Here is a 115,343-nt window from a genome sequence, read left to right on the forward strand (position 1 = left end):
GCGTTCACGGTATTCCGGCAACAGCGCCAGCCGCACCAGTGGCTTTTCAAGGCTGGCCATTGCCCGGAATGCCCCTTCATGGGGAAACACCATGGTATCCACAAAGCGTGCTTCACTGAAGAGCAGTACGGGCTCTTCACCAGTGCGCGCAGCGGCTTCGTGGTTCAGGAACAGGTAATACCGGCCACTCAGGGTATCCAGTTCCATGACCTGCCTTGCCAGAAGCTGGTCAACCGCGTCGCGCACCAGGTCCAGCACAGCCTGGCCCCTGTTCGCCTGGGCGAGCTGCCCGTCAGCCCCTTCCAGCACAAGCGCTGCGGGAACCTGCTGGATGCGCCGCGCATATCCACAGATTTCGCAGCTCAGAAAGGGATTGGCATAGGCATCGGAAGCGGGATCACTGAAGGCCTCAAGACACTGGGGACAAAAGGGCATGTCAACAGCGGGGGGGTTCTGGCTTCGCCATACCGATAATGAAGCCGGCAGCTGCTGCACCTCGCGCACTGCGGCAGATTTCAGGAACAGTGACAGGGGAACCTGACTCCCAAGCAGATCGGCAAACTCCGCCAGCGTTTCCTGGGTGGCCTGCACATAGAGGCTGACGGTAGTGCCGCAACGCTCCAGATGGCAGGTCAGTCCAAAACTTTCAGCACAGCGCAGCAGACTTTTTTCCAGCACTTCGTTCCAGGAAACATATTCAAAGTCAAATACCAGAACCTTCATGGTCACTTCACTCCCTCATTTTCTTCCCAGCGCTGACGCAGTACATCGGCAATCTTTTCGACGGGATGGTGCTGAACTTTGCGCACATCCATCCCAAGTCCGACAAGATGTTCGGTCAGCGTGCGCTCAATGACCCCATAGGCTGCCGTAACCGCCGGTGACAGCGTAAAGGAAAGACCCGTTATTTCCAGGGGAACAACTCCCAGCACAAAGGTCTGGGGACGGTCACCCACCAGCTCCATCATGGAGAGGGATTGCAGCATTTCTACTTCATGCACGGTACTCTTCCAGGTTACTCCGGTGGGGACGCGATCCATATCAAAAAAATAGACCTCTCCCGGCGCCACGTCATCGGCGCGAATGGCGTCAATGATGACCAGGTGGTCGTACAGCGCCATGGTGGGGATAAGCTGGTGCGCCAGAGTTCCCCCGTCCAGGATGTCAACTTCATGGGGGCCAATGAACTCAAGGTTCTGACGCAGGCACATGGCCGCCTGCACTCCTATTCCCTCATCACCCAGTAAAATATTCCCTATGCCCAATATCAGTATTTTCATACAGGTTTACTCCAAAAAAAACAGGTGGGGCCTGGGCCCCACCCTGTCATGCGGTAGCGGAAAAGACTCAGTCTTTTTCCGGGTCATGGGGGCGGAAAGTGTTCCCGCTGAAGATAACATCAATACTGCCCGGATATCGGTTGGCATACCAGAACACCATATAGATGTGGATCGGTATGAAGATGATAATGCACCACATAAAGATGTAGTGAATATTCCGCACGTTGGCCAGACCACCCATCAGGTACTCCAGGGGGCCAAAAATCACTCCAAAGAAGTGTCCCATGCCATTGTGGTACACATGGGAGTAGAGTATGGCCCCTGTAACCACTTCAGCGATCACAATAAGCATCAGGATCAGATAGGAGGCATTCTGCAGGGGACCATACATGCCGCGCTTCGGGAACTGATCCAGGTAGAGGTAGCTCTTGATCTGGCGTATCCAGGAGGTAATATGCCTGGCATCTTCCATGGACGCCCACTCATACTGGCGTGAACGGGCGTCAAAGAAGTACAGGTACACCCGAAACGTGGTTATGGCCATGAGAATAAAACCGCACACCATATGCCAGAAGCGAAAAAGCGCGTTCTGAAACTTGATGGGCTCATCCACTGCCGCTGGCGTGATGAACGGGCTGGCCAGATAGAAACCGGTAAAAATGAGCACAAAGATTACCAGTGCCCGTATCCAGTGCGCCCAGCGAATTTCCGCCGAAAAGCGGTACTGGCGGTCAAATTCATCACTGTAGAGCAGTTTTTTCTTCACTTTTTTTGTCGCTGTTGCCATGGTCTCCCCCCTTCTACGAAGAAAGGCCGGTTTGCGGATCAACCCTGTACTGAGCCAGGCTGTTTCCTTTCACATCCATAACGTGAATGGCGCAGGCCAGACAGGGGTCAAAGGAGTGGATGGTACGGATAATCTCCAGGGGCTTGGTGGGATCCTGCAGGCGGGTTCCGATCAGCGCGGCCTCATAGGGGCCGGACTGCCCCTGGGCATCCTTGGGGCTGGCGTTCCAGGTGGAAGGGACAACGGCCTGATAGTGATCAATGACACCATTCTTAATACTGACCCAGTGGCTCAGCGCGCCACGGGGCACATCACCACTAAAGCTGCCGCGATATTCACGGTCTTTGCGAATGGAGTACGGCGCGCAGGTTTCGCGATCCACCTTCAGGTTCTCTATCAGATTCATGAAGGTCTCCTTGCCGCAATCCACCATGAGGATGGTCTGCAGCATGCGGGCTGCCGTACGGCCCAGGGTACTGAAGAGCGCTTCGGTGGGCAGGCCGGTTTCCTGCAGGAAGGTATTGACGATGCCCTGCACGCGGGGGTTGCCCTTGCCATAGCCCACCAGCATCTGAGCCAGCGGCCCGACTTCCATGGGCCTGCCATCGTAGCGAGGTGCCTTGACCCAGGTGTACTTGCCATCGCCATCGAGAATCTTGGCCCGTCCATTTACGGTATCGCCATCCTGGAAGCCGGTGTAGTTGGGGTTGGTTTTCCCCTCATATGGGTGCAGCGGAGCATTGTCCCGATACCAGGCGTGGGTGGCCTCTTCGGTGATCATCTGCTCATCAACCTCATAGACCCGGCTCAGGTCGCCGTTCAGTATATACCCACTGTCGAAGATCGTCTCGGTGCGATTGATCTGATACTGGGACGCCGAGAGGAAGTTCTTGATGTTGCATCCCTTGAGGACACTGTCCTCACCCACATAGGCCTCAGCCGCCATCTTCACGTCGGCATAGTAGGCGCGACGGATAAAGTCGGCCGTCTCCTCAAAGCGGGTCAGGAACTCACCCAGGCGAGCCGGACTCTCCAGATCCATGATACAGGTAACTCCACCCACGGTCAGGGACTGGGGATGGGGCTGTTTGGCGCCGAATACGGCCAGCATCTGGGCAGCCGTACGCTGGATTTCCAGCGCTTTCAGGTAGTGGGAGAGAACAATCAGGTTCTGCTCCGGGGTGAAGTGGTAGGTGCCATGGCCCCAGTAGGCGTTGGCAAATGGACCCAGGTGGCCTTTGTCCACGAAGGTCTTCACTTTGGCCTGCACCGCTTTCAGCTCATCGGCACCTGTGGAAACCGGGAATTCGGCGTAGCGGAACGCCAGATCCGACGCCTTGCGGGGATCAGCCGCCAGTGCCTGGGTGATGTCACACCAGTCGAGGCCGTGGAGATGATAGAAGTGCACCAGGTGATCGTGCATAAAGAGTGCGATACCCATGAGCGAGCGAACCAGCTGGGCGTTATAGGGGGGAATGATCCCCAGGGCGTTTTCGACCGCCTCAATACCCGCCTTGTAGTGGGAGTAGGTACAGACGCCGCAGATACGCTGGGTCATAAAACCGGCATCGCGGGGATCGCGGCCTTTGAGAATCTCCTCAATACCGCGGAACAGGGTGCCGCTGGCAAAGGCATCGGTAATGGTATTGTTATCGTCGATAACCACATCCACCCTCAGGTGGCCTTCAATGCGCGTGATGGGATCAACCACTATACGTCTTGACATATTCCGTGCTCCTTAAATCTTATTTACTGTCCGCAGAGGTCTTGGTTTCATCTTCATGGTCAAGAACCTTGGGGTTCCGGAAGTTCCCCTGCACAACAGAGTAGACAGCGTGAGCACCAATGCCCACCGCCGTGGCCGTCAGAAGGGCAATGCCAATCTTGTCAGCCGTGGCATCGGCGCCCATTCCACCAAAGACACCAGAGTACAGGTGATCCTTGCGGGGCTCTTCATAAGGCGCCATGGTATCCCAGAAGTTGGGTTCACTGCAGCCGATGCAGCCGTGACCCGCCTGAACCGGCCAGCTGGTATGCTGATTGAAGCGTTCAATGGCACAGTTGTTAAAGGTATAGGGGCCCTTGCAGCCGACACGGTAGAGGCAGTAACCGCGTCGGGCACCATCGTCACCAAAGCGCTGCACAAATTCACCAGCATCAAAACGACCCCGACGTTCGCACATATCATGTACCCGCATGCCATAAGCCCAGCGGGGGCGTCCGAAGGAGTCAAGGGCGGGAAGAGTCCCGAAGAGGATGTAGTGGAGAATGGTTCCGACAATATTGGATTCACTGGGAGGACAGCCGGCGATGTTGATGACGGCCTTGCTGATGATCTTGCTGACCGGGCGGGCATTGGTGGGGTTCGGACGGGCAGCCTGAATACCGCCATAGGTGGCGCAGGCGCCCACGGCAATCACAGCGGCCGCGCCATCGGCTGCCTTCTTCACAATGGACTCACCGGTGTGGGCATGGGGACCGATAGTCAGGTAGAAGCTGTCGCGACCAGCCGGCACAGCGCCTTCCACCATCAGGATGTACTTCCCTTGATGCACATCCATGGCGCGCTCAAGGTTCTCTTCCGCCTGCCAGCCCGATGCGGCCATGATGGTTTCATGATATTCCAGGGAAAGGTAGTCAAAGATAAGGGATTCAAGGGTAGGAGAGTCGGTGCGTAGCAGACTCTCACTGCACCCGGTACACTCCGCCATATGGAGGTAGATGACCGGAATACGATCCAGCAGCTCCGCTGCTTCCGCAACGCGGCGGGTAAAGGTCACCGGCAAAGACATCGCTGCGGTAATCGTGGCCGCCCACTGCATGAACTGACGACGTGAAATACCCCGTTCTTTCAGCTTTTCACTGAAAGTCGGGCCACTTTTCAATGAAGGCATAGCGCGCAGTTCCTGCAGGCGTTTTTCCGCCTGAGCGTCCAGTTTACGGCGCTGCCCTTCTTCCCCTCTCGTATGCTTGGAAACTCCTGCATTGACCATAATCAACTCCTTCGCATCTCTCTATTGATTACTCAACGGACGGGAACACCGTTCTGAACCGACATCCCCGCATGGTGAGAATACAAGTCACGCCTGGTAAACTGACAATATTTTTACCAGCTGGTATAAAATAGGGGTTCATTGCAGAAAAAGTCAATTGGAGAGTGAAGGAGTCACCAGGGCCATAACGCGTCCGGCATCAAGTCTAGAGGCATCCAGAAGCAATTGACGGAATTGTTCTGAATTTCGAACAGCGTTTTGTATGAAATCCCGAACAATTCCAGGTCCCTCCAGGGCAACAGAAAGACGCAAGGACTCAAGGGCACTGTCAAGGGAAGCCACCACCCGCTCCTCCAGTTCGTGCAACCGCTCATATTCACGGGCAACCCGCTCCAGAGAACGCTGTGAAAACTCCGCAACCTCCGCAGCAGAAACCGCATTTCCCTCGCTGCTCACCAAAGGCTCCAGGCGCAGGGACTGCGCGTGCACCACAAAGGAGTCCACAATACCGCCATGGCTGGAATCGACTACCGGAATCACCCGTGAGCCCATATCGGTGTTCTCCCCGGCAATCCGGCCAATGTAACTCTGCAGAAATGTCAGCTCCTCACTGATGCGCTGACGATCAGCAGGAACCAGTTCCCGGCCAGCGGCAGCCTTCGAGGAAACGCTGTACAGGCGCAACAGGGAATTCTGCAGACCTTCCTGACCGTCAATGCGTTCCTTTGCCATGCGCACCAGGTTCAGGCCCTCCTGAATATCCTCCAGCACCAGGCGAAAGAAGGAGGCGCTGCGACTGCCATGACGCTGAATCTCAACCTGTTCCGCAAAATCCGTGGCTCCGGAAGCGTCTTCGCCAACAGCAGTGCCTCCCCCGCCGGAGGCCAGGGGCCCTTTTCTGCGGGAGACATCAACCAACGATGCATGGGAGTGGGCGACACCTTGAACCGCCATGAAGCATCCTCACGCGCTTCCATGCGGTGAACTGCACATCCGTGTCTCAAGAGGAGATAAGAATCAAAAATACGAGAATACGGACAATTGTCAACACAGAATGCGCGTCAGTAGTCGATCCGGTCCTCTTTGTCCTGCCAGAGCCGGAATACTTCCAGCGCGGCCGGATGCTCAACATGACGCGCCGGTATCACCCGAAAGCGTGGATCTACGCCAATCTGCTCATATATGAACTCATCGGAAAAATTCACCCTGGCCGCATCCTGACGGTTGGCAGCGTAGTAAATGGCACGCAACCGCGCCCAATAAATGGCCCCCAGGCACATGGGGCAGGGCTCACAACTTGTGTATATATCACAATCCTCAAGGTGGAAAGTTTTCAGATTGGCGCAGGCGTCGCGTATCGCCACGATTTCAGCGTGAGCCGTGGGGTCCAGGCTACTGGTCACCCCGTTGCGCCCCCGACCGACAACCTGCCCATCCCGCACGATCACCGCCCCGAAGGGGCCGCCATCTCCGGTATCAATATTCTGCCTTGCCATGGCAATGGCCTGCTCCATATATACCCGATGGTCACTCACACACAGCTCCTTCCTGAAATTTCGCACCCTTTGACTTTGGTATAGCCCATTGACAGGCAGCGGAAACCCCCCATGTGAGGCGTTGCCCCAGGCCCCGCGAGTTGCTACCATGGAGCAAAAACGCACAGGAGGCAACCATGAAGCCGGAACACTTCCTGTCCCACTGGCAGGACGCCTTCAACCGCCAGGATATCGAAGCCCTGGTGCGAACCTATGACCCACAGCGGGGAACCCTGTGGGGAACCTTTTCCACCACCCTGCGCCAGGATTCCGACGCAATCCGGGACTACTTCGCCACGGTCTTCACCAAAGAGCAGCCCCGTATTGTCCTCCACCCCGCGCACACGCGTCAGTGGGAAAACTCCGCCGCCTGCTCCGGCCGCTTCACCTTCAGCTGGACGGAAAATGGCCAGTCAAAGTCCGCCCAGGGACGCTACAGTTTTACGCTGCGTCTGCACAGTGGCGTATGGACCATCGTCGACCACCACTCGTCGGTTATGCCCGACCTTCCCGCACCAGACGCTCAATAACCTGGGACAGACTGTGCTCCGGCGTCACCTGCAACAGAGCGCGCATCTCCCTGGAGCGCTCCAGAAAATCCTGGCCATCGATCTGCGCCATGGCATTCAGAAGGTTCTGCGCTGTCACCTCGTCCTGCAGAAACTCCTGATGAATGGGCGGTCGCCCGGCGAAGTGGAAGATCATATTGGAAAGCCCGATATAGGGCAGCTTCACAAAGTGCCGCCCCAGGAAGTAGTCCAGCGCCTTGGCCCGGTACGCCAGCACAAAGGGCGTCCCGATCAGAGTCGCCTCCAGGGTGGCCGTGCCCGAACACACAAAGGCGAAGGACGCCTCCAGTAAAGCTTCGTGGGTGGAACGCGCCACCTCGAACCCCCGCAAATCCCCGTACATCTCGGCAATATCATTCTCTCGATAGTGGGGTGGAATCACCAGCAACTTGCGCCCCGACAGGCTGGCGGCCACCTCACGGTACACCGGCATCAGCTTGCCGATCTCGCTGCGGCGACTGCCCGGCAGAAACGCCACGGTACTGCCCTGACTGACGTCATTCTTCCAGGTGCGAATCTCCTCCATCAGTGGATGCCCCACATAATGGGCATGTTTCCAGAACTGGTCCTCAAAGGGCAGAATCGACGCCTGCACATCGGTCACCGCCTCCACCACGGGAATCCTGCCCGACCGCCAGGCCCATACCTGGGGCAGGATGTAGTAGATGATCTTCACATGGGGATGCTGCTTCTTGATGGATTTTGCCAGGGGAATGTGAAACCCCGAAGAGTCGATCAGCAGCACCGCATCATGCAGGGGAGCCTGCCGGGTCATCATATCGATGGCCTTGCGGGCAAAGGGAATCTTGGCAAAGGCGTCCACAAAGCCCATCACCGAAAACTCCCGGCTGTCGATAAGCGGCTTGCCCAGGTGATCGCTGAAAATCCCCTGAATTTCCACACCGGGCAGCTGGGACATCAGCCGTTCCAGATGCACATTGGCCGAAGGCTCCAGAGCACTGACCAGAAGTTTCACGTATCCTCCCCATCTCGTTTTTTCAATATATCGCCAAGCATAGCAGAAAAGTGCTTCTGAACACGGTTGTCGGCAAACTTCTTCCACTGCCGCGCAAACTCCCCGCGACAGTGCGACCTACGCTGATGGAGCAGCGCCTGCAGATAACCCAGTGCCATATACAGCCGGTAGCCGCCCTCAGCCTGACTGCGGTACATCTGCGCAGCGTACTCTTCCAGAGCCTGCAGCTGAACGGCAACATCGTTGAATTCGCCCAGGCAGGTCTGCAACTCCTTCAGCGCGCGCACCGCCCGCTCAAAGCCAGAGCCCCCGTACAGGGAGGGAAAGATATCCAGCAGGTAGCGCAGCCGCTTGGCGGCAATCCTCACCTCGTGCAGCTGCTCGTCGGAACTCTTCGCCCGGATTCTGTCACCCTTCTTCAGTAAACGCGCCAGGGCATCACCAATACACAGATCCGCCAGCTGCTTGATGGGAATATCGGCCATAGCCGCCGTCATCAATGAAGCCTGGTCGTCCTCGCGAAGCACCAGCGAATTCAGTCGATCCAGAACACGCGCGTAACGGGCGGAACTCAGCAGCCGCTGCAGCGATCCATAGGCGCGGCGACGCTTGTGCCACAGCAGCGACTTCAGTGACAGCAACACTTCCCCACTCCCCGGGGGCAGCTGGCGCTGCAACGGCTCCAGGGACTCAAGGAAGACATCCAGATCCCTTGCCAGGCCCGTGCGGCTGCTGAGCCAGGCCAGGTCAGCACGCAGCGACTGGACAACCTCCGCGTCCAGCACATCGCCCATGGAGCGCAGCAGCGAACGCAGGCGACGCAGAGCGACGCGGTAGTCGTGGAGAAATTCCGCATCCAGATCATGAACCATGCCATGTTCGTTGCGCACCATCACCGCCACCCACTGGCCGAGTATCGAGCGCACGCATGGAGCCGACTCCATGGAGGCATCGAAAGGCTGCGCCTGCCATGGCTGGTAATCACCGGGAACCATCCCCAGTGCCTCGATACCAAAACCCACCAGGCCACCATCAAGGGATTCCACCCCCTGTAAAGAGCAGCACACTGTCACCACCCGCCGCAAAAATTCAGCCGAACAGGACTCCAGGGGAACGATCTGCAGAAAAATCCCCGCAGCCCGGCGCGCCTCGCCCTGCCGTGCGAACTCCAGTTCGGCCTCTATCAGCGCGAGGGTAACGCCGCTTCCGTCTTCGTCACGCAGCTGCCAGCAGTTCTGGCGACCTTCCACGGACAGAAAGGGAAGCAGAGCACGATTTCCCGCGAGCTTCCGCAGACGCCTGCGCAGCACACCCGGGGCAAACTGCTCGGCAAAGCGCGGCATCACCCCCGATATATCGGCAGTGCCCACCTGGCCTGCATCGTGCCAGAGGCTGAGCCCAAAGCCCTGGTGCTCCTGCACCGCCTGCAGGTGATAGCCCGCCCTCCACAACCGCCAGTCAAAAGTATCGCAGCACTGAATATCGCAATCGGCAACCTCAACGGCGCCCAGATGGAAAAAATTCGCCAGCAACGCCTCCATCTCCGGCGCGCTTGAGTGACGGCGAAGAACAAACAGATTCCCGGAAAACGGCGAAAAAAACCTCATCTGCTTCCCCTGTAAAGTCATGGTTACGGCAACACGGTGTTTATCTGCACGCAAAGTATCCGTTGACAGTGTCCCGAAACGCTTTTATATTTTCACCATATCAACGGAATGCGTCAAAGATCAAAAAACCCCTAACGTCCCATAAATGTACCATAGCGCTGGTCCAAATCATCGCATTTCTTTTCTGACCAGCCCCTGAATGCGAATCAGGAGCTGCGCCCACTACTCACGGAGGTTATCCCAATGAAACGCATCAGCAGTGCCCTGCTCGTCACCCTGCTTCCCTTCTCAGCCCTGGCGGCTCCCCACTTCCATCCGTCCGGTCCCAACCTGACTTTTGGTGATATCAGCAATCCCCAGACCATCATGTCCACCACCGCCAACCCCGCTGCCGGCGCCGCCGCGGAGAAGCGCGGACTTCGCTTCGGCCTGCTGGGTTCCGTGGGCGTCGCCATCGAAGTGGGCAACGTGGAAGACATGATGGACCAGCTGGAAGACTTCATGGATTATGAATTCCAAGAATACAACCTTACGGGCACGATCGATGATATGCCAGTGGTGCTAGATGCTTTGGATGAAACCACTCGCTTACAAGAGGAGTTTAATTCCTTCCTCGCCGACGCCCACGAAAAAGGCTATGTGAAGTTCGGCTTCTCGGCCCACGCCCCCCTGATGCCCGTCATCGCCACCTTTGACACCCTGCGCGGCAGCCTGACCTTTGACGCCAACTTCTCCGGCCAGGGCAAAATGTTTGTCCACCAGGACGGCAACCCCGATGCTCCAGCTATCGTTTTTGATAACTTCTCGCACCTGATTGCAGACCTTGAGAATATTACTCTAGATGACCTTGCAGCCCTTCAGGCTGAAGGGGCCCTTATTATCGATACTGATGCCGCCCTGAGCATCCACGGCGGCATGCTGCGTGAGCTGGGCGTGGCCTACAGCGCCCGCGCCTACGAGCACGAAAAGGGCATCCTCTATGTGGGTGGCCGATTGAAGCACTACAACGCCGAATTCTCCTATGTCTCCGTCTCCACCAAGGATGAAGACGACGCCATCGACGCCATCCGCGACAATATGGACGCCAATCTGGTGGAGAGCACCAGCCTCGGCCTCGACGTGGGCGTGATCTGGGCAGCGGAGAACTACCGCGTCGGCGCCACCCTGGTCAACTTCAATGAACCCAGCTTCGATACCCCCGACGGGTATATCGGCAAGGGTAAGCTGGAGCGCCAGATCCGCACCGAGGGCGCCCTCTATACCGCCAGCCGCAACTGGGTACTGGGTGCGGGCCTTGACCTCAACAGCGCTGCCGACCTGGTGGGCGACGACTACCAGTGGATGCCCTCAGCGCCGCCTACGCCACCCAGAGCTGGTGGATTCCCGGCTTCCGCGTGGGCTACCGCAAAAACCTGGCGGGCGAAGAGCTCAGCTTCCTGACCAGCGGTGTCACCCTCTTCAAGGCCCTGAACCTCGACCTGGCCTACAGCCTTGACAGTGCCGACGGCGACAGCGTCCCCCGGGCGGTGATGTTCAACCTGGGCCTGGAAGTGACCTTCTGAGCAGGCAGCTCAATACAGCCGATCGTTGACCAGCACATTTATCGTTCCATTCAGCCTGTCCATGGTATATTCTGGACAGGCTGAATTCTTTGCCCACCGGGAGGTTACCATGGCACCGGCAAAATTCCTGCGATTCCTGTCACTCCTGACACTGTCAATACTGTGCTTGTTTTCTTTTTCCTGGGCGACTTCCCACCAGCTTTCCCTGTCCTACGGCCTGGAAAACTACACCTGGAAAGAGTACCACGGCGGCGGCAAGCTCCTGGAGGAGAGTGGTCTGCGCCATGTCCTGGCCCTGGGGTGGGACAATATGACCCATGCCGGCGAAGGACCCCTGCTGGCTCTGGAGGGGCGCTTCTACTTCGGCAGCGTGGACTACGACGGAGCCACCATGGACGGCGATCCCGCCACCTCCACCACGGAGTACTTCGGCAACCGCTATGATGGACTGCTGGGCTACCGCAAGGAGCTGGGAGATTTCTATGGCGATCTGCTGCTGGGCGGCGGCCTGGAGATGTGGGAACGGGATATCCAGAGTACTACCGTCACCACCTCCACCGGCGACACCGTTCGAGCCAGTGGCTACCTGGAGGAGTACTTTATCCTCTACTCCCGATTCGCGGTGGGGCTGGCCCATATGACACCCCAATGGCGATTCCACGGGCGCATGGGCATTAAGTACCCCTTTTATACCAACGAATACGTTGAAGGTGCCCAGCTTTCACCAGGACGCCTGAGCTCCACCTTTGCACGGATAACCAGCGTGCGGGTAGATGAAAGCGGACGCAACCGCTACGCCATATCCCTCTACTACGACTCCTACCGCTTCTCCGCCTCCAAGCCCGTGGATGTACCCTGGCTTGACAACCCCGCCTATCAGCCCGAAAGCGACCAGGATATCTGGGGAGTACAAGTGCTGTGGTATTTCTGATTAACAGAAGAACTTTTCTTCTGCATAACGGTCCTGACAGGAAACCGAAACTCTGCTGTTCCTGATCAGCGAGTCACACATTTCCATACTCATCTTGAACAGGTGCATTACACTTTTTGACCGCGCAAAAAGTGTACAAAAACGCGCCCCCCGAACGCCCGTTTTTCCGGGTCATTGCTCGCCTGTTCTGGAGATCCGGCAGCAGGCTGCTCAAAGAGGCCCATCTGCTGCGTTGCCGGGCATCGCTCGTCACTGCGACGTACAGGGAGGTACGCCTCGCTCCTCGCTTTGCCCGCGCCTTGCACCTGGGCCTCTTTGCGTTGCCTGACCCCTGCTTCCCTGCAGTGCTGCCGGACCACTCACTTCCTGTGAGTGTCCCTTCGGGTCTTGCCAGCCAGGCGTCGCACTCACCGGACGGGCTCAGGGGGGAACGGCCTGTTTCTGTCTCTCCCCCGTGGGCTGGCCCAGCCAGGACGCGAAGACTGGAACGCTATGGACCCGCAGGGTTGACGCCACGAGGGCGGCAACCGCAAACCAAAAGCCACGGAGGGCGGTTGTTTGCGGTCCCCAGTTCCAGGCAAGCGGACGGCTGAAAAGGGCAGCACTGGGGGCCGCTTCCCAGCTACTTTGGGCGGGTCCAAAGTAGCAAAACACACACCAAAACCTGTTACTCTATTCAGTCTGTTTCGTCGAAATGGACATCAGGCAATCAGCGCCTTACTGTACGCGCACAGATTAAAATCCATTGTTCCTGAGCACCTGAAAACTCTCATGATCCGTCAGATCAAACTGCACGGGGGTCACGCTGATGTAGTTCTGCTTCATGGCAACCCAGTCGGTTTCCTCTGCGGATTCGTGCTCCAGTTCTTCTCCGGTCAGCCACCAGTACTCCCGCTGGCGTGGGCAGTGGCGTTTTTCAAAGACATCGCGATACCGTGAGACGGCCTGGCGGGTAATGCGCACGCCCTGTATGCGATCGGCGTCTGTGGAGGGCAGGTTGATGTTAAAGAGAAAGCGTCCGGTGTCAAAGGGCAACAGTCGTTCCACCAGGGAACGCAGGTGACCGTGACACGCGTTGTAATTGGGTTTGCGGTAGTCGTCCACACTGACGGCAAAGGAGGGTATGCCCTGCAGCAGGCCTTCGGTGGCAGCGGAGACGGTGCCGGAATAGATGATGTTGCTGCCACAGTTGGGGCCTTTATTGATGCCACTGATAACCATATCGGGTCTGATTCCCAGGCCCCGCAGGGCCAGCTTCACGCAGTCCGCCGGGGTGCCGGTGGTCTTGTAGGCGCGGCTTGCGCCGCGAAATTCAACGTCTTCCGTCCACAATGGTGTAGAAATGGTAATGGCATGCCCGATGGCGCTGCGTTCCGTGTCCGGCGCCACCACCGTGACTTCGTTGCCCGGAGCAAAAATATCCACCAGAGCCTGGAGCCCGCAGCTGAAAATGCCATCATCATTGGTTATCAGTATATGCATAGATGCCTCCTGGAGTATTACCCGCAGCGTACCTCGCTACAATGGCAGATGCAAGCGCCCCTGTTACATTCTCACTGGGCGTAATTACTTATGGATTTTTGTACCGTTAAACGGTAATATTCTGTATACATTACGCACGGTTGCCTTCATTTGGCCACGTGCGTAAAATCATTCACAAGGTGTTCACATGCCAACTATTCTCGATGGTAAAAAACTCTCACAAACCATACTGGACGAGCTGTCCGCAGAAGTTTCCGCGCTGAAAAGTCAAGGCATCCAGCCGGGCCTGGCGGTTATCCTGGTGGGCGACGACCCTGCCAGTAAAGTCTATGTCGGCAGCAAGCAGAAGACCTGCGAAAAGATCGGCATCCTCTCCAAGTCTTCCATTCTGCCCGCTGCCACTTCGCAGGCAGAGCTGCTGTCCGTGGTGCAGCAGTACAACGACGATCCACAGATCCACGGAATTCTGTGTCAACTGCCACTGCCCCACCACCTGGATGAGAGCGAGGTGATCAATGCCATCGCGCCACAGAAGGATGTGGACTGCTTCCATCCAGACAATGTCGGCCGCGTCCTGATCGGAGCGCCACGCTTCCTGCCCTGTACGCCCCATGGCGTGGTGCAGCTCATCAAGCGCACGGGCATTGAGACTACCGGCAAGCACGCGGTGATTGTGGGCCGAAGCGATATCGTCGGCAAACCACTGGCGGCCATGATGCTGCAGAAGGACTCGGGCTCCAATATGGGCTGCAACAGCACGGTGACCATCTGCCACAGTGCGACCCGCAACCTGGAAGAGGTCTGCGCCCAGGCGGATATCCTGGTGGCCGCAATTGGCAAGCCGGAATTCATCAAGGCCCATATGGTCAAAGAGGGCGCTGTGGTCATTGATGTCGGCATTAATCGCATAGACGCTGATAACAGCAAGGGCTATCGACTGGTGGGTGATGTGGCCTACGACGAGGTGGCACCGAAGTCATCCGCCATCACGCCGGTTCCCGGCGGTGTCGGGCCCATGACCATTGCCATGCTGATGTACAACACGGTCAAGAGCGCGAAACTGGCGCACGCATAAACGAACTGTCCGACTTACTCGAGGGCGCCATGGCACGGTCATGGCGGTGCAGTCATACAAGGGGGGACTTTTGGCATCACAGGCTCATCAGAAACAGCTGACTCTGTTCAGGCAGGGGAAATCTCCGATGAACATCACTCACAGGCGGCCATGGTATCTGTTTCCCAATCTCACCATCAGGTTCAAGCTGATCGCTTTTTTTGTGGCCATGGTCTCTTCTGTGGCTGTAGTTATGGTGGGTCTGGTCATGCTGGCCACCCACACCACCATTGAAGATGATTATGAAATCATCATCAAGAATGCCGCCACCAGTACAGCCGCTGCCCTGCAGACCCTGCAGGAGCGGGTAACCACCTATGCCGACATTCACGCCCGCAAGCATGAGATTGCCACGGCCACGGCCTTCAGCGACACGGCTACCCTTGAGCGCCTCCTGACCCAGGACTATCAGTCCCTTGCGAAAAACGACCCGACCATTGCCACTCTGGAAGTTACCGACGACCAGGGGATTGTGATCCTGCGCGGTCACAATCCTGGCCGCAGCGGCGACAATAAGGACTTATCCATAAATTACGCCGATTTTCCTGTATGTGATTATCGCCGCCGCGAGACACGTCAATCCGTAGTGAGTGACCTCAAGCTTCTCAAAGCGCACATGAATCTTCCTGAAACGGTTGAACCAGGAAATAGATGCTTCCACTATCCAGCGCCTCGCCTTCTTTGATGGGTCACGCTTCTTGTCCTCGATCTCTTCTTTTCGCTGCTTTACATGGGGTATGTATCCGCGCTGAAGAATGCTGCTGAGCGCCGGCTTTCCCTTGTAGCCACAATCTGCGCAAAGATGCTGCTCCTGCTCTGCAGGCTTCTCGAAGACTACGCCATCAAGAACGGCTTCAAGCTGGCTCACATCATGCCGGTTCGCTCCGGTTACGACGATGGACAACGGGACGCCACGACCGTCCACCAGGACATGACGCTTGCTCCCGTTTTTTTCCCCGATCCGTCGGGTTCTTCCCTACGGTTTCAAGAGCCATTGGAGCTTTGTACATTCCGCCATCTATGCTTTGCCACTCCCAAGCTATCCCCTCCATCTCGTCATACTCAGCCAGCCCCTGACGCCAAATAGCTTCGAATACACCGGCCTTACTCCATTCAATGAAGTACTTGTGCACTGCACTGGCGCAACCAAACTGCTCCTTGGGTATCGCTTTCCACTGACAACCGGTGCGCAGCACATAGACAATGCCGGAAAACGCCTTCCTGGGGTCAAGTCGCTTGCGCCCACCACCAGGCTTGCGCTTGTAGATCTTGTCAGGATCTCTTTGCTGGATTGGCAGTAAAGGCTCAACTCTTTGCCAGAAGGCATCTGAAACTTCCCATGATTGCACTTTAGACATAAATCACCGCCATGAATGATCTTTTGTGGATCATTCTACAGCGAAACATTGCTCGGGTCAATGATTATTTATGGACAAGTTCTAAGTCGGCGGTGCCCATGGTGCGCGACGCGCTGCAGGGAAGAGCCAGCAATGGTCTGACCGTCTCCATCACCACTGGTGAGATGGCCATGGACGCCGTAATGCCCCTGAACTACCAGGGGCAGATCGTGGGCACCATAAAAGTGGGCAGCTACCTGCGTTCCAACACCGCCCGATCCCTGGCGGAGATTTCCAACACGGAAGTGGCCTTTGTCGCCAATAACCGGATCAACGCCTCTACGATTGCGGGGTTCAGTGGTGATTACACGATCCCTGCCGAGGCTCTCAGGAAAGTTGAACGTGGCGAAGTCGCCTTTGGTATTCTGACCATTGAAAACACATCCTATAACGTCTCCTACCTGCCCATGAACGACGGACGGGGTCGCCTGGCGGCGGTTACCATGAATCTGTTGCCCCGGGACAATCTGCATGCTGCCAAGTGGACTGCCTTTTTGCGCACCAGCGCTGTCGTAGCGGTTCTGGCTGGATTCTCCATGATATGTGCCATTGCCATTGCCATTGCCATTACGCGGCCCCTGAATAAGATGCAGGACGCCTTCCTGGATCTGGCTGAAGGCGATGGTGACCTGACGCAGCGTTTTCCGGTGTTCGGCGCTGACGAAATCTCCAAGGCCAATGACGCCATGAACCGCTTCCTGGACATGACCCAGGAGATCGTACGCGAAGCCACTGATGGCTCCCATGAGACCGCTACTGCCAGTGAGGAACTTTCCGCGACGGCTGAATCGCTTTCCAGCAACATCGGCCAGCAGTTTGAGCTGGTTGAGCGCACGGGAACTCTCGTGAGTGAAGTGGGAGAAAACCTCGATATTACCGAAGAGCTGGCCGTCACCTCCACCGAAGTTCTTGAAGATGGTTACAAGATGCTGACTTCGCTGATCAGCGATCTTGGAAAGGTCAACAATCAGATCCTGCACGACAGCCAGGCGCAGCAGGAGATGGCCCGCAAGATGCAGGCGCTGAACCAGGAGGCCAGCAAGATTGAAGATGTCCTTTCCATTATCTCCGATGTGGCTGACCAGACCAACCTGCTGGCGCTGAACGCTTCCATTGAGGCAGCCCGCGCCGGAGATCAGGGGCGAGGATTTGCCGTTGTCGCCAACGAGGTTCGCGTGCTGGCCGAAAGAACCCAGAGCTCCCTGGGCGAGATCCGCTCCATCATCAACAGCATTACCCGCAGCATCAATGGTATCCACGGCGAGGTCGACCAGGTGGCCACCAATATCCTGGGCATTGCCGACAGCTCCCAGGACCTGATGCAGCAGGCGGAAGTCACCCAGAACAAGCTGCGCAACACCGTGGAGTCCTCCTCGGAACTGGTGCGCAAGAGCACCTTCATCGCCAAGAAGACCAAAGATCTTATTGAAATTATGCGTGAAATGTTCGAGCTTTCCCAGGAAAACAAGAACGCCGGAGACAACATCACCGATGTGTCCATCACCCTGGCGGAGAAATCCAACACGCAACTGGCCATGCTCCAGCGCTTTAAAATGTAACGGAAAGGAAAGTACTTTATGGATATCCAGAAAAAAGACTCTTCCACGCTGGTGATTACCGGGAATATAAAGAGCATCCGCCATTCCCAGATGATTCGGGAGAGTGTGGAGCAGTGTCTGCGTGGCGGCGTGAAATCCATTCACCTGATCATCGAAGATTCCTTCTCCATGACCTCTACCGTTATTGGCTTTCTGATGAAAATCATCAACGAAGAGGGAGTGAAGGTCTCCATGACCATCAGCGACCATCGACTGTGGCAACTTCTCAACGACTTCCAACTGATAGAGATGTTCCGCGTGCAGGAGAAATCTTCATCTGCTTCCGACAACAGCCACCAGCTCGAAAACTGATATGACAGACTCCCGCGGGTCAGGCATCGCCATGGGCGGAACCTCTTCGTCCTCCCAGAGACGGCAGGCGCAGATACGCTGGGAGTCTTTTTTTCTTTCCTTCCTCATCCTTCTTTTCGCCGCCGTCAGCATCGGCTGGTTTTACCTCAAGGCCTACGAGGCCGTTCTGGCAAGTGAACGCAAAGATCTGGAAAGGCTGGCCCAGGCTGCCGCCACCGTCATCGATCCACAGCGCCACGCACTGCTGCGCTCACCGGAACAGACCGGCAGCGACCTGCACCATGAGCTCCTGGAGCCCCTGGTGCGTTTTCATCAGCAGTTCCCCAGCCTCGAATATGTCTATACCGCCATACGGCAAGACCATACTATCTTCTTTGTGCTGGACACCCGCAGTACAGATGTCTTTGGAACCATTGGAGAGAGAGATCTTCTTGAGGACGGCAGCCTCTTCGTTGTCTACGAAAATCCATCACCTACGCTGCACCAGGCTTTCTCCCGCCAGCATGTCGCCTCGGAGCCCGAGCTCCATGATGATGAATATGGCACTTTTCTCAGCGCCTACGCCCCGCTCCGCGACCAGGATGGTATTTTTCACGGCATCGTGGGTGTCGACATCAATGACCGGGAGCTGAAAACCCGGCTGGCCCATGTGCGCCGCGCTGGCATTGCCGGTTTTGCCCTGGCCCTCACCTTTGCCCTGGTCGTCGCCATCGGCCACACCCTTTTCCGCCACCAGCAGATTTCCTCCCAGTTGCTGCTGCGGGAGCGTCAGGAACAGCTCAGCAAGAGCGAACATCTTTTAAAACAGACCCAGCAGCTGGGGCGCATCACCACCTGGAGCATTCACCTGGAGACCCTGGAACTGCGCCTTGATGAGTTCCACCTGAGCCTGATGGGCTACCCCGATAGCAGCCAGCAGCGATTGATCACAACGCTTCCCGCCTACAGTGAAGGCTATGTGCACCCGGATGATATCCCATTGCTCCAGCAACGACTGCAGTATGCCAGGGAGAACCGGACCAATGACACCTACCAGGACGCCTTTGAATACCGCTTTCTGCGGCCCGATGGCTCCCACGGCTACTTCTCTGTGGTTGCCGGACGACTGCGCTTTCGCGAAGCCGACGGCAGCATGAGCGCTTCCTCAAATATCGTGGTGGGACTGGCACAGGATATTTCTGAACGTAAATCGGCTGAACAGGCTCTCATGCACCTCAATGAGGAACTGGAAAACCGCATTGCCAGTGCAGTGGAAGCCGTGCGGGAGAAAGAGCGGCTGCTGCTCTATCAATCACGGCTGGCAACCATGGGGGAGATGGTCGCCAACATAGCCCACCAGTGGCGCCAGCCTCTGACTGCGGTGTCCCTGCACATTCAGGACCTGCAGATGGAAGCGGAATCAGCCGGCAGCATCGACAATGCCACGGTTCAGGAGGCGATCATTCCCTCCCTGGAGCAAATTCGCTTTATGTCGCGCACCATTGATGATTTCAGTAACTTTTTCAAACCCGACAAGGACAAGGTCTTTTTCTCATTGCGTGAAGCGGTGGAGGAAACCCTTTTCCTGCTGAGCCCGGGACTTCGTTCCCACAACATTGAGGTTTATCTGGAGGGGCAGGATGACACCATTCTGGGTTACCTCAATGAGTTTTCCCAGGTGATCATGAATATCCTGAACAACGCCCGTGACGCCCTGATAAGCCGTGGCGTGGAGCGTCCTTTCATCGACATCCGGCTTTTCCATGTGGACAACAGGCCGGTCATCACCATTGCCGACAATGCCGGTGGCATCAGGGAACACCTTGTGAATCATATCTTCGAACCATACTTCACCACCAAGTCCACCAGCTCCGGCACTGGGCTCGGCCTCTATATGTCCAAGGTCATCATTGAAGAGAGCATGGGGGGAAAACTTGGAGTGCGCAATACCGAGGTGGGTGCGGAATTTCGCATAGAGCTCTGAGAATCTAGAAGAGAAAAGCCGCCATGGCACGAGTGCCATGGCGGCTGTGTTTTTCGCAACACGAGCGGTTGGTTTATTCCACGACGACCAGCAGATCGCCAGAATCCACTTCATCTCCCTCACCAACCAGTATACGGCTGACTTTGCCGGCCTTCCCGGCAGACACCTTGGTCTCCATCTTCATGGCCTCGGTGATCACCAGCGCCTGGTCTTTCTTCACGCTGTCACCTTCCTTGACCAGTACCTTGAAGACCTTGCCGGGCATGGACGCCGCCAGGTGACCGGCATTGGCGAGATCGGCTTTTTCACGGCTAACCACATTCTTGGACGCTTCATTATCCTTGACGTACACCGTGCGCGCCACACCATTGAGTTCAAAGCGCACGGGCCGGTACCCTTTCTCGTTGGGTTCACCGATGGCGATCAGCTGCACCACGAGGGTTTTGCCCTCTTCGATCTCAATTTCCACCTGTTCGCCAATATCCAGTCCATAGAAGAAAACAGGAGTGTCAAAGACGCTGACATCGCCATACTCATCCACATGTCTGAAGTAATCTTCAAGAACGCGGTCATACAGGGCATAGCTGATGGCATCAATGTCACTGGCTTCAAAGTTGAACTTCGCACTGATGGTTCTGCGCAGACCTTCCAGATCAACGGGCTCAAGCAGTTCACCGGGCCGGCAGGTGATAGCCTCTTCCCCTTTCAGAACGACCTTCTGCAGGTCGGCGGGGAAACCGCCCATGGGCTGCCCCATCATGCCTTTGAAGTAGGAAACGGCGCTGTCCGGGAATCCCATCTTGGCTCCGCGCTCCACCAGTTGCTCTTTTGTCTCGATGTTGTTGCGGATCATGAAGAGGGCCAGGTCGCCGACAACCTTTGAGGACGGGGTCACCTTGACGATATCGCCCAGGATATCATTGACCTCGGCGTACTTGCGTTTGATATCGTCGAAGCGCTCGCCAAGTCCAAGGGATATGGCCTGGGGTCGGAGGTTGGAGTATTGGCCACCGGGGATTTCGTGCTCATAGACTTCCGCATTTCCCGCCTTCAGGCCACTTTCAAAGGGCGCGTAATAATCGCGGATAATTTCAAAGTAGTTGGATATTTTCTGGGCTTGGGCGATATCAATGCCCGGATCGCGTTCAGTGCCCTGCAGTGCGTAGAGAATGGCGTTCAGAGAAGGCTGACTGGTCAGCTCCGCCATGCTGGCCATGGCGAGGTCGACAGCATCGACGCCAGCTTCTGCCGCTTTCATCACGGTCGTGATTGCATTGGCACTGGTGTCGTGGGTGTGGAAGTGGATGGGAATATCAATGGCGTCCTTGAGCGCCTTCACCAGCTCCGTGGCAGCATAGGGCTTCAGCAGGCCAGCCATGTCCTTGATGCCCAGTACATGGGCTCCCATCTTCTCCAGTTCTTTCGCCATGGTGACATAGTACTTCAGGTCATACTTGGAGCGTTTCTTGTCGAGAATATCACCGGTGTAGCAGATGCACGCCTCGGCGACCTTGCCGACTTTTCCGACTTCCTCAATGGCAACTTTCATGCCGTCAAGCCAGTTCAGGGAGTCGAATATGCGGTAGATATCCATCCCTTCGCGGGCAGAAATGCGAATGAACTCACGAACCACATTGTCGGGATAATTGGTGTATCCCACGGCATTGGCGCCGCGCAGCAGCATCTGGAAGAGAGTGTTGGGTATTTCTGCACGCAGCTGCGCCATGCGCTCCCATGGAGATTCCTTGAGGAAACGATAGGCAACATCAAAGGTCGCCCCGCCCCACATTTCATAACTGAACATCTCGGGCATGTGTACGGAGCAGGCACGGGCGATGCGTGTCATATCACGGGTGCGCATGCGCGTGGCAAAAAGCGACTGGTGGGCATCGCGCATGGTCGTGTCGGTTAAGAGCAGGCGCTTCTGCTCCTTCATCCACTTGGCCAGGCCTTCCGGGCCACGCTGGTCGAGAATCTGCTTGGTACCATCCTGAACCGTCATTCCAGCGGTCTTTGGTACCACCGGGGGAAGAAAAGTCACTCCGGCTGGCTTGCCTTTGGGAATCCCATCGGTGCCGTTGACGACAATATTACCGATATACCTGATGGTTTTCGTGGCACGGTCACGCTTCTCACGGAACTGGAAGAGGTGGGGGCTGTCCTCGATATAGCCCGTGTCAGTTTCTCCGAGCAGAAAACGGGGATCGCGCACCACTTTTTCCAGAAAGAGCAGGTTGGTGTTCACGCCGCGAACCCGAAACTCCATGAGGGCGCGGTGCATTTTGCGGGCAGCCTTGTCAAGGGTTTTGCCCCAGGTAGTCACCTTCACCAGCAGCGAATCGTAATGGGGTGATATCACCGAGCCTTCAAAGGCACTGCCCGCATCCAGGCGTACGCCGAAGCCAACGGCACTGCGGTAGGCGGTAATTCGCCCTGTGTCTGGCAGGAAATTATTGGTGGGATCTTCTGTGGTAATGCGGCACTGAATGGCGTATCCGTGAAGGTTAATATCCATCTGACTCTTGATGCCGATTTCCGGCGCATCCATGCTGAGGCCTCTGGCAATATTAATCTGAGCCTGTACAATATCCCAGCCGGTCACCATCTCCGTGACCGTGTGTTCAACCTGAATGCGCGGGTTCATTTCAATGAAGTAGTGTTTGCCGGTCTGATCGACCAGGAATTCCACCGTACCGGCATTGATATAGCCGACTTTTTTCGCCAGAAGCACGGCGTCATCGCAGATGGCTTTCCGCTGGACATCGCTGAGTGTCAGGCAGGGGGCAACTTCGATAACTTTCTGGTGTCGACGCTGAATGGAGCAATCCCGTTCATACATGTGTACGATATTGCCGTGTTCATCACCAAGGATCTGCACCTCAATGTGTTTCGGACGCTCCAGCAGCCGCTCAAGAAAGACCGCGTCACTGCCGAACGCCTTCAGAGCTTCGCTTTTGGCGGACTCAATATTCTCCAGAAGCTGATCCTTGGAGCGCACCACCCGCATGCCGCGACCACCGCCACCGGCAGCTGCCTTGACCATGATGGGATATCCGTGTTCCTTGGCAAAAAGCAAAGCTTCCTGTTGGTTCTTAATGGGCTTAGCGGTTCCGGGAATAACGGGCAGACCCGCCTCAATGGCGATATTCTTCGCCGTAACCTTGTCACCCATCTTCTCGATGATATCGGCCCTGGGGCCGACAAATTTAATGTCATTCTCTTCGCATTTACGGGCGAACTCAGCATTTTCTGCCAGGAATCCGTAGCCAGGATGGATGGCGTCGATATTTTTGGACTTGGCCAGGGCGATAATCCCGTCGATATCCAGGTACGCCTCTATGGGCCCCTTGCCTTCACCCACCAGGTATGCCTCATCGGCCTTGTAGCGATGCAGGCTCAGCAGATCTTCTTTGGAGTAAATGGCGATGGTGGTAATGCCAAGTTCAGTACAGGCACGGAATACCCGGATGGCAATCTCCCCGCGATTGGCAACCAGAAGTCTTTTGATCGTTCGTTTCATTTTTCCCTCTTGATTTTGCGTGTTTTACTGGCACCCCGACCATCAGGGCGGAGTGCCAGTTTTCCCCATACACCAATACAATTAGAGAAAATAACAACGTTTGTCAAACGATAAATCGCAGAAAAACTACCGTGAACTCCACCATGCTGCCACGAAGTGCGCAAATTCGCCATTAAATACATCGATACTTATCTGCCGGCATCCTGCCCCAAGAGTGACCAAAACCATGTGGAGCCCGCGCCCCAAGGCAGAGGAGGATGCAAACAGAGAGTCGGCGAAGGAAATCCGGAGGAAGAGGAGATGGTCAGAACTTCTCAAGATACTTGATGTGCTGCAGTTTCACGTACATCATGGCGGTCATGATGGCATCGCCCAGCGCATCGTGTTTGGCAAAGGGGGGAAGGTCAAGATCATGCATTATGGAATCGAACCGCAGGTCAACGTTTCCCTGGGGAATAGCGGCAATTTTCTTGTCGTAGTAAAGTCCCGATACTTCAATCTGCCGATTGGGCAGCGTAATCCCCAGCATGGGCTTCAGAACCCGATTGACCATGGCCACATCAAATTCCAGGTAGTATCCCACCAGCGGTCTGTTGCCGATAAAGTTCAGGAATTGCCTGATCCCTTCTTCAAGGGGAACGCCGTCCACCAGATCGCAGGTCAGCAGATGGTGAATCTTGATACTCTCCACGCGCATTTCCTGCTGGGGGTTGAAAAAGAGCTCCAGCTTTTCGCTGGTGAGGATCTGATTGCCGCGAATTCTCACCGCGCCGATGGAGATGATTTCATCATGGTGAACATCCAGTCCAGTGGTTTCGCAGTCAAACGAAACCGCCTCCTCACCGGTGTAGGGCTCAAAGAGAAACTCATACTCAGGGTCACGTAACCCCTTACGGTTGAAATACTGCTTTATTGTGTGGAGCATCAGCGCACCATATTGATTCTGAAGTGATGGGTGATGTACTTCTTGAAACGGTCAACGATCTTGAAAACATCGCGCAGCAGGTCGCGCTCAAAATTACTGAGGTCCTTGGGGTTGAGATAGTTGTCCACAACCTTCCCGCGCTCATACTTCTGCAGGTGAATATTCAGTCGCAGGCTCAGCAGGAAGCTCAGCGATTCGATCAGCTCCGTGGCAAATGCCGTATCCAGCACACCCTTGTCGTTGAGCTCCTTGATGCGCTCTATGGTATTGGTGTGTTGACAGTAGTGCTCCAGGGCCAGACTGCGCACGCCATGCACAATCGGGAAAATGGCGCCTTTCTTGATATCCAGCTCTTCACTGCGTCCACGTTTCTCCGTCACGAAATTGGCAAACAGCGACAGGGGTGTCTCAAAAATCAGGGCGTTTTTCGCAAAATTCGCAAAGAACAGGTTATCCTGGCGGATATAGCGATGCATGGCTTCGCGCAATCCTTCATACAGGGCGACATCACCGGCCACAAAGCTGGCGTCTATGAGAATTGCGAAATTCATGGCATTGTCGCCTGCGGGTTCGCTGACCCAGCGCCGCAACTCACTGTCAAAGGCCGCGAGACTCTTGCACCAGTAGGGGTTCACCACCATCACACCACCGGGGCATTCGGGGAAACCAAAGGATATCAAAGCATCGGTAAAGTCTTTTGTTATCTGGCGCAGTTCGGGGTGCTCAAAGCCATCGCGCAGTATCAGCGCGTTATCCTGATCAGTGCGCAGCGTCTGCTCCTTGCGTCCTTCACTGCCCAGAATGATCAGCGCGGAGTTCTCGATGAGCTCCGGTGGGGCCACCAGTTCATAGAGTTTTTTATAGATTTTCGTGTTCAGATCACCCAGGAGCTTGGTGATATGGCGCACTTTCACGCCCTGCTGCTGCAGGGATTTAATAAGATAAACCACATCACTGCTGGCCGCCTTGAGTTCGTCCACCGTCCTGGCCTGCTGAATCTGCATGTTGGTCAGGTGCGCCTTGGAAGAGATGGAGCTGAGCAGGTCAATCTGCTCCAGAACGCCGACGGTCTTCCCGTCACGCTGAACAATTATTCTCTTGATTGAGTGCTCGATCAGCAGCAGCAAAGCATTAAAGAGGAAGTCCGACTCCTCGATGGTGATCAGTTTTTTGACCACAATGGTGCCGATAGCGGTATCGTAGGAGAGATCGGGCAGAATCACTTTTTCCCGCAGATCCGTGTTGGTGACGAGGCCCTCGCCACCATCGGGAAACTGCACGATAAGCGAGTCCGATTTGTTCTGACTCATGCAGGCGACCGCATCGCGGATACTGGCGTCATGGCTGACAACCACCGGAGGATGCACCACGCAGTCCCTGACCCTGGTGGCCATGAACGACGCCATTTCCTTATTGATGTCCCGCTCCAGCAGCGCGTTCATCTTTTCCGAAAGGTTATGGAGAAAGTAGCTTTCAAATGCGGCATCACTCTTGATCAGCTGCAGAAAGATCTCTTTCTTCAGGACAAAACAAAGTGTCTCCTCGGCAGCTATATACTGATGCCGAACGCGGTTCTGCAGAAGGGACGCGGCGTCAAAACTGTCTTTCACCGCGTAAAACGAGGAATTCTCCTCCTCGTCAATCTCCTCAACCATGCCCTTGGCGATGATATAGTAGTATTCCGGTTCCTGGCCACGCTGCATGATAATGTCGCGATTGCGATAATACGCCACATCTATATTGGCGAGCACACTCCCGAAACGCTCTTCCTCAAGGGAACAGAAGGGCTCTACACTTGAAAAAAAGACCCGATGGTCGAGGGTATTCAAAGACATGCCGGAACCTCCACTGCAACCGCTTTCATATGTATTTTATTCCCTCTGACTCAATGCCGGTCTGTGACCGTACGAACTGAGCCTTGTACGCTTCTCGCTCCTTCTGCCCCTCCTCACTCTTATCGGTTATCGAGAAAAACCAGATACCGATAAAAGCAAGGGGAATGGTGAAGATGGCTGGGAAAGCGTACGGGAACAGGGCTTCGGCGAAGCCGAAGGTATCTCTCCAGACGATGGGACCAGTCAGAATCAGCAGCAATACACTGACGAGTCCGAGGCCACCGCCGATGACAGCACCCCGCGTGGTGAGCTTTGACCAGAACATGGAAAGGAACAGGACAGGGAAATTGGCGCTGGCGGCAATGGAGAAGGCCACCCCCACCATAATGGCAATATTCTGATGTTCAAAGGCGATACCCAGCAGAATCGCCAGGATACCAATGCCCAGTGCCGCACGGCGTGAGATCTTCATCAGCTCGCTGTCGGAGACCTTTCCTTTGCGCAGGATACTTCCGTAGAGGTCATGGGAGACCGCCGAGGCACCTGCCAGGGTCAGAGCCGAAACGACGGCAAGGATAGTGGCAAAGGCAACAGCGGAAATGAAGCCCAGGAAGAAATCTCCCCCCACCGCATGGGCAAGGTGCAGCGCCACGATATTTTCGCCGCCCAGCAGACGTCCCATCGCATCAAGATAATTGGGATTGGTGGAAACCAGTATGATCGCGCCAAAGCCAATGGTGAAGGTAAGAATATAGAAATACCCGATAAAGCCCGTGGCATAGAAAACCGATTTCCGCGCCTCCTTGGCATTGGAGACCGTAAAGAAGCGCATGAGGATATGGGGCAGGCCCGCCGCACCAAAAATCAGCGCCAGCCCCAGCGAAATGGCGGATATCGGATCAGCGAGCATTTTGCCGGGCACCATGATCCCCCACCTGAAGCGGTGAATTTCCACAGCGCGCATGGAAAGGAATTCATAGCTGAAACCAACCACGTAAAGAGATGCCACTGCCAGGAAGGTTGCGCCGAACAGCAGCATGATGGCCTTGATAATCTGTACCCAGGTGGTAGCCAGCATGCCACCGAAGGAAACGTAGACAATCATCAGAATGCCAATGATAATCACTGCGGCACTGTAGGGCACACCGAAGAGTATCTGAATCAGCTTCCCTCCACCCACCATCTGGGCAATCAGGTAGAACAGCACCACGGAAAGGGAACCACAGGCCGCCAGAGTACGTATGGGCTTCTGACGCAACCGGTACGATGCCACATCGGCAAAAGTGTATTTCCCCAGGTTGCGCAGTTGTTCTGCAATCAGAAAAAGGATGATGGGCCATCCCACCAGAAAACCGACGGAAAAGATAAACCCGTCATATCCGTAGAGATAGATAAGCCCCGTGATTCCCAGGAAAGACGCGGCTGACATATAGTCGCCCGCAATGGCCAGACCATTCTGCATGGCAGAAATACCGCCACCGGAAGCGTAAAAATCCTTGGCCGTACGCGTACGCTTGGCTGACATATAGACGATCACCAGGGTAATGAACACAAAAACAAGGAAAATCAGTGCTGCCTCCCAGCTCCCACCGGTACGCGACAGCTCTACGATTGGCTGCGCAATGGCAGAAGAAACGGCAAACAAACAGACCAGCAGGGTAAACAGGCATATCAGCGCAATTTTCATAGAGACTCTCCACTGTGCTCTTTGCGTTGGGCTTCCGCCTCCATGACGGCCTTGCGCACCTCTTCATTCAAGGTGTCGTACACCGCATTGGCCCGGCGCACATAGACACCGGTGAGCACAAAGGCGACCACAATGACCCCGATAGCAATGGGAATGCCCATGGGAATGACCTGGTAGCGCAGGAAAGGAACAGGATAGGCGTAGATGGCCGGAAAAAAAGCCAGACCAAGCAGAAAGAAACCGTAGACCCCCAGCATCGTGCCAGTCAACCGCCACACAAATGCATTGCGGCGTTTGACCATCTCCTGGAACCTGGGATTGTCGTATATCGCGTTAACAACCTTCGTATCCATAACGCACCACCTTCTTTATGATCATAAGCGAACTCTATGGAAAAGGGCGCACCCTCAGAAAACAGGCTGTGATCGCACCGTGGCAGCATCAGACGGCATACTTCCGAAATACACGTACGCTGACGCTGCCGGAGAGTACCATGGCAAATCAGGCAGCAGTGCGTCTACACGAAAGACTCCCCGTTGTCCGGGGCCCGTGTACTCAATTATCAGGAGCAATTGTCCTTGCTCATAACCACTTCTGTCAACAGTTAATTTCACATGGGCCATATCTTCCTCAAGCACGTGAGCAAGGGGGATCACGGCGAAATCCTCTTCTCTCACCATATGGCGGGAATTTTCCGCGAAAGTGAATTCGTCACCAGAGGAGGGCCACCAGGTACCGTCTGCCCAATACTCCACCTGGACCGGCACCTCCGCAAGAAACCGTTGATTCTGCGTATCGTACTGTGCAATGGCATTCCGCAGGCGCAGCCTTGCAGGAGCAACCAGTGGCGGCACAAAGAGCGCTGTGGCACTTACAGCATCCCGGTCGCGAACGGCAAACGCCAGCGGCACTGCCGATTCGACTCCTGCCTGCCACAACGGCAGAGTGGGCATTTCCCCCACATGGGCCGCAACATACTGCCCATGATCAAAATATCCCGCGCTGTCCGTAAACGGATTGCCATTCACCAGGATGTTGCCGGCATGTCCATGGTAGCTGTCACACTCGCCATGATAGTCCGTTTTCACGCTCCCGTCCCCAAGGCGCGCCACAGCCGCGGGCATCAGAAAGTACTCCCCCTTGTCATACAGAACAGAGGGCGCGCTCAGTACGCTCCCATCGACCCCCAGCACCACGGCGGTGACACCCAGGGAGAAAGCGTGCGCAGGCAGACACTCCTCGGCGAACCCCTGCGAGCACAGCCACAACGCAAAGACCGCCCCCCAAAGCCCCCTCACGAACATGATATCCTCCGCTCTTTGCATACTCCGACACTCGTTTTCCCCAGCCGATCACCACAAGACTAACACAGACTTCAATGGAACTCACCCCCGAACACCTTCTGAGATGCCATCTTGAAGGCGATGGCTTCTCAGATAATTCTTTTCTCGCACAGGGGTATTTGCTACCATACGCACAAATTACCTGAGGAGCATGCACGATGAGGATAATCCCTGCTGACAAACTTGAAGTTGGCATGGTCATGGGAGAGCAGATAGAAGTTGCCGGGCAGATCATGCTGGCCCGTGGCGCTGTCCTGACACAACCTTATATAGATAAGCTCCGGCATATGGGCCTGAGCAACGTCACCATAGACGACAGCCTCAGCCAGGATATTGAGATGGAGTCCACCATCGACCAGGAGACCCACCGCAAGGGAACAAAAGTGGTGCGCCAGGCCTTTCAGGACACCCAGGAGGTTCTTGAATCCATCCGCGAGGAGGTTCAGGGGGAGGCAGAAGCCGCGCTGGACAACAGCAAGTTCACCAGTTTCATCAAGAACTCTCCAGCCTTCAACGCCGTCATTGACTATACCCGCGAGCTGCTGGAGAAGATTATCAATTCATCGGGAGGCATCGCCCTCAACAGCATCAAGCAACATGATGCCCAGACCTTTCAGCACTCCATAGACGTCACTGCCATGGCCCTTACCCTCGGGCGCGAACTGAAACTGCCCGATCGCCACCTGGAAGATCTGGCCTTTGGTACCATCCTTCACGACATCGGCAAGATCATGATACCCCGCAAAATACTGGATAGTCCTCTCAGCAGCCTGTCAAGGCAGGAGATTGCCCTTCTGAAAACCCACTCACTGCTGGGAAGGCGCATGCTGCTGAATAATTCTCGCATATCCCAGCGCATACGCTCGGTCACCGTCGTCACCCAGCACCATGAATATCACGATGGCAGTGGATTTCCCTATGGCCTGAAGGGAAGTCAGGAGCCCTGGAGTGTCAATGACACCAAGCACCTCAGCGGCATCTCACACCTTGCGGAAATAACCAATATCGTCAACACTTTTGACAATCTCACCAGCGACAGTCAGCACCGGCCGGCTCTGAGTTATATTGATGCCGCCTATATCATGACCAACCGTTTCTACAACCGTTTTCACCCAGCGTACCTGGACGCTTTCCTGCGCATCCTCAATATATTTCCCCCAGGAGCCAATATTCAGATACCCCATGGGGAGTACCAGGGCTACCTGGGAACAGTGGTAAAAAGCAACTCCGAGGATCGCTTCAGTCCGGTAATTCGCCTCTTTTTTGACGCAAACCGGGAAAAACTGGCAGAACCCATTGACATAGACCTCTCAACCAATGATAGTATTCAGCTGAAAAGGCGCTCAGTGGAAGAACTGAAGAGCATGGAGATTCATCTCCTCTGATTCATGGGCTTCTTCTGGGACATAATGACAGCATTTCCCTTAAAACCTTTCCTTGTGTCACAGACCAACACTATCGTATCAAGGATGATATCAGGTAAATCATTGTCTTTTTTTCACTGCTCATAAAGTTACCGATGCGAATATTACCAGTACGCATTATATTAAATTTTCAAAACAAGGAGGCATGATATGGCCAAAAAGGACACCATAGATAAGCTGATCAAGAAAATTAACGCATTCGAGAAAGCCTACAAGAGCGCTATCGACAGTCGCACCAAGAAGCTTGGCATCACCCCTTCGCAGTTCAAGGTGCTCAAAGCACTCAGTGAACAGGGCGAAATGAAACACAAGGATCTCACCGACATCACCCTGATAACCAAGGGCACTCTGACCGGCGTGGTCAACCGCCTCGAAGGAGCCGGCCTCGTGGTCAGAAAACGTGACAAAAAAGACTCACGAGCTCAAATTGTCTCCCTGACAGAAAAAGGTGTCGCTCGCTACGAGAAGCTGAACCAGGACTACAAGAAAATCGTCAGTGGTATTTTCAGCAGTGAAACCGAAGATCGACTCAAGACACACATCAATAACCTGAACGCCCTGCAGGCCATTGTAGAGGCGAACTCCCTCTAACCCGGAAGTTTCTTGAAGAAAAGGCAGACAGTTCACAGACTGTCTGCCTTTTTATTTGCGTTGTTCACGATACCATTGCGGATCACTTTGCTGCGCTGTATCCTGGACGCAAAGACCTACCCCACCGACCAGACCTGGACGTACGCCTGGAACATGAACACTTAAGCGTCCAGAGCAGAGATTCCCTTTTTGTCAGGGGCAGCCGTTTCAATTTCCCTGAGCTTCGGTTGCATGCCACGGCGAACGTCCTGTCAAAGGCAGCTTCACCAGAAACTCCATTCCACCAGCATTTCGCCTGGCCTCAATCACCCCGCCATGGGCCTCCACAATGCGACGACACAAGGCCAGCCCAAGCCCGGTGCCTGGTATGGTAACAGGGTGTTCTTTGTGGCTACGGAAAAAAGGTCGAAAAAGGTGGGGCAGGTCCGCCTCAGGTACAGGGTTACCAGTGCTGCAGACGCTCAGGAAAAAATAACCTTCCTGAACTTCCGCGTGTAACCTGATCGGCGTACCACTGGCACGATATTTCACTGCGTTGTCCAGCAAGTTCTGACAGACACGATGCATCATTTCCGGATCAATGCTTGCTGCAGGCAGAAATTGTGGCTGCAGAAAATGCAGAGAATCGTGGGGATGGTGGCGCTGAAAGCGCTGAACAACGTCAGCCAGAAAACCACTCAGATCAGTGAAATGCCTTCGCAGGGGAAAGCTGTCAATGGTAACAGGAGCTTCACCCCGGCGGGTATGGCCAAGCACGCTGCTCACCAGATGATCCAGCTCGCGAATATCCGCTTCCATTTCCTTCAGTCGCGCCATGGTCTGCGGCACATTTCCTGGGACTTCTTCGCAGAGTTCCAAGGCAACACGCAGGCGCGCCAGAGGTGTTCTGATTTCATGGGAAATATTGGCAAACAGCTCGCGCTCACGCTGAATGCGCTCTTCAAGTTGACTCGCCATATCATCCAGGGCCCGAGCCAGTTCACCTACTTCGTCGTTACGTACGATGCCGCTGCGCGACCGCAAATTCCCCATAGCCAACTGACGGGCATTTTGCGTCAACTGTTCCAGCGGACGAGTGAGCGCTCTGGCCAGGGGAAAAGATACCACCGCAATGGTGATAAAAACCGTGGCCAGGGTCAGTAGAAAGCGGCTGCCATGAGCTGGCGTGTTACTGGATAACAACAGGTAGGCAGGTGGCGTGGTCTCCAGTGCTATGGCATGTACCCACTGCTTCTGGCGAAGAGGATGCCAACGGCCGATTTTTTCTCTCTCCTTCTCCCCAAGGGGTCGGGGGATGATATCCCCGGCTAGCGCGATGGGCTGCCCATCCAGACGATAAATCGCACTGTTGATGCCTTCCTGCGCCAGCAGATCCAGTGTAGGCTGCAGTACCTCCAGATCCGGGGCGTGACGTGAGAGCTCCAGCGTAAGAAATCGGGAGAGCTGTTCAGCGCGGCCTGCATATCGGGATTCCACCGGCACGAAGATAGCCAGCAGGGTGCCCGCAGCAGCAACGACAATAAGCAGCAACAATCCATTGAGATAGATGCGCCAGAAAAGACGACGGGAAATATTCATTGCCTGCCCCCTGCTACGAACTGGTAGCCTGCACCGTGTACGGTTCGAATCATCTTCACAGGACGTGAGTTATCACCCAGCTTCTGGCGCAATCGCGAAATATGCACATCGACGGATCGGTCAAAGGCATCATCAGAACTTCCACGGGCAAGCTCCATAAGACGTTCACGGGACAGCACCTGGCCCGCATTACTGGCCAGGGCGTACAGAAGGGCAAACTCATAACTGGTCAGATCAAGCCTCGAACTGTCCAGGGTTGCCTGCAAAGCCTCAGGCTCAAGGCACAGACTCCCAACCTGCAACACGGCATGACGCGGACCCACCTGCCCCCGCATCCGGCGAGTAAAAGCACGGATGCGGGCCAGCAGTTCACGAGGCGAATAGGGTTTCGCGATATAGTCATCGGCTCCCACCTCCAGGCCAAGAACTTTGTCCGCTTCTTCGCCCCGCGCTGTGGTAATGAGTATGGGAATATCGGAATGACCGCGAAGTTGCTGGCAGACCGATATCCCATCACGCCCAGGCAGGCCGAGATCAAGAAGGATGACATCATAACGGTGGCGCAATGCCTCCCGCAGACCGCGTTCTCCACCCTCACCACCAACCCATGACTCTGCAGATACTCGCTGATCAGTTGAGCCAAACGTCGATCGTCTTCTATAATCAGGATATGGATAAGCGGTTGATTTTCCACAGGCGCCTTTCCGATACACTCCAACAGGGCTACAGTTCGACCAATTTCATATGCTCTGCGGCGTACTCGGTGATGTCAATAGAGAAATGCAGGAAATAGTCGGGAAAGTCCACCAGTGGTATCCAGTAAGCATCCAGGATCATGCCAAATTCCTTCAAGTATCCGACCCGCCGTTGCGCACTCTGTTCACGCAGGGCAAGATTTGCCAGGCACCCCTTGTGACTCTCTTTCGTTCCCTGGTCCGAACAGCGGGCACCCGGCACACACCCAAGCGCTTCTGCCAGGGCATTACGCTCCATAATTATTCTCGTGCGGTGCACCAGCATGACAGGAAAGGGGAAGTTCCCCCAATAGATGCGAAAATACTGTTTCATTTCCTGACTTAACTCTGGCGCCTGGTCTCCCTTGGTTCTGTCTTCACTCATACTCCCCTCCGAGCGTGTTTCTTTTCCAGATGTTCAACTACCTTTTGCCGCTGCTCTGAAGTCAGCAACGCATTGATTTCCAGAACGCGATCCAGGGTCCGATGACCAAATTCCGCCAGGTCACGTGAGCGCTCGCTCAGTTGAGCGTGGAGCAGCTCCTGATCCGGGGAATCGGTGAAGATACGCATAACGCGATCTGCGGAACCTTGTTGACGCACTTCGATCCCGTCTTCAATAATCGCATGCGCGATGGCGCGAATCGCCACCTGCTGTTCCTCGCTGGCGTCTATCATCCGCAGCATTCTCTCCATACGCTTGTCGAGATGTCGCACCAGTTTCTCCTGATTCTGACCGGAAAGCATGGCTGCGTGACCACCCTTATGGTAGTGAGTACAGGCATTCACAAAAAGAACAAGAAACACAAAGGCAAGAAACACCAATAATAACGTGTACCATTTCATGGCAATACTCCTTTCAACGGGACAATGCCCGGGAATACGGAGTACTCTGCCATACAAAGTTTGCGCACGTTTTTCGCCAGTATGAAGAAATGTGAAGCGCTGAAGGGAAAATACAGAAACACCCCTGACCCGGAAGCCAGGGGTGATGAGAAACGAATGGCAGGACACGAGGGACTCGAACCCCCAGCCCCCGGTTTTGGAGACCGGTGCTCTACCAATTGAGCTAGTGTCCTGTAGTGGGCAACAGTGGGAGTTTATAAAGGAAATCCCGTCGCCGGTCAAGGGTTTTTACTTCATCACCTTCAGGGAGATGTCCATGGAGCGCGATGAATGGGTGATATATCCGGTTGAGATGATATCGGGTTTGAGTTTGCAGTAACTCTCCAGGTTGGTGAGGTTGACACCACCGGAGATCTCGGTCAGTACCTGTTTGTCGATATACTCAATGGCACGGCCATACTCGTCCAGGGTCATGTTGTCCAGCAGGATGATATCGGCGCCGGCATCCAGGGCTTCCTTCACCTCATCCATGGTGCGGGCTTCCACTTCCACGCGAATCGTGTGGGGAATGACTGCACGCACCTTTTCAACGGCGGCGGTAATGCTGCCACAGAAATCGATATGGTTATCCTTGATCATCACGCCGTCAAAGAGACCCATGCGGTGGTTGGCGCCGCCGCCATCGCGCACTGCTTTTTTTTCGAAAACTCGATAGCCGGGCATGGTCTTGCGGGTATCGCAGATTTTCACGCCATAGGGCTCAGCGATATCCACAAACTTACGGGTCAGCGTGGCAATGCCCGAGAAGTGCTGAATAAAATTGAGCAGGGTACGTTCCACGGTGAGGATCTTGCGGATACAGCCCCGCACCTCAAAGAGCTTGTCGCCCTTTCTGGCCATGGTCCCGCTGCGCATATAGGGAATATAGACGGTTTTCCCATCAAGACGCAGCAGGAGTTTGTTGATCATAAACTGTCCGCTGAAGATGAGATCTTCCTTGGCAACGGCATAGGCCAGGCCTTCAGTGTCAGTGGGGAAAATGGCTTCGGAAGTGAGATCGCCGGTGCCGATATCTTCGGTGAGTGCCAGGTCCAGCAGGGTATCAACAAAGTGGTTCACAGGTGCTCCTTCATTTGGGCCATATTGGTCTGCAGTTTTTCCAGAATGGCCTTGAGTTCTTCGTGGCGGTGGCGATCCTTGAGAATGACCTCTTCAGCGGCTTTTTTCAGAAAGCCCTCATTGGAAAGCTTTTTGTCATATACGCTGAAATCCTTGTATACTTTATCATACTCTTTTTGCAGTCGCTGCAGTTCCGCCTCAAAGTCCACAATATCAGCCAGAGGCAGCAGGATTTCGCCATAACTGGTAACGGCACTGACCATTCCCTTGCGCCCGCGAAGCTCCTGAACATCCTGGGCTCTGTGCAGGGTCTGCACCCGGGCCAGGGCCATAAAGTAATCGCTGTACTGACTGGCGGCTGCCTGCAGCTGCTGGTCATCGGTTATGAGATAGGCCTCAAGGAGCTGGGCCGGCGAGATGTTCATTTCACCACGCACACTGCGCACGGAATCAATGGAGGCCATGACCTTCTCCATCACAGCGATGGGTTCGGCATGGGCGGAAAGATCGAGTTCCACGGGGAAGTGGTCGATGACCACCGATTCGCCATGGCCAGGCAGCTGCTGATAGATCTCCTCGGTGACAAAAGGCATAAAGGGGTGCAGCAGCTTCATGGAGGTGAGCAGGCAGTGGCACAGCACCGCCGAAGCGCCGGCCTTCTCCTTATCACTGCCTTTATAGAGGCGGTGTTTGGCAAGCTCGATATACCAGTCGCACAGCTCCTGCCAGATAAAGCGGTAGATGGCTGCGGATGCCTCATTGAACTGATAGCCATCCAGGCCGCGCCGCACTTCGGCGATGGTGGCATTCAGGCGCCCCAGAATCCAGGCGTCGCTGATGGCGAGATTTTCCGGCAACTGACTGGAAGGTTTTTCCGGCATGGTATGCAGGGTGAAGCGCAGGGCGTTCCACATCTTGTTCACAAAGGTGGTGTAGCCTTCAATGCGGTCGATATCCAGCTTGATATCCCGCCCCTGTCCGGCCTGGGAAATCAGGGTGAAGCGCAGGGCATCGGCGCCGTACTGGTCGATGATGCCCAGGGGGTCAATGACGTTGCCCACGGACTTGGACATCTTGCGGCCATACTTGTCCCGCACCAGGGCGTGGATATACACTTCCTGGAAGGGCTTCTGATCGGTAAAGGTGTAGCCGGCCATGATCATGCGGGCCACCCAGAAGAAGATGATATCAAAGGCCGTCACCAGCACCGAGGTGGGGTAGAACTTCTCCAGGGTTGCGGTGCTGCCGGGCCAGCCCATGGTGGCAAAAGGCCACAGCTGGGAGCTGAACCAGGTGTCCAGCACGTCGTCATCCTGGCGGATGTGGGCCGAGGAGCACTTTTCACAGCGCTGTACTTCCATTTCCACCGTCACGGTGATATGTCCGCACTCCTCACAGTACCAGGCGGGAATACGGTGCCCCCACCACAGCTGGCGCGAGATGCACCAGTCGCGGATATTGTCCATCCAGTGGAAGTAGGTCTTCTCCCAGTTTTCGGGGACAAAGCGCACTTCTTTGGTACGCACGGCGTCACTGGCCTTCTGGGCCATAACCTCCACGTTCACGTACCACTGATCGCTCAGGTACGGCTCCACAATGGCACCGGAGCGCTCTGCCTTGCCCACCGAGTGCAGGTGTTTGTCCACCTTCACCAGCAGTCCGGCGCTCTCCAGGTCTTCCAGAATAGCCTTGCGGGCCGCGAAGCGTTCCATGCGGCGATACTTGACCGGGGCGTTGTCATTGATGTGGGCGCTGTCGGTGAATATATTGATCATCTGCAGGCCGTGGCGCTTGCCGATTTCAAAGTCGTTGAAGTCATGGGCGGGGGTAACCTTCATGGCCCCGCTGCCAAACTCCCGGTCCACGTAATCGTCGCCGATAACGGGAATGGTGCGATCGCACAGGGGCAGCACAACCCGTTTGCCAACCAGGTGGCGGTAGCGATCATCTTCGGGGTGGACGATAACCGCCGTATCGCCCAGCAGGGTTTCAGGGCGGGTGGTGGCGATGACAAAGGATTCGTCGCTGCCCTCGACGGGATAGCGGATATAGTACATGGCGCCTTCCACGTCCTCGTGGATGACTTCCAGGTCGCTGAGGGAGGTCTGCTGCACCGGGCACCAGTTCACCAGGCGTTTGCCGCGATAGATAATGCCTTCGTGGTAGAGGCGCACAAAGGCTTCCATCACACCACGGTTGCACTGCTCATCCATGGTGAAGCGCTCGCGCTCCCAGTCACAGGAGCAGCCCAGGCGCTTGAGCTGTTCCACAATCATGCTGCCGGAGTGCTCTTTCCACTCCCACACCTTTTCCAGGAACGCTTCACGGCCCAGCTGCACCCGGTCAATTCCCTTTGCGGCCAGCTGCTTCTCCACCACAATCTGGGTGGCAATGGAAGCGTGGTCGGTGCCGGGCAGCCACAGGGCCTCGTAGCCATCCATGCGTTTATAGCGGGTGAGAACATCCTGCAGGGTCATGCACAGGGCGTGGCCGATGTGCAGATAGCCCGTGACATTGGGTGGAGGAATGACAATGGAGTAGGCGGGTTTTGAGCTATGTTCATCGGCATGGAAGTAGTTCTTGTCAAGCCATGCCTGGTACCATTTGCGTTCGCTTTGCTGAGAGTCGTAGTACTTTGCCAGTGAAGACATGGTTTCCCCTTGTAAATGAAGTCGCAGCAGTATAGATGATGGCCTGGCAGTTGACAAGAAGGGAACTTGAACTCCTGTCAGAGGGCTCCGATCACCAGGTTGCGGTCGCACTGACCCGCCAGCTGCAGACTGTGAGTGACGATGACAATGGTGGTGCCCTCTTCACGCCTGATGGTCTGGAGGATATCCAGAATATGGGCCGAATTCTCCTCGTCAAGATTTCCCGTCGGCTCATCCATCAGCAGCACACTGGGCCGGTTGGCCAGGGCACGGGCAATGGCCACCCGCTGCTGCTCGCCACCGGAGAGTTCTGAAGAGTAATGATTCCAGCGATGCCCGAGGCCCACCTGTTCAAGAAGCTGACGCCCCCGCTGACTGTCCCGCTGTCCAGCAATGGTCATGGGCATCAGCACATTTTCCAGGGCGTTGAAATCACTGAGCAGATGGTGAAACTGAAAGACAAAACCAATATGCTCCGCCCGGTAACGGGCCAGAAAATTCTCACTGGCACCCTTCAGGGATTCGCCGCGGAAAAATACCTCGCCTTCATCGGGGCGATCCAGCCCCCCCAGCAGGTGCAGCAGCGTCGATTTACCGGTGCCGCTCTTCCCCGTGATGGCCACCAGTTCACCGGGCAGAATGTCGATATCCAGACCGCCAAGTACCCTGACGGAGTGCTGGCCGGCCATATGGTAGAGGCGCGCCAGCTGGCGGCCCTGCAGAATTGGCTGTTGATTCGGGGTCATGGGGTCAGTCATTGCGCAGTGCCTCCACAGGGCTGAGCTTGCCCGCCTGGCGAGCCGGGTAGAGGGTGGAGAGGATACTGATCAGTATCGACAACGCGATAATCGTGAGAATGATAACAGGCTCCAGCTGCACCGGCACGGTGTCCAGCATATAGACATCGGGGGGGAGCTTGACAAACTGATAGCGTTTGAGCAGCAGGCTCAGGACAATGCCACTGATGGTTCCCAGGATGGTTCCGGCAATCCCCAGCAGAATTCCCTGCAGGAAAAAGATACGCGAAATACTGCGTCTGGTGGCCCCCATGGACATCAGAATGCCAATCTCGCGGGTCTTCTCCATGACCATCATCACCAACGTACTGATAATATTGAAGGAAGCCACAATAATAATCACGCACAGGATCAGAAACATGCTGACCCGCTCCAGTTTCAGGGCACTGAAGAGGTTGGCGTTCATGGTGGTCCAGTCACGGGTGAAGTACATGGGACCGATTTCCTCGCGGATAGCCGCCATGGCATCTTCGGTATTGAAGATATTCCTGATGCGCACTTCAATGGTATTAACGGAGAGATCGCGGTGTCCCGCAATATCGCTGACCGTCTCAATGGAAGCGAAGGCCAGGGAGGTATCATATTCATACATGCCCGTCTGCAGGATACCGGCCACCCGCATCTGCTTGCGTTTGGGCACACTGCCAAAAGGCCCGATGCGCCCCGAAGGCGCCAGAAAAGTCACCACGCTGCCCACATCCAGATGGTATTTGCTGGCCAGCTGACGTCCTATAATGATGGAATCCGGCTGATGCAGGTTCTGCAGTGAACCTTCAACTATATAGGATGCGATATGGGCGTGGGACTCGGGATCAATACCCCGGGCCACCACCCCACTGACATTGCGCTGCCCCATGAGCATCAGGCTGGCGTGCAGCACCCCCGATGCCGATTCGACCCCGTCAATGGCACGAATACGCCGCTCCAGGTCTGGATACTCCGTCATCACGCCGTCATAGCTGCTGACCACAATATGTGAGGTGGCACCCAGTATCTTTGAACGCAGCTCTGTCTCAAAGCCCTTCATAACGCCGAGAACAATAATCAGGGCAGCCACGCCGATGGCGATTCCCAGCACACTGATCAGGCCGATGAAGGATATGAATTTCTCCCGTTTTTTGCCCCGCAGATTTCGCCAGGCGATGGTGAGTTCGTACATGGAATTCCCTTGTGGTCGATTTACTGGCAACCTGTCGCCGCACCCTGACGCGGATGTTTTTCAGCAGCCGTCAAAGCGTACCGCCCTGGGCGAGCAGCCTTTTTGTACCCCAAAAAAAAGCCCCCCGCAACAGCTGTTGCGGGGGGCCGGGAAAAGAGCCTGCTCAGGCCTGATAGTCAGGACGGGCAAACGTATAGGCGTAGGAAAGGTGATCGCTGTAGGTGCCGCTGGTAACGCCGACAACATCCTCAACAAAGACCAGTTCTTCGTTGGTGGGGATCACATAGACCTTAATGGGGGAGTCGGGAGTGGAAATCATGGTCTCACCGGACTTACTGAAGGTCTTGAGGTTCTTCTCGCGATCCAGCTTTACCCCCATGAATTCCAGGTTTTCCAGGGCCTTTTCGCGGATCAGCCCCGCGTTTTCGCCAACACCGGCGGTAAACACGATGGCGTCGGTACGGCCAAGGGCAGCGGCATAGGCGCCAATGTACTTGCGGATGCGGTAGGCCTCCATGTCAAGAGCCAGGATGCAGCGCTCATCGGCGCCCTTGGAGGGATCACTGGGGTTGGCCTGGGCGTTTTCGATGACATCGCGGCGGTCGGTGAAGCGACCGGTGATACCCAGAATTCCGCTTTGCTTGTTGAGCAGGGAGTCGGCTTCGTTGACCGACATCCCCATGCGGTTGATCAGGTACATGGGCAGTGCCGGATCAACGTCACCGCTGCGGGTTCCCATCATCAGACCTTCCAGAGGCGTCAGGCCCATACTGGTGTCCACGCTGATACCGTTCTTGATGGCGCAGCTGGAAACCCCATTGCCCACATGCATGGTGATAATGTTGCACTGGGTAGCCGGCTTGCCCAGCAGCGCGGCAGCGCGCTTGCTGACGTACAGATGGCTGGTGCCGTGGAAACCATAGCGACGGATGCCGTGATCTTCGTAAAGGTGATAGGGGATGGCATACATAAACGAGCTGCGCGGCATGGTCTGATGGAAGGCCGTGTCGAAGATGGCCACCTGAGGCACTCCGGGCATCAGACGCTCGGCGGCGCGGATACCGGCAAGGTTTGGCGGATTGTGCAGAGGCGCCAGATCCTGGACATCTTCAATGCCACGGATCACGGCATCGTCAATGAGAACAGAGCAGACGAACTTCTCGCCACCGTGAACCACGCGGTGGCCCACAGCGGAGATACTCTTCAGGTCGGCGATAACCCCGACTTCACTGGAGGTGAGGGTTTTGACAATCAGGTTGATGGCGCTTTCGTGGTCGCTGCACTCGTATTCATCTTTATAGGTATCGCGACCGGGGACTTCATGAATGATAAAAGAGTCGCCAATGCCGATGCGTTCTACCATACCTTTGGCGATAACCTTGCGGTCGCTCCAGTTATAAAGCTGGTATTTGACCGAAGAGCTGCCGCAGTTCAGTGCAAGAATATCCATGAATCTCTTCTCCTTCTCGTAATTGTATTATTGCGCCTGGACGGCGGTGATGGCGGCAAGGTTGACGATATCCATGGCCTTGCATCCACGGGAAAGGTCGTTGACCGGCTTGGCCAGACCCTGAATGATGGGGCCGATGGCTTCGGCTCTGGCGTAGCGTTCAGTCAGTTTGTAGCCTATATTGCCGGCGTCCAGGGTGGGGAAGATGAGCACGTTGGCCTTGCCTGCCACGGGGCTGCCCGCCGCCTTACGCTCGCCGACAGAGGGGATGATAGCCGCGTCAAGCTGCAGTTCGCCGTCAACCATGAGTTTCGGATCCTTCTCCTGCACGATCTTGAGGGCGGTAAGCACTTTGTCCACATCCTCGTGTTTGGCCGAACCCTTGGTGGAGAAGCTGAGCATGGCGACGCGGGGCTCGACACCCAGGAAGGAGCGACAGCTCTGGGCAGTGGAAAGGGCGATTTCCGCCAGCTGTTCCGCGTTGGGATTGGGGTTGACCGCGCAGTCGGCAAAAATGGTCGACCCATTTTCGCCAAACTCGGGGGCCTGGGGGGTACACATGATGAAGCAGCTGGATACGGTTTTGATACCGGGCTGAAGGCCAATAACCCGCAGAGCGGAACGCAGCACATCCGCCGTCGTGTGACAGGCGCCTGTAACGCATCCATCGGCATCGCCACGCTCAACGGCCATGGCGCCATAGAAGAGAACATGCTTCATGGATTCCTGAGCCTCGTCCAGAGTCATGCCCTTGGACTTGCGCTTTTCCAGATATGCTTCCACGTAGGTTTCGTAGAGGGGGCTCTTCTCGGGGTCAATGATATCAATACCGTCGGTGCTGAATCCTTGTTTGGAAAACTCCGCCACAATTGTGTCATAATTGCCCAGAAGCTTCACTTTGGTGATCTTTTCCCTGGTGAGAATGGCAGCCGCTTCTACGGTGCGGGGATCTTCCCCTTCCGGCAGAACAATTGTCTTGGGATTGGCCTTGGCCTTGGCAATAAAGCTTTCCAATACGCTCATCTGTACCCTCCTGAGTTAGGACGTTTTTTGCTTTTTTGGTAACTCTTCACGTTGTAGCAGCACTCGCGCCCGCATTCCTCACGGAGACACTCGCTTTCGTCCATGGCTCGAGTCTCCGCCGCTCGCCATCCGGGCTCGCTCTCGGAACACAGGCGCTCCTGCTGAAATACAGCTGCGAGACCGTGAATGGTTACCTTTTTTGTAACATAGCATACTCCCAAATCATTGCACAACTTCACGGGATGAGTGGCACAAAAGAACAATTCGCGAACCAGCAGCAGGCATCATCCAAAGCCAAGCGCAAAGCATCCTGACGCAAATGAGGATTTTTCAGCAGCCTGTCAGTGAACCACCGGCCCGCATGTGCTATATTCGCCGTAAACCATGAGGAGTGTACCCCATGAAATTTCGACCGGCGCGGCAAAGAGCAGTCCTGCACAGGTTGACCGGCGCCTGCCTGCTCGTCTGCCTGTTCCTTCCAGCGATGGCCCACGCCCTGAACCAACTTACCGAAGAGGACACCATGAGTATTATCGCCCGTGATCTTGGAATACGCCTGGCAATACCCGCCGACTGGTTCGCCGAAGAAGCCATCCACGCCGACAGAATCTACATGGCCTCCCCTCAGATGGGCTATCGCTCCAGTATCGCTCTGAGCCTTGAACGCCTGGAATCACCCACACCAGAAGCCTTTGAAAAGCTCATCACGGGCGTCCCCGACGCTTTGGCCTCACGCCATCCGGACCTGAAAATCCTACGGCAGCAGAAGTTCATGCAGGACAACATGCCCGCGTGGTTCATCCGCTACCAGTGGAGCCATGATTCCGTCCCCCACTCCTTTGAACAGGTTACGGCCCTCATTGTCACAAACCTTGATCACGGCTCCGTCGTCCAGGTGGACGGATCAACCATAGCTCCCCTGGCCCAAGAGTACATGCCTCTCTTCGCGGATATCGTCAACTCCATTGAAGGACTGGGGGGCAACGAACAGCGCGATTTCCCTCCCCCTGGATATCGTACCCACTTCAGCTACCACACCCACGCCTCCCTGGCCCTTCCGGTGGAATGGGACCCCCAGGAAGAGTCAGGCTCCCACGCCATCTACCGCGAAGACATCGAAGACCGCGAAGAGGAAATCCAGCGCCCCGGTGTACTGGCCGTGCACCTGACCCGCCTGGCGCAGGCCGACGGCAGTGAGCCGCAAAAGCTGCTGGAACAGACTCGCCGGATTCCCCGTGCCGAACAGGCAGTGCTCAGCGAATCCCGTACCACCGTTGACGGACGCGACGCGACCACCATCACCCTGCGCTACCGCGACACTGAGCACGATCTCGACCTCTTCCTGCATCAAATCGCCTTTCTGGCCGGATCAATGCTCTACTCTCTGACCATGGTAGCGGAAGAAGCGCGCAAGGACGAGCTGCTGCCCGAAATGACCCGCGCCCTGCAGTCACTGCGCGTCATCCCCTTTGACGACAGTATGATAGCTCATTCGAAGGGAGGCCCCTTTCAGACCATTTTCGACGAGCGCCTCATGCTTTCCCTGATCATCCCTACCCCGTGGACCGGCCAGTGGGACGGGGAAAAACTCCTGCGCTTTTACGGACCGCCCCAGCCGGATTTTGACGACTATCGGCCCACTATCAGTTTTCAGGCCATTCCGGTAGAGGGATTTGGTTACGACTGGCTGGAAGAGGTGATTGCCACCCTTGGCCGTGACATGGAGGAGGAGTACAACCAGTACACCCTGGTGCTGGAAAATCGCTTTCTGACAGAAGATCTCGACCCCGCCCACCTGCGCCGCTACCAGTGGGTTGATGAAGAGAGCGGGCTGGGCTTCTCCCAGTTTCAGGTACTGCTCATGGCGAACTCACATATGTACATCATCAACGGGGCCACGCTGACCGCGCTTGAGCGCCAGTTCATGCCCACCCTGATGGACATTTTCCAGTCCCTGCGCGTCATCCCCCGAAGCGATTAAAGTCAATGCAGATGTACGGAAAAATTGTGCAGAATAAAACTTACCGAGACGCCAGGCAGCTCTCAATCGCCCGCATCATCTCCCCGAAAACCGACACCACTTCACTGAGCGCCCGGTGCGCGTCACTGGAAGTGGTGTCCGCCAGAGCATTCTCCAAAGCTCCAGCGGCTGCGGAAAGCGCCCTGAAGCCAAGATAGGCCGATGAGCCTTTCAGGGCGTGCGCCAGGTGTCCGGCCTCGGCGACATCGCCCTGCTCCATGGCCTGGCGGATATTCACCACCATACTTCCCTGGCTGTCTGCGAAGAAGGCGAGGAATTCGCGGTAGGTATCCATATCGATCTCAAGCTTGTCCAGAATATCGGCCACATCTACTCCCGGCAGGGCGACGGCGCCGTCCATCACCCCACCATCAGGCCTGCCGAGAGTCGCATCGAGTGCACTTTCGCGGCCCGTCCATTTGCGCAGCGCGCTCTCCAGGAGCTTCCTGGACACCGGTTTGGCAATGTGGTCGTTCATACCGGCAGCTTTGCAGGCTTCCGCATCGCTGTGCATGGCATTGGCCGTCATGGCGATAATGGGCATGGCATTCCAGCGGGGGTTGCGCCGAATCTGCCTGGTGGCGCTCAAGCCATCCATAACAGGCATGCGCATATCCATCAGCACCACGTCATAATCCTGCTGGTCAAGAATCGCCAACGCCTCCTGGCCATTGCAGACCAAGGTGATCTCCACTCCCATGCCGCGCAGCATGCCACTGGCAACTTCGCGGTTCAGGGCATTATCCTCCACCAGCAGCACCCGGACGCCTTCCAGAGACCCTTCCATTCCGGCGCTATCCAGAAGCGGCGATGTCATGCGGGTATCATAATCCCACACATCTTTCAGGGCTGGAACGTGCCGCTCCACGGAACGGAAGCGGACGCTGAAGGTAAAGGTGGAACCCTTTCCAGGTTCACTTTCCACCTGAATATCACCCCCCATCAGGTGCACCAGGCGGCGAGAGATAGCCAGACCCAGTCCGGTTCCCCCATACTTGCGCGTAATGGTGGTATCGGTCTGATTAAAGGATTCGAAGAGGTTCTCCATCTGCTCGTGACTCATGCCAATTCCCGTATCCCGGAACACAAAACGCAGAACCAGGTCGCCATCAACACCGGCTTCGCAGAAAAGCTCCAGGCTCACCGAGCCCTGCTCGGTGAACTTGACGGCATTCCCCGCGATGTTCAGCAGCACCTGTCCAAGGCGCATGGGATCACCAATCACCGTTGACGGCACTTCTTCATCCACAGTGACCGAATGCTTCAGGCCTTTCTCTTCCACTCGGAACTTGAGCAGATTAAACACCTTGTCAAGCACTTCCGCCAGTGGAAACTCAACCTGCTCCACTTCCAGCTTGCCTGCTTCGATTTTGGAGATATCAAGAATATCATTCAGAATATCCAGCAGTGACTCGGCCGCGGCATAGGACCTGCTGAGCATGTCGCGCTGCTCCGCCGAGAGCTGCGTCTGCAGGCACAGGTAGATCAGGCCAAGCACCGCGTTCATGGGAGTGCGGATTTCATGGCTCATATTGGCAAGAAACTCCGATTTCACGGCATTGGCCGCCTCTGCCTGCTGCCTGGCGGCCAGCATCTCCTGCTCCAGAAGCTTGCGCTCCGTCACATCGATGATCAGCCCTTCAAGAGCCACCACATCACCGCTGTCATTCAGGACAAAATCCCCCTGCTCGAAAAGCCACTTCGTCTGCCCACTGGCCGTGGTAATGGAATACTCCAGCCGCGCAGGCTGCCCCAGAGCGCGGGCGCGCTGCCAGGTCTGCCAGATCCATTCGTGATCGGCAGGATCGATCAGCTGATCAAAGGAGACCACCCGATTCTCCACCAGATCCTCAGGCCGGTAACCCGTCAGCTCAAAACAGCCTTCCGAGACAAACTCCATGGTCCAGGTGCGATCATAGCGGCAGCGATAGACCATGCCAGGCAGGTTGGAAATGAGCAGGGACTTGCTGCGTTCGCTCTCCTGCAGTGAGTGGTTCAGTCGCCGCAGGCGCATGTTCCAGTACATGGCAAGCGCAATCAGAAGGATCAGCCCAGCGGCGACGCGCAACACAAAGCCATAGTCAACGGGCTGGACAATGGTGATATTCACATGCCGGTTCACAATCTCTTCACGCTCGGCATGGGTAATGGTGGCGATAGCCCTGTCGAGAATATCCCGCAGCATGGGCTCGCTTTTCAGTACGCCCATGCGCAGGCGGTTGGTGTAGTGTTCGGGCGCCTGACCGGCTATTTTCAGATTGAAGAGCCCTTCCTTGCGAATGGTATAGGCGGAGATAGTCAGCGAGCGCAGCGTCAGGTCGGCATCTCGCCGGGATACGGCACTGAAGACGTCATTCTCCGTAGCCACATGCATGATCTCCAGGTTGGGAAAATCGCGGCGTACCCGCTCCTCCATGGAAGTGCCGCTGGGCAGCACCATGACCTTGCCCGTCAGCTGCGTCGCGTCAACTATATAGGGATGTTCCTCCCGGGTGATAAAGACATTGGGATCCACCAGCAGAGGCTCCGTGAAAAGCAGCCACTCCTCCCGCGCCGGGGTCTGGTTCAGGAAGGGCAGAATCAACACCTGACCGGAACGGGAAAGCTCCAGGGCCTCGTCCCAGTCGCGGGGAAACACATAGGAGAATTCGATTCCCAGACGCGAAGCCACCAGATCCAGCAAGTCCGCCGCAATACCCGTAAAGTTTCCCCGTTCATCCACATGTTCAAAGGGAACCCAGTCGGGGTCTGGAGCAACCGTTACGGGACCAAGAGCCTCAAGATACATCCGTTCGGCAGCCGTCAGCATAACAGCACCGGCCCATGCACCACACAGCATAGGCAGTAGCAGACAACCAATCAATAAACGACATATCCACTTCACGCCCATGACTTCAACACCAATATCCTTTTGCATTTTGAAACCGAAAGCTACGCAAAGTCTGCTCGCCACTGAATGACACAATACCATGAACCTGGCGGCAGGAGAATACCTTCCCGCACATTCGCCATCATGGTGGACAACCCAGGCGCAAACCTGACAATTCCCCTGTCACCTTTCCGACACACGCGCAATATGGCGAGGACACCATAACCAGACGCTGCCATTACTTATAGTTACGCGCCTGGAGAGTTTGGCGGGAGCCTTGCAGTGCCATCGGCAACGGTTCCTCATATTAACTGGCAGACAAGGCTTCTCAGCAGCCTGCAAAGGAGTATTACCATGAACACCGCCCCCGCCATATATCTCGATGCCATGGCCACCACGCCCTGCGATCCACGGGTGGTGGAAGCCATGCTCCCCTACTTCCACGAGCAGTTCGCCAATGCCTCCAGCACCGTGCATGCCCCCGGACAGTGCGCCTATGACGCCGTGGCCTCAGCCAGAAGAACCATCGCGTCATGCCTGGGCGCACAGGCCGAGGAAATCCTCTTCACCAGTGGCGCTACCGAAAGCAACAATATGGCCATCCTGGGAGCGGCCCGTGCCAATACCGGCAGCAGACGCACCATCCTCACCAGCGCCGTGGAACACCGCTCCGTACTGGAGCCCTGCCAGATGCTGGTATCCCAGGGGTACACCCTGAAAACCATCGGTGTCGACAACCAGGGCAGGCTCAAACACGATGAACTGCAACAGGCACTGGGAGACGATGTACTCCTGACAAGCATTCAGATGGCCAATAACGAAACCGGCGTTCTGCAGGACATTGCCACCATCAGCCGCCTGGCAAAAGCAGCTGGCGCCCTGGTGCATGTTGACGCCGCCCAGACCGCAGGTAAAATCCCCATAAACCTGCAGGCGCTTGATGTGGACTACCTCAGCTTGAGCGCCCATAAATTCTACGGACCCAAGGGGATTGGCGCCCTCTTTGTGCGTCGGGAAGCCGCAGCGCACCTCGGCCCCATCATGGGCGGCGGCACCCAGGAGCGCCGACTGCGTCCGGGAACCCTGAACGTGCCGGGAATCATCGGCATGGCACGGGCCTGCGAACTTGCCCTCGCCGACATGCAAAACGAGGGGAAGCGCATCGGAACGCTGCGCGACCTGCTGGAAAACCTGCTGATGGAGAAAATTCCGGAACTCATCACGAATGGAGACCGCGCCAGACGCCTGCCCTGCTGCACCAGCATTCGCTTTGCCCACACCGACGCCGCAGGCCTGATGCTGCAGGTGCCCCATGTGGCCATGAGCGCCGGAGCAGCCTGCTCATCGGGCAGCAGCGAACCCTCGCACGTGCTCCTGGCCATGGGACTGGATACAGACGAAGCCAGCCGCAGCCTGCGTCTGAGCCTTGGACGATTTACCACCGAGGAAGATATCCGCAGCGCCGCCGAAGCCATAGCCGAAGGATACGAAATGATGAGCCTGCTGACAGGCGTGGGAGCCTGAGCTCTTCGCCCGCAGCCAGTTCAACGCAAACCGCCCGCCGGAATACCCGGCGGGCGGTAATTCTTAATACTTCCTGGCCCGCACTGCCAGGAACAGGGGAATATCGCGGTTATCCGCATTTCCAGAAAATTTTCTGGAAATCTCCCCAGGAATCGCATATTCCTCGAAAGCATCGACCACAAGCCGCCTCTGGACTATTTCCCTGAAGTACTGACTCAAGGGCCGGTGGTAGCTGCGGGTTGTGCCCCGGCCCCGTTCATGGGGCTGCATAGGCACTTCAAGCGCGCTGAGATAGCGATCTATACGCCGATAATGCAGCTTGCGCTGCGCGTCCCAGCCCCAGCCACTCTGGCGTGGAACACGAAAACAGGGATGGGTCATGAATATCACCAGCTGCCCACCTGGCCGCAAGGCCCAGGCAGCGCTGTCAATGGCTCCCTCCAGAGGGTGGATATCCTGGAGACTCAGCAGAAACACGACACCATCAAAACTCCCCTCGTCAAGCTCCGGATGTCCCTGCAGCGCGGTGGCATCACCCGACAGAAACCGCGTTCTGTCACCGCCGTTATGCCGCCTGGCAAAGTGCAGGAGCTTGCGACTACAGTCAATTCCCGTGTACCAGGCCCCACGCCTGCAGATATGCTGTGCCAGGGCACCTGGCCCACAGCCCATATCAAGGATATGCTGACCTTCACGGGGGTTCATCAGCCCCATCACAGCTGGAATCGCCAGCTTACGATGATAGACGCTGCCGCCGGCACCGGCCCACCCGGTATACCAGTGCGCAACGCCATCCCAGCCCTCGCTGGATACATGCTTTTTCTGAATTTTCGCCATGTGCTCGCCTTTCCTTTCTGAGAGAGAAAAAAGAGCGACGCGGCGAAAAGCGGATCAACAGACTACTGAAAAATTCCGCATTCGCCGCGTCAGGCGAAGCGGATACGACAAAAGCAAATACCGTACATTCTCACGGTGTTCCTCCCTGAATCAAAACAAGCATTCATGAGCGGCTTGCTGGCGCACCAAAAAATACATTTTCCGTACACCCAAGCAACCCGCAAGACATCACCATCACCGATGGTGACGCAGCCACCTGAAAAACTCCTCACTTCAGATACTGGGGCAGCTTTTCGCGCAGCTCCCGCGCATCCAGTCGAGTATAATCTTTATCAATCTCGGCGACAACCACAGACGCCACCTCTGCGCCAAGGTGCTTGCGCAGCTCTCCCAGAAAGGCGGGTGGAGCAACCACATACAGCTTCTCCAGTTCCCCCTGCTTACGCCGCTCCTGCAGATTCTGCGTCAGTTCACGGGCGAATACCGCCGTTTCCTGCTCTTTGGGAGTTGTGGTTTCCGCCATGGCACTGCGCCCGGTACCGGCACTCTGGAAGCTGCGCCCCTGGCGGTCACTGCTCAGATCCTGCTGGCGCAGCCGCGCAGCGGGATTGACCAGGGACTCCAGCTCCATCAGTGGCCCCGTGGGACTTTCCACCGCCAGCAGACGAGCGCGGGAGGCATCGGCAACGAGAATGATCACCTTGGACATCTGGAAATGGGGAGTGTTCATGGAATCTCCTTTCAGCACGTGTTGACTCAAAGGTGCGGGTTCAGCTTCAATTTTTCAAGCCCGCCAGGTATACTTTGAACACGAAAATCCCCCCGGAGGCCACCATGAAACGCCTGATGACCGGAATTGTAATCTTTGACGACATTGAAGTTCTGGACTTCTGCGGCCCCTTCGAAGTGCTGTCGGTAACACGCCTGAACGAAGCCCGCCGTCGCGAAGAGCCTTCCCCCTTTGATGTGCGCCTGATTGCCCCCCAAGGCAAAAATGTCACCACCGCCGGCGGCATGCAGGTGCTGGCACAGCATACCTTTGCCGACACTCCCCCCCTGGATATCCTTGTGGTTCCCGGGGGCTGGGGAGTACGCCGGGAGCTGGAAAACCCCGCCATGGCCCCATGGCTGCGCCAGCAGGCACAGCAGGTCACACTGCTCACCGCCGTCTGCACCGGTTCCATGCTCCTGGGCCAGGCCGGACTGCTGGATGGACATCACGCCACCACCCACTGGAAGAGCCTTGACTGGATGCGCCAGACCTTCCCCGGCATACAGGTGGACGCCCAACACCACGTGGTGGAAGATAGCCATATCATCACCAGCGCCGGCATTTCAGCGGGCATCGACATGGCCCTGCGCATCGTCGCCCGCTGCTGGGGCGAAGACGTCGCCACCGCCACGGCACGGCACATGGAGTACCTGCCCAACCAGGAAAACATCCGCAGGGTGTAGCCATGAAGATCTTCGACGCCCACCTGCACATCATCGACCCGCGCTTCCCCATCGTCCCCAACCAGGGGTATCTGCCCCCGACCTTCACCTGTCACGACTACCTGGAACGCATACAGAACTACGAACTGGCAGGTGGAGCCATCGTATCCGGCTCATTCCAGGCCTTCGACCAGCAGTACCTGCTGGACGCCCTGAAACAGCTTGGTCCGGCCTTTGTCGGCGTTACTCAGCTCCCCGTCACTACCAGCGACGAAGAAATCCTGCACCTGGACGCCGCCGGCGTGCGGGCCGTGCGCTTTAATCTGCGCCGGGGTGGCTCTGAAAGTCTGGAACAGCTCCAGACCATGGCCGATCGCATCCACGAGCTGGTGAAATGGCATGTGGAACTCTACGTGGACAGCCGCGAACTGGGCGAACTCTACCGTACCCTCAGCACCCTGCCCGCCGTCAGTATCGATCACCTGGGGCTCAGCCGCGACGGCTTCCATCTGCTGTGCCAGCTGGTGGAAAAAGGCGTCCGGGTGAAAGCCACCGGATTCGGCCGAGTGGACTTCGACATACCCGACGCCCTGCAGCGCATCCACCGCATCAACCCCGCCGCTCTGCTCTTCGGAACCGACCTGCCCTCAACCAGAGCCCCCCGCCCCTACACCGACGAAGACGCCATGCTGGTGGCGCGCACCATGGATGAAGACGCCGCCGAGCGCATCCTCTGGCGCAACGCCCAGGAGTGGTACCGTGTTACTGGAAGGTAGTCGCAAAATTTCCGGCATAGAAACATAAAAAAGGGAGCCGATGGGGCTCCCTGGTGTTGTCGTCGTTTGATGTGTGGCCTATTTGGCGTCTTTGACGTACGCCTTGATGATCTTCTGGTCTTCCACGGGGCGGTCGCCGCGTCCGGTGCGGGTGTTTTCGATTTTCTCCACCACGTCGTAGCCGCTGATGACGGTGCCGAAGATGGTGTGGTTGCCGTTCAGCCAGGGGGTGGCGGCGGTGGTGATGAAGAACTGGCTGCCGTTGGTGCCGGGACCGGCGTTGGCCATGGCGAGCAGGCCGGGTTTGTCGAAGGTGACTTTGGGGGTGACTTCGTCGGCGAAGGGTTTGCCCCAGATGGATTCGCCGCCGCGTCCGGTTCCGGTGGGGTCGCCGCCCTGGATCATGAAGTTCTTGATGACGCGGTGAAAGATGACGCCGTTATAGTAGCCGTTGGTGGCGTGGGTGGCGAAGTTTTCACTGGTCTTGGGGGCGATTTCGGGCATGAGCTGTACTTCAATGGTGCCCTGGGTGGTTTCCAGTACCACAATAAGGTCTGTATTCATGTTTCCTCCTTGAGATGGCAGCACCAGTAGCGCGCACACAATGACGACAAGAGCGAGTGAACGGAATGCCTGCATGGAATTCTCCTGGTAACGGTACTTTTCCTTTTACATGTAGAGCATGAAAAATAGCACTTTGAAGAGCAATGCGCAAATTATGGCGGAGATGGGTACGGTCACAATCCAGGAGATCACGATTCCCCACAGCATGCGCAGGTTGATGCTGCCGACGCCTTTGACGAGTCCAACGCCGATGACACTTCCCACCAGGGTATGGGTGGTGGAAATGGGCAGGCCCATGGTGGAACATACCAGCACGGTGGTGGCGGCTCCAAAGGTGGCGGAAAAGCCGCTGGTGGGGGTAATTTCCGTGATGCGTTTGCCAATGGTGTCGATGACACGGTATCCCATGGTGGCGATACCCACAACGATGCCCACTCCGCCCATGGCCAGCACCCACAGGGGTACAGGGACATGGGCCTGTATCTGGCCGGTCTGCAGGGTGGTTACCACGGCGGCCACGGGTCCGATGGCGTTGGCCACGTCATTGGCTCCATGGGCAAAGGCGACATAGCAGGCTGTCAGGATCATCATGGAGCGGTAGATGCGGTCGACGATGGTGAACTTTGCGCCGAATCCCTTGCGGTTATAGGCGGTATCGGGAATTTTATTCATGAGGGTCTTGCTGATGATGACGCCTATGGTGCCGATGGCTATGGCCATCAATATGGAAAACTCGATGCTGATGGGGAGCTTGAGGTTGGCGAGACCTTTGTAGATCATGGAGAGGGAGAGGGTAAAGACGAGGATAAAGACCAGATAGGGGGTGTAGCGTTTGGCGTTGATGACGGGGGTTTCCGTTGCCAGGATCTTGCGGTGGATAAAGGAGAAGATCAGCATACTGATCAGGGCGCCGGAGAGGGGTGAGACGATCCAGCTCATCCCCACCTGGGTGAGGCGCTCCCACTGAATCACGCCCATGCCCCCTGCCACCAGCCCGAAGCCCACGACGGCTCCGATGATGGAGTGGGTGGTGGAGACGGGCCAGCCAAAGATAGTGGCAACCTGCAGCCACATGGCGGCTGCCAGCAGGGCGCTGAGCATGCCCACCACCACCACTTCGGGGGTACCGGAGAACAGGTTGATATCAACGATTCCGCTTTTCACGGTCTGGGTTACCGATGATCCCACCAGGAAGGCGCCCAGAAATTCAAAGACGGCGGCCACCATGACGGCCTGCTTGAGGGTCATGGCCCGTGAGCCCACCGAGGTTCCCATGGCATTGGCCACATCATTGGCCCCGATGTTCCAGGCCATATAGAATCCGAATATCACGACGAGGGTAAATATAAGCAAGGAGTGTTCAATCACAATTTCACCTGAGTGTACATGGAATTAACGGGTCGCGGCATTGCTGTCGGCACAGACTGCTGTGAGTTCACTCGGAGAGTACCTCTGCGGTGGACTCCGCCAGTCTCTCTGCGGCATTGGCCATTTCGCCCAGCTTTTTGGTGAGCTCGACGAGCATGAAGATGGTGACGGGAGAGATCTCTTCCTCCAGGGCATAGACGTGCTGGGCCAGCTTGTACTGGCGCTTGTCGCACTCCCATTCCAGGAAGACGATGTGCTCGACCTTGCTGGCGAAATCCTTTTTCTGCGGGGCGCCGAAGCCGCTGTCAAAGACGTTTTCCACTTCCGTCATCAGTTCCAGAGTAGCGGCCAGGATCTCCTGCACCTTGCCGTAGAAGGCCATGAAGGGTTCACGCAGTTGGGGATGGAGGTAGGTTTTGCGGACGGTGAGAATAAAGGCGATATCTTCAACATCGTTGGCGATGCTGTCCTGCTTTTTCAGGAGCTTGAAAAGGCTTTTGCGGGAGACGGGCATGAACATGCTGGTGGGAAAAGAGGCGCGCGAAGAAGCCTGGACGCGGTCGGCTTCATTCTCGAACTTCATGATTTTCTTGGCGACCAGTTTCAGGTTGTCGAAATCTTCGGCCAACCAGTACTGGATGGCAGGGTCAAGCTGATCAATGCATTCCTTGACCGCTTCCATGTGTGTCTGAATGGCCTTGAGCGGATCCGGGCCAAAGAGTCCTGAGATGAGGCTCATAGTTTCATGTACTCCCGTCAGTCTGAAAAAATGTTTTTCTTCAACCCCTGAATCATGTATCTTTTTCAGGGCACAAGATCGTATTCTTGACATGTATTTAACAGATATGCCACAAAAAATTTACCATATTTTCACAAAATCCGGAAAAGTGGATATGAAAGGGAAATACCGTTGTTTATTGGAGAATTTCAGGCCGGGAAGGTCATTCACGAAGATCTGCTGGTGGTTCAGCACGCCATAAAACAAGCCCGCAACGGCAAGGATTATCAGTTCATCAAGCTCCAGGATCGCACCGGCCAGCTGGATGGATACAACTGGAACTACCAGGCAGGCTCACCGGAGTTCAAAGAGGGCCAGGTGGTCACGGTCAAGGGCACCATTCAGGAATTCAAGGGGAACCTGCAGGTCAACATCTCTTCCATCGCCGCCTCTGGAGCGGCTTTTGATCGCGACAAGTTCCTTCCCGTCACCAGCAGGGACGTCAATGTCCTGTACCAGGAGCTGGAAAGCATGATCGCCAGAATCCAGAACCCGCACCTGAAAAAGCTGCTGGTTACCGTCAGTCAGGATCCGGAAATGAAGCACCTGCTGCAGACAGCTCCGGCTGCGAAATCCATGCATCACGCCTACCTGGGCGGCCTGCTGGAGCACCTGGTTTCGGTGATGGGCCTGGCGCTGCGCGTCTGCCCCCACTATCCGGAGATCAACCAGGACAAAGTGCTGGCGGGCACGTTCTTCCACGACATTGGCAAAATCTACGAGCTGGAATACAAGACCGCTTTCGAATACAGTACCCCCGGCATCCTGCTCGGCCACCTGTACATGGGCTGCGAAATTTTCGACCGTTTCGTGCGCAAGTTTCCCCAGTTTCCGGCAGAGTTGAGCATGGAGATCAAACACATCATCCTCAGCCACCACGGCCTGCTGGAATATGGTTCCCCCAAGCGCCCCAAAACCCTGGAGGCGCTCGTGGTTCACCACCTGGACGATCTGGACGCCAAAATCAACACCATCAACGGTTTGTTTGAAGCAGCGGGGAAGAGCAACTCGCCCTGGACGGACTATCACCGCCTGCTGGATCGTCGCTTTTATCGTGGTGATGAAGGAAATGGCGACCGTGCCGAGCAGCCTGAAGAGCTGCCAGCCACGCCAGTGAAAAAAAGCGTGCAGCCGGAGCCTTCAGACAGTGGGCAAACGAAGACGGTGGCACGCGCTGAAACCAGGAAGAGCTTTTCCCAGCAGCCATTCCAGCAGCTTGATGGCATTCTGCCCTTTGAGGGAGACAAAAAAGAGGAGTAGGATGCCCATGGCGCACATCGCGCGAAGCAGCCGGACAATCAGGCCCCTGTTGCTCTGCCTTTGCTTTCTGCTGGCGAGCGCGCAGGGAGCCTGCGCTGAGAACGCTGCTTCCGCAGGAAGTTCCGAGTGGATTTTCATTCCCTTCCCCATCTATACACCGGAAACCGGTGCCGCCATGACCCTCTGCGCCATTGGAACCTTCCGAGGGCCGCAGCAGTCTGCGGCGTCAAGTTTCCTGATCGCCCTGGCCTACTCGGAAAAGGAACAGCTCAGCCTTGAGTTCAATCCAAGTATTTCCTTTGGCAGCACAGTGCGCACCAGTGCGAGGGTAGCCTTTGAAGACTGGCCCGATGAATTCTTCGGCCTTGGCAACGACACCCGTCGCGGTGATCGCGAGCATTTCGCCTCGCGCAATACCGTGGCACGTATCGAGCTGCAGCACTCGCTGGGAAATGATTTCTGGATGGGTCCGATCATCGACTGGAAAAGGTACCGTATCCGTGATACAGAAGAGGGCGGACTACTGGAAACCCACCTGCCAGACGGCATTGACGGAGGAACCCTTGCCGGCCTGGGAATCGCGGTCAGCCACGATACCCGGGACGACACCTTCTTTCCTTTTGCAGGTCATTTCATTCAGATCAACGCGGTGCGCTACACGCAGCAGCTGGGTTCGGACTACTCCTTTGCGCGAACCACCCTGGACAGCCGCCAGTATATCGCCGTTGGGGGCCGCCACGTGCTGGCCCTGCATCAATACGCCAGCATCAACCGGGGAACCGTCCCCTTCCAGGAACTCTCCATGCTGGGCGATTCTTCCCCCGCCCTGATGCGCGGATACTATTCCGGGCGCTTTCGTGACCGGGACATGGCGGTACTTCAGGCAGAGTACCGCGCCCCCCTGCCTCCGGGGCCCTGGGCTCTGGCTTTTTTTGCCGGCACCGGCGCAGTAGGCCGCAACCTGGGGGAACTGGCATCGGAAGACCTGAAATGGTCGGGAGGCGCCGGGCTGCGCTACCGGGCCAGTCGCACGGAAGCCGTAAACCTGCGCCTCGACCTGGCGCGGGCTGAAGACAGCAGCGGCATCTATTTTAATGTTTTCGAAGCTTTCTGATAAAGGAACAGATTTCATGACGGCATTTCATACACACACCCTGGCTCCCGGACACTTTCTGCTCAGCTGTGATGGTCACGGGGAAGCCCGGTGGTTCGACCCCAGCTGGCGGCAGCAACACGCTGTTCAGCAGGGAGAAGCCCTGGGGCGCGGCAACAGTCAGATCCTGCGCATCGGCGACACCACCGTCGTCCTGCGGCACTATCTGCGGGGCGGCATTATCGCCCGGCTGAACCGCGACAAATACCTCTGGCAGGGCCTGAAGGACACCAGACCCTATCGCGAATTGACATTATTGCTGAAGCTTCGCGACATGGGACTCTCTGTGCCCAATCCGGTGGCTGGCCGGGTACTGCGCCGGGGCTTCTGGTACACCGCCGATATCATGACCGAATATATCGCCGACTCTCTGACCCTCGACCAGTGGCTCATGAGCAGGCAGATATCCATGGACCTGTGGCAGCGCATCGGCGCAACCATTGCCACATTCCACCGGGCCGGCCTGGACCACGTGGATCTGAATATCCGCAATATTCTCATCGACAGCCATAAACAGGTGTACCTGATTGACTTTGACCGATGCCAGCTGCGCGATCCCGATTCCCACTGGCAGCACGGCAACCTGGAGCGGCTGAGCCGTTCCCTGTACAAACTGGGACACTATACCCCCTGGCAATGGCAGCAGCTGATGCACGGTTATCGCCAGCCAGCTTCTCTCCACCGTACCTGAGGATTTCCCATGGAAAACAAAACGTCCCGTCGCCAGAATCCACCCTACCACCTGTTGCGCAATGCGTCCTACGCCCTGGATGGCTTGCGGGACATTCTGCGCACCGAGTCATCGTTCCGGATTGAAGTGGTGCTCTTTGTCATTTTTCAGGCAATCGCCATATTCCTGCCCGTCACCACCGTCGCCAAGGCAGTACTCAGTGTATCGCTTTTCATTCCCCTGCTGGCCGAACTGGCCAACAGCGCCATAGAAAGAGCGGTGGATCTGGTGACTCAGGAATTCCACGAAATGGCCAAACGCGCCAAGGACGCCGGCAGCGCCCTGGTGTTCATGTCCTTTGTGACGACCATCGTGATCTGGGGCTGGGTGCTGTACGTGGAGTTTCTTGCCTGATCCCTGCGACTCAGCGAGGCAAACGCTTCTTCTGCACTTAACAGTTTGCTGAAATACTTCAAAATACGCAGGCAATTGAAAAGTGCTCAGGTGCAAGGCACCCGCAGAGCGTGGCGAGAAGCGTACTCCCCGTACGTTGCAGCAGCGAACGACAGCGGGCAACACCGCAGATGAGGGTTTTTCAGCAGCCTGTTGCGCGCATTATCCCACGGGCGTTCATGTGCGGTGCAGACTCTCCCCGCCTTTTTCGTGTTTTGTGGTATCGACTCTTCCGGCTTTTAGCGGGAATTTTGAATCAGTATTCGTTTTATCTCCGAAATCCTCACAATGTCCTCATCATTTTTGCGCTTCAGATACATCCAGGTGTCGTCAGCGCCCGTCACTTCACCTGTGACGCGGTATTCGCTCCAGCTTGAGCAGTTCAGGAATATGGTGACTTTTTTGCCTTTCAGATTTTCAAACACCGTGTCCTCCTTGTGCACTGTTGCCGCTCAGCGCTTCTTTGTGTAGAGCTGTGGATACTCTGCTTTGAAACGCTTGTGAAACCAGAAGTACTCATCGGGCTTCTGGCGAATGACCTGTTCGGTGATGCTGGCCTGGGCCTGGACGCTTGCGAGAATATCGCTCTGTTCGTCATCGGTTCTGGCCGTGAGGATGGGTTCGTGGAAGGTCATGATGAAGTGCTGATGATCTTCACTGTGGACAAACACCGGCACAATGATGGCCCCGGTGCGGCGGGCCAGGCGGGCGGCGGAATCGATATGGCGGGCGCGGCGACCAAAAAAATCTACCACCACACTCTCCTTCTTGCGGGTATTCTGATCCACCACGAGGCCCAGAACCCTGCCCGCCTTCATGGCTTTCATCAGGCCCTTGATGGCGCCTTTACTCTCCAGGACTTCCACATCCCCCATGACCCGGTGGGAAAAGAGCTCCTGGGAAATGGTTTCCGATTTCACCTTTTTGCCCACCGCGGTGATGGGAGCGTAAAAAGAACCTATCATGGGACCGATCAGCTCCCAGTTCCCATAGTGTGCTGTAATGACAATGACCGGCTTTCCACTGGCCAGGGCCGTGGTGAAAATCTCCTCGTTTTTAATGGTCACTGAACGGCGAATTACCTCCATGGGCTTGCCAAAGCGCATCAGAAAATGAGCCAGATAGTGGACAAAGTTGCGGTAGGTACGCCGGGCGATCTCGTTACGCTCCCGTGGTGTCAGCTCTGAACCAAAGGCGAATTCCAGGTTCGTCAGCACAATACGGCGATGGTAACGATTCAGAAAAAAAATGGCGCTGGAGAGGGCGTTGAGCAGTCGAGTCCGGAATCCCGACGGCAGGTGCGTGACCAGGAAGCCAAAGCTGCGCAGTATGGTAGAGTAAAAAACATCTTTCACAGAACTTGTCCTTGTGCGGGTGAGATGAACTTTGCATTATGCGCCCCGCAACGCGAAGGTGTCAAGACACGCCGCGCAGCTCCGGCTTTCTCCGCCACGGTTCTTGTGGTAACATGGAAAAAAATCAAAGGAGCGGCGATGGGAGCACAAACGGGACTGATACTCTATCTGGTTTTTGTGGTAGGCTGGATGCTCTTTGGTTTTTATCGCCTGGCCTACCGTCGTGAATTCAAGCGCTTTGTCACCTGGGCCATGATCATCTGCGCCTGCCTGCTGTGGTTTCACTACTACCCCGTGGTGGGCGATCTGCTGCAGGAGAAGTACCGCGCCAGGCTCATGACACCCCTGACAATACTCTTTCTCTTCCTCTTTACCACCAGCGGCCCCTTTATGACGGCTCGATGGAAGCGCAGAAAATAGCCTTTTACCAGGCGGCTTGAGTTTTTTCGTAACCACTCACGGCCACCCAGCGCTTTTTCAGCAGGAGCGCCAGGGTTCCGAAAGCGAGCCAGGATGGCCCGCGGCAGAGACGTAGGTCCTCGGACAAAAGGGAGCGTCTCTGGGAGGAAGGCTGGCGCGAGTGACGTTACACCGTGAAGAGTTCCTTTTTTCAATTGCCTGCGTATTGTGAGGTATTTCAGCAGCCCCTCACAGCATCTCCCAGTATACCTCAAACTCACACTCGTGCTCCCAGGCAGCCAGCTGACGCCAGATATTTTCCACCAGACCGCGGGCAGACTCTTCAGAGCGCACCGCCGCGACCGCTTCCAGCACGCCTTCAGCCGCGTATTCACCTGAAGCATCCAGAACCGACAGGTTCATGCGCTGCAGCTTCTGCTGCAGGGAGCGCAGAACGCGACGCCTCCCCTTCAGCCCGGCCGGCTCGTCTATGAAAATCTGGATCTGCAGAGCCACAACAACCATCAGAACACCTCCGATCGCGCCCCAGGCGACAAGTTAGCAACCTCAACTCCCTCCTGACAAAGACATGGAAAGTTTCGCGGTTAATTGTCAATGCAAAAATAGCGCGCATTGCAAATTCATGTAAAATAACGCTATAATTAACTGCTTTGAACTACAGAAAACCATGTCAATTTGACATTTTCATCCCGTCTGTGTATGATTGCCGACAAAAAGCATTTTGAAAGGTTTACCATGAGACAGACAGGAGACACTGATCCGTCTACCATTACCCTCACCACGCCAACCCTTGCGGATGGGGCAGAGGTCTATCGGCTTATCAGCCAGTGCCCTCCCCTCGACGTCAATTCTCAGTACTGTTACCACATTATCTGCGAACATTTCAGCCAAACCAGTGTCATTGCCAGAATAGATGGAGATGCCGCAGGGTTTATCAGCGGGTACACCCTGCCCGAGCATCCGGATATCCTCTTCATCTGGCAGGTGGCCGTTTCCGCAAAGGCCCGCGGCAGGCAGCTGGCAACCCGAATGCTCGAACATATCATCTGCCGCAAGCGCGCCACAGCCGTGCGCTTCCTGCACACGACCATCAGCCCTTCCAATATCCCCTCACAGAAACTCTTCAGCGCCATTGCCCGCACGTTCAAGGCACCTATGCGTGAACGCGAGTTTCTTGCTGGCGAGGTGTTCGCCGAAGGTCATGAAGCCGAAGTCCTCTATGAAATCGGTCCACTGCAATACTCACAATAACACAGACAAAGGTAGGTATTCCCATGCGTATATTTGAACAGATGGAATCACAGGTCCGCGGCTACATCCGCTCGTTTCCGGCAATTTTTGAAAAGGCCAAAGGCTCTTACCTCTATGACGAACAGGGCAACGAGTACATTGACTTTTTCGCCGGGGCGGGCACCCTGAACTATGGACACAACAACGACCGCGTCAGCAGCGCCCTGATCGACTACATTCAGAAAGATGGCGTGGTTCACGGCCTTGACATGGCCACTTCCGCAAAAAAACGTTTCCTGCAGAAGCTTCAGGACACGGTTTTCTCTCCACGAAATCTGGAGTACAAGGTACAGTTTACCGGCCCCACGGGCACCAACTCGGTGGAATCAGCCCTGAAGCTGGCCCGCATGATCAAGAATCGCTCCAATATCGTGGCATTCACCAACGGCTTCCACGGTCTGAGCATGGGCTCCCTGGCCGTAACCGGCAACAATTTCTACCGGGACGAGGCCCATATCAGCCGCAGCAATGTGAGCTTTATGCCCTATGACGGCTACTTCGGCCCCGATGTCAACACCCTTGACTACTTCCGCAAATTCCTGGCCGATGGCAGCAGTGGCCTGGATCTGCCCGCAGCAGTGATTGTAGAGACCATTCAGGCCGAAGGCGGCATCAATGTGGCCAGCGATGAATGGCTGCAGGGGCTTGAGCAGATCTGCCGTGAATTCGACATCCTGCTGATCATCGATGAGATCCAGGTGGGCAATGGCCGCAGCGGCGAGTTCTTCAGCTTCGAACGCGCCGGCATCACCCCCGACATGGTCACCCTTTCCAAGTCCATTGGTGGCGGATTGCCTCTGGCACTGCTGCTCATGCGCCCGGAGCTGGATCAGTGGAAGCCCGGCGAGCACACCGGCACCTTCCGCGGCAACAACCTGGCCTTCGTGGCTTCAGTAGAAACTCTGGCCTACTGGGACAGCAACGACCTCAGCGATGCCATTCACTATAAATCTGCGATCCTCAAAGAAGAGCTGCAGGCCATTGCCGCAAAATACCCTGACCTGAACTGCAATGTTCGGGGCCGTGGGCTCATTTTCGGTCTGGAAATCCCCGAGCTGGGCTTCGCCAAGGAAGTGTCACGCATCGCCTTTGAAAAAGGCCTTGTCATAGAACTTTCCGGCGCGGATGACCAGGTGGTCAAGTTCCTGCCTCCACTCACCATCGACGAGGAAACGCTGCGCAAAGGTATTGCCATCATTGATGAAACCATCGGCGAAATCATTTCCACCAAGCAGGATCGCCTGCGGGAGGAATTCTGATGCTGGTACGTGCGCTGAGTGAAATTCAGGGAACCGAGCGGGAAGTGCGTGCGGAGAACGGCAACTGGGTCAGTCAGCGTCTGCTGCTCAAGGATGACAGGATGGGTTTCTCCTTCCATATCACCACCATCTTTGCCGGTCAGGACAACTTCTTCCAGTATAAGAATCATCTGGAGTCGGTATATTGTATGGCCGGTGAAGGGGAGATTGAAGATCTGGCAACCGGAGTTGTCTATCCCATCAAACCGGGCACGGTGTATGCCCTTGATCAGCATGACAAGCACCGTCTGCGCGCTTTCAAGGATATGACCATGGCCTGTGTCTTCAACCCGCCGGTTTCCGGACGGGAAGTCCATGGTCCAGATGGCTCCTACCCGGCCGATACCGACTGATTCCCTTTGTATTACTTGTCCGCGCGGAGCAGCTGAAAAGCTGCTCCGCTTTGCGCATATCCCCTCACCCTGCTAGCACAACGCTCTTAGCGCCGGAAAGGGTTTGCAGTCGACGCTGAAGATGGTATATTTCACCATTGAATCACATATTGAAGCAACGGGTAGCACTCCATGAAATACCATCCGCTCAAGCTTCTTCAGGAAATGACCATACTCTTCGCCGAGGACGACCCCATCATGCGGGACTCCATCGCCCGCATCCTCAGCACCCATTTCCGCCACGTGCTTGTTGCCGAGGACGGCGCTCAGGCCATGGAGCTTTTTAACCAGCAGCGCCCGCACATCATTCTCCTGGATATCGTCATGCCACGCGCCAGCGGCATGGAAGTGGCCACCGCCATCCGCCAGCAGGATCCCGATATACCCATTATTATCCTGACTGCTCACAACGAATCCGAACACCTGTTTGCCGCCATTCGCCTGCGGCTGATGGAGTATCTGGTCAAGCCGGTCAGCCTGGATAGACTGCGCAGCACATTCCTGCACTGTGTAACAGAACTCCAGCAACGGGGCAGAATCGCGGTTCAGCTCCAGAGTGGTGCCACCTATAACGTCAACACGCAAAGCGTGGAATGGGATGGCAAAGAGATTTCCCTGACCCGCAATGAGAAGAGTTTCCTGGACTTCATGCTGCGCCACCGCAACCAGGTGGTTGACGCCGACCGGATCTGCTTTCATATTGACCCGAACCACGATATGACCACAGTGGCCTGCGCAATCTGGTGTATCGTCTCAGATCTAAAATTGGCAACAAATCCATTGTAAGTCATAAAGATTCCGGCTACATGGTGCCCTGATGCGCTCTGCGGGCACGGCATTCGCGCGCACTCTGCTGTTGCTGATTCTTGTACTTGCGCATACTCCCGCCTTCGCGGCTCCGCAACTCCCCTTTGACGTGACCCATCTGCACAATACGCACTCCCTGGTCGAAAGGATGGAGTTCCTGTACGACCCCCTTGCCGAGCACAACTACCGTGACATCATGGCAAGCGACGCCTGGCAGGCTCTGCCCGCCAGCTATTTGGGCTACTCTTCTCGGCCGGTGTGGACACGCGTTACCATAAGCAATTCTGCTCCCAGGAACAGAGCGGTGATTCTCTGGAACACCCGTCCACTGGTGCAGTATGTCGATGTCTATATCGTCGACGAAGACACCCTTCTCGAGCATCACAGGCTGGGATACATGAATCAAGCCGAACCGTCCAATACTTCGCCCTTTAACAGCTTCCTGCTGAAGCTCACTCCCGATCAGACGGTTACGATTTACACCCGCACCCAGACGGCTGCAGAAGTTGACGTGGAGTGGCTTGTCAGCACGGTTACTGACTTCTCCCGCGAAGCTATCAAGCGATACCTCTTCTGGGGAGTTTACCTGGGCCTGCTGTTCGCGTTTATTCTCTACAGCGCCATCAGCAGCTTTGACCTGCGTCAGCCGAAATTCCTGGCCCACTTCAGCTTCTGTGTGGTTTCGCTCTTTTTTGTGCTGGCGTACAGTGGAATCACCCGCTTCGCTGACTTTGGCATCCCCAATACATACTGGTTCTACAGCATGTGGGTGCTCGGCTATGGTGGGTATATCGCCGTCACTCTCTTTGTCATGTATTTTTTCAGAACCAGCAGCACCATGCCCGGCATGCACGTGTGGCTCCAGGTACTGCTCATGGCCACCAGTCTGCTGGTTCTGCTCTGGCTTGCCGCGCCATCGCTGCCCAGCATATACGCACTGACACCGCAAATGGCCAGCTTCAACCTGGTGCTCTATCTCACTTTTTTTGCTGTCGCGTGGCACGCCGTAAAGAGACGCCAGAGCGGGGCCCTTATCTTTCTCAGCGGCCAGGGGCTGGTCCTTCTGCTTTCCGCTGTGCTTTTTTTCGTGGGAGAATCCGGCATCATCGAACACCTGAACTATGTCACCCTCGCCATTCCCCTGAACATTTTTCTCCACATCACTTCCATCTCGCTGGCCATCGGAAAAGACGGTCGCGACGGACGCTACGAGCTGGAATCCCAGAAGCAGAGCATGCTGAATCAGTCCCGCTTTGCGGTCATCGGTCGCTCCCTGGGCATGATCGCCCACCAGTGGCGCACCCCCCTCGCCCGTCTTGGTGCTTTGCTCAGCGAGCTGCAGACCTACCTTGAACCTGCCCGAACGGCAGATGATCACACGCAGCGCATCAGGGAAGTCATTATACCCCGCATGCGTGAAAGCGTTGCCTTTATGGGCAGTACGGTTGATGATTTCAGGAACTTCTACAGCTCCGGCAGCACCAGGGAGGAGTTTTTTCCAGATCGCACCATCAAACAGGTTCTGCTCATGCTTAAAGAGATCCCCCTGTTTCAACGCACAAGCGTACACTGCCACGGTCCGGAAGCGCTCCCCATGCTCGGATATCCCGGTGCCTTTGCCCATGTGCTGATGATCCTGCTGGAAAACGCACTGGACACCTTCAGCGAACGCAACACCGCCGATCCAAGTCTCCATATTTCCTGGCAGCAGCGCGAAAACACGCTGATTCTCCAGGTGGAGGATAATGGCGGGGGCATCTGCATCCATCCTGTGGAAAAAATCTTTTCATCGTTCATCAGCAGTAAAGTTCACAAGGGAATGGGGATGGGGCTGAGCATTGCCAGGATGCTGGTGGAAGAGCGTATGGGAGGAACTATTCAGGCAGGCAACACTGGCCGCGGAGCGCTTTTCACGGTGACACTGCCCCTGCGCGGAAGTGCGCCATTGAATGGCAGCAGACATGTCGAATAGGTCTTCCGCAGCTTCACGCCTCGCCTATTTCGTGCCGATATAGGTGTCTATGTTGATTCCCCATTTTTTAGGGTCTTCCGAGCCAACCACCATCTCGCACACATCCTCGCAGGAGAGGTCGAGGATCTCCGGGCGCATATACCGGCGTTCCTTCGTGCAGAATATCGCACGCACCACCGGATGCAGCAGGTCACGCCGGCCATCTTTCTCACTGGCCGACTCCATCACCACCGCAAGCTTGCCGCTTTTCAGGCGAACCAGGGTTCCCGGCGGATAGATGCCCACACATTGGATAAAGCGCTGCACCATACTGGGGCAGAAGTGCTGCTCACTCCACTCCAGCAGGCGCCGCAGCACCACCGTGGGATGCTGTCCCTTGTGGTAGCAGCGGTCAGAGGTAATGGCATCGTACACATCGGCCACTGCCGCCATCTGGGCGTAGGGGCTGATCTGATCGCCCTTGAGCCCTTTGGGATACCCGGAGCCATCCCAGCGCTCATGGTGCTGGGCGGCCACTTCAACACAGATGGGAGAAATTTCCGGCGTACCGCTGAGGATCTCGCCGCTGTAGGTGGCATGCTGCTTCATGATGGCAAACTCTTCGTCGGTAAGCTTGCCGGGTTTATTGAGAATCTCATTGGGCACCTTCACCTTGCCGATATCATGGAGCAGCGCCCCCTGACCAATGTGGTGAATGGTATCGATATCGTAGCCCTGGCTTTTGGCAAAAATCATCATCAGCACACTGACGCTGACCGAATGCTGAAAGGTGTACTGATCCTGATTGCGAATACGCCCCAGGCTGAGCAGGGCGTTCTGGTTGCGGAAGATGGAGTCGGTCATGCGCTCGACTATGGGAGCGGAAGTCTCGGTTTTAATGCTCCGCCCCATGCGGATATCATTCATCATGTTGGTGATCGTCTGGGAAGCCTCGTGGTGGGTACGCCGCGCCATGCGAATCTCTTCGCCCAAAGGCACCGGCTGGGGTGGCAAGACCACCTTCAGGTCACTCTTCTGGCCCTCATTCTTCTCTTCCTCCTGCTGCGAAGCGACATCGGCCTCTGCTTCCGCAGGCGGTGGAGCCTGCTTGTCCGCTTCATCAATAACCACCTCAATCTTCTTGCGCGGAACATCCCGCCCCTTGCTGGTATCAATCCAGAGTTCCTCAATGCCCAGAGCACGGATTTTGGAGATGGTCATGGTATTGCGAACCAGAAAGCGCGTGGAAGCAAAAGGATGATCAAGCCATCCACAGTTCAGGTCGGCTATAAACATGCCGGGAATAAGATCATCCAGGGAAATCTTCTTCTTCACCACTACCTCCCGCTACACAGAAACCGTCAGCATAAGCCGGTTGATCTGTGATCGCGCTAAACGTGTAAGTTGATGATCCTGCAGAATCAGCGCGCACTCCGGGTGCTCGGCGCCCGCGTCGGAACACCACAGCTTCAACCCCTCCATAACCCGGAAATACTGTCCGTACGCATCCCGCGAAACCTTGTCACCCATGGCAAGGGATCCGGCATGATAACAGCCCTGAGCTTCAATAAAGGCGCTCTTCGGGAGAATATCCATAAGCGTCGTAAAGTAGCTGAGCAACAGCTGGAGTTTTCTGTCAAAAAAGAAATTCAGGTGATACACCAGGGCTGGCAGGTGCAGAAAGATACTCTCCCTTTGGGCCTCGGCGCGGATAAGATGAGATGCAAGATATTTTGAGCTGCTGCTGTCAACAGCAATCGTCTGTTTAATGGTCTGTACAGTAGACGAATAGTCATTGACCAGCGACGAAAGGGCACGCAGTGCCTCACAGTTTCCCTGGGTGAGCAGCATGTCGGTATACTCACTCAGAATCATGGTCTCGTCGACAATGTAATCATCATGGATGACAATCGCCCCCAGCAGGGCCACCAGGAACATGTTGATTCCAAACCGGTGACGATGGCTCTGCTGCCATCGCTGCTCGTACCACTCCAGCAGATCCCAGGCCCCGGATGTGCTGATGTACATCTCCTGCAGACGCTGGATCGGGTCACCGGACTGCGCCTGACGCACCACACCTCGCACCACACGCGCCTGCCCCTTGCGCACCATACGGCGCACATCGGGCGCCATGGATGGAATATCCACCATGGGAACCGTATTTCCCGTAACGCCCGTTGGCATCTTACGGTTCGGACTCAGTGTGCAGGCAAGGGCGGTATAGACCCCAGTCGTGTTGCGTTTCATTCAGACACATAACTCCGCAGAAATTTCTACTGCAGGAAATGGTATCAAATGAAAATCTCACGAAAGTCTCAGGAGAAAAAAAACTGTAAATTTTCTCTTTCAGGTATAGCTGGTAACAGAAGTTTCGCACCCCCGAAACAGCTGGGTGTCGGGATCGACCCTGATGCCATGCTGGAATGGCGGAAATAGTTCTGCACAGACTGTGTCGCTTGGCATTGCCCTCACCCTGTTTATGAGTTTATTTTGCCACTTTTTTCCCGCAAAAAGTGGCTGGGAAGCGGCCCCCAGTGCTGTCCTTATCAGCCGTCCTCTTGCCTGGAACTGGGGACCGCAAACAACCGCCCTCCATGGCTTTGGGTTTGCGGTTGCCGCCCTCGTGGCGGCAACCCTGCGGGTCCATAGCGTTCCAGCCGGCGCGTCCTGGCTGGGCCAGCACACGGGGGAGAGGCAGAAGCAGGCCGTTCCCCCCTGAGCCCGTCCGGTGAGTGCGACGCCTGGCTGGCAAGACCCGAACGGGACACTCACAGGATGTGAGTGGTCCGGCAGCACTGCAGGGATGCAGGGGTCAGGCAACGCAAAGAGACCCAGGTGCAAGGCGCGGGCAAAGCAGGAGGGAGGCGTACTCCCTGTACGTCGCAGTGACGAGCGATGCCCGGCAACGCAGCAGATGGGCCTCTTTGAGCAGCCTGCTGCCGGATCTCCAGAACAGGCGAGCAGGCGTCCGGAGAAACGGGCGTTCGGGGGGCGCGTTTTTGTGTCCTTTTTGCGCGGTCAAAAAGGACAATATCCGGAGACGAAAAGTGAAATACCAGATAAGTCAAGCATTCAAAATCAATATTGAGCGGTAACATTTTACGACGGAAAACTCAGGTTTCAGCCCGCCGCCAGGCGCGCAGCCATAACCCCACCCATGCGTTCAATCATGCCCCTGAACAGCCCAGGGAATTCCGGCACCACCGACAGCCGCACCGCTTCCATTTCCAACAGGACAGCTGACCACTGCTGCAATCGGGGACAATTTTCCAGCAAACCCATCCCCGTAAACTCCCGGAGCAGTTCCAGACGCAGACACAGGGGCGCCATTACAGCGTCAATCAGATTGAACTCCTCCCCGTTGAAAAACGTCCCACCACGGTAAACAGCCTCCAGACGGGCCAGATCACCCAGTATGGCAACGCGGTGCTGCTCGAAAACCGACTCTTCCGACGCCGTGTAAAGGCCGTGAATACGCCGCTGAATCTCTCCCATAAATTCCATCCAGGCCCGATTCTGCGCCTTGATCAGCGGATCAGCCGGGTGCAGCGAAGGCGGTGTCACCTCGTCCAGATATTCCACAATCACCGCCGATTCAAACAGCACCTCGTCCCCAACCCTGAGAACCGGCGTCCTGCCAGTAGGCGAAAGCTTCAGGAACCACTCAGGCTTGTTCTGCAGGTCGATGTAGGTGACATCGAAGTCGATGTTCTTGTGCCTCAGGACAATAACCGCCCGCTGGACAAAGGGACAGAGTTTGAAGCTGATCAGTTCGAGTTTTTGCATCATCGCCTCCTTAAATACTGTGTGTCGGTGCGTTTGTTATGAAAGTGGCCTATTCTCCGTTTGTTTGCTACTGCCAGGAAGCACGCTCTGGCTGGGCCAGCCCAAGGGGGAACAGCAGAGAGTCCCCCCTGAGCCCGTCCGGTGAGTGCGAAGCCTGGCTGGCAAGACCCGAACGGGACACTCACAGGAAGTGAGTGGTCCGGCAGAGCAGGCGAGCAAAGGAGCCGGATAAACGGGCGTCGAAGGGCGCGTTTTTGCGTCCTTTTTGCGCGGTCAAAAAGGACAAACTGAAGTTTCGCATCCCCGAAACGACAGGTTGTCAGCACTGACCCTGATGTCACGCTGCAATGGCCGAAATGGTTCTACACAGACTGCGTTACCTGACATTATCCTCACAATATATATACGAGTTTCTTTTGCCACTTTTTACCCGCAAAAAGTGGCTGGGAAGCGGCCCCCAGTGCTGTCCTTTTCAGCCGTCCGCTTGCCTGGAACTGGGGACCGCAAACAACCGCCTTCCATGGCTTTTGGTTTGCGGTTGCCGCCCTCGTGGCGGCAACCCTGCGGGTCCATAGCGTTCCAGTCTTCGCGTCCTGGCTGGGCCAGCACACGGGGGAAAGGCAAAAGCAGGCCGTTCCCCCCTGAGCCCGTCCGGTGAGTGCGAAGCCTGGCTGGCAAGACCCGAACGGGACACTCACAGGATGTGAGTGGTCCGGCAGCACTGCAAAGAGGCAGGGGTCAGGCAACGCAAAGAGACCCAGGTGCAAGGCGCGGGCAAAGCAGGAGGGAGGCGTACTCCCTGTACGTCGCAGTGACGAGCGATGCCCGGCAACGCAGCAGATGGGCCTCTTTGAGCAGCCTGCTGCCGGATCTCCAGAACAGGCGAGCAGGCGAGCCGGAAAAACGGGCGTTCGGGGGGCGCGTTTTTGCGTCCTTTTTGCGCGGTCAAAAAGGACAAAGTCAGAATCTTCCGTAATTCCCCTTCTTCACCGCCAGCAGCGCCAGCGTATACGCCAGCAGCACAAAACCCGAGGCCAGCAGGGCCACAGGAAGAATACTGATATCACTCATACCCAAAAAGGCATAACGTATGCCGTTAATCAGGTAAAGCAGCGGATTGAACAGAGACACAACCTGCCAGAAGGCGGGCATGATGCTGAGGGGGAAAAAGACGCCTCCCAGGTAGATCAGGGGCAGCAGCACAAAGGTGCTGACCGCGCTGACCTGATCAAAGCTGCGGGAATAGATGGCCACACAGAGCCCCAGGCAGCCAAAGGTGACGCCACTGCAGGCGGCAAAAAAGAGCAGCCACAGCGGACTGTGTATGGCCAGCAAGCTGCCGTACTGCGTATAGTGAAAAATCTGCCCCACCATCGCCACCCCAAGGCCAATCACCACGCCCCGCAGCGTCGCGGCGCAGGCGTAGGCCCACACGATCTGCAGGGGAGTCAGTGGCACCACCCGCAGGTCCTGAAAGTCGCCGTGGAATTTGGACGTGATAATTGAGCTGGCCGCATTCTGAAAAGCGTTGTTCAAAAGGCCCATGGCAACCAGGCCGGGAATGATGAACTGCAGGTAGCTGACCCCCGGTGCAATATCGATACGCTTTGCCAGGTTGACACCGAAAATCAGCAGATACAGGGAGGAACTGATCAGGGGGCTGAGGATGGTTTGCCCCGCCACCCGGAAAAAGCGTTCGATTTCCTTGGAGAGCAGGGTGCGAAATCCGGTGAATGCGGAAGGAAGTTCCGTGCGGATAATGGCTTTACGTGATGCAGACGGATTCATGCTTCCTCCTCGTTTTTCAGAAATGACTGTTCCTGGATTAAGGCCACAAAGGCGTCCTCCAGGGTTCCTTCTTCCACCGAAATATCTTCAATGCTGGCCAGGGGAATATCCAGCTCCTGAATAAGCTTGCCCACGGTGGTGCCATAGGCCGTGGATATCTGCAGACAGTGATCTGCCAGCACAAGAGTCGGGTCAAAGCGCGACATATCCGTATCCGCCGTCAGTTTTATGGAGACAATGCGCCTGGTCAGGCGATGAATCAGACTGATGGTATCATCCAGGGCAATCAGCCGCCCCAGGTGGAGTACGCCGATGCGGTTGCAAAGCTCTTCCGCCTCCTGGATGTAGTGGGTGGTCAGCAGGACGGTGGTGCCCATATCCCGGTTCAACTCCCGCACAAACTGCCACAGGTCATTGCGCAGCTCCACATCCACCCCCGCCGTAGGCTCGTCCAGCAGCAGCAGCGGTGGACGGTGCACCAGGGACTTGGCAATGAGCAGGCGGCGCTTCATGCCGCCGGAAAGCTGGCGCACCAGTTTTCTGCGATGCTCGTGCAGCCCCAGCTTGCGCAGCAGGTAGTCGATATGCTCGCGATTATCGGTCAGGCCGAAGTAGCCCGAGTGGAACTCCAGCACCCGTTCAATGCTGAAAAACCCGTGGGAAACCAGCTCCTGGGGCACAACCCCCACATTGAGGCGCGCCAGCAGGCTCTGCTCGGCGATATCGTACCCCATAATGGAAGCCGAGCCGGAGCTGGGGTCGATCAGCCCGGTCAACATGGAAATCAGCGTCGTCTTGCCCGCGCCATTGGGGCCAAGGAGCCCGAAAATCTCCCCCGGTTCCAGACACAGGTCAAGGGGATGCAGGGCCGGGGGAGCCTTGTCATAGGATTTGGAAAGGGATTTGGTTTGCAGGGGAATGGTCGTCATGAATTATCCTTTGTCAACTCGCATATTACCGACCAGTATAGCGCATCAGCGCCGGGACGGCTACCAGCAACTCTTTCAGGAAATCATCACGCAGAATCCGGGAAAAACTCCACAGACTCTTCACATAGCAAACCCCGCACTCCAAGGAAGTGCGGGGCCTGAACGAAACTTCACCCTTGACAACGGCCATTACAGTACTTCAGGGGAGATATCCTCGGATTCCATTATGGAGCCCTCCGTCATCATGAGGTTATTTTCCACGGAGATCTCTTCCGGGTTCATTTCAGCGAACATCCCCTCTGACGCATACGCCCTGAATGTTTCCATTACAATGGTTTTATCCTCATCCTCTTTAGCCCATTCCAAATCGAGGGAGTCCTCAGTCTCCTCCTCTTCATCCTCCGGTTCTTCACGGAGCACCCACTCCTCATAATACAGGCGCTTGGCCTCCTCGCTGAGGGTTACAGCATCGGTTCGCACAGCTCCACCTGTTTGGGTTGGCTCATGATTCGTCTGGGCCTGTTCGGTATGCACCGCCGCATTTTTCTGCACCTGTGAGTAGGGGTTGACTCCCTGGGTAATGGATGTACTGAACATGGTAAGCTTCCTCCTTTTCAGTTCTTTCAATTAATATTACTGCGCCCTCGCACCCCGAAAAAGAAGTGCGAGGGCAGAAACATCAGTTGCCGGCCCGGGCAAAGAGCATTTCCCGCCGATTTGCTCGGCCAGTTATTTCCAGATAGGATTCAGGCAGACTGAAGTTGAACTCGTGAATCACCCGATACAGATCTGCGCCGGAAACTCCGTTACGCACAGCCTCTTCGTAGACCTCAATGCGCTGTTTCTGCACCTGGGCAGCTTCGCGATTAAAGGCATCCTCGTATTTCTGCCAACTGCCATCGCTGAAGATAACGGGGGTGCCATCGGGATAGAGCATGGAGCCATCCATGAGGACTCCGCCGGGTACTTGGACAGCATCCGGGTTCATTCTGAGCAGTGGTCTATCCATTTGATAAGCGCTGAAACGTGCCATTTCTTCAGCGTAATCAGAATCATTGACGAGGTTTTCCAAAAATAGTATAGGCGGGATTCTGGGGTCGTCCTGCTCGACTTGCTCCGCCTTCTCGCCTGGCACCAATTCTCCATACAGCTGCCTGGCTTCCTCGCTGAGGACTACAGCGTCGGTCTGCGCGGCGACTCTCGTTTGAGCTGTTCCATGGTACACTTGAGATTGATCCGCGCGCACCGTCGTATTCTTCTGCACCTGTGAGTAGGGGTTGACTCCCTGGGTGATGGATGTACTGAACATATGGGTTTCCCTCCCTTTCAGCGAGCAGCGGAAAAAGCCACTTAGGGTAATCGATTACCGGGGTATCGAAGTTTCGAGATAGTCTCGATACATCACCAGACTGCTCTTTTCGATATAGTCTCTTGGAAGAGTTTCATCAAACTCATGGAGCATGTAGAAAATCTCCGCATCGGAAACGCCATTGCGCTTGGCTTCATCATAGAGTTCAAGGCGCTGCTGGCGAACCTCGGCGGCTGCACGCTCAAACTCCTCTCTGTACTTTTGGTAAGAATTGTCATGGAAGTTGACAGGGGTGCCATCGGGATACTCCATCAAAGGCTCAGTGTCTGGTATTGGCCGTAAACTCCCATCCTGATTAGTGTAACGGGCAAGTACATCAGTATTTAACCTCATAAACAGAGAATCGGGCTGACTCGCCTTGGTTTCAGCCATCTCAGCGGCAAAGGCAGGATCGTTATTGACTTTTTCCTGAATCGTCGGTGGTATGGGCAGACTTGTCGCAGGCGATGCAACGCTCTTCTTGACGCGTGATGCTTCAAGCAGCTCTTCTGCCCTGGCGCTGAAAGTGACCTGATCTTTTGCTTCGGCAAGAGTTGCACGATTTTCCGCATGGAATTTCCCTGTATGGGACGGAGTTACCTTCTGCACCTGTGAGTAGGGGTTGACTCCCAGGGTGATGGGTAAGCTAAACATGGCTGCTCTCCTCCTCGTCAGTTTTCCCAGTTCAAATTACAGTGCCCCCGCACTCCGAAGAAGAGGTGCGGGGGCAGAAACATCAGTTGCCAGCCTGTGCAAAGGCCGTTTCCCTCTGATGCACGAGACCGGTTTTTTCCAGATAGGATTCAGGCAGACTGAAGTTGAACTCGTGAATCACCCGATACAGATCTGCGCCGGAAACTCCATTGCGCCTGGCCTCTTCGTAAGCTTCAATACGCTGCTGCCGCACTATGGCAGACTCGCGGTAAAACGCATCGGCATATTCCTGGTAGCTGCCATCACTAAAGTCAATTGGAGTACCATCAGGATACAACAAAACACCATACGCAGGAATACCACCTGAGGGAATGCCATCCACTCCAAAATCAATATCAGAATTAATCTTCCACATTAGTGCATCTACTTCATAAGCAATGAAGTGTGCCATCTCCTCAGCATATATCGGGTCGTTGACGAGGTTCTCCCAGCCAAGTATAGGTGGGATCCTGGGGCTGTCCTGCTCGCCAGGCACTAATTCTCCATACAGCTGCTTGGCTTCCTCGCTGAGGTCCACAGTATCTGCCTGTGTGGCGACTCTCGTTTGAGCTGTTCCGTGGTACGCTTGAGATTGATCCGCGCGCACCGTCGTATTCTTCTGCACCTGTGAGTAGGGGTTGACTCCCTGGGTGATGGATGTACTGAACACGGCTATTCTCCTCCTCGTCAGTTTTCCCAGTTCAAATTACAGTGCCCCCGCACCCCGAAGAAGAGGTGCGGGGGCAGAAACATCAGTTGCCAGCCTGTGCAAAGGCCGTTTCCCTCTGATTTGCCTCGTTATTTTTTTCAAGATAGGATTCTGCCTCACTGGAGTGAATCATCTGGTAAATTTCGTCACTCGTAGAAGCGCCTTCAGCCCGCGCGAACAATATTTCCCGCTGAAAAACGCGACCGGATTTTTCCAGATAGGATTCAGGCAGACTGAAGTTGAACTCGTGAATCACCCGATACAGATCTGCCCCGGAAACCCCATTGCGTTTTGCCTCTTCGTAAAGATCAATGCGCTGTTGATTCACGATTGCAGATTCACGGTAAAAGGCATCCCGGTATTCCTCGTAACTGCCATCGCTGAAGGTGACAGGGGTGCCATCGGGGTAAAGAAAGAGATCATCCAAGAGCACTCGTTCACCCATCTTCGCTGCATCCGGGTTAATCCTGAGCATCAAGCCATCGGGAATATAGGCAGCATTCCTGGCCATTTCCTCAGCGTAATCAGGATCATTGACGAGGTTTTCCCAGAGATGTATGGGTGGAATTCTGGGGTCGTCCTGCTCGCCTTGCTCCGCCTTCTCGCCTGGTACCAATTCTCCATACAGCTGCCTGGCTTCCTCGCTGAGGACTACAGCGTCGGTCTGCGCGGCGACTCTCGTTTGAGCTGTTCTATGGTACGCTTGAGATTGATCCGCACGCACCGTCGTATTCTTCTGCACCTGTGAGTAGGGGTTGACTCCCTGGGTGATGGATGTACTGAACACGGCTATTCTCCTCCTCGTCAGTTTTCCCAGTTCACGATAATGGAGTTCTGCTGGCCATATACGTAGGGGTAAATAGCACTACCATTGCCGGGGATGCCAAAAACAAACTGGTAGTTATGGGTGGCAGAAAGTCCATGGAACACATTTGTTCCTCCAATACTCGAATGAGACACTTCATCACATGCATCCCAAGTAACGTTACACAGCCATACCTTAAGATCCGAGCGGTAGTTCAACACGTTCCAATCCCAGTAAATAGTTCTGGTTGCCGCATTGCTGGGTGTTGAGGCAGGCGCAGAAAAAACAGGGCCATAATACGGATATCCCGTAGTGTAGATAGTCGGGCCAACCGTCTGGGCTCCCCACGAACCCGTGGCCATGATGCCCACATCACCGCCAGATTCTGATGCCTGGGCAGGAAATTCCTGCAGCAGTTGGAATTCCAGCTCTTCCATGGGAATCAGCTTGCTTTCCGCAGGGATCGATGGACTTTCTGCCAGCGCCGCCAGGGGAAGCATCATCAATCCGCACAACAACAGTGCAAGTACCATTGCTCTCATTTCTCATCTCCTTTATTTTCCTGGTCACGTTCAAGAGTTGCCAGAGAACCGCACTACATAAATCTGTCCTCATGCAATATATTTACCAGGGTATTTAAGTGACACAATCATGTTACTTACCCCTACTTTCATTAGCAGATCATTGCGGAAAACTTTTCCCGCAGCGGAAGTTCTTTCCGGGGAGTGTTCTTCAGGCTGAACTGAGGTTACCCGATGGCACCGTCACGGCGTGACTTTCACCTTGGACTTTGGGCCTTGTTGTTTTATTATCAGCAGGACGCTGATAATCCTCCATCTGCGGCACTGCTCGCAGTCGCGAGTTCGGGTGGGCAGGAGACACACTTCACCTCTGGTTCCACCAGCGCCGCGCATACGTCATGCATTTGTCGCATGCGTGTATTGAGGCACTTCAGCGTGCTGTCGCATTTCGCTTTCCGAGCAGTAACACCCAGGAGCTTTCCCACATGACCACACAACAGCAACGTATTGATCTTCTGCGGCAGCGCGCCGCTTCCCATATTCTCTGTCTGGACGGTGCCACGGGCACGGCCCTGGCCAGCTTTGAGCTCACCGCCGCTGATTTTGGCGGCGCGGCCTATGACGGTTGCAACGAGTACTTGGTAATCACCCGCCCCGATGTGGTGGAGGGGGTTCACCGTCGTTATCTGGAGGCAGGGGCCGATATCATTGAAACCAATTCCTTTGGCTCCACGTCCATTGTTCTGCGGGAGTACGCCCTGGAGGATCAGGTGCACCGCCTGAACCTGGAAGCGGCGCGCATTGCCCGCACCATGGCGGATCGGTACAGCACCGCTGATAAGCCCCGCTTTGTGGCGGGCTGCATGGGGCCAACTTCCAAGTCCATCTGCATCACCGGCGGCGTCACGTTTCACGAGCTGCGGGATGCCTTCCGCCAGCAGGCCCTGGCCCTTATTGAGGGCGGGGTGGACTATCTGCTGCTGGAGACCATGCAGGATACCCTGAACCTCAAGGCGGGCCTGATTGGCGCCACGGAGGCCATGGAGCAGTTGGGTGTGGACATGCCCCTGGCAGTCAGTGTCACCATTGAGCCCATGGGCACCATGCTGGCTGGTCAGGCCATCGAGGCGCTCTATAACTCCATTGAACACTTCCCCCTGCTCTATGTGGGCCTGAACTGCGCCACTGGCCCCGACTTTATGACCGGCCATATCCGTAGCCTGGCCCAGCTGGCCACCTGTGGCGTAGCCTGTGTACCCAACGCGGGGCTGCCCGACGAAAATGGCCGCTACCAGCAAAGCCCCACCGACGTGGCCGGCAAGCTGGCCCAGTTTATGGATGAGGGCTGGCTGAACTTCGTGGGGGGCTGCTGCGGCACCACCGATGAACACATTCGCATGATCAGCGCGGAAGCCGCCAAGCGCCCCGCCCGCACGCCCCAGCCGGCAACGCCCTTTGCCCTCAGTGGCATTGAGTACCTGCCCATCGAGCCCGGCGAGCTCTATCTGGTGGGCGAGCGCACCAATGTCATCGGCAGCCGCAAATTCAAGCGCCTGATCGCCGAGGGGAACCTGGACGAAGCGGTGGAAGTGGCCCGCAAACAGATTCGCGGCGGCGCCCACATCATTGACGTCTGTCTGGCTAATCCCGACCGGGACGAACACACCGACATGCAGGCCTTTATGGCGGCCCTGATGCGCAGCATCAAGGTGCCTTTCATGATCGACTCCACCGACGCCGCCGTGGTGGAAGTGGCGCTGCAGTACAGCCAGGGCAAGGCCATCATCAACTCCATCAATCTGGAACAGGGCACCGAGCGCCTGGATGAAGTGGTGCCCCTGCTGAAAACCTACGGCGCCGCTGTGGTGGTGGGCACCATTGACGAAGACCCGGAGCACGGCATGGCCGTCACCGCCCAGCGCAAACTGGAAATCGCCCGCCGCAGCTACGACATCCTGGTGAACCGGTACGGCCTGCGCCCCGAAAATATCGTCTTCGACCCCCTGGTCTTCCCCGTGGCTACCGGCGACGAGCAGTACCGCACCTCAGCCCGCGAAACCATCGAAGGTATCGCCCTCATTCGCGAGGAGTTCCCCCACTGCGCCATCACCATCGGCCTCTCCAACGTCTCCTTTGGCCTGCCCCCCGCCGCGCGGGAAATCCTCAATGCCGTCTTCCTCAAACACTGCGTGGACGCCGGGCTGACCATGCCCATCATCAACCCCGAAATGATGGTACGCTACGCCAGCATTGAAGCCGAGGATCTGCAGCTGGCCGAAAACCTCATCTTCGCCCGTGGTGAAGACCCCATCACCCCCTTTGCCGATAAATTTCGCGAGCGCAAGACCCAGCAGAAGGCCACCAGCGATGAAAGCCTGCCCGTAGCCCAGCGCCTGCAGAGCAATATTGTGGAAGGCTCGCGGGAAAACCTGCACCCGCGCCTGGACGAAGCCATGGCCCAGATGCCCCCCCTCGACGTCATCAACGGCCCCCTCATGGCCGGCATGGCCGAAGTGGGCCGCCTCTTCAACGACAACAAGCTCATCGTCGCCGAAGTGCTGCAGTCAGCCGAGGTGATGAAAGCCTCCGTCGACTACCTCAGCCAGTTTATGGAAGCCGACCAGGTCACCACCCGTGGCACCATGGTGCTGGCAACCGTCAAGGGCGACGTCCACGACATCGGCAAAAACCTGGTGGACATCATCATGACCAACAACGGCTACAAGGTCATCAACCTGGGTATTAAAATCCCCTCGGAACAGATCATCGAGGCCATAGAAAAGCATAAACCCGACTTCGTGGGCCTCAGTGGCCTGCTGGTGCGCTCGGCCCAGCAGATGACCACCACCGCCGCCGACATGAAAGCCGCCGGAATCGACATTCCCCTCATGGTGGGCGGTGCCGCCCTGTCGGAAAACTTCACCAGCCAGAAAATCCAGCCCCAGTACGAAGGCCTGGCCATCTATTGCCGCGACCCCATGGAATGCCTGGCCCTGGCCGGACGCCTGCTTGACGACGACCAGCGCCAGAGCGTGGTGGAAGAGCTGTGGAACAAGCGACTGAAAAGGGAAGAACTCAGCCAGGAAGCCGCCAGCACCCGGCCAGCAGCCAGCACCGCCAGCCAGCGAGTGCAGCCAGTGGAGCGCGTGCCCCTGCCCCCCGACCTCAAGCGCCACGTGCACATGGAAAGCGACCTGCAGACCATCTTCGACCATATCAACCCCCACATGCTCTACGGCAAGCACCTGGGCTACAAAGGCTTCCCCGAAGCCCTCGCGCGCGGCGAAGCCAAAGCCGTCCAGCTGCAGAAGCAGGTGCAGGAAATCATGGACGAAATCCAGCGCCGGGGCGACATCCAGCCCGGTGCCGTCTACCGCTACTTCCAGGCCCACCGCAGCAGCGAAAACAGCGTCACCCTGCTGGACTCCCTGGAGCAGCCCCTGCGCACCATCAGCTTCCCCCGCAACCCAGCTCTGGACCTCTGCCTGGCCGACTACGTCCACCCCGAACGCGACTACCTCTGCCTCTTCATCGTCAGCACCGGCCCCAAACTGGGCCAGCTGGCCCAGCAGGAAAAAGAGAAAGGCAACTACCAGCGCAGCCACATCATGGCCTCCCTCGCCCTGGAAATGGCCGAATCCCTCGCGGAAATACTCCACATCCGCCTGCGCCACATGTGGGGCATCGGCGAACAGAACCCCCTGCCCAAGCAGGACCTCTTTGGCGCCCGCTATCGCGGCAAACGCTACGCCCCCGGCTACAGCGCCCTGCCCGACCTGAGCGTGCAGGAAGACCTCTTCGCCCTGCTGCACCCCGACGAACTGGGCGTAAAACTCACCGAAAGCCACATGATGGACCCGGAAGCCAGCACGTCGGGATTTGTGTTCCACCATCCGCAGGCGAGGTACTTTTGACAGTTTGACGCAATCAAGGCTTGCAGATACATTTTTTGATATAATCGACATGCCGTGGTTTTCTGCCGTTGCGATAAAGGTTGGTGCACTGTTCTCTTGAAGCTGGAGGTGTAACACAATGAGCGCTGAGGAACTGTTAGATGAGGCGATGAAATTAAAGCCTGTGGAGCGGTTTACCCTGGTTGAAGGTCTGATAAAGAGCCTGGATGAACCAGACAAAAAACTGGATGAAATCTGGGCAGAGGAATCAGAAAAGCGGCTCAAGGCTTACCGGGAAGGGAAACTCAAGGGCGTCCAAATGGAGGCATACTGAGGAGGAAAGCCAAACTCATTTTTTCGCAGTGGCCCACCAACACAGGAAGCCTGACTAATGGGTTGGGCGAATTGAAACATTTTAACAGCAAACGGCAGGGTCTCACACGAAGGCGCTGGGGGAAATCCGCACTATGGATACTTGTGAAAGGCAAAACCTCCGATGCAATCAGAGCTTGCACGTGCATCGTCATCCGTGACAGGAGGCCAAAAGTTGTGTAGCATCACTTTTCGCATCAAAATAGTGCTATAAACTCAACCCTCTGTGCACCTATTCACGGAGAACCTCGGGTTAAATTAGTTGACTGACTCCTTTGCAGTGCAACCTCAAACACATCGCGCAAACAACAAGAGAAGTGGTAGCAGGATGACTCTGAAAGAAACCGACATCGAGCAAAAACTGATCAGTAAGCTCGAAGAGCTTAAATATACCTATCGTTCTGATATCCGCGACAAGGCCACGCTGGAGCAGAACTTCCGCGACAAGTTCGAAGCACTGAATCGCGTGCAACTGACTGATGCAGAATTCGCCCGCCTGCGTGATGAAATCATCAATGCCGATGTCTTCCTGGCCGCCAAGACCCTGCGCGAATACGGCTATTTCCAGCGCGAAGATGGCACTCCCCTGCACTACATGCTTGTGAACCTCAAGGATTGGTGTAAAAACGAGTTCGAAGTGATCAGCCAGCTGCGCATCAACACCGATAATAGCCACCAGCGCTATGATGTGATCCTGCTCCTCAATGGCCTGCCACTTGTGCAGATCGAGCTGAAGACCTTGGGAATTAACCCACGCCGTGCTATGGAACAGATTATCGAATACCGCAATGCCCCAGGAAACGGCTACACCAATACGCTGCTTTGTTTTATGCAGCTCTTTATCGTCAGTAACCGGGAAAACACCTGGTATTTCGCCAATAACCAGAGCCAGCACTTTGCCTTCAACGCCGATGAACGCTTTTTGCCTATCTACCAGTGGGCCGATGAAAGCAACCGCAAAATCACTCATCTGTATGACTTTGCCGAGCAATTTCTCGCCAAGTGCACCCTGGGAAGGATGATCAGTCGCTATATGGTATTGGTGGCCAGCGAGCAGAAGCTGATGATCATGCGGCCCTATCAGATTTATGCCGTCAAGGCCATTGTGGATTGCATCAACCAGAATCGGGGCAACGGCTACATCTGGCACACCACCGGCAGTGGCAAAACCCTCACCTCCTTCAAAGCCTCCACGCTCCTGAAAGACAACCCGGACATTCAAAAGTGTCTGTTTGTGGTGGACCGCAAGGACCTTGATCGCCAGACCCGTGAGGAATTCAACCGCTTTCAGGAAGGTTGTGTCGAGGAAAACACCAACACCGAGACCCTGGTGCGCCGTCTGCTTTCTGAAGACTACGCCGACAAGGTAATTGTCACCACCATACAGAAACTGGGCCTGGCGCTGGATGAAACCAGCAAGAAAGCCCGGCAACACAGGGAAAAAGGTAAACTCACCTACAAGGAGCGCCTTGCTCCCCTGCGCGACAAGCGCGTGGTTATCATCTTTGACGAATGCCACCGCTCCCAGTTTGGCGATAACCACCAGGCCATCAAAGACTTCTTCCCGAAGGCGCAGCTTTTTGGCTTTACCGGCACGCCCATCTTTGATGAAAACGCCAGCTACAGGCAAATCGACGGCACCGTTGGCTCTTTCAAAACCACAACGGATATTTTTGAAAAGCAACTGCACGCCTACACCATTACCCACGCCATTGATGATCAGAACGTGCTGCGCTTCCATATCGACTACTTCAGGCAAGAGCAACCACCCCGCCCCACCGGGGCACCCCTCCAAAGCAGGGGAATGGACGAACAGCTCACCAAGCGCGCCATTGTCGAGTCCATTCTGGCAAAACACGACGCTGCCACCAATCAGCGCCGTTTCAACGCTGTGCTGGCCACCGCATCCATCAACGACGCCATCAACTACTACCGGCTCTTTAAGCAGGTACAGACCGAACGTCAGGCGACAGACCCGAACTTCCTCCCCTTGAATATCGCCTGCGTTTTTTCGCCACCAGCCAATGGCAACAAAGATGTAAAGCAGCTGCAGGAGGATTTACCCCAGGAGCGCGCAGACAACCAGCAGGAACCGGAACAGAAAAAGGCCGCATTACAGGAGATTATTACCGACTACAATACCCAGTACGGCAGCAACCACAGCGTCGCCGAGTTCGACCTTTACTACCAGGACATCCAGCAACGCATCAAGGACCAGCAATACCCCAACCGCGACTATCCACACAAAAACAAGATAGACATCACTATCGTCGTGGACATGCTGCTCACCGGCTTCGACTCCAAATACCTGGGCACCCTCTACGTGGATAAAAATCTCAAACATCACGGCCTGATCCAGGCATTCTCGCGCACCAACCGCGTCCTCAATGACACTAAGCCATACGGCAACATTCTCGACTTTCGCGCCCAGGAAGAAGCGGTAGACGAAGCCATCGCACTCTTTTCCGGCGAAGACACCACCCGCTCCCGTGAAATATGGCTGATGGACCCAGCCCCCACCGTGATTGAAAAGTACGAACAGGCCGTAGCAGCCATGGAGCAGTTTATGGCTCAAGGTGATATGGTTTGCGAACCGGGAGCCGTCTACAACCTCAAGGGCGATAGCGCACGCATCGAATTCGTCAATCGCTTCAAGGAAGTTCAGCGCCTGAAAACCCAACTGGATCAGTACACCGATCTTGACGAAGACCAAAAAGCAAGGATCAACGCCGTTCTGCCCGAAGATGACCTGCGCTCCCTGCGCAGCTCCTACCTGGAAACCGCCCAGCGCCTCAAGGCCCAGCAAGGCAAAACCGGAGAAAATACCCCGGAGGAGCAGGAAGCCATCGAGCAGCTGGACTTTGAACTCGTTCTCTTCTCCTCGGCACTCATCGACTACGACTATATCATGGGCCTCATTGCCCGCTTCAGCCAGGACAAACCCGGCAAACAGAGCATGAGCCGAGCCCAACTGGTGAGCATGCTCTCCTCCAACAGTAACCTGATGGACGAACGCGATGACATCATCGCCTACATCAATAGCCTGCAAGCAGGTGAGGGGCTGAAGGAGCAGGAAATCCGCGACGGCTACCAGGTATTCAAGGCACAAAAGGCCCACAATGAAATCAAAACCCTGGCCGACCGCCACAGATTGGATCACGACGCCCTGCAAAGCTTCGTGAGCGGCATACTCGACCGCATGATCTTCGACGGCGAAAAACTCAGCGACCTGTTCGAACCCCTGGAACTGGGCTGGAAAGTGCGCACTAAAGCAGAGCTGGCCTTGATGGAAGACCTGGTGCCTTTTTTGAAAAAGCAGGCCAGCGGGCGTGAGATTTCGGGGTTGGCGGCGTATGAGTAAATCAACCAAAACCGTCATCCCCACGAAGGCGGGAATCCAGAAAGCGAAGGGCTTGGTGCCTCGGTTGCGCTTTCCCGAGTTTCGGGATTCGGGGCAGTGGCGTGAGACCCAGCTTGGAGAGCTGGGGGAATTTACGGGCGGTGGTACACCAAGCAAAAGTAATGACTCTTTCTGGAAAGGTAGCATTCCTTGGGTTTCCAGTTCCGATATATCAGAAGACTCGATACATGAGATAAGGATTAGCCGGTTCATCACTGAGGAGGCGTTAAAAAGTTCAGCCACAAAGCTAGTGCCTAAAGGTAGTGTTCTTCTTGTTTCTCGTGTAGGAGTAGGGAAGCTTGCTATTACAAAGTCGGCTGTTTGTACCAGTCAGGATTTCACCAGTCTTACTCCCTGCAATGATAAGCTTGAATTCCTTGGCTATCTCCTTAAAGCAAATGCTCATGCACTCGAAGGTCTCGGTCAGGGAATGGCCATTAAAGGCTTTACCAAAGAAGATATTACAAAGCTCACAGTTTATTTGCCGGAACTTGAAGAACAACAAAAAATCGCCGATTGCCTCTCGTCCCTAGATGCGCTGATCGCCGCCCAGGCGGATAAGATCGACGCCCTCAAGAACCATAAAAAAGGGCTGATGCAGCAACTCTTCCCCCGCGAAGGCGAAACCGTCCCCCGCCTGCGCTTCCCCGAGTTTCGGGGGGCGGGGGCGTGGGATATCAGGCCCTTAGGAAAGGTTACTAAAAACCTAGACTCAAAAAGAATTCCAGTAACGGGAAGCGCTAGAGTCAAGGGCGATGTCCCCTATTATGGTGCGACTGGAATAATTGATTATGTGCAGGATTATATATTTGACGAAGATTTACTGTGTATCTCTGAAGATGGCGCCAACCTTATAGCCCGAAATTATCCCATCGCATTTTCAATTTCCGGGAAAACCTGGGTTAATAATCATGCCCATGTGTTGCGGTTTAAAAGTATGTCCACCCAGGTGATGGTGGAGAATTACCTGAATTCAATCAGCTTGAAGGATTTCCTGACCGGAATGGCTCAGCCTAAACTGAATAGAGCTAAATTGGATATGATTCCGATACCTCTTCCAGGAATAGAAGAGCAACAGAAAATTGCTGACTGCTTGTCGTTCCTTGATGCGCTGATCGCCGCACATTCGGAAAAACACGAAGCCCTCAAGACCCATAAAAATGGGCTAATGCAACAGCTCTTCCCTATCTTTGAAGGTGTCGCGGAATGAGTATCCATGATCTGGCCAATGAACTAAAAGAGCTTGAGCAGGATATCACCCTGATCTTTGCCTTCAATGCCACAGGCAAGACCCGTCTGTCGGTCGCGTACAAAGATGCTACCAAAGACCCGGATACCGGACAGCATTCTGGTGTTTATTACAATGCCTTTAGCGAAGACCTATTTGTCTGGGATAACGATGAAGACAATGACGGTGCGGATATAAAACTCAAGGTATTGCCTAGCGGACTTAATAAGTATCACAGCTTTCTGACCGATAACGAAGACGCTGTGATGACCAAGTTGGCACCCTACAACCCTCGTTACCGATTCCGGTTGAACTCGTATGACGATCTTGAAAAGGGTATTGATTCCGTCACCTTCTTCAGGGAAGGCGAGGAAGACACGCCGATTAAAATATCGCGGGGTGAGGAGCGTACCTTTGTCTGGTCCTTTTACTTGGCTTTGTTAGAGGTCGAAGGTTGGTCGGACGAGCAGGATGCGCACATTTTTATCGATGACCCGGTTTCCAGCCTGGATGATCACAATATTTTCGTAACAGCCGACACGATCTTCCAACTCGTAGAGCAGTTTTATGACAAGAAGCGCCTGATTATCACAACGCATCACATTGGATTGTTCGCAAATATTGCAAATCGGTTGACGAAAGGTGAAAAGAGTGATCGCTATAGGAATATAACGGCAGTCCGAGTCCTAAAGCGAATCGGAGATGATCTCGTTCTGGAATCGCCAAAGCGAAGTGTCTTTCTGTATCACCTGCACCTTCTGGAGGTGCTGGATGAGGCACGTAATGACCAACTTTACACCTATCACTTCTCTTTGCTGCGCCAGCTTCTGGAAAATGTGGCCTCCTTCTTGGGTACAGGTAGGGCAAGTTACACACTGCAAAAGATAGGTATTGAAAACGCAGAAGAAGTAATGAATGTCGTCAATACGCATTCGCATAAGACGGTTTATTACGATCAAACCGAAATGATGAACGATTATGAACAGAATCTATTTATCGACATCTTCAGTCGCTTGATAGAGAAGTTCGAATTTCACATGGAAAGGGCATGAATAAAGTGCAACTCAGCCAGGGCGTGGGTAACTAAAAGTGAGCAAGCAGCTGGATGACTTATCCCCATCGGACGCACTGGATTTTGTCGGAGCCCTGATTGATGGTGCGACTGATGATGAATTTCCTGACCAAGCAAGGCAGGCGCTTGAACATTGCGATGCCTTGGAGAAGCGCCTTGATGCAACTCAGCGGGTTGAGCTTGACTATTTCCGAGCCAATGCCTGGTCGGTAATTCGGCAGGCAAACCACCGTGACGAATCGGTGGTCTGGGCGTGGGATCAGCTGGAGATTTTGAACGAGATCTTCTATTTGCGCTCGGCAGTTCGCTCTACCGAGTTCTCTTCGCTTGGTGCCTTCAGGCAGTGTCAAATGCTTGTCAATCTGGGCAATATACTGAGCCACATAGGGCGCCCGATAGAAGCTATTGAGTATTGGAATCGAGCGCTTACGCGGATGCCGAAATTCGCAATGGCACTTGGAAACCTTGGTTTCGGCTTAGAGACCTTTGCGAAGTATCTTTATGACCCGGGCCATCAGGTTGTGATTTTGAAAGACGCTTGTGGTTTCCTAAAGTCGGTTACCGAGCCAGGTGTTGTTTGGGATAGAGAAGATTATCAGATAGTAGCGCAGAGCATGCTGAAGAAGGCTGAAGCCATAGAGGCTCATGTTGATTTCAGCCGCATGGAGAATATTTCACTGAGTGAACATTCGCTGGGTCGCTCAAAAATGGAGCGCCAATATCGCGCATGGGCATTAGATAACGTATTATTTTTGTCGCCACTTAGCGACCTGGGCGCCTATCCCATTGCTGCCCATGATGTGTTGCATCTACCGGCGATGGTTCGCCCACTTTCAGAACCTCCACACTATATCGGATTTTTTAATCAGCTAAAGCAAGAATACGCAACTGCACGATTTTTGTGCTGGCAAGGTATAACGGCTGCGGAATCCTACAAGAAACACTATTCAGACAAGGATGTGCTTCTCTTGGACACGTTAGATTATCCGGTATATTCAAGGGCCACTGAAGAGATCAAGGTCGCATTTCGGATGGCGTATTCGCTATTCGATAAAATCGCCTTCTTTATCAACGAGTACTGGGCACTGGGTATGCAGGAGCGCTCGATTAATTTTCAGTCAGTGTGGTTCGAAGGAGGAACTAAGGGGAAACCAAAGCGTCTGCGCGTTAGATTCCAAGGCCACCAGAATCTACCGCTTCGGGGGCTTTACTGGCTAAGTAAGGACTTTGTCGAATCCGGGCGGGATACCGATATTCCGGTATTGGGCGAAACAATGGAGCCGGACGCATACAATCTTCGATCCATTCGAAATCATTTAGAGCACAAGTACCTCAAGGTGCATGATGATATGTGGGGCTATGCGGGTCGTTCAAGCAACTCAATGTTTGACGACCAATGGGCCGCCCACTTGTCGATACAAGAGCTGCAACAGAAAGCGCTAAGAATATTGAAAATGGCCAGGTGTGGACTGACCTATTTGTCATTGGCGGTACACCGAGAAGAAGGTCTTCGACGTTCCCATGCGCCAGATGGGATTGCCGTTCCTATGTCGCTGCCGAGATGGGAGTGATTCTGTGACAAACTTTGCCGCACTTAACGATATTGCCGAACACCTACGCGAACGGCTGGAGCAGAAGAAGTACATCCTGCTATTCGCCTTCAATGGTACCGGCAAGACGCGCCTGTCCATGGCCTTCAAAGAGCTGGGTAAGCAAGGCGATGATGAGGAAGAAACCCGGGACACTCTCTACTTCAACGCCTTCACCGAAGACCTGTTCTCCTGGGATAATGACCTGGAGAATGACGCCAAGCGGGTGCTGCGCCTGAATCGAGATTCCCACTTTTTCGACGGCCTGCAAGAGCTGGAGATGGAGAATCGCATCGGCCCGCTGCTGGCGCGCTATGCGGATTTTGACTTCCTGATCGACTACGAAACCTGGGAAATCACCTTCTTCCGGGACACAGACGCAGACGGTGGCCCCATTCCCATTAAGATTTCGCGCGGCGAGGAGAATATCTTTGTCTGGTGCTTTTTTCTCGCCGTCGCCCAGTTGGCTGTGGATCAGGAAGAAGGCTCGCCCTATGCCTGGGTGAAGTATCTGTATATCGACGACCCCATCTCATCGCTGGATGATAATAATGCCATTGCCGTGGCCAGCCATCTGGCGCAGTTGCTGAAGAATGCCAATGGTAAGATCAGAACAGTGATCTCCACGCACCATCATTTGTTCTTTAATGTGATGTGCAACGAGTTGAGCAACGCGGTCAAAATCTTCTTGAGCAAGGAGGCCGATCATTTCCGGCTGGCGGATACCGGCGAGACACCGCGCTACCATCATGTCGCCCTGCTGAAACATCTGCACGAAGTGGCCGAATCGGGCGAGGTTTACACCTACCACTTCAATATCCTGCGTAACATTCTGGAAAAGACGGCCACCTTCCACGGCTTCCGCAATTTCTCCGCTTGCATCAAGCAGGATAGCAACGACGAGGACGGCATACTCCACGCCCGCTTGGTAAATGTACTCAGCCATGGCAACTACTCCTTGTATGAGCCTCAAGAGATGCTGCCGGAGAACAAGGAATATTTTCGCAAGATCCTGCGGGACTTTATGGCCAACTACCGCTTTAACCCGGAGCTGTTCCCGGATGTGGAGGCGACGACATGACTCCCAAACTCCCCATCAACCTCGACTCCCTGCTCCACCATCGCACCATTGAAAACGAGCGGGTGGAATACAAGGCAGGCTGGAAACCAGAAGCGGTGCTGCACAGCATTTGCGCCTTTGCAAATGTCTTTCATGGTCGGGGTGGTAGTTATATTGTCAATGATCAGAAGGAGGTATAACAATGCCAACTTGCTGGATAATTGCCGGGCCGAATGGTTCGGGTAAAACCACCTTTGCTTTGGGCTATCTGCCAAAAGTTGCGGGTTGTAGAAACTTCATCAATGCCGATTTGATTGCTGCCGGGCTATCACCCTTGGCGCCGGAAAAGGAGCTTTTTGCGGCCAGCAAAATTTTTCTGCAAGAGATTGAGGAGCACATCATCGCGGGGGAAGATTTTGCCTTTGAAACAACCCTGGCAGGCCGCAGCTATGTGCGTTTGATTGAGCGGCTGAGAGAAGAGGGTTGGCGAGTTGAGCTGATTTATCTTGCGCTTGCCGATGTGGAAATGTCAAAGATGCGCGTGGCTGAACGGGTGGCACATGGCGGCCACAATATTCCTGCAAAGGACATTGTGCGCAGGTTTCCACGTAGCCTGAATAATCTCCTTAACCTGTTCAGTCATCGTGTGGATTTCTGTATTTGTTTCATGAATGATGGTGGAACGCCAACACTGGTTTTCGAGCAGCAGGGCGCAGACCGTAGGGTTATCGATCAGGACTGTTATAATGTGATGCTCAATGGAGTAGGACAATGAAAGAAGCTGAAAATAAGCCTGTTTCCCAGGCAGGGCAATTGATGCTGGAGTCTCTGCGAGAATCTGTAGCCGAGGCGCTGGAAAAAAAGAGACGGCTGGGCCAGTACGCGGTGATGAGACAGAACGGTAAGCCCGTTATTGTCGGTGATGATTCACCAGGGCAAAAGCGGTAAGGAACTATTTATGACCAAAGAACAACTCAGCCAACTGGGCAAGACCCTCTGGGCTATTGCCGATGACCTGCGCGGCGCTATGAATGCCGACGATTTCCGTGACTACATGCTGTCGTTTCTCTTTCTGCGCTATCTCTCCGACAACTATGAGGTGGCTGCCAGCAAGGAACTGGGGGCGGATTACCCAAAGCTTTCCGAAGATGATCGACAAGCGCCACTGACACTATGGTACCAGGACAACGCCGAAGATGTGTCCGAGTTTGAAAAACAGATGCGTCGCAAGGTGCACTATGTTATCCACCCGGATTATCTGTGGAGCAGCATTTACGAGCTTGCCCGCACTCAAAGCGCCGAGCTGCTGCAAACCCTGGAGCGTGGCTTCAAACACATCGAAACGGAATCTTTTGCCAGCACCTTTCAGGGGCTGTTTTCGGAAATTAACCTGAACTCGGAAAAGCTGGGCAGAACGCCAGCCGATCGCAACAAGAAGCTCTGTGTTATTATCACTAAGATCGGTGAGGGCATTGCCCGGTTTTCCACCGACAGCGATATTCTGGGTGATGCCTATGAGTATCTGATTGGTCAGTTTGCCGCTGGTTCCGGCAAGAAGGCAGGGGAATTCTATACCCCGCAATCGGTTTCCACCATCCTCTCCCGTATCGTGACCCTGGACAGTCAAAACCCGGCAAGCGGAAAAAAGAAGAAGCTCAACGCAGTGCTGGATTTTGCCTGTGGTTCTGGCTCGCTACTGCTCAATGTTCGTCACCAGATGGGAATCCACGGTATCGGGATGATCTACGGGCAGGAAAAAAACATTACCACTTACAACCTGGCGCGCATGAATATGCTGCTGCACGGCGTGAAAGACAGTGAATTCGAGATTCATCACGGCGATTCGCTGAGCAACGACTGGCCGTTGCTCAGCGAGATGAATCCAGCCAAAAAGCTCCAGTGCGATGCGGTGGTGGCCAATCCACCCTTCAGCTACCGCTGGCAACCAAGTGAGGTTCTGGGTGAGGATTTCCGTTTCAAAAGCTATGGTCTGGCGCCCAAATCAGCAGCGGATTTTGCTTTTCTGCTCCACGGTTTTCACTTTCTCGGTGATGAAGGCACCATGGCTATCATTCTGCCCCATGGCGTGTTGTTCCGTGGTGGCGTGGAAAGCCGCATCCGCACCAAGCTGCTCAAGGATGGCCATATCGACACGGTCATAGGCCTGCCGAGCAACCTGTTTTTCTCCACCGGTATTCCTGTGTGCATCCTGGTACTGAAAAAGTGCAAAAAGCCCGATGATGTGCTCTTCATCAATGCCGCTGAGCATTTTGAAAAGGGCAAGCGTCAAAACCAGCTCTTGCCCGAACATATCGACAAGATCGTCGATACCTACCAGCATCGCCGGGAAAAAGAGCGCTACGCCCGCCGGGTCAGCATGGAGGAGATTGAAAAAAACGACTACAATCTCAATATCTCCCGCTATGTCAGCACTACAGAAGCCGAACCGGAAATCGACCTTGCTGCTGTACACACTAACTTGAATGAGATAGAGAAGCGCATTTGCGAAGCAGCAGACAAACACAATCAATATCTGAAAGAGCTGAATCTACCACCAGTGTGAGAGTAAAGGTCGGTGAAGAGCCTGCGAAACGATAACTTGTGGATACGTACTTCCTCAAATCAATCGACCTATCCACTCAGAGATACCTTGCAAATGGCTGCTGCTTCTTATTTTACGATGATCAACAATGCTAGAATAACGGTCGCTGGTATTTTAAGGAAGGCGCTAACCTCACATCAATTACCTATTTCCCAGTCAATTTACTATCAGGAGTTCCCATGGATTCTGTAAAGCTTACTGAATACAGCCACGGTGCCGGTTGCGGCTGCAAGATTTCCCCGGCGTTGCTGGATCAGATTCTGCAATCTTCCCAGGAGTTGCCACTGTTTCCCGGTCTGCTGGTGGGCAACAGCAGCAAGGATGATGCGGCGGCCTTTGACTTGGGGAATGGTTCGTCGGTGCTGAGTACGACGGATTTTTTCATGCCCATTGTGGATGATGCGTTCACTTTCGGGCGTATTGCGGCCACCAATGCCATCAGCGATATTTACGCCATGGGGGGTCGTCCCCTGATGGCCATTGCCATTTTCGGTTGGCCGGTAAACAAGGTGCCGGTGGCGGTGGGGCAGCAGGTGGTTGAAGGAGGGCGCTTTGCCTGTGCGGCGGCGGGTATTCCTCTGGCGGGTGGTCACTCCATCGATTCGCCGGAGCCCATATTCGGTCTGGCGGTGACGGGCCTGGTGGAGAATGCCCATCTGAAGCGTAACGATACGGCGGTTGCCGACTGTGAGCTCTTCCTGACCAAGCCGCTGGGTATTGGTATTCTCTCCACGGCTCAGAAGCAGAAGAAGCTGGCCGATCCGGCCCATCTGCAGGTGGCCATTGATGCCATGTGTACTCTCAACCGCGCGGGCGAGGCGTTTTCCCGTCTGCCGGGGGTTCGAGCCATGACGGATGTGACGGGCTTTGGCCTGCTGGGGCATTTGGTGGAAATCTGCGAGGGCAGCGGCATCAGTGCGGAGGTCCGTTTTGACGATGTTCCGGTGCTGCCCCAGGTTCACCACTACCTGGGCCTTGGCTGCATGCCCGGCGGCACGACCAAGAACTTCAACAGCTATGGTCACCATGTTTCGTCCCTGAGCGATGTGCAGCGGGGCATTCTCTGCGATCCTCAGACTTCGGGTGGCCTGCTGGTGGCGGTGGAGCGCTCCTGCGTGGAGGCTTTCCAGAGTGTTGCCCGCCAGGAGGGGCTGCAGCTGCAGTCCATCGGCTGCACGGTTCCCCGCCGTTCGCTTCTGGTTGAAGTGACGGGCTCATGAGCTACTTGCCACTGACAGCGGATTTCCGCTCCATTATTCTGGGGGATATACCCCTGATTGACGTGCGGGCTCCGGTGGAGTTCGCGCGTGGTGCCTTTCCCGGTGCGGTGAATCTGCCTCTCATGAACGATGAGGAGCGGCGTCTGGTTGGCACCTGCTATACACACGAGGGCCACGAGGCGGCGGTGGCGCTGGGTCACCGATTGGTCAATGCGCAGGTGCGGGCACCGCGTATTGATGCCTGGGCGCAGTTCAAGCGCACCCATGAAAACGCGCTGCTCTACTGCTTTCGCGGTGGCATGCGCTCCCAGATTTCCCAGCAGTGGCTCTTTGACCATCACGGGATAGTGATTCCCCGCCTTGAAGGCGGCTACAAGGCGCTGCGCCGCTATCTGCTGGAGCAGCTGGAACAGGAGATCCCCGCGCATTTTGCGGCCAGGGCTCTCCCGCTGGTGCTGGCGGGGCGCACGGGCACGGGCAAGACCATTCTCATCCGCCAGATGGAGCATGCCATTGATCTGGAGGATATCGCCCACCATCGCGGCTCCGCTTTCGGTCGCTATCTCACTCCCCAGCCAAGTCAGATCGATTTTGAAAACCGCCTGGCCTGGAAGCTGATTCAGCTGCTGCACCGTCAACCTGGCCAGGTCATCTTCGAGGATGAAAGCCAGGCGGTGGGAGCGGTGAACATTCCGGCGCCTTTTTTCGAGGTCTTGAAAAACGCTGCACGGGTTGTGGTGGAATCCTCGCTGGAAGAGCGCATTGAGCGTACGGTGCAGGAGTACGTGACCGAATCCCAGCAGCGATACGCTGAGTCAGGGGATCTGGATTGCCAGCGCTGGAAGACCTGGATGCACGCCAACTTCCACCGCATCCGCAAACGCCTGGGCATGGAGCGCTATGGCCGCGTGGCTGAAGCCTTTGACCGGGCCATGGTTTCCCAGGAAGCGATCGGGATACCGGCTGCCCACCGCGAGTGGGTGCGTATCATGCTCAGCGAATACTACGACCCCATGTACGATTACCAGATGGAGCGCGCGGCTTCCCGTGTGCTCTTCCGTGGCCCGGCTGAGCAGGTGCTGGAGTTTCTGGCGATGTCCGCGCAGCAGCGTCATCATACTCGTGTGCTTCCTTGCTGAATGCCAGTCTCCCCTGTTTTTTCGTCACTCCATAACTCACGGGTTGACCTGAGGGGAATTCAGTGCGATAAGTGCCGAAGAAGCTGCTGAAGAACCTTTTCCGCCATATTCATGCAAATTTGCCCGGGAAAGGGTGACCAAAGCGAAAACGGCTCAGCCGGGCTTTTAATAACGCACACTGCAGCGAAGATGGAGTTGCCGATCATGAAGAAATTCTTTGTCATACTCTTACTGACAGCCGCCATCGTCGCTGTCGCCCTGGCAGTTCCCTATTACAGCGGCGGAGTGTTCTCCCAGTACTACCAACAGGCGGTGGATTCCACCCTTTCCTCCAATGAATATCAGGTTTCAACGGTCAGTTACCAGCGGGGCTGGCTCAGCAGCACCATCCACAGCCGCATAGAAGTGATTGATCCAGATCTGCGCGATGCACTTTCCCATTTCTTTTCTCCCTATATCGAGGTCCACAGCAAAGTAAGCCATGGATTGAGCGGGGTGAAGAGCCGCAGCACTTTTTATCCCGGCGGGCGTGAAAACCCCCAGAATTTCTTTCCGGAAGGCGAAAACGCTTTGCTGCTGACGAACACCAGCCTCCATGGGCAGACGGCCCTGCAGCTGACGATTCCGCAACTGTCGCTGTCCTATACTGAACACGGCATGGAAACTTTTCTGCTGCAGAGCGGGAAGTTCCTTCTGAGCATGGATATCTCCAGCGACATGAACTCCTTCAGGGGAACAAGTGAGCTTGACGAGCTCTATATCATGGCCGGGGACGAGCTGCTGGAAATGGGTAAACTGGTGATCACATTCGACCAGTCGCGCATGACTCCATACCTGTTCGAGGGGCAGCAGTCTGCGGAAATCGCGTTCATTCAGCTTTCCGCGGCTGAAGGGGAGCCCGCGAACATGTCACAGATCCTCTACACGTTTGATGCCCGATCAACAGCCAATGATTCCCTGGATTTCAGCTTTATGCTGGCAGTGGAAAAGGGAAGCCTGGAAGGCATGGAGATTGGGCCCGCTGCTGTGGAGCTGGAGCTGCGCAACCTGAAGACGGCACACCTGAACGACTTCTTTGCTGCCATTGACAATGGTCTCAATGTGGGAAGTCACACTCTGGAGCAGGACTTCCTGCACTACCTGCTGCTGGCCATGGGCGACGGCGCCCAGCTGGAAAGCCCGGATTTTTCGCTGGCCACTGAGTTTGGCACCCTCAGAGGAAACTTCCTGCTGGACATCCCCCCCTTCGAAGAAGACTACTTCGACCTGCTGCAGTTCAGCGACGAGATCAAGGCCCATTTCAACCTGAGTCTGCCGGCGGATCTGGTGACTGTCCTTGATATGGAAACAGCAATCCTGCTGCACCTGCTGATGGCTCAGGGCATCATCAGGATGGAGGAGAGCAACTACCACATTGATGCCCAGCTGGAGCAGGGGATTCTCTTTATCAATGGCACTCCCATGCCCCTGAATCTCCCCTTCGGTCTGCGCTGACACTTTCAGCTTGCCAAATCGCCTGGCCGGGAGTATGTGCTCATCAGCAATTCATTTCTTCCGGCGGGGGTGTGCCATGCCCGTTCTTTTGCAGACGTCTTTTCTGCTGATTCTTTCCAATGTGTTCATGACTTTTGCCTGGTATGCCCATCTGAAAAATCTCAGCGGCCACAAGTGGTATATCGCGGCACTGATCAGCTGGGGCATTGCGTTGTTCGAGTACCTGCTGCAGGTTCCGGCCAACCGCATCGGCTATACGGAGCTCAGCCTGGCGCAGCTGAAAATCCTGCAGGAGGTCATCACCCTTTCGGTGTTCGTCCCCTTTGCTCTTTTCTACATGCGTCAGCCACTCAAACTGGATTTTCTGTGGGCGGGGCTGTGTCTGGTGGGAGCGGTGTACTTTCTCTTCCGCTCGGGATAGGGAATGCCACGCGCGGTGCTGCGCGCGACAGAAGTGACCCGCTGCATATCTGGTGTCGGTCAGCGTTCCGCGAGAACCTTTTCTATCAACTGTGCGGCTTCTTCAAGATCGATAGGCTTGAAGAGAAACTGATCTACTCCTGCACGGGTAGCTTCCTGCAGGAGTTCCTTCTCGTTGTGGGCGGAGATCATGATGATGGGGGTGGTGGAAGTTTCCTTGATGTGACGGGCCAGCCGGATGCCATCCATGACGGGCATTTTCAGGTCTGTCAACACGATGTCGGGCCGATGGCTGGTGAACATCTCCAGCCCCTCCTTCCCATCGCATGCCACAAAGGCCTCCCGTGCGCGCCTTGAGAAGAAGCTGTGCATAATCTCTCGTATTATGGGTTCATCTTCACAGATAAGCATGGTGACATTATTCATGTGTTGGCATCCTTTGCACGGGTTATAAGGGTCTATACTGGGAAAATGACTAAAGTTCAATGGTAAATTCTGCCCCACCATCAATACTTCGCGCGCTGATCTTTCCACCCATGTTATCCTGGACAATGATTTTCGCCATATAGAGGCCGATTCCGGTTCCGGTAATGCCTGAGCCTTTCGTCTGGTCCTTGGTGGTAAAGTACGGTTCAAAAATGCGCGGCAAGACTTCCGGGTCGATACCGCCCCCGTTATCGACGATCCTGATGATCAGCCTGCCTCGACCCTGACGACTGATACTGACATGAATGCTGCCATCCTGGGGCTGTCCATCGTGGTCCAGCCGATGCTGCATAATGGCATCGCGGGAGTTATTGAGCAGGTTAAACAGCACCTGCTTAAATTCATTGGGGTATCCGGTGACCAGGTACGGAGCGCTGCTCCTGCTCTTGTCTTCCAGCAGGGGAACACACTTTCCGCTGCGCACGTGCTGACGATAGAGAACCACATTGTGGGAGCGCATCTGACTGGAGAGCATGTGCGCCACCTGCCGCAGGCTTTCCATGACGTCAAAACGCTCCTTTTCCTTATCGGGGATGAAGAAGTTGCGAAAGTCGTCAATGGTGTCGGACATGAAGCGGATGGTCTCCATGGTGCGCTGCACTTTCACGTCAAGGGAGCCCTGATCCAGCATTCCGTAGCGATAGGAGTCGCGGATATCCTGCACCAGCATGCCCACCACATTCAGCGGCTGCCGCCACTGGTGCGCGATGGCACTGACCATTTCGCCCATGGCAGCCATTTTAGTCTGCTGGATCAGTATTTTCTCCTGCTGCTCCTTTTCTCGCTGGATGCGCTTCATGGAGGTGATATCGGTAATGATACTCAGGAGCGCCGGTGTGCTGTCTTCGGTGATAATGGCTTTGCGGCTGACGAGCACCTCCAGCGTGGCGCCGTTCCTGTGGCGCATGACCCGCTCCACAGCGCGATCCTGATCCTGGCTCTCCATCAGGGAGCGGTGCTTCTGTCGATAGGCCTGCTGGCGATTTGGCGGCACCAGTACCAGGAAAGACTGGCCGATGATCTCGTCATAGGTGTAGCCAAAAGTGGTACAGAAAGCTTTGTTGGCGTGAATAATGCGGGCTTTGGTATCGGTAATACCAATAGCCACATTGGCTTCGTCGTAGATGGCGTTGATGAGCGTTTCCCGATTCATGCGTCGCTGCACTTCCTCGTTGACGCGTTTCTCCAGATTATGGTTGATGAATTCCAGCTCGGTCTGTTTCTGTTTGAGCTCTCTTTCAATCCGCTTTTTCTCGGTGATATCCACCAGTGCCAGCACCGCACTCTCAAAGATCCCCCCCGGAGAGAAGTTCGGCGTGATGCTGATGGACAGCGTGCGCGCCACATCAGTCAACGCGCTGACTGCGTATTCCAGGTTGTGCAGGGTTCGTTTGTTTTTCAGGGCGCAGGCCAGGGGTTTTTGCTCAGCGGTGAGTTTTTTTGTATCAAGGCTTTTGAGCAACGATTCCACCACGTGGTAGCTGTTCCCCAGCAGGGAGTGTTCCGCGAAGCCGAGCAGCTTTTCAGCATAGGCATTGATAAAGTCTATTTTGCGATCGCGGTCGATGCGCAGTATGCCCACCGGGCTTGTCTGCATAATGCCGGTAATGAAGTTCTGTCGAACCTCCAGCACCTGCTGGGATTCCTGGAGCTCATGGGTCTTGTTCACCAGCTCGAGGCGCTGGCTTTCCTTCTCGTCGTAGACTACTTTCAGTTCGGCATAGGCGGAACTGAGTTCCTCGTTTGTGGACTGCAGCTCTTCGTTGGTGGTCTCAAGCTCCTCGTTGGAAGACTGCAATTCCTCATTGGCCGACTGCAGCTCTTCGTTCAGTGACTGCAGTTCCTCATTGGAGGTTTCAAGCTCCTCAATTACCGTCTGCAGATGCTCCTTGCTGGAAATCAGCTCGTGCTGCAGCTCCTGTATCTGGACATGTCCGTCTTCACTGACACTTTCGACAGGACAATGCTGCAGGGCAAAGGCATTATCCTCTTCCTCCAGCACAATGAGAAAGTACCCCACCGCTTCACCTTCGTGCTCCACCCGCGACGCGAGAATGCGCACGTAGCTCCAGGTGCTGCCCGTCTGGATTTTATGCAGATTCCCCCGAAAAAGAGGTACATCGCCCGAAGAGAGCCTGCCAACAGCAGCGCGCAGATCAATACCCAGCTCACGGGGCAGCATTTTCAGGGCATTGCCGCTGAAGTCACCACTGGGCAGGGTCAGGAAGTTTGAAGCATCGCCTCGCACATGGATGATGCTGTACTCGCAGTCAACCACAATGCTGCACTTGGAGAAAAGCTTCAGGCACGTCTGCGCCAGAGCATCTTCCAGGCGGTACTCTTTGGCCGGCTTGGGTGCCGGTGTCGCACTGCGGCGCAGCAGAGCATAGTTGCCGTTTCCGCTGACGATGGGAGACTTCACCCCCCCTTTGCGTTCGTAAATTTTGGCTTTGTCGTGGAAAGAGGCAAAGAGCGTTTCGTTGTCCCCGATGGATTCCGATTTCCCCAGAAACAGGATGCCCTTGGGGGCCAGAGAGTAGTGGAACAGCGAGAACACCTTCTTCTGCAGTGGCTGAGTAAAGTAGATCAGGAGGTTGCGGCAACTGATCAGGTCGATACGCAGGAAGGGGGGATCTTTAATGAGGTTGTGACGGGAAAAGACGATCATCTCCCGCAGGAATTTGGCAACTTCAAAGCTGGAGCCTTTGCGGGTAAAGTACTTCTCCAGCAAAGCCGGCTCCATGCCCTCCAGTAGTGCCTGGGAGTAGAGCCCCTTGCGGGCGTGCATCAGTGCGTCGGTATCAATATCCGTGGCAAAGATCTGCATATGGCACTTTTTCCCCATGCGGTGCACGATCTCCCACAGCATAACGGCCAGGGTGTAGGCCTCTTCGCCTGTGGCGCAGCCGGGCACCCACACGCGGATACTGTCACCATTGCGTTTGTTCGCCACCAGGCTTTCCAGAGCCTTTTCCAGGGAGTTAAAGGACTCCCTGTCGCGGAAAAAAGCCGTCACACTGATGAGAATGTCCTTGAAGAGCAGCTTCCACTCGTCGGCAGATTCTTCCAGCAGGCTGACGTAGTCCCCGAGGTTGGTAACCCGTGTGGCCGCCATACGCCGTTCAATGCGCCGGTTCAACGTGGTGAGTTTGTAGCCGGAAAAGTCCACCTCACCACGCTCGGTGAGGATGCGGAAGATACGGTCAATATTCCCTGGTGCCTTTTTGATCTGCTTTTCCACCAGGAATTTTTCCGGAAAGCGGAATATTTCGGGAACTTCCTGCCCGATGCGCTCCGGCGGCAAAACCAGATCAACATGGGTAGTGGAAATTGCCGCGTTCGGCATGCTGTCATACTTGGCGGTCGAAGGTTCCTGGGCAATGACGATGCCCCCCTCGGCCTTGATGGCACGCACGCCCACCGAGCCATCGGAGCCGGTGCCGGAAAGAATAATGGCGATGGCCTTCTCTTTTTTCACTTCGGCCAGGGAGCACAGCAGGGTATCCACCGAAGGCTTGGGGCCCATAGGTTGCGCCGGCTGGCGCAGGCGGATTTTCTCATCGGCGGTCAGGGTGATATCATAGTTGGGAGGGGTGATATAGATATGTCCCGCTTCAACGGCAGCTCCATCAACAGCTTCCAGTACCGGCAGCAGGCACTCCTTGGCCAGCAGGGACACCAGCATGCTGCGGTGGCTGGGGCTGAGGTGTTGAGCAATGATATAGGCGATATCGCCATCGGCAGGCAGGTGAGAAGTCAGGGCACGCAGTGCTTCCAGACCACCGGCACTGGCCCCAATACCAACAATATAGATCCCCTTGGCCGGTTGCTCCACTCTCTCACCTCCCGATTGTTATCGTCGCAGAATCCAGAAAATCACCGAAACCACTCCGCTGATAATCACCATCGAGGTCACGGGGAAGTAAAAACGAAAATTTTCCCGTTCTATCACGATATCCCCCGGCAGCCGAAAGAAACCGGCCTTCTGCAGCAGGGGCCACAGAAAGCCGGCGACAAGGAGTATGATCCCTGCAATCACAAGTGTTTTCTGCATGCTTTCCTCCCGTGGAGCCTCACCATAAGTAAACCTTCCGGGCAGGGTTCAGAGAGTGCACAGACAAGCATACGCGAAATACCGCAGGGTTACTCAATAATCTTCAGTCCAAAGCCGTAACCCCACTGGCGGCCTTCTTCCAGCTGCTCAGCTGACGGGCGCATCTGGACCTTGTAGGCGTCCTGCACAATCTTCATATGCATCACTTCGCACAGGCCTTCCGTCATGCTGATGCCCTCGCCACTCCAGCCATAGGAGCCAAAGACCCCCGCTTTGCGGCCGGAGACATTCAGCACGACCAGGTTGGCAACCAGCGAAAGCACTGGCTCCGGCGCTTTCGCGTTGATGGTGGAAGTGCCGAAGAGAATACCTGCGGAAAGCTCGATGGAATCCACCATCTCATTCATGTCCGCCGTGGCGGCGTCAAAGGTCACCACCTCGATACCCGCTTCTTCCAGGCCGACTTTCACGGCGTTCATCATCAGAACCGTATTGCCGTAGGACGAGGCGTAAATAATGGTGACCTTCTGACCGTTGAGGCGCTTGAGGTAGTTCTGAGCCTGTTCGTGATACCACTCCAGGAAGAACTCCGGATCGCGGTCCAGCACCGGTCCGTGGGAAGGGGCAATGATTTTTTTCGGCAGATCGCCGATAAGCTTGTACGCCTTGAGGAAGTGCTCCTTGTAGGGGCGCATGATCATGGAGTAGTAGAATTTGAACGCCTCGATAGAGGTCTTGTAGTCCTCGTCATCCAGTTCCGAGTTCATGATGGCGTCATTGCGCTCGCTGGTGAAATGGGCACCCATGACATCACAAGGGAAGAGGATTTCCTCCTCCACAAGATAACTCATCATCGTGTCCGGCCAGTGCAGAAAAGGTGTGACAAAGAAACGCAAGGTCTTGCCCCCCAGGTCCAGCTCATCACCGGAATTGATGGACCAGGATTTGAATTCGCGATTGACCAGGTTTTCAATAAATTTCTTGCACGGCTTGGAATGGATAACCGTAATCTCCGGGTGGCGCTTCAGCAGCTCCAGCAGACAGCCGGAGTGGTCAGGCTCCGTATGCTGCACCACCACATAATCAATATCAGTGATGGGGAGAATCTTCTCGAGATTACCGAAATACTCTTCAGAGAAATTCGCCTTGGAAACATCAATGAGCACATTCACCTTCTCCCCGCGAACGAGGTAGCTGTTATAGGTGGTTCCGTGCTCGGTGGGTACAACAATATCGAATATTTCCAGCTCAGGGTCCTTGACACCGACCCACTGCACACTTGGACTGAGTTGCTTTTTCATATTTCACCTCCGAATATGTCAGGAATACATACCATTTTTCGCAGAATGAGACCACATTTTCCCGTTTTCACCCACCATTTTCCCCCTGCGCGCTTTACGCCTTCAGAGGTTGGCCTCCCATGCAAAAAACCTTTCCCGAAGCGCAGGAAAACTTTCTTGACAAAGCCGGAACATTCCCTGTATAACCGCAAACCGTCGGAGCGTGGCGCAGCCTGGTAGCGTACACCCTTGGGGTGGGTGGGGTCGTCGGTTCAAATCCGGTCGCTCCGACCATTATGACATAAAAAAGTTTGCGGAATCACACCGCAAACTTTTTTTTTACCATTCCGCCCTGATCAGCTGAAGCCAGGTCCGCTCATCCGGACCCGTGCACTGTACCCATGAGCTGTTCGTGCAGAGTCTCCTGCCAGTGACACACTTTCACCCTTGGTCTTCCCCATGGGGCATGGTACATTCATACACTTCACTGCCAGCACAGCAAACCCTGTCCCACGGTCCGCCACAACCGGGAACACAAACCCTATACACTCTACCCTAAGCGGAGGTTTTAGCGCATGTTGCAGGACATGATTCCCCAAGCACTCACCTTTGATGATGTCTTACTGGTGCCCTCCTACAGCAACGTCCTTCCCCATGAAGTCTCCACCAGGACCAAACTCACCAGCAACATCGACCTCAATATCCCCATCGTGTCTGCTGCCATGGATACGGTCACTGAAGGACGCCTGGCCATCGCCATCGCCCAGGAAGGCGGCATCGGCATTATCCACAAGAACATGTCCATTGAACGTCAGGCCGACGAGGTAGACAAGGTCAAGCGCTCAGAATCAGGCATGATCGTCGATCCCATCACCATCGGCCCCGACGCCATGATCAAGGACGCCGAAGAGCTGATGAGCAAGTACAAGATCAGCGGCGTGCCCGTCACCGTGGAAGGTAACCGTCTGGTGGGCATCCTGACCAACCGCGACCTGCGCTTCTGCAAAGACTACACCCGCAAAGTTTCCGAATACATGACCTCCAAAAACCTCGTCACCGTCTCCATGGGCATCAGTCTTGAAGCAGCCGCTGACATCCTCCACGAACACCGCATCGAAAAACTCCTCGTCGTCGACAACGACAACACCCTCAAAGGCCTGATCACCACCAAAGATATTGAAAAGCGCCAGAAATACCCCAACGCCTGCAAGGATGAATTCGGCCGTCTGCGCGTCGGCGCTGCCGTCGGCACCGGCGCCGACACCATTGAGCGGGCAGCGGCTCTCGTGAAAGCCGGCGTCGACGTCATCGTCATCGACACCGCCCACGGCCACTCCCAGAAAGTGCTGGAAACCGTCAGGGAAGTCCGCACCATCTACCCCAACCTGGAGATCATCGGCGGCAATATCGCCACCAAAGAAGCCGCCAAGGCCCTCATCGAAGCTGGCGTCAACGCCGTCAAAGTCGGCATCGGCCCCGGCTCCATCTGCACCACCCGCATCGTGGCTGGCGTCGGCGTCCCCCAGATCACTGCCATAACCGAAGTCGCCCGCTACTGCGACCCCCTGGGCATACCCGTCATCGCCGATGGCGGCATCAAGTACTCCGGCGATGTGGTGAAGGCCATCGCCGCCGGAGCCAACTGCGTCATGATCGGCTCCCTCTTCGCCGGAACCGGAGAATCGCCGGGTGACATTGAGCTTCTGCAGGGCCGCAGCTACAAGGTTTACCGTGGCATGGGTTCCGTTGGCGCCATGCGCCAGGGCAGCAAAGACCGCTACTTCCAGGGTGACGTCAAGGAAGACCAGAAATTCGTGCCTGAAGGCATCGAAGGCAAGGTTCCCTACCGTGGCAGCCTGGCCGGCAGCGTCCACCAGATCGTCGGCGGCCTGCGCTCCGGCATGGGCTACTGCGGCTGCGCCGACATTGAAATGCTGCGCAAGGAAGCGCGCTTTGTGCGCATTACCAACGCCGGCCTGCGCGAATCCCACGTCCACGATGTCATCATCACCAAAGAAGCCCCCAATTACTTTGTAGAGAGCTGATATGAGCACCATTGATTCCAATAAAATCCTCATCCTCGACTTCGGCAGCCAGTACACCCAGCTCATCGCGCGGCGCGTCCGCGAAGCCCGGGTCTATTGCGAAATCATGCCATTTAACACCAGCATCGAAATCATCCGCGACTTTGGCGCCCGTGGCATCATTCTCTCCGGCGGCCCAGCTTCCGTCTTCGCCGAGGAAGCGCCCCTGCCCGACAAAGCCATCTTCGACCTGGGCCTGCCCATACTGGGCATCTGCTACGGCATGCAGCTCATCGGACACACCCAGGGCGGCCGTGTCGCCACCTCCGCCAAGCGGGAGTTCGGACGCGCCAAACTTCTCATCGACAACCAGCAGGATCTCTTCGCCGACCTGGATATCGTCGATAACACCTGCACCGTCTGGATGAGCCACGGCGATAAAGTGGAACAGCTCCCCCCCGGTTTTGAAGCCATCGCCCACACCGAAAACGCCCCCATCGCCGCCATGCGCAATGGCGAGCGTCGCATCTGGGCCATCCAGTTCCACCCTGAAGTGGTGCACACCTACGAAGGCGCCACCATGCTGGCCAACTTCGTACACAAAATCTGCGGCTGCGAACCCACCTGGAACATGACCAACTTCATCGAATCAAAAATAGCCGAAATCCGCGAAACCGTCGGTGACGCCAGCGTGCTGTGCGCCCTCTCCGGCGGCGTCGATTCCTCCGTCGCTGCCGTGCTCATCCACCGCGCCATCGGCGACCGCCTCACCTGCGTCTTCGTCAACAACGGACTGCTGCGCAAAAATGAAGCCGAAGCGGTCGTCAAGACCTTCCGCGACCACTATCACATGAACCTGCACTATGAAGACGCCTCGGATCGCTTCCTGCAGAAACTGGCCGGAGTCAGCGATCCCGAGAAAAAACGCAAAATCATCGGCAACGAGTTCATCTATGTCTTTGAAGACGTGAAAAAGCGCCTTGGCTCCTTTGACTTCCTGGCCCAGGGAACCCTCTATCCCGACGTCATCGAATCCGTCAGCGTCAAAGGCCCCTCCGCCGTCATCAAGAGCCACCATAACGTGGGTGGCCTGCCCGAAAATATCGACTTCAAACTGCTGGAACCCTTCCGCGAACTGTTTAAAGATGAAGTTCGCCTGGTGGGGCTGGAACTGGGTATGCCCGATGAAATCGTCCACCGCCACCCCTTCCCCGGCCCCGGCCTGGGCATCCGTGTCCTGGGCGAAATCAGCAAGGAGCGCCTGGACGTACTGCGGGAAGCCGACCACATCTTCCTGGAAGAGATCAAGATGGCCGACCTCTATCGCCACATCTGGCAAGCCTTTGTCGTCCTGCTGCCCGTCAACACCGTCGGCGTCATGGGCGATGAACGCACCTATGAAAACGCCTGCGCCCTGCGCGCCGTCACCAGCGTCGACGGCATGACCGCCGACTGGGCCCACATCCCCTACGAAGTGCTGGCCCGCATTTCCAACCGCATCATTAATGAAGTCAAGGGCATCAACCGCGTGGTGTACGATATTTCCAGTAAACCACCAGGCACCATTGAGTGGGAATAGGAAAGCAATCGCTCACCGCGAGTGAGCGGGAATACACGTGAATGCAAATGGGTGTCGCCTTTGGCGACACCCATTTTTAGCAAGAGGGGAAAAGGGCCTCACGCAGTGCCCGCAAAAACTCCCGATCTCCTCATCACATTCCCTGTTTTCACGCCCGTTCGCTACGCTCACTTAAGACGCTGAGAGCGCCAAGGAAATACAAATGAATGAATTTGGGCACCTATCTTCTCTGCGTTCTCTGCGGCTTTGCGAGAGAAAAATGCCTTTCGTGTATTCGGAAATCCTGAATAATTCCACAGATTTTGAATGATAGCTGCACCTCAGACACAAAGAATGGCAATGCCTCAGCCGGTCAGGCAAACTGACCGGCACACCAGCCCGACGACCACGCCCACTGCAGGTTATACCCTCCCAGCCAGCCCGTCACATCCAGCACCTCGCCCACAAAATACAGCCCCGGTACCGTCTTGCATTCCATGGTCTTGGATGAAATCCCGTCACAGTCAACACCACCACGGGTCACCTCCGCCGTGCGATACCCCTCCGTGCCATTGGGAGTTACCTGCCAGTGATGCAGCTGGCGGAAAACAAGCTCCACCTGCTTCCTGCTGAGCTGTGCCAGCTGCGTATCCAGCAGTTCCACTGGTAAGAGAGCCGCCACCATCCGCGCAGGCAACAGGCGCGTCAGCACAGTCTTCACCTGCTGTTTCGGCTGCTGCTCGCGCGCCTCGCCGATGACCTCATCAACAGAAGCACTCGGCAGCCAGTCAATCGTTACCGCCTGCCCCGGCTGCCAATAGTTGGAAATCTGCAGAATGGCCGGGCCACTCAGACCGCGATGGGTAAAAAGGACATTCTCCCGGAAGGAAATACCCTCCACCTGCACTGTCGCCTCCACCGCAATGCCCGACAGCGGAGCCAGCCGCTGTTTGTCCTGGGGCTGCAGGGTCAGGGGAACCAGCCCCGCCGAAGGCCGCCTGACGGTCAGGCCGAACTGCTCCGCGATGCGGTATCCCAGAGGGCTGGCCCCAAGGGGAGGAATGGACAGCCCCCCCGTCGCCACCACCAGTGAGCGGCACCTGTAGCCACCACGGGAAGTGTGCAGGGAAAAGGCCCCGTCCTCAAGGCGCTCCACTGAATGAATTGTGGTTCCCAGCATGACCGTGGCAGAAGAGCGACGGCACTCCGCAAGGAGCATATCCACCACCTGTGCCGCACTCTCATCGCAGAAGTACTGCCCGTGCTCCCGCTCGTGCCACTTGATCCCGTATTCGCTGATCAGAGACAGGAAATCCCACTGGTTAAAGCGACTGAGGGCTGACTTGACGAAGTGGGGATTGTGGCTGAGATAGTGGCCCGCGCTCAGCTGCGCATTGGTGAAATTACAGCGCCCACCGCCGGAGACAAGCACCTTGCGGCCCGCCTGGGTATTATGATCCAGCACCACCACGCGACGGCCCCGCTTGCCCGCCTGGGCCGCACACATCAGGCCCGAAGCTCCCGCGCCAAGAATCACCACATCGAAATTTTGCATTGCACGTCCTTAGGCGAATGTTTCAATAATGCACAAAGCAATGAGACAAGGACCACGCATGGCCACAGATAACAAGTAAAATATCACAATGATGCCCGTCAATCGCTTGAAGTTTTCGCTGCTTCGCCATATATTGGCATGAATTTCGGAGCCAAAATAAACACTGAATGAGGTGTAAAATGGAATCCATCCTGGCAGATGCAACGGTGAGCGTAACGGAACTCAAGCGCAGCTATGCTGAAATCCTGCGAAAGGCTGAGGACTTCCCCGTAGCCATCCTGAATCATAATCGCCCGGAAGCCTACCTGCTGCCTGCGGCCTATTATGAACGGCTTTTGGAGCGTTTGGAAGATATCGAAGATGCTTTACTGATACGAGAGCGACAAGAGGGGCCGTTTATTGAGGTAAGCCTCGATGACCTATAAGCTGCGCTTTCACGAAAAAGCCCTTGCCGAATGGCGCGCACTGGACAACAGTATTCGCGAACCCCTCAAAAGAAAACTTGCCAGCCGACTGCAACAGCCCCATGTTCCTGCCGATGCCCTCAACGGCATGCCCAACTGTTATAAAATCAAACTCAAACGCATTGGATATCGCCTGGTATATCAGGTCTGCAACGACACCGTAGTGGTATCTGTGATCGCGGTAGGCAAGCGCGACAAAAACCATGTTTATGGTAGCGCCAATACTCGACTGGAAACGGACAAGCCGTGATGGGATGCTTGAAGATTGAGCATCTGACGGCACACTTGATCCCTGACAGTTTACTGTAATACCTCAAACCAGGCAGGCAATTGAAAAACCTTCAGGTACAAGGCGCCCGCAAAACTCGGAGTGAAGCGTACTCCCTGTACGTTGCTCCGCACGAGCTTCCAGCAGGCAACGCCGCAGATGGGGGCTTTTCAGCAGCCTGCTCTCACAAAGGACATCACAATGACCCAGAAAAACTCATGGGAGACCTTCTTCGATGCCCATGCTCCCCAGTATCACTCGAATATTTTCACGAAAGACACCCTGCGGGAAATTGACTTCCTGCTGGATGAGCTGAACCTTCCGGCAGGCAGCACCATACTGGATATTGGGTGCGGTACAGGACGGCACTCCAGAGAGCTGGCAAAGCGTGGTTACCGTGTCACCGGCCTGGATCTGTCGTCTGAAATGCTGGCGAATGCGGCAACAATGGCGAAAGACGCCGGGGTGAGTGTTCAGTGGGTGCATGCCGATGCCACGAGCTTTTCCCTGCCAGAGCAGTTTGACGCTGCCATTTGCCTGTGCGAGGGTTCCCTGGGGCTTTTGAGCCAAACGGACGACCCCATTGCGCAGCCGCTGTCCATTCTGTGCAACATCTCCCGCAACCTGAAGCCAGGGGCGCGGATGGTGGCGACGGTCCTCAGTGCGGCCCGCATGCTGCGCTCCTATTCCGACGAGGATGTGGCGGCGGGGCGCTTTCATCCTCTATCCCTGGTGGATTCCACGGAAATGTCACCACGGGAGGGGCTTCCAGCTGTTGTCGTGCGTGAGCGCGCTTTCGTAGGGACAGAGCTCCGACTGCTCTTTCAACTCGCGGGCTTGACGGTGGATCACATGTGGGGCGGAACAGCGGGAAACTGGGGAAGGCGGCCCCTGGAGCTTGACGAGTATGAAATTATGGTCGTGGCAACCAGGACAGGCGAACCCTCCTGTGCTGCAGACGCTTTCCTTCGCCCCGAAAAGAGGCACGATAGCCAGGCAAGCAATTGACTGCAGGTGGAACCACTCTCTACCGAACAAGCTGCAAATCTGCGGATACTCTCTGCTGTCGCTGATTTCCTGAGCCATGGCTTACCGTGGGGCCATCAAACAGGCTCTCTGGCTATGCCATTCCTAGCAGCAGTGCTCTTCCAGCCACTCCAGCATGGCGAGGGACTCCTCATCTTCCGCCTGCTCAAACAGTTCATAGAGCTGGTTGATGTTGGTGTGTATGAGAAAGAGGTCATCCGGTTTGGGGCCAGAACGCGGGGTGCGTTTCGCGAGGAAATAGGCCCAGAATGGAGAGGCTGCTAGCGGATCTGCAGCCAGTTTTTCGATGCGCTGCATAAGGATTCCGGCACGGCCATCACAGTCGATACCCTTGAAAGTCGCGTAGCGGTCAATCGTTGATTCTGTTTCAGCTTGATTCATGGGAGTCCTCCGATTCGGTTGATTGCGTAGAGGTGATTTTGCAAGATTTACGCCAGACACGCCGATTACGCAAAGTCCTGAATAGACGCTGCTTTCGCCACGGCACCCAAGGACGCATGGGTCAATATTGGCACCACTGACACCCTGCATGTAAGAAAAGCTACAGTGCCGCACAAAAGACTCAACGTAACCATGCACAGTCCTACAGTTGAAGTTCTGCAGGAGCGCCAGTGTTCCGAGAGCGGCCCCAGATGACAAGCAGCAAAAACTCGAGCCATGGATGACAGCAAGTGCCTTCGGGAGGAATGCTGGCAAGAGTGCTGCTTCACCGTGAAAAGCTCCGACTCAACGAAAGACAAGCTGCTCAGGCAGTTCATTTCCTTGCCAATTGAAGCTTGTGGGGAACTGGTGTAGATTGAGCCAACTGACTTCCAGTCAGATGCAGAGAAATTCCCCCAAAACAGGCAAACAGTTGCAGATGGAGTTTTTCAGCAGCCTGCTCCACAGAAGGTACCATGTTCACATATCTTGCCATAGGCATGGCGCTGGGCCTCTCTTCCGGGCTGGCTCCCGGCCCGGTGCTCACTCTGGTTATTTCCGAAACCCTGCGTTCCGGCATCCGCGCGGGTGTCAAAGTGGCGATGACTCCCCTTCTTACGGATGCGCCTATCATTGCCCTTACGTTACTGCTGCTGGCCCAGCTTGCGAATTTCCAGCTGATCCTGGGTATTATTTCCATCGCGGGAGGAGTGTTCCTCTTCATGATGGGGCTTCAGAATATCCGCATCAAGGGTATGGAGCTGGAATTGGCCGAGGATCAATCCGCTCCTCTTCTGAAGGGCATCCTGGCCAATGTGCTCAGCCCATACTCCTACCTCTTCTGGGTCAGCGTCGGCTCCCCCATCATGACCCGGGCCAACCAGTTGTCGCTGTGGGCTGTGGTGCTTTTCCTGCTGGGTTTCTCCTTCTGCCTGGTGGGCTCCAAGGTGTGCCTGTCGCTGCTGGTAGGCCGGTCCCGCACTTTTATCCAGGGGCCAGTATATCTCTATATCATGCGCGGGCTCGGATTGGTGCTGATAGGGTTGGCGATGTTACTGCTGTATGAAGGATTGAAACTTTTTGGACTGGCAGGCACGGCACCGTAACCTGTGCGACTGCAGGTTGCATTATGGGGAGCGATTTTCGCTTGCCACACCCTGGCGGGCTTTTTCCAGCAGGATAGACAGGTGCTCCTGCACTTCTGCTCTGGCTTTATATTCCAGTGCTCCAGATAGGGCAGAGCCTGCTCATATTTCCCTTCCTTCAGGAGAAACTGACCGACATCACGATTCAACGTAACATCCTCCGGGTCCAGAGCATATGCAACGATCCGGCTGACATGTGTAGGTAGCGTTGGTACGAATGATTACAGCTCGATCCTGCGTGACAGCTTCATTGATTGCGGCCAGAACTGCATGGCCAAAATCGGGATCAGTTCCGGATAGCCTTGCAAACTCATGGATTGCTGCCCATTGATCGGCGAATAATTCCGCCACCTTATCCGTGAAAGCCCCCGCAACAACTCCGTCTAACTGACCATCAATCGCCTTGTAGGCCAACCTTAAATCATGCCAACTCGTCGATCGAAAAATTAACTCCTCCTCCAGCAGAACATCAGAGGCATGCGCTCCGATTATCGCTACGAACAAAGTTACCAAGATCATGTGAACTGCTCCACTGCGTATGTTTGGTTGTTGTGGCTTCATGGTCGAGTTACCGTTAGTGTGCGAATCGAATCTCCACCAAAATGTAACTCTCGGATGGCATCCATTGCCTCAGGAGTCGTGCGGATGCAACCCAATGTCGCATGCTCAGCTCCGCATCGGTTCGCCAAGTCGCAGGCGCCTTGCCTGCCCGCATGGACACCCATGAAAGTTGGAAAGTGCGGCACCGGAATTGACCTGGGGCCTTTGTGAAGAGAATCCACGCTGTCCGATGAAGCAACCATCGGTCGCAATCGTTAAGCAATCAATACAATCTCATGGTCTTACAGATGGAGGTGTTTTCTGCACTACTCTTGTGACATCCTCACGCCAAGCCACCCAGGAAACAACCGTCCCCCTGGGACTCCCCCCATATGCAGCTATATGCGGCAATATATCCCGGAACCGGTCTGATGCTTCGGGTGGCCAATACGACACCTCTTCTCCATATAGCCTCATATATCGACTACCATAAATCTGGCTTGCTGATACCTGACTTTTCATCACAAAGAATCGTTTCCAACTTTGGCGGTAGTCAGAAGGCATAATCCAGAGAATAATGGCTTCTTTTAAAATCGGCTCTCCATTCCAGGTTCCTTCCTGGTCTTTCCAATTATAGTCGATCACCTCAGTCCCTGCTAAATAAAGAGATATACCACCAGAACCTTCGTACTTCAGCCCATCGTAGTGCCCACTGGGTATAACGCCTGTTTCTTTTTTCACGACCCACCAGCCAGCAGGTAAATTTTCCTTTATCTGCTCAGCGTAGTACCTGAGTTCATCATAATCATCCGCTCCCGCGGTGCCGATGGCAAACAAACCAAGCAATACCAACGCCATCATGATCTTGCAGATCCTATATCTGCGTATCAGCATTACACACAATCCTCCCTGCCCATGAGACCGCTTAACGCACGTGCTGATTCAGGGTGTTTCCGGTGTAGATTTATGATACTTTGACTGAACACAGATGTAACCCCTGAGGCGCATTTAGAACAATTTCATGCGTACTTTTTTATCCATCTAGCCATTTCATCTGCAAGGCGTCTATCTTCCCACCCAACGTAATTCTTTCCTTGGCCGTCTGTAGCTGCCCAAATCCGCACATGCGGTCTGACGAAAAATTCTTCACTAGAAAGAACATCATGATCAATATCAAATGACAACGCGATAAGATACTTATCCTGATCAGATGGAAAGAAAAGCGTTTTAGCCAACCGATTATTAAAAAAAATAATCAGCAGATTTCCTCTTTGTCCAAGATGCGAAAAATCACGTACTAAAAGGCTTTCAACCTCAAATGCTGGACGATACTTATCGCCTCTGAAACTGCTGCGTTCACTTGGTAGAACTTCCCAAGAGTATGCAGCTCTCAAAGATATTTTGAATGCATCTATTGATTGATAACTTGAGATATCACCTATCAGCAACACGGGTGCTTTTATTGAGTCAAAACGGCCATTATCTTCACACCCGAGTACAAAAGCCAGCACGACAATCAAGGCTAACCGCATTGTACTTTTCAGCATAATCATGGATAACGACTCCCGGATTTGCTTAAACTATTCCAATATCCAAGTGTTGTACCAGGATCATATGTTTGCAACTGACCAGAATTGGCTTTAACTAAACAGGTATTGACACAATCTTGAGTTGAGTTTGCACTTTTTGCAGCATTGCGACCACACCGATTATTAAAATCATCCATAGCGCGTTCACCTTTTTCTTGGTTGTGCATCCAATCTCCTCTTTTCTCATGAGCCCAACCCAAAACTATTGCCTCAAACTGACTATTTTCATGAGCAAGCATACAGCTGCCGAGGCAGTGACGATACGCATCACCAATACCGTTGTGTGTCGATCCGGGAAAACGATTAGCTGCATCTTGCAATGCATCGTTATAGACATCTTGGGGCCATCTCCACAACCCCAATGGATCGACCCAGCTAACCGGATTATTTTGGACATACCCATACGTATTCAACCCACCTCTCAATCCAATCGGGTCACTCTGGGTATAGCGCCCGATACTGGCATCATAATATCGGTGCCAATTGTACCACAGCCCGCTTTCCTGGTCGTAATACTGGCCGGGGAAGCCAAGATTGAGGCCACCTATCTGGTCGATCTGCACCGTGCGGTCAAAGGCCTGGTTGTCTGCTCGCCAGACCACGGCTTTGCTGTTGTTGGTCACCACTTTCAGCCAGCCAAAGTGACCAAAGTGCTGTTAGGTAGTCAGTAACCTTTTTACCATCTATCTTAGAAACACCAACAATCAGACCTCCCGGTGGATGAAGGATTGCGTTATAAAACAGTAAAAATTCGCTTTTCCCTATTTGTACCTCAATCAAACTAATATCTTCAGATTCCGATTGCACACTAATCACTTGGTAGCTTTTTCCAACCGTGGAAAACTTTCCTCTAAACCAATTAAGCTGAAGGGAAGGCTCATAAGCAGCGGCTTGACATCTTTTCCGTGAAAAATCAATACATGGCTCTGAGTCAACCCTCCACCCATTTGCCCGACACGCTGTAAGCGCAAAAACCAATTCTGGCTCACCACCACATTCACCACTAATTTTGCATACTCGGCCAAAGTTGGCTCATCAAACCTTACCAACAAATCAAGAAAATCATATATGATTTGAGGTAAATCCTCATGGCCAGTGGTACAATTACTCACCCCAAAAAGAAAAAAAACAGCAATGCGCTTTTCACAAGATTTGAAATATTTTCACCTCACTCTCAAAGGGCCTTGATCATTTCGAAGAGCATCCCACAACCAGTATATCCTTATCCCAGCTCCAGCAGCTATTCAAAAAAACATTTATCAAAAATGAAAGCAAAAAAATCATTCCAAACAAGATAAGCAAAGCAACAGAAATGCCAAACCGCTGATAAACGGTCAAAGCCCTAAAATATAAACTAATGCCAAATACTACAAAAAAGAAGACAAGAAAAAAAATTAAGATAAAAAACATCATCTCACCACTTACTAATTATATCGAAGCAAGTCCCAGCAAGATAAAATGAACATCAACTCAATAAGCACATAAATAAAGACAGCGGCAACCTTAATCAGTCCATCCTTTACAACAAATCTTTCTATCTCAAACCCAATCATCAATGTAACTGAGGACTAACCGCGCAACCAGATGTATTAGGTGTCTAGTGTTGCTTTATGCGCGCGTAGATCCAGAGCGTTGCAGATGCAAGTGGTAATTCCCCAGGGGCATTAATGCCTTAGCTGATGTCTTAATTGTGTTAATACTAAAAAAACACACTACTTCATGGGAGAAACATGCACAAGCAAGCGGGAAAAATCTCTCAGTTTTTGAAAGTTATTCGCCTCTTCCACGACACTTATATTTATCGATATATTGTTGCAATCCTTAATGAAGAATCTCAATAAAGATAAACGACGCCTCAAAGGACTACTGTCACTTCCCCAATAGCTCGATTCTGGCAATCCATCAATGGTCTCATCTAATGTGATATGTCCATTTTCTTTGATGGCAATTTTATACCATCCGCCAATATCCATTTTATGCGCTCCCATGATGTCGGGAGTTGTTAACCCGTCTTCAAATGGCAAGTCTAAAATAATCTCATACCATCTCCTTTTATATTTGCATTGAAATTCGAAGGACGCCGAATTATCTTTCAGCCAAAAGTCAAAAGTATCTATGACGACAGGATCAAAGAGGTCGTCTGCCGGAAAAGCAAGATCATAAAAAAAGATAATGTTATCCCTGTAATGTGCGACAAAAAGCATTAAGCACGCAATGAAAATTCCTGGGAAAAACAGCTTCCTCATGTAGAAAACTCCTATGGCATAAGTCGTCTATATTCATCGACGACACGATCAGCCCAGTGCTGGCAATTATTGCCAAGTAATGAATAGCTTCCGTCTGCAGGTGGGTCCAGATTGTTAATAGCCTGGCGCATTATATCGTCGTCATAACCATCTTTACAGCGGCCATAGTTTGACTTCCTCCCTTCGGGCTCACCAAAACGACCTTCTTTACCAAACCCCACACTTGATCCATCATCAAACCAGATTTGCTGATGGCCTATCACCGTATTCAGCCTTTCATCAAATTGATTTCAATGACAAATCTCATACCATTCAATGGTCTATAGCAAATTGAAGCCAACCCCATCGGATCAACCAGGCTCACTGGATTTCCATTGGCATACACATATAACTTATTCATATTCGGGCAGATCAATATTTTTTAAAAAAGCACTCACAACATCTCTAGACCCGGTTAACACTGTCCTAAAGGAAAATCCTTCGACAACTATCCATTCAGCAGCAAATGACCCTGCAGCATCAGAAAAGACCCCCCTAAAATGGCAATTTAATTCATCGAAACATCTCCCACCGAAATAACGAATTATACCGG

The 115,343-nt window shown here is 55.1% G+C and carries 105 protein-coding genes, 2 tRNA genes and 1 pseudogene (2 of these 108 only partly in view); 46 read left to right on the plus strand and 62 right to left on the minus strand.

Annotated elements, in window-relative coordinates; translation table 11 throughout:
* From ACZ46I_RS11580 to ACZ46I_RS11610, 7 genes are all read right to left on the minus strand, one after another.
* Positions 1–723, minus strand: the 5' portion of a protein-coding gene (locus tag ACZ46I_RS11580) for a hypothetical protein (RefSeq protein WP_464280883.1). It extends 1,092 nt beyond the left edge of the window; the window shows 723 of its 1,815 coding nt (coding positions 1–723); it begins with the start codon at positions 721–723; its stop codon lies beyond the left edge, outside the window.
* Between the two features lie 2 nt (positions 724–725).
* Complete coding sequence (locus ACZ46I_RS11585) at positions 726–1,280, minus strand: HyaD/HybD family hydrogenase maturation endopeptidase (RefSeq protein ID WP_013505703.1); 555 nt, start codon at positions 1,278–1,280, stop codon at positions 726–728.
* 67 nt (positions 1,281–1,347) lie between these two features.
* Positions 1,348–2,067: a Ni/Fe-hydrogenase, b-type cytochrome subunit gene (gene cybH / locus ACZ46I_RS11590; RefSeq protein ID WP_464280884.1), complete on the minus strand. Its 720-nt coding sequence runs from the start codon at positions 2,065–2,067 to the stop codon at positions 1,348–1,350.
* Positions 2,068–2,080: 13 nt separating this feature from the next.
* Positions 2,081–3,793, minus strand: coding sequence for a nickel-dependent hydrogenase large subunit (locus ACZ46I_RS11595; RefSeq protein ID WP_226508911.1), 1,713 nt, complete (start codon positions 3,791–3,793; stop codon positions 2,081–2,083).
* A gap of 19 nt (positions 3,794–3,812) precedes the next feature.
* Positions 3,813–5,060 (minus strand): hydrogenase small subunit, encoded by a 1,248-nt coding sequence (locus ACZ46I_RS11600; protein ID WP_013505700.1) that lies wholly within the window; start codon positions 5,058–5,060, stop codon positions 3,813–3,815.
* Between the two features lie 153 nt (positions 5,061–5,213).
* Positions 5,214–6,014 carry a hypothetical protein gene (locus ACZ46I_RS11605; protein WP_464280885.1) on the minus strand — a complete coding sequence of 267 codons (801 nt, stop codon included), beginning with the start codon at positions 6,012–6,014 and terminating at the stop codon, positions 5,214–5,216.
* Positions 6,015–6,121: 107 nt separating this feature from the next.
* Positions 6,122–6,595, minus strand: a complete 474-nt coding sequence (locus tag ACZ46I_RS11610) for a nucleoside deaminase (protein WP_464280886.1) — start codon at positions 6,593–6,595, stop codon at positions 6,122–6,124.
* Between the two features lie 137 nt (positions 6,596–6,732).
* Between ACZ46I_RS11610 and ACZ46I_RS11615 the strand changes: the two genes are divergently transcribed.
* On the plus strand, positions 6,733–7,125 hold the full coding sequence (locus ACZ46I_RS11615) for a nuclear transport factor 2 family protein (protein WP_464280887.1): 393 nt from the start codon (positions 6,733–6,735) through the stop codon (positions 7,123–7,125).
* Here the strand turns inward: ACZ46I_RS11615 and lpxB are convergent.
* Together lpxB and ACZ46I_RS11625 are read right to left on the minus strand one after the other, a co-directional pair.
* Positions 7,091–8,140 (minus strand): lipid-A-disaccharide synthase, encoded by a 1,050-nt coding sequence (lpxB, locus tag ACZ46I_RS11620; protein WP_464280888.1) that lies wholly within the window; start codon positions 8,138–8,140, stop codon positions 7,091–7,093. The genes ACZ46I_RS11615 and lpxB overlap by 35 nt on opposite strands.
* Complete coding sequence (locus ACZ46I_RS11625; protein ID WP_464280889.1) at positions 8,137–9,747, minus strand: CYTH and CHAD domain-containing protein; 1,611 nt, start codon at positions 9,745–9,747, stop codon at positions 8,137–8,139. The genes lpxB and ACZ46I_RS11625 overlap by 4 nt, the downstream gene beginning before the upstream one ends.
* A 243-nt stretch (positions 9,748–9,990) precedes the next feature.
* Between ACZ46I_RS11625 and traF the strand changes: the two genes are divergently transcribed.
* From traF to ACZ46I_RS11640, 3 genes are all read left to right on the plus strand, one after another.
* Entirely contained in the window at positions 9,991–11,187 is a 1,197-nt protein-coding gene (gene traF, locus ACZ46I_RS11630; protein WP_464280890.1) for a conjugal transfer protein TraF, read from the plus strand.
* Entirely contained in the window at positions 11,142–11,309 is a 168-nt protein-coding gene (locus ACZ46I_RS11635; RefSeq protein ID WP_464280891.1) for a hypothetical protein, read from the plus strand. Before traF ends, ACZ46I_RS11635 begins: the two co-directional genes overlap by 46 nt.
* Positions 11,310–11,418: 109 nt before the next feature.
* On the plus strand, positions 11,419–12,240 hold the full coding sequence (locus ACZ46I_RS11640; protein WP_464280892.1) for a hypothetical protein: 822 nt from the start codon (positions 11,419–11,421) through the stop codon (positions 12,238–12,240).
* 735 nt (positions 12,241–12,975) lie between these two features.
* On the opposite strand, the gene surE is transcribed toward ACZ46I_RS11640, so the two are convergent.
* Complete coding sequence (gene surE / locus ACZ46I_RS11645) at positions 12,976–13,722, minus strand: 5'/3'-nucleotidase SurE (protein WP_013505692.1); 747 nt, start codon at positions 13,720–13,722, stop codon at positions 12,976–12,978.
* A gap of 187 nt (positions 13,723–13,909) precedes the next feature.
* Between surE and folD the strand changes: the two genes are divergently transcribed.
* Positions 13,910–14,797, plus strand: coding sequence for a bifunctional methylenetetrahydrofolate dehydrogenase/methenyltetrahydrofolate cyclohydrolase FolD (gene folD, locus ACZ46I_RS11650; RefSeq protein WP_013505691.1), 888 nt, complete (start codon positions 13,910–13,912; stop codon positions 14,795–14,797).
* A gap of 559 nt (positions 14,798–15,356) precedes the next feature.
* On the opposite strand, the gene ACZ46I_RS11655 is transcribed toward folD, so the two are convergent.
* A protein-coding gene (locus tag ACZ46I_RS11655; protein WP_464280308.1) for an IS5 family transposase occupies positions 15,357–16,194 on the minus strand; the annotation gives its coding sequence in 2 pieces (ribosomal slippage) (positions 15,357–15,788 and positions 15,790–16,194; 837 coding nt in all).
* Between the two features lie 98 nt (positions 16,195–16,292).
* Here ACZ46I_RS11655 and ACZ46I_RS11660 point away from each other — a divergent pair.
* From ACZ46I_RS11660 to ACZ46I_RS11670, 3 genes are read left to right on the plus strand one after another with little or no spacing between them, the layout of a single operon-like run.
* On the plus strand, positions 16,293–17,792 hold the full coding sequence (locus tag ACZ46I_RS11660) for a methyl-accepting chemotaxis protein (RefSeq protein WP_464280893.1): 1,500 nt from the start codon (positions 16,293–16,295) through the stop codon (positions 17,790–17,792).
* Between the two features lie 18 nt (positions 17,793–17,810).
* On the plus strand, positions 17,811–18,143 hold the full coding sequence (locus tag ACZ46I_RS11665; RefSeq protein WP_013505689.1) for a hypothetical protein: 333 nt from the start codon (positions 17,811–17,813) through the stop codon (positions 18,141–18,143).
* Position 18,144: 1 nt separating this feature from the next.
* Positions 18,145–20,106: a sensor histidine kinase gene (locus ACZ46I_RS11670; RefSeq protein ID WP_464280894.1), complete on the plus strand. Its 1,962-nt coding sequence runs from the start codon at positions 18,145–18,147 to the stop codon at positions 20,104–20,106.
* Positions 20,107–20,179: 73 nt separating this feature from the next.
* On the opposite strand, the gene ACZ46I_RS11675 is transcribed toward ACZ46I_RS11670, so the two are convergent.
* The 6 genes from ACZ46I_RS11675 to ACZ46I_RS11700 form a co-directional block, all read right to left on the minus strand.
* Entirely contained in the window at positions 20,180–23,626 is a 3,447-nt protein-coding gene (locus ACZ46I_RS11675) for a pyruvate carboxylase (protein ID WP_464280895.1), read from the minus strand.
* Between the two features lie 304 nt (positions 23,627–23,930).
* Positions 23,931–24,551 carry a 3'-5' exonuclease gene (locus tag ACZ46I_RS11680; protein WP_013505686.1) on the minus strand — a complete coding sequence of 207 codons (621 nt, stop codon included), beginning with the start codon at positions 24,549–24,551 and terminating at the stop codon, positions 23,931–23,933.
* Positions 24,551–26,386, minus strand: a complete 1,836-nt coding sequence (locus ACZ46I_RS11685; protein WP_013505685.1) for a putative nucleotidyltransferase substrate binding domain-containing protein — start codon at positions 26,384–26,386, stop codon at positions 24,551–24,553. The genes ACZ46I_RS11680 and ACZ46I_RS11685 overlap by 1 nt, the downstream gene beginning before the upstream one ends.
* A 25-nt stretch (positions 26,387–26,411) precedes the next feature.
* Positions 26,412–28,073 (minus strand): cation/acetate symporter ActP, encoded by a 1,662-nt coding sequence (gene actP / locus ACZ46I_RS11690; RefSeq protein WP_464280896.1) that lies wholly within the window; start codon positions 28,071–28,073, stop codon positions 26,412–26,414.
* On the minus strand, positions 28,070–28,426 hold the full coding sequence (locus tag ACZ46I_RS11695; protein ID WP_226508902.1) for a DUF485 domain-containing protein: 357 nt from the start codon (positions 28,424–28,426) through the stop codon (positions 28,070–28,072). Before ACZ46I_RS11695 ends, actP begins: the two co-directional genes overlap by 4 nt.
* A gap of 54 nt (positions 28,427–28,480) precedes the next feature.
* Entirely contained in the window at positions 28,481–29,161 is a 681-nt protein-coding gene (locus ACZ46I_RS11700) for a hypothetical protein (protein ID WP_464280897.1), read from the minus strand.
* Positions 29,162–29,574: 413 nt separating this feature from the next.
* Between ACZ46I_RS11700 and ACZ46I_RS11705 the strand changes: the two genes are divergently transcribed.
* Both ACZ46I_RS11705 and ACZ46I_RS11710 read left to right on the plus strand, forming a co-directional pair.
* Positions 29,575–30,801 (plus strand): HD-GYP domain-containing protein, encoded by a 1,227-nt coding sequence (locus ACZ46I_RS11705; protein WP_464280898.1) that lies wholly within the window; start codon positions 29,575–29,577, stop codon positions 30,799–30,801.
* Positions 30,802–30,990: 189 nt separating this feature from the next.
* Entirely contained in the window at positions 30,991–31,431 is a 441-nt protein-coding gene (locus ACZ46I_RS11710; RefSeq protein ID WP_013505680.1) for a MarR family winged helix-turn-helix transcriptional regulator, read from the plus strand.
* 207 nt (positions 31,432–31,638) lie between these two features.
* Here ACZ46I_RS11710 and ACZ46I_RS11715 read toward each other — a convergent pair whose 3' ends face one another.
* The 11 genes and pseudogenes from ACZ46I_RS11715 to pta all read right to left on the minus strand — a co-directional run bounded on the left by ACZ46I_RS11715 (position 31,639) and on the right by pta (position 42,788).
* Complete coding sequence (locus tag ACZ46I_RS11715) at positions 31,639–33,009, minus strand: HAMP domain-containing sensor histidine kinase (RefSeq protein ID WP_013505679.1); 1,371 nt, start codon at positions 33,007–33,009, stop codon at positions 31,639–31,641.
* Positions 33,006–33,703 (minus strand): annotated as a pseudogene (locus tag ACZ46I_RS11720) (response regulator transcription factor). The gene ACZ46I_RS11715 and the pseudogene ACZ46I_RS11720 overlap by 4 nt, the downstream one beginning before the upstream one ends.
* Positions 33,704–33,732: 29 nt before the next feature.
* Positions 33,733–34,128: a hypothetical protein gene (locus ACZ46I_RS11725; RefSeq protein ID WP_464280899.1), complete on the minus strand. Its 396-nt coding sequence runs from the start codon at positions 34,126–34,128 to the stop codon at positions 33,733–33,735.
* A complete protein-coding gene (locus ACZ46I_RS11730; RefSeq protein ID WP_013505676.1) occupies positions 34,125–34,589 on the minus strand; it encodes a hypothetical protein in 465 nt (154 codons plus the stop codon). Before ACZ46I_RS11730 ends, ACZ46I_RS11725 begins: the two co-directional genes overlap by 4 nt.
* A 157-nt stretch (positions 34,590–34,746) precedes the next feature.
* Positions 34,747–34,822 (minus strand) — tRNA-Trp (locus ACZ46I_RS11735).
* 55 nt (positions 34,823–34,877) lie between these two features.
* Positions 34,878–35,708 (minus strand): carboxylating nicotinate-nucleotide diphosphorylase, encoded by an 831-nt coding sequence (nadC, locus tag ACZ46I_RS11740; RefSeq protein WP_013505675.1) that lies wholly within the window; start codon positions 35,706–35,708, stop codon positions 34,878–34,880.
* A complete protein-coding gene (locus ACZ46I_RS11745) occupies positions 35,705–38,359 on the minus strand; it encodes a valine--tRNA ligase (protein WP_464280900.1) in 2,655 nt (884 codons plus the stop codon). Before ACZ46I_RS11745 ends, nadC begins: the two co-directional genes overlap by 4 nt.
* Positions 38,360–38,436: 77 nt before the next feature.
* Positions 38,437–39,117, minus strand: a complete 681-nt coding sequence (locus ACZ46I_RS11750) for an ABC transporter ATP-binding protein (protein ID WP_226508898.1) — start codon at positions 39,115–39,117, stop codon at positions 38,437–38,439.
* Positions 39,110–40,315: a lipoprotein-releasing ABC transporter permease subunit gene (locus tag ACZ46I_RS11755; protein WP_013505672.1), complete on the minus strand. Its 1,206-nt coding sequence runs from the start codon at positions 40,313–40,315 to the stop codon at positions 39,110–39,112. The genes ACZ46I_RS11750 and ACZ46I_RS11755 overlap by 8 nt, the downstream gene beginning before the upstream one ends.
* Positions 40,316–40,478: 163 nt before the next feature.
* Positions 40,479–41,765 carry an acetate kinase gene (locus tag ACZ46I_RS11760; RefSeq protein WP_013505671.1) on the minus strand — a complete coding sequence of 429 codons (1,287 nt, stop codon included), beginning with the start codon at positions 41,763–41,765 and terminating at the stop codon, positions 40,479–40,481.
* Between the two features lie 27 nt (positions 41,766–41,792).
* On the minus strand, positions 41,793–42,788 hold the full coding sequence (pta, locus tag ACZ46I_RS11765; protein WP_013505670.1) for a phosphate acetyltransferase: 996 nt from the start codon (positions 42,786–42,788) through the stop codon (positions 41,793–41,795).
* A gap of 400 nt (positions 42,789–43,188) precedes the next feature.
* Between pta and ACZ46I_RS11770 the strand changes: the two genes are divergently transcribed.
* The gene (locus ACZ46I_RS11770) at positions 43,189–44,769 is read left to right on the plus strand and encodes a hypothetical protein (RefSeq protein WP_464280901.1); all 1,581 of its coding nucleotides are present in this window, start codon (positions 43,189–43,191) and stop codon (positions 44,767–44,769) included.
* 40 nt (positions 44,770–44,809) lie between these two features.
* Here ACZ46I_RS11770 and ACZ46I_RS11775 read toward each other — a convergent pair whose 3' ends face one another.
* The gene (locus tag ACZ46I_RS11775; protein ID WP_464280902.1) at positions 44,810–47,617 is read right to left on the minus strand and encodes a response regulator; all 2,808 of its coding nucleotides are present in this window, start codon (positions 47,615–47,617) and stop codon (positions 44,810–44,812) included.
* 414 nt (positions 47,618–48,031) lie between these two features.
* On the opposite strand from ACZ46I_RS11775, the gene ACZ46I_RS11780 reads away from it, so the two are divergent.
* Positions 48,032–49,201 carry a cysteine desulfurase family protein gene (locus ACZ46I_RS11780; protein WP_464280903.1) on the plus strand — a complete coding sequence of 390 codons (1,170 nt, stop codon included), beginning with the start codon at positions 48,032–48,034 and terminating at the stop codon, positions 49,199–49,201.
* 63 nt (positions 49,202–49,264) lie between these two features.
* On the opposite strand, the gene ACZ46I_RS11785 is transcribed toward ACZ46I_RS11780, so the two are convergent.
* Positions 49,265–50,038: a class I SAM-dependent methyltransferase gene (locus tag ACZ46I_RS11785; protein WP_464280904.1), complete on the minus strand. Its 774-nt coding sequence runs from the start codon at positions 50,036–50,038 to the stop codon at positions 49,265–49,267.
* Positions 50,039–50,306: 268 nt separating this feature from the next.
* Entirely contained in the window at positions 50,307–50,768 is a 462-nt protein-coding gene (locus tag ACZ46I_RS11790; protein WP_013505665.1) for a host attachment protein, read from the minus strand.
* Between the two features lie 104 nt (positions 50,769–50,872).
* Here ACZ46I_RS11790 and ACZ46I_RS11795 point away from each other — a divergent pair, with 104 nt between their 5' ends.
* The gene (locus ACZ46I_RS11795) at positions 50,873–51,493 is read left to right on the plus strand and encodes a DJ-1/PfpI family protein (protein WP_464280905.1); all 621 of its coding nucleotides are present in this window, start codon (positions 50,873–50,875) and stop codon (positions 51,491–51,493) included.
* A gap of 2 nt (positions 51,494–51,495) precedes the next feature.
* Complete coding sequence (locus tag ACZ46I_RS11800) at positions 51,496–52,248, plus strand: amidohydrolase family protein (RefSeq protein ID WP_464280906.1); 753 nt, start codon at positions 51,496–51,498, stop codon at positions 52,246–52,248.
* A 78-nt stretch (positions 52,249–52,326) separates the two neighbouring features.
* Here the strand turns inward: ACZ46I_RS11800 and ACZ46I_RS11805 are convergent, their stop codons facing one another.
* From ACZ46I_RS11805 to ACZ46I_RS11815, 3 genes are all read right to left on the minus strand, one after another.
* Positions 52,327–52,812 (minus strand): peptidylprolyl isomerase, encoded by a 486-nt coding sequence (locus ACZ46I_RS11805; protein WP_041725941.1) that lies wholly within the window; start codon positions 52,810–52,812, stop codon positions 52,327–52,329.
* A 105-nt stretch (positions 52,813–52,917) separates the two neighbouring features.
* Positions 52,918–54,180: an inorganic phosphate transporter gene (locus tag ACZ46I_RS11810; protein ID WP_464280907.1), complete on the minus strand. Its 1,263-nt coding sequence runs from the start codon at positions 54,178–54,180 to the stop codon at positions 52,918–52,920.
* A gap of 67 nt (positions 54,181–54,247) precedes the next feature.
* Entirely contained in the window at positions 54,248–54,919 is a 672-nt protein-coding gene (locus ACZ46I_RS11815; protein WP_226508869.1) for a TIGR00153 family protein, read from the minus strand.
* Positions 54,920–55,090: 171 nt separating this feature from the next.
* On the opposite strand from ACZ46I_RS11815, the gene ACZ46I_RS11820 reads away from it, so the two are divergent.
* From ACZ46I_RS11820 to ACZ46I_RS11835, 4 genes are read left to right on the plus strand one after another with little or no spacing between them, the layout of a single operon-like run.
* Positions 55,091–56,218: a 3'-5' exoribonuclease YhaM family protein gene (locus ACZ46I_RS11820; RefSeq protein ID WP_013505644.1), complete on the plus strand. Its 1,128-nt coding sequence runs from the start codon at positions 55,091–55,093 to the stop codon at positions 56,216–56,218.
* A 7-nt stretch (positions 56,219–56,225) separates the two neighbouring features.
* Positions 56,226–57,332, plus strand: a complete 1,107-nt coding sequence (locus ACZ46I_RS11825) for a BamA/TamA family outer membrane protein (protein ID WP_464280908.1) — start codon at positions 56,226–56,228, stop codon at positions 57,330–57,332.
* A gap of 16 nt (positions 57,333–57,348) precedes the next feature.
* A complete protein-coding gene (locus ACZ46I_RS11830) occupies positions 57,349–58,062 on the plus strand; it encodes a 3-deoxy-D-manno-octulosonic acid kinase (RefSeq protein ID WP_013505642.1) in 714 nt (237 codons plus the stop codon).
* A 9-nt stretch (positions 58,063–58,071) separates the two neighbouring features.
* Positions 58,072–58,455: a diacylglycerol kinase gene (locus ACZ46I_RS11835; RefSeq protein ID WP_013505641.1), complete on the plus strand. Its 384-nt coding sequence runs from the start codon at positions 58,072–58,074 to the stop codon at positions 58,453–58,455.
* Positions 58,456–58,733: 278 nt separating this feature from the next.
* On the opposite strand, the gene ACZ46I_RS11840 is transcribed toward ACZ46I_RS11835, so the two are convergent.
* Together ACZ46I_RS11840 and ACZ46I_RS11845 are read right to left on the minus strand one after the other, a co-directional pair.
* Positions 58,734–58,919, minus strand: coding sequence for a hypothetical protein (locus tag ACZ46I_RS11840; RefSeq protein WP_041725939.1), 186 nt, complete (start codon positions 58,917–58,919; stop codon positions 58,734–58,736).
* 27 nt (positions 58,920–58,946) lie between these two features.
* Entirely contained in the window at positions 58,947–59,849 is a 903-nt protein-coding gene (locus ACZ46I_RS11845) for a lipid A biosynthesis lauroyl acyltransferase (protein WP_464280909.1), read from the minus strand.
* Between the two features lie 138 nt (positions 59,850–59,987).
* Here ACZ46I_RS11845 and ACZ46I_RS11850 point away from each other — a divergent pair, with 138 nt between their 5' ends.
* Positions 59,988–60,269, plus strand: coding sequence for a hypothetical protein (locus ACZ46I_RS11850; protein WP_013505637.1), 282 nt, complete (start codon positions 59,988–59,990; stop codon positions 60,267–60,269).
* Positions 60,270–60,497: 228 nt separating this feature from the next.
* Here ACZ46I_RS11850 and ACZ46I_RS11855 read toward each other — a convergent pair whose 3' ends face one another.
* Positions 60,498–60,773 carry a DUF503 family protein gene (locus tag ACZ46I_RS11855; RefSeq protein ID WP_226508865.1) on the minus strand — a complete coding sequence of 92 codons (276 nt, stop codon included), beginning with the start codon at positions 60,771–60,773 and terminating at the stop codon, positions 60,498–60,500.
* A gap of 231 nt (positions 60,774–61,004) precedes the next feature.
* Between ACZ46I_RS11855 and ectA the strand changes: the two genes are divergently transcribed.
* The 5 genes from ectA (at position 61,005) to ACZ46I_RS11880 (ending at position 66,028) form a co-directional block, all read left to right on the plus strand.
* Positions 61,005–61,520: a diaminobutyrate acetyltransferase gene (gene ectA, locus ACZ46I_RS11860; protein WP_041726611.1), complete on the plus strand. Its 516-nt coding sequence runs from the start codon at positions 61,005–61,007 to the stop codon at positions 61,518–61,520.
* A gap of 23 nt (positions 61,521–61,543) precedes the next feature.
* On the plus strand, positions 61,544–62,818 hold the full coding sequence (gene ectB, locus ACZ46I_RS11865) for a diaminobutyrate--2-oxoglutarate transaminase (protein ID WP_464280910.1): 1,275 nt from the start codon (positions 61,544–61,546) through the stop codon (positions 62,816–62,818).
* A complete protein-coding gene (locus ACZ46I_RS11870; protein ID WP_013505633.1) occupies positions 62,818–63,210 on the plus strand; it encodes an ectoine synthase in 393 nt (130 codons plus the stop codon). The genes ectB and ACZ46I_RS11870 overlap by 1 nt, the downstream gene beginning before the upstream one ends.
* A gap of 171 nt (positions 63,211–63,381) precedes the next feature.
* The gene (locus ACZ46I_RS11875; RefSeq protein WP_464280911.1) at positions 63,382–64,035 is read left to right on the plus strand and encodes a response regulator transcription factor; all 654 of its coding nucleotides are present in this window, start codon (positions 63,382–63,384) and stop codon (positions 64,033–64,035) included.
* 31 nt (positions 64,036–64,066) lie between these two features.
* A complete protein-coding gene (locus ACZ46I_RS11880) occupies positions 64,067–66,028 on the plus strand; it encodes an ATP-binding protein (protein ID WP_464280912.1) in 1,962 nt (653 codons plus the stop codon).
* A 24-nt stretch (positions 66,029–66,052) separates the two neighbouring features.
* Here ACZ46I_RS11880 and ACZ46I_RS11885 read toward each other — a convergent pair whose 3' ends face one another.
* The 11 genes from ACZ46I_RS11885 to ACZ46I_RS11935 all read right to left on the minus strand — a co-directional run bounded on the left by ACZ46I_RS11885 (position 66,053) and on the right by ACZ46I_RS11935 (position 76,607).
* Complete coding sequence (locus ACZ46I_RS11885; protein ID WP_464280913.1) at positions 66,053–67,342, minus strand: HD-GYP domain-containing protein; 1,290 nt, start codon at positions 67,340–67,342, stop codon at positions 66,053–66,055.
* Between the two features lie 12 nt (positions 67,343–67,354).
* Positions 67,355–68,254 (minus strand): hypothetical protein, encoded by a 900-nt coding sequence (locus tag ACZ46I_RS11890; protein WP_464280914.1) that lies wholly within the window; start codon positions 68,252–68,254, stop codon positions 67,355–67,357.
* Between the two features lie 873 nt (positions 68,255–69,127).
* A complete protein-coding gene (locus ACZ46I_RS11895; protein WP_464280915.1) occupies positions 69,128–69,793 on the minus strand; it encodes a glutathione S-transferase family protein in 666 nt (221 codons plus the stop codon).
* 960 nt (positions 69,794–70,753) lie between these two features.
* Positions 70,754–71,581 carry an ABC transporter permease gene (locus ACZ46I_RS11900; RefSeq protein ID WP_013505627.1) on the minus strand — a complete coding sequence of 276 codons (828 nt, stop codon included), beginning with the start codon at positions 71,579–71,581 and terminating at the stop codon, positions 70,754–70,756.
* Positions 71,578–72,510, minus strand: coding sequence for an ABC transporter ATP-binding protein (locus tag ACZ46I_RS11905; protein WP_013505626.1), 933 nt, complete (start codon positions 72,508–72,510; stop codon positions 71,578–71,580). The genes ACZ46I_RS11900 and ACZ46I_RS11905 overlap by 4 nt, the downstream gene beginning before the upstream one ends.
* Positions 72,511–72,699: 189 nt before the next feature.
* Positions 72,700–73,137 (minus strand): hypothetical protein, encoded by a 438-nt coding sequence (locus ACZ46I_RS11910; RefSeq protein WP_464280916.1) that lies wholly within the window; start codon positions 73,135–73,137, stop codon positions 72,700–72,702.
* A gap of 52 nt (positions 73,138–73,189) precedes the next feature.
* Positions 73,190–73,819, minus strand: a complete 630-nt coding sequence (locus ACZ46I_RS11915; protein ID WP_464280917.1) for a hypothetical protein — start codon at positions 73,817–73,819, stop codon at positions 73,190–73,192.
* Positions 73,820–73,873: 54 nt separating this feature from the next.
* Positions 73,874–74,512 (minus strand): hypothetical protein, encoded by a 639-nt coding sequence (locus ACZ46I_RS11920; RefSeq protein ID WP_464280918.1) that lies wholly within the window; start codon positions 74,510–74,512, stop codon positions 73,874–73,876.
* 82 nt (positions 74,513–74,594) lie between these two features.
* Positions 74,595–75,221 carry a hypothetical protein gene (locus tag ACZ46I_RS11925; RefSeq protein ID WP_226508854.1) on the minus strand — a complete coding sequence of 209 codons (627 nt, stop codon included), beginning with the start codon at positions 75,219–75,221 and terminating at the stop codon, positions 74,595–74,597.
* A gap of 82 nt (positions 75,222–75,303) precedes the next feature.
* Positions 75,304–76,047: a hypothetical protein gene (locus ACZ46I_RS11930; protein ID WP_464280919.1), complete on the minus strand. Its 744-nt coding sequence runs from the start codon at positions 76,045–76,047 to the stop codon at positions 75,304–75,306.
* A 17-nt stretch (positions 76,048–76,064) separates the two neighbouring features.
* On the minus strand, positions 76,065–76,607 hold the full coding sequence (locus tag ACZ46I_RS11935; protein ID WP_013505620.1) for a flagellar protein FlhE: 543 nt from the start codon (positions 76,605–76,607) through the stop codon (positions 76,065–76,067).
* Between the two features lie 464 nt (positions 76,608–77,071).
* Here ACZ46I_RS11935 and metH point away from each other — a divergent pair, with 464 nt between their 5' ends.
* The 15 genes from metH (at position 77,072) to ACZ46I_RS12010 (ending at position 96,076) form a co-directional block, all read left to right on the plus strand.
* Positions 77,072–80,500 carry a methionine synthase gene (metH, locus tag ACZ46I_RS11940; protein WP_464280920.1) on the plus strand — a complete coding sequence of 1,143 codons (3,429 nt, stop codon included), beginning with the start codon at positions 77,072–77,074 and terminating at the stop codon, positions 80,498–80,500.
* A 118-nt stretch (positions 80,501–80,618) separates the two neighbouring features.
* On the plus strand, positions 80,619–80,813 hold the full coding sequence (locus ACZ46I_RS11945) for an addiction module protein (RefSeq protein WP_226508851.1): 195 nt from the start codon (positions 80,619–80,621) through the stop codon (positions 80,811–80,813).
* A gap of 366 nt (positions 80,814–81,179) precedes the next feature.
* The gene (locus tag ACZ46I_RS11950) at positions 81,180–84,212 is read left to right on the plus strand and encodes a type I restriction endonuclease subunit R (protein WP_464280921.1); all 3,033 of its coding nucleotides are present in this window, start codon (positions 81,180–81,182) and stop codon (positions 84,210–84,212) included.
* Entirely contained in the window at positions 84,205–85,461 is a 1,257-nt protein-coding gene (locus tag ACZ46I_RS11955; RefSeq protein ID WP_226508849.1) for a restriction endonuclease subunit S, read from the plus strand. The genes ACZ46I_RS11950 and ACZ46I_RS11955 overlap by 8 nt, the downstream gene beginning before the upstream one ends.
* Positions 85,458–86,531: an AAA family ATPase gene (locus tag ACZ46I_RS11960; protein WP_226508848.1), complete on the plus strand. Its 1,074-nt coding sequence runs from the start codon at positions 85,458–85,460 to the stop codon at positions 86,529–86,531. Before ACZ46I_RS11955 ends, ACZ46I_RS11960 begins: the two co-directional genes overlap by 4 nt.
* 37 nt (positions 86,532–86,568) lie before the next feature.
* Positions 86,569–88,122 carry an LA2681 family HEPN domain-containing protein gene (locus ACZ46I_RS11965; RefSeq protein WP_226508847.1) on the plus strand — a complete coding sequence of 518 codons (1,554 nt, stop codon included), beginning with the start codon at positions 86,569–86,571 and terminating at the stop codon, positions 88,120–88,122.
* On the plus strand, positions 88,082–89,221 hold the full coding sequence (locus tag ACZ46I_RS11970) for an AAA family ATPase (protein WP_343217002.1): 1,140 nt from the start codon (positions 88,082–88,084) through the stop codon (positions 89,219–89,221). Before ACZ46I_RS11965 ends, ACZ46I_RS11970 begins: the two co-directional genes overlap by 41 nt.
* Positions 89,218–89,400 (plus strand): AlbA family DNA-binding domain-containing protein, encoded by a 183-nt coding sequence (locus tag ACZ46I_RS11975; protein WP_226508845.1) that lies wholly within the window; start codon positions 89,218–89,220, stop codon positions 89,398–89,400. The genes ACZ46I_RS11970 and ACZ46I_RS11975 overlap by 4 nt, the downstream gene beginning before the upstream one ends.
* A 2-nt stretch (positions 89,401–89,402) precedes the next feature.
* Positions 89,403–89,975 carry a zeta toxin family protein gene (locus ACZ46I_RS11980; protein WP_226508844.1) on the plus strand — a complete coding sequence of 191 codons (573 nt, stop codon included), beginning with the start codon at positions 89,403–89,405 and terminating at the stop codon, positions 89,973–89,975.
* Positions 89,972–90,148 (plus strand): hypothetical protein, encoded by a 177-nt coding sequence (locus ACZ46I_RS11985; protein ID WP_226508843.1) that lies wholly within the window; start codon positions 89,972–89,974, stop codon positions 90,146–90,148. Before ACZ46I_RS11980 ends, ACZ46I_RS11985 begins: the two co-directional genes overlap by 4 nt.
* A 10-nt stretch (positions 90,149–90,158) precedes the next feature.
* Complete coding sequence (locus ACZ46I_RS11990; RefSeq protein ID WP_464280922.1) at positions 90,159–91,763, plus strand: type I restriction-modification system subunit M; 1,605 nt, start codon at positions 90,159–90,161, stop codon at positions 91,761–91,763.
* A 218-nt stretch (positions 91,764–91,981) separates the two neighbouring features.
* Entirely contained in the window at positions 91,982–93,022 is a 1,041-nt protein-coding gene (gene selD / locus ACZ46I_RS11995) for a selenide, water dikinase SelD (RefSeq protein ID WP_226508841.1), read from the plus strand.
* Entirely contained in the window at positions 93,019–94,161 is a 1,143-nt protein-coding gene (mnmH, locus tag ACZ46I_RS12000) for a tRNA 2-selenouridine(34) synthase MnmH (RefSeq protein WP_464280923.1), read from the plus strand. Before selD ends, mnmH begins: the two co-directional genes overlap by 4 nt.
* A gap of 204 nt (positions 94,162–94,365) precedes the next feature.
* Positions 94,366–95,655: a YdgA family protein gene (locus ACZ46I_RS12005; RefSeq protein WP_464280924.1), complete on the plus strand. Its 1,290-nt coding sequence runs from the start codon at positions 94,366–94,368 to the stop codon at positions 95,653–95,655.
* A gap of 76 nt (positions 95,656–95,731) precedes the next feature.
* The gene (locus ACZ46I_RS12010) at positions 95,732–96,076 is read left to right on the plus strand and encodes a DMT family protein (protein WP_013505611.1); all 345 of its coding nucleotides are present in this window, start codon (positions 95,732–95,734) and stop codon (positions 96,074–96,076) included.
* A 59-nt stretch (positions 96,077–96,135) separates the two neighbouring features.
* Here the strand turns inward: ACZ46I_RS12010 and ACZ46I_RS12015 are convergent, their stop codons facing one another.
* From ACZ46I_RS12015 to ACZ46I_RS12030, 4 genes are all read right to left on the minus strand, one after another.
* Positions 96,136–96,501, minus strand: a complete 366-nt coding sequence (locus tag ACZ46I_RS12015; protein WP_013505610.1) for a response regulator — start codon at positions 96,499–96,501, stop codon at positions 96,136–96,138.
* A 49-nt stretch (positions 96,502–96,550) separates the two neighbouring features.
* Positions 96,551–100,396, minus strand: coding sequence for a chemotaxis protein CheB (locus ACZ46I_RS12020; RefSeq protein WP_464280925.1), 3,846 nt, complete (start codon positions 100,394–100,396; stop codon positions 96,551–96,553).
* 18 nt (positions 100,397–100,414) lie between these two features.
* On the minus strand, positions 100,415–100,615 hold the full coding sequence (locus ACZ46I_RS12025; RefSeq protein WP_013505608.1) for a DUF2905 domain-containing protein: 201 nt from the start codon (positions 100,613–100,615) through the stop codon (positions 100,415–100,417).
* 89 nt (positions 100,616–100,704) lie between these two features.
* Positions 100,705–101,916, minus strand: coding sequence for an FprA family A-type flavoprotein (locus ACZ46I_RS12030; RefSeq protein ID WP_013505607.1), 1,212 nt, complete (start codon positions 101,914–101,916; stop codon positions 100,705–100,707).
* Positions 101,917–102,112: 196 nt separating this feature from the next.
* Between ACZ46I_RS12030 and ACZ46I_RS12035 the strand changes: the two genes are divergently transcribed.
* From ACZ46I_RS12035 to guaA, 3 genes are all read left to right on the plus strand, one after another.
* A tRNA-Pro gene (locus tag ACZ46I_RS12035) sits at positions 102,113–102,189 on the plus strand.
* Between the two features lie 281 nt (positions 102,190–102,470).
* A complete protein-coding gene (guaB, locus tag ACZ46I_RS12040) occupies positions 102,471–103,940 on the plus strand; it encodes an IMP dehydrogenase (RefSeq protein ID WP_013505606.1) in 1,470 nt (489 codons plus the stop codon).
* 1 nt (position 103,941) lies between these two features.
* Complete coding sequence (gene guaA / locus ACZ46I_RS12045; RefSeq protein WP_013505605.1) at positions 103,942–105,498, plus strand: glutamine-hydrolyzing GMP synthase; 1,557 nt, start codon at positions 103,942–103,944, stop codon at positions 105,496–105,498.
* Between the two features lie 352 nt (positions 105,499–105,850).
* On the opposite strand, the gene ACZ46I_RS12050 is transcribed toward guaA, so the two are convergent.
* Positions 105,851–107,032, minus strand: a complete 1,182-nt coding sequence (locus tag ACZ46I_RS12050) for a BaiN/RdsA family NAD(P)/FAD-dependent oxidoreductase (protein WP_013505604.1) — start codon at positions 107,030–107,032, stop codon at positions 105,851–105,853.
* Between the two features lie 179 nt (positions 107,033–107,211).
* On the opposite strand from ACZ46I_RS12050, the gene ACZ46I_RS12055 reads away from it, so the two are divergent.
* The 3 genes from ACZ46I_RS12055 to ACZ46I_RS12065 all read left to right on the plus strand — a co-directional run bounded on the left by ACZ46I_RS12055 (position 107,212) and on the right by ACZ46I_RS12065 (position 108,772).
* Positions 107,212–107,457, plus strand: coding sequence for a type II toxin-antitoxin system Phd/YefM family antitoxin (locus ACZ46I_RS12055; protein WP_013505603.1), 246 nt, complete (start codon positions 107,212–107,214; stop codon positions 107,455–107,457).
* Positions 107,447–107,746 carry a type II toxin-antitoxin system RelE family toxin gene (locus ACZ46I_RS12060; protein WP_464280926.1) on the plus strand — a complete coding sequence of 100 codons (300 nt, stop codon included), beginning with the start codon at positions 107,447–107,449 and terminating at the stop codon, positions 107,744–107,746. The genes ACZ46I_RS12055 and ACZ46I_RS12060 overlap by 11 nt, the downstream gene beginning before the upstream one ends.
* A gap of 219 nt (positions 107,747–107,965) precedes the next feature.
* Complete coding sequence (locus ACZ46I_RS12065; RefSeq protein WP_464280927.1) at positions 107,966–108,772, plus strand: class I SAM-dependent methyltransferase; 807 nt, start codon at positions 107,966–107,968, stop codon at positions 108,770–108,772.
* Positions 108,773–108,895: 123 nt separating this feature from the next.
* On the opposite strand, the gene cowN is transcribed toward ACZ46I_RS12065, so the two are convergent.
* Positions 108,896–109,192, minus strand: coding sequence for a N(2)-fixation sustaining protein CowN (cowN, locus tag ACZ46I_RS12070; RefSeq protein WP_013505600.1), 297 nt, complete (start codon positions 109,190–109,192; stop codon positions 108,896–108,898).
* Positions 109,193–109,707: 515 nt separating this feature from the next.
* On the opposite strand from cowN, the gene ACZ46I_RS12075 reads away from it, so the two are divergent.
* Positions 109,708–110,337: a LysE family transporter gene (locus ACZ46I_RS12075; protein WP_226508830.1), complete on the plus strand. Its 630-nt coding sequence runs from the start codon at positions 109,708–109,710 to the stop codon at positions 110,335–110,337.
* Positions 110,338–110,514: 177 nt separating this feature from the next.
* On the opposite strand, the gene ACZ46I_RS12080 is transcribed toward ACZ46I_RS12075, so the two are convergent.
* From ACZ46I_RS12080 to ACZ46I_RS12115, 8 genes are all read right to left on the minus strand, one after another.
* Positions 110,515–110,895 carry a hypothetical protein gene (locus ACZ46I_RS12080; RefSeq protein ID WP_464280928.1) on the minus strand — a complete coding sequence of 127 codons (381 nt, stop codon included), beginning with the start codon at positions 110,893–110,895 and terminating at the stop codon, positions 110,515–110,517.
* A 315-nt stretch (positions 110,896–111,210) separates the two neighbouring features.
* Positions 111,211–111,777, minus strand: coding sequence for a hypothetical protein (locus tag ACZ46I_RS12085; RefSeq protein WP_464280929.1), 567 nt, complete (start codon positions 111,775–111,777; stop codon positions 111,211–111,213).
* A gap of 158 nt (positions 111,778–111,935) precedes the next feature.
* Positions 111,936–112,469, minus strand: coding sequence for a hypothetical protein (locus ACZ46I_RS12090; RefSeq protein ID WP_464280930.1), 534 nt, complete (start codon positions 112,467–112,469; stop codon positions 111,936–111,938).
* A complete protein-coding gene (locus ACZ46I_RS12095) occupies positions 112,466–113,128 on the minus strand; it encodes an RHS repeat-associated core domain-containing protein (RefSeq protein WP_464280931.1) in 663 nt (220 codons plus the stop codon). The genes ACZ46I_RS12090 and ACZ46I_RS12095 overlap by 4 nt, the downstream gene beginning before the upstream one ends.
* Entirely contained in the window at positions 113,076–113,321 is a 246-nt protein-coding gene (locus ACZ46I_RS12100) for a hypothetical protein (RefSeq protein WP_464280932.1), read from the minus strand. The genes ACZ46I_RS12095 and ACZ46I_RS12100 overlap by 53 nt, the downstream gene beginning before the upstream one ends.
* On the minus strand, positions 113,318–113,530 hold the full coding sequence (locus tag ACZ46I_RS12105) for a hypothetical protein (RefSeq protein WP_464280933.1): 213 nt from the start codon (positions 113,528–113,530) through the stop codon (positions 113,318–113,320). Before ACZ46I_RS12105 ends, ACZ46I_RS12100 begins: the two co-directional genes overlap by 4 nt.
* A gap of 687 nt (positions 113,531–114,217) precedes the next feature.
* Positions 114,218–114,751: a hypothetical protein gene (locus tag ACZ46I_RS12110; protein WP_464280934.1), complete on the minus strand. Its 534-nt coding sequence runs from the start codon at positions 114,749–114,751 to the stop codon at positions 114,218–114,220.
* A gap of 392 nt (positions 114,752–115,143) precedes the next feature.
* A protein-coding gene (locus ACZ46I_RS12115; RefSeq protein ID WP_464280935.1) for a hypothetical protein crosses the window boundary here: on the minus strand, positions 115,144–115,343 show its 3' end. The gene runs 322 nt beyond the window's last position; 200 of the gene's 522 nt are visible here — the last part of the coding sequence; its start codon lies beyond the right edge, outside the window; the stop codon is at positions 115,144–115,146.

The organism is Desulfurispirillum alkaliphilum, from assembly GCF_055378285.1.

Coding starts and splice junctions, on each gene's coding strand:
- ACZ46I_RS11585 (WP_013505703.1), bottom strand. CDS start 1,280: ATGAAAATACTGATATTGGGCATAGGGAATATTTTACTGGGTGATGAG.
- cybH (WP_464280884.1), bottom strand. CDS start 2,067: ATGGCAACAGCGACAAAAAAAGTGAAGAAAAAACTGCTCTACAGTGAT.
- ACZ46I_RS11595 (WP_226508911.1), bottom strand. CDS start 3,793: ATGTCAAGACGTATAGTGGTTGATCCCATCACGCGCATTGAAGGCCAC.
- ACZ46I_RS11600 (WP_013505700.1), bottom strand. CDS start 5,060: ATGGTCAATGCAGGAGTTTCCAAGCATACGAGAGGGGAAGAAGGGCAG.
- ACZ46I_RS11605 (WP_464280885.1), bottom strand. CDS start 6,014: ATGGCGGTTCAAGGTGTCGCCCACTCCCATGCATCGTTGGTTGATGTC.
- ACZ46I_RS11615 (WP_464280887.1), top strand. CDS start 6,733: ATGAAGCCGGAACACTTCCTGTCCCACTGGCAGGACGCCTTCAACCGC.
- ACZ46I_RS11625 (WP_464280889.1), bottom strand. CDS start 9,747: ATGAGGTTTTTTTCGCCGTTTTCCGGGAATCTGTTTGTTCTTCGCCGT.
- traF (WP_464280890.1), top strand. CDS start 9,991: ATGAAACGCATCAGCAGTGCCCTGCTCGTCACCCTGCTTCCCTTCTCA.
- ACZ46I_RS11640 (WP_464280892.1), top strand. CDS start 11,419: ATGGCACCGGCAAAATTCCTGCGATTCCTGTCACTCCTGACACTGTCA.
- surE (WP_013505692.1), bottom strand. CDS start 13,722: ATGCATATACTGATAACCAATGATGATGGCATTTTCAGCTGCGGGCTC.
- folD (WP_013505691.1), top strand. CDS start 13,910: ATGCCAACTATTCTCGATGGTAAAAAACTCTCACAAACCATACTGGAC.
- ACZ46I_RS11660 (WP_464280893.1), top strand. CDS start 16,293: ATGGTGCGCGACGCGCTGCAGGGAAGAGCCAGCAATGGTCTGACCGTC.
- ACZ46I_RS11665 (WP_013505689.1), top strand. CDS start 17,811: ATGGATATCCAGAAAAAAGACTCTTCCACGCTGGTGATTACCGGGAAT.
- ACZ46I_RS11670 (WP_464280894.1), top strand. CDS start 18,145: ATGACAGACTCCCGCGGGTCAGGCATCGCCATGGGCGGAACCTCTTCG.
- ACZ46I_RS11675 (WP_464280895.1), bottom strand. CDS start 23,626: ATGAAACGAACGATCAAAAGACTTCTGGTTGCCAATCGCGGGGAGATT.
- ACZ46I_RS11680 (WP_013505686.1), bottom strand. CDS start 24,551: ATGCTCCACACAATAAAGCAGTATTTCAACCGTAAGGGGTTACGTGAC.
- ACZ46I_RS11685 (WP_013505685.1), bottom strand. CDS start 26,386: ATGTCTTTGAATACCCTCGACCATCGGGTCTTTTTTTCAAGTGTAGAG.
- actP (WP_464280896.1), bottom strand. CDS start 28,073: ATGAAAATTGCGCTGATATGCCTGTTTACCCTGCTGGTCTGTTTGTTT.
- ACZ46I_RS11695 (WP_226508902.1), bottom strand. CDS start 28,426: ATGGATACGAAGGTTGTTAACGCGATATACGACAATCCCAGGTTCCAG.
- ACZ46I_RS11705 (WP_464280898.1), top strand. CDS start 29,575: ATGAGGATAATCCCTGCTGACAAACTTGAAGTTGGCATGGTCATGGGA.
- ACZ46I_RS11710 (WP_013505680.1), top strand. CDS start 30,991: ATGGCCAAAAAGGACACCATAGATAAGCTGATCAAGAAAATTAACGCA.
- ACZ46I_RS11715 (WP_013505679.1), bottom strand. CDS start 33,009: ATGAATATTTCCCGTCGTCTTTTCTGGCGCATCTATCTCAATGGATTG.
- ACZ46I_RS11725 (WP_464280899.1), bottom strand. CDS start 34,128: ATGAGTGAAGACAGAACCAAGGGAGACCAGGCGCCAGAGTTAAGTCAG.
- ACZ46I_RS11730 (WP_013505676.1), bottom strand. CDS start 34,589: ATGAAATGGTACACGTTATTATTGGTGTTTCTTGCCTTTGTGTTTCTT.
- ACZ46I_RS11745 (WP_464280900.1), bottom strand. CDS start 38,359: ATGTCTTCACTGGCAAAGTACTACGACTCTCAGCAAAGCGAACGCAAA.
- ACZ46I_RS11750 (WP_226508898.1), bottom strand. CDS start 39,117: ATGACTGACCCCATGACCCCGAATCAACAGCCAATTCTGCAGGGCCGC.
- ACZ46I_RS11755 (WP_013505672.1), bottom strand. CDS start 40,315: ATGTACGAACTCACCATCGCCTGGCGAAATCTGCGGGGCAAAAAACGG.
- ACZ46I_RS11760 (WP_013505671.1), bottom strand. CDS start 41,765: ATGGATATTCTTGCACTGAACTGCGGCAGCTCTTCGGTCAAATACCAG.
- pta (WP_013505670.1), bottom strand. CDS start 42,788: ATGAGCGTATTGGAAAGCTTTATTGCCAAGGCCAAGGCCAATCCCAAG.
- ACZ46I_RS11770 (WP_464280901.1), top strand. CDS start 43,189: ATGAAATTTCGACCGGCGCGGCAAAGAGCAGTCCTGCACAGGTTGACC.
- ACZ46I_RS11775 (WP_464280902.1), bottom strand. CDS start 47,617: ATGCTGACGGCTGCCGAACGGATGTATCTTGAGGCTCTTGGTCCCGTA.
- ACZ46I_RS11780 (WP_464280903.1), top strand. CDS start 48,032: ATGAACACCGCCCCCGCCATATATCTCGATGCCATGGCCACCACGCCC.
- ACZ46I_RS11785 (WP_464280904.1), bottom strand. CDS start 50,038: ATGGCGAAAATTCAGAAAAAGCATGTATCCAGCGAGGGCTGGGATGGC.
- ACZ46I_RS11790 (WP_013505665.1), bottom strand. CDS start 50,768: ATGAACACTCCCCATTTCCAGATGTCCAAGGTGATCATTCTCGTTGCC.
- ACZ46I_RS11795 (WP_464280905.1), top strand. CDS start 50,873: ATGAAACGCCTGATGACCGGAATTGTAATCTTTGACGACATTGAAGTT.
- ACZ46I_RS11800 (WP_464280906.1), top strand. CDS start 51,496: ATGAAGATCTTCGACGCCCACCTGCACATCATCGACCCGCGCTTCCCC.
- ACZ46I_RS11805 (WP_041725941.1), bottom strand. CDS start 52,812: ATGAATACAGACCTTATTGTGGTACTGGAAACCACCCAGGGCACCATT.
- ACZ46I_RS11815 (WP_226508869.1), bottom strand. CDS start 54,919: ATGAGCCTCATCTCAGGACTCTTTGGCCCGGATCCGCTCAAGGCCATT.
- ACZ46I_RS11825 (WP_464280908.1), top strand. CDS start 56,226: ATGGCGCACATCGCGCGAAGCAGCCGGACAATCAGGCCCCTGTTGCTC.
- ACZ46I_RS11830 (WP_013505642.1), top strand. CDS start 57,349: ATGACGGCATTTCATACACACACCCTGGCTCCCGGACACTTTCTGCTC.
- ACZ46I_RS11835 (WP_013505641.1), top strand. CDS start 58,072: ATGGAAAACAAAACGTCCCGTCGCCAGAATCCACCCTACCACCTGTTG.
- ACZ46I_RS11850 (WP_013505637.1), top strand. CDS start 59,988: ATGGGAGCACAAACGGGACTGATACTCTATCTGGTTTTTGTGGTAGGC.
- ACZ46I_RS11855 (WP_226508865.1), bottom strand. CDS start 60,773: ATGGTTGTTGTGGCTCTGCAGATCCAGATTTTCATAGACGAGCCGGCC.
- ectA (WP_041726611.1), top strand. CDS start 61,005: ATGAGACAGACAGGAGACACTGATCCGTCTACCATTACCCTCACCACG.
- ectB (WP_464280910.1), top strand. CDS start 61,544: ATGCGTATATTTGAACAGATGGAATCACAGGTCCGCGGCTACATCCGC.
- ACZ46I_RS11870 (WP_013505633.1), top strand. CDS start 62,818: ATGCTGGTACGTGCGCTGAGTGAAATTCAGGGAACCGAGCGGGAAGTG.
- ACZ46I_RS11875 (WP_464280911.1), top strand. CDS start 63,382: ATGAAATACCATCCGCTCAAGCTTCTTCAGGAAATGACCATACTCTTC.
- ACZ46I_RS11880 (WP_464280912.1), top strand. CDS start 64,067: ATGCGCTCTGCGGGCACGGCATTCGCGCGCACTCTGCTGTTGCTGATT.
- ACZ46I_RS11890 (WP_464280914.1), bottom strand. CDS start 68,254: ATGAAACGCAACACGACTGGGGTCTATACCGCCCTTGCCTGCACACTG.
- ACZ46I_RS11895 (WP_464280915.1), bottom strand. CDS start 69,793: ATGCAAAAACTCGAACTGATCAGCTTCAAACTCTGTCCCTTTGTCCAG.
- ACZ46I_RS11900 (WP_013505627.1), bottom strand. CDS start 71,581: ATGAATCCGTCTGCATCACGTAAAGCCATTATCCGCACGGAACTTCCT.
- ACZ46I_RS11905 (WP_013505626.1), bottom strand. CDS start 72,510: ATGACGACCATTCCCCTGCAAACCAAATCCCTTTCCAAATCCTATGAC.
- ACZ46I_RS11915 (WP_464280917.1), bottom strand. CDS start 73,819: ATGTTCAGTACATCCATCACCCAGGGAGTCAACCCCTACTCACAGGTG.
- ACZ46I_RS11920 (WP_464280918.1), bottom strand. CDS start 74,512: ATGTTTAGCTTACCCATCACCCTGGGAGTCAACCCCTACTCACAGGTG.
- ACZ46I_RS11935 (WP_013505620.1), bottom strand. CDS start 76,607: ATGAGAGCAATGGTACTTGCACTGTTGTTGTGCGGATTGATGATGCTT.
- metH (WP_464280920.1), top strand. CDS start 77,072: ATGACCACACAACAGCAACGTATTGATCTTCTGCGGCAGCGCGCCGCT.
- ACZ46I_RS11945 (WP_226508851.1), top strand. CDS start 80,619: ATGAGCGCTGAGGAACTGTTAGATGAGGCGATGAAATTAAAGCCTGTG.
- ACZ46I_RS11950 (WP_464280921.1), top strand. CDS start 81,180: ATGACTCTGAAAGAAACCGACATCGAGCAAAAACTGATCAGTAAGCTC.
- ACZ46I_RS11955 (WP_226508849.1), top strand. CDS start 84,205: ATGAGTAAATCAACCAAAACCGTCATCCCCACGAAGGCGGGAATCCAG.
- ACZ46I_RS11960 (WP_226508848.1), top strand. CDS start 85,458: ATGAGTATCCATGATCTGGCCAATGAACTAAAAGAGCTTGAGCAGGAT.
- ACZ46I_RS11970 (WP_343217002.1), top strand. CDS start 88,082: ATGGGATTGCCGTTCCTATGTCGCTGCCGAGATGGGAGTGATTCTGTG.
- ACZ46I_RS11975 (WP_226508845.1), top strand. CDS start 89,218: ATGACTCCCAAACTCCCCATCAACCTCGACTCCCTGCTCCACCATCGC.
- ACZ46I_RS11980 (WP_226508844.1), top strand. CDS start 89,403: ATGCCAACTTGCTGGATAATTGCCGGGCCGAATGGTTCGGGTAAAACC.
- ACZ46I_RS11985 (WP_226508843.1), top strand. CDS start 89,972: ATGAAAGAAGCTGAAAATAAGCCTGTTTCCCAGGCAGGGCAATTGATG.
- ACZ46I_RS11990 (WP_464280922.1), top strand. CDS start 90,159: ATGACCAAAGAACAACTCAGCCAACTGGGCAAGACCCTCTGGGCTATT.
- selD (WP_226508841.1), top strand. CDS start 91,982: ATGGATTCTGTAAAGCTTACTGAATACAGCCACGGTGCCGGTTGCGGC.
- mnmH (WP_464280923.1), top strand. CDS start 93,019: ATGAGCTACTTGCCACTGACAGCGGATTTCCGCTCCATTATTCTGGGG.
- ACZ46I_RS12005 (WP_464280924.1), top strand. CDS start 94,366: ATGAAGAAATTCTTTGTCATACTCTTACTGACAGCCGCCATCGTCGCT.
- ACZ46I_RS12010 (WP_013505611.1), top strand. CDS start 95,732: ATGCCCGTTCTTTTGCAGACGTCTTTTCTGCTGATTCTTTCCAATGTG.
- ACZ46I_RS12015 (WP_013505610.1), bottom strand. CDS start 96,501: ATGAATAATGTCACCATGCTTATCTGTGAAGATGAACCCATAATACGA.
- ACZ46I_RS12025 (WP_013505608.1), bottom strand. CDS start 100,615: ATGCAGAAAACACTTGTGATTGCAGGGATCATACTCCTTGTCGCCGGC.
- ACZ46I_RS12030 (WP_013505607.1), bottom strand. CDS start 101,916: ATGAAAAAGCAACTCAGTCCAAGTGTGCAGTGGGTCGGTGTCAAGGAC.
- guaB (WP_013505606.1), top strand. CDS start 102,471: ATGTTGCAGGACATGATTCCCCAAGCACTCACCTTTGATGATGTCTTA.
- guaA (WP_013505605.1), top strand. CDS start 103,942: ATGAGCACCATTGATTCCAATAAAATCCTCATCCTCGACTTCGGCAGC.
- ACZ46I_RS12050 (WP_013505604.1), bottom strand. CDS start 107,032: ATGCAAAATTTCGATGTGGTGATTCTTGGCGCGGGAGCTTCGGGCCTG.
- ACZ46I_RS12055 (WP_013505603.1), top strand. CDS start 107,212: ATGGAATCCATCCTGGCAGATGCAACGGTGAGCGTAACGGAACTCAAG.
- ACZ46I_RS12060 (WP_464280926.1), top strand. CDS start 107,447: ATGACCTATAAGCTGCGCTTTCACGAAAAAGCCCTTGCCGAATGGCGC.
- ACZ46I_RS12065 (WP_464280927.1), top strand. CDS start 107,966: ATGACCCAGAAAAACTCATGGGAGACCTTCTTCGATGCCCATGCTCCC.
- cowN (WP_013505600.1), bottom strand. CDS start 109,192: ATGAATCAAGCTGAAACAGAATCAACGATTGACCGCTACGCGACTTTC.
- ACZ46I_RS12075 (WP_226508830.1), top strand. CDS start 109,708: ATGTTCACATATCTTGCCATAGGCATGGCGCTGGGCCTCTCTTCCGGG.
- ACZ46I_RS12080 (WP_464280928.1), bottom strand. CDS start 110,895: ATGATCTTGGTAACTTTGTTCGTAGCGATAATCGGAGCGCATGCCTCT.
- ACZ46I_RS12085 (WP_464280929.1), bottom strand. CDS start 111,777: ATGATGGCGTTGGTATTGCTTGGTTTGTTTGCCATCGGCACCGCGGGA.
- ACZ46I_RS12090 (WP_464280930.1), bottom strand. CDS start 112,469: ATGATTATGCTGAAAAGTACAATGCGGTTAGCCTTGATTGTCGTGCTG.
- ACZ46I_RS12110 (WP_464280934.1), bottom strand. CDS start 114,751: ATGAGGAAGCTGTTTTTCCCAGGAATTTTCATTGCGTGCTTAATGCTT.